The sequence below is a fragment of the Chitinophaga silvisoli genome, assembly GCF_003412465.1.
GTDB classification, from domain to species: domain Bacteria; phylum Bacteroidota; class Bacteroidia; order Chitinophagales; family Chitinophagaceae; genus Chitinophaga; species Chitinophaga silvisoli.
The window spans coordinates 230,687-346,029 of the sequence record NZ_QTJV01000002.1 but is presented as its reverse complement, the minus strand read 5'-3'; the positions used below and the strand labels follow the sequence as shown (position 1 = coordinate 346,029).

Below are 115,343 nucleotides of genomic sequence, written 5' to 3'. Positions count from 1 at the left end.
TGCCAGCAGGCAAATTTTTGTGCGCATATATTAAATCACATAATAGGTTGAGTAGTAAAAATAAGAAATACAGCCATAAAAAAAGCCGGCCCGCTAAAGAGCAGGCCGGCAGGGTTTTATAAGTGATAGTTGTGTTAGTAAGTAATCCACCAGTTCTTCGTGCCCTTATTATCACCGCCTATAGCACTACCTGCAGCGGCGTAATTGGTACTGTTGGAGTTCGACTCCACTATTGGATAAGTGAGCCGGTAAGGCACCAGTGTCACATCCTGATCCAGTGAGCCGGAAACGGGTGCAATGAACAGAGCGGAACCATCAGGTTTTGCAAAGTTCAGGCGGATTCTTTCGAACCATGCCTGGAAACCCTGCGGATACAATGACAGCCATTTTTGTGTACCGATTACATTCTTCCAATCTCCACCATTATAAGGTACTGTAGCCAGGTATTCATCCACACCATCAGTTACCCCCCAGTACTCCATAGAAGCACGTACACCCGCTTCATAATAAGTAGCGGCATCACTGCCTACTGAATAGCCTCTTGCTGCCGCTTCTGCCAGTGTAAAGGCTACTTCTGAATAAGTCATCAGGATGCCTTTCATATCAGCACCATAGATCTTTGTACCAGGGTAAGAAGCTGTGCTGGGGCGATTTGCATCTGTGGTGCTCATCCCATAAGGCATACCATAGATTGTATCAATTGTAAGACCTTCTACTGGTCTTGCATAGATACCCAGTCTTGGATCATTGACACTCCTCATATAATCAACCAGTGTGGTTGTTACAAAGAAATCAATAATAGGCCTGTTGGTTTCATCCATCGGATACCTGTTGGGATCAGCACCCAGGTATGCAAATTCCGCATTGTCACTGTTACTGGTCATTGCTCCCTGGTAGTTTGCTTCTATCAGGCTTTTCGCCTTTGCATTGTCAGCATCCGCTATCCGGATAGCCAGGCGCAGCATGAGGCTATGACCTAAAGTTTTCCACTTATCTACATCTCCGCTATAGATCACATCTGCCGTGGAAAATGTAGGCTGAGAAGCATCCAGCGCATTGATATTTGCTGTCAGCGTATCAGCGAGTTGACTGTAAATTGTTTTTGCGTCGTCATACACTGGTGTTATATATTTTGTAACATCCAATGCTTGTGTATATGGTACATTCACATAAGTATCTGTCAGGATCTGCATGATCCATACTTTCAGAATACCTGCAATAGCATTCTGATTTTGCGCAGCAGGATTAGTGCCATCAGCATTCAGAATGCGGATCAGGTCCAGGTTATGCGCAGCTGCATACAGCGTGGTCCACAAAGCGCCATTGTTGTTTTCATCCAGTGAATACTGGCTGTCTGCAACCCTGGTATTGCCAGTCCAAAACTGTGCATACTGCATACCGATGTAGCCATTCTGCAAAGTGCTATACAGGATGTCCATTACACTTTTTTCTGCACCTGTGAGCAAATATGGAGGCTCGGTAGTAGTTGATTTAGTCGGATCGTGATTGATGCTATCCAGCTTTCTGCATCCGGCCATCATCAGCCCAACGAAAGCAAACAGCAAACTATATTTTATGATACGGTTAAGCATTTTGCGTCATTTTTTAGAATGAAACATTGAGGTTAACACCAAAAGAGCGGATGGATGGCAATGCACCACCTTCTATACCCACAATGTTGGAACTTGAATTGAGAATGTTGGACGGGTCTACGTTTGGTGCATTGCTATGCATCAACCATAAGTTACGGCCATATAAAGAGAGTCTTGCACTCTGTGCGTGGAAGCGTTTGTACCATGCCTCCGGAAGGTTATAACCCAGCTTTACTTCACGCAGGTAAATATAACTTGCATCATACAGGTTCGCTTTGCTCAAGGTTTTGTTTTCGTTGTTTACGAAGTAAGTATTTGCATCCAGCACTACGTCATTGGGTGTGCCATCTTCCTTCACACCTTTTGCGATGATACCGGTTTCACGCACATTGTTGTCAGCAGTGACATCCAGCAGACCAGAGATCTTACCATACATGTTGGTATAAGAGAAGAAATTGCCACCATGCTGGAAGTCGATCAGCGCAGACAGGTAGATCCCTTTGTAAGAGAACGTATTGTTGATACCACCTGTGTAATCAGGATAAGCATAACCAATAGGTTTGATATCTGAGATCAGGTAGTTGCCATCAGCACCTACGATGCGTTCACCTTTATCATTGTACACATAGTCGGTACCCATCAGTGTTCCCAGCGGCTGACCTACCAGGCCTACTACTGATACTCTTGTAGTACGACGGTCAGTTCCGATCGTTAACTGCGTGAGAGAAGTACCGTACTGGTCGATATTCATATTCAACACTTTGTTCTTATTGCGTGCAATATTCGCTACGATATCCCAGCGGAAACCATTCTTCAGGCGGATAGGATTCAGTGACAGTGATGCTTCAATACCCTTGTTCTGAACACTACCACCATTTACATATGTAGTGGTATAACCTGTAGCCGGAGATACTGTCAGCGGCATGATCTGGTCTTTGGTAGTTCGCTGATAGTAGGTGAAATCCAGGCCTACGCGTTCATCGAGGAACTTCAGGGCGATACCTGTTTCATATTCCTGTGTGCGCTCAGGTTTCAGATTCATATTGTATTTGGTAGGATAAGCCTGTGTGATTGGGTTACTGCCAAAACCAGCTACGAACTGGTAGATGTCATAGATCTGGTAAGGATCGGTATCACTACCTACAGCAGAAGCACTTGCACGTAATTTACCGAAGGACAGCCATTTCCAGCTCTTCAATAAATCGGAGAATACAAAGGATGCGGACGCAGATGGATATACATAAGGATTGTTTTCACTCATCAGCGCAGAGCTCCAGTCAGCACGTCCTGTCAGATCTAAGAACAGGAAGTTCTTATAAGAGAGGGATGCAGTTGCAAATGCGGAATTGATTTGTTTCTCATAATATTCATCGTACGGAGTCGCAGTAGTAACAGAGTTGTTCAGGTTATATACCAGTGGCAGGATCAGGCCTCCATTGGTAGCACCACCTGTTACAGTCCATTTACGGTGCATGATATTACCACCTACCAGGCCATTCAGTTTGAAATCTTTTCCAAGATCGAACTTCATATTAGCAGTCAGCTGGTAGTTCATTTCTCTTGCAGTTGGTAAACGCTTGATATAGCCACCTATGAAATAATCTTTTGCAGTACGTTCTTCCTGCAGTGAATTGTAGTTATCCATAAACACGCGGCCACTGAAGGTTAACCATTTGTTCGCTTCATAATCAAGGCCTGCATTACCGAAGATGCGGTTACGGCTATCGGTTTCATAATCCATGTAGCGGTTCCAGTATGGTCCGTTGCTGGAAGCAGGAGCAGGATTATCCCATGAAGTACGGTTCCAGGTGATCTGTGAACCATCTTCATATTTGTATCTCTTTTCCATATCGAGATTCAGCTGACGCTGACCATACATTGTAAACTGGAGGGTGGGGTTAGGTCCGGTGAAACCTGTACCAGGTCTGCCTTTCGCGGCGAATGCAGTGTAGTTTACAGAAGCTACTGCTTTCAGTCCTTTCGCGATTTCATATCCACCATTGAACGATACGTTGTTCCTGTTCATACTTGCATTAGGCAGTACGAATACCTGGTTCATATTGCCATAGGAGAGGCGGAAATAGCCTTTGTCATTCGTGCCGGCCATAGCAATATTGTTGGTGATGGTATACCCCGTTCTGTAGAAATCCTTCACGTTGTTAGGTTGCGCTACCCATGGAGTAGTCTGGCCAAAGTAAGGATTGCCCTTATCTTTATCGAAGGAGTAGTATGGGCGCACCAGCTGTCCTTCCAGTTTTGGTCCCCATGATTCATCTGCTTTGTATATCGGCATCAGGTCATATCTTCCTAATCCGTCATTGTCATCGTATGTAGCACTGGACTCGCTGGTGAAGGCTTCAGGATGTTCGTTGTAATAAAGCTTTTCAAACTTTCCACCACTACCACCACCATATTGATTCTGGTAGTGTGGTAAGATAGAAACCTGATCCGCTTGTGCATTCAGGCTATATGTTACACCGATACCACCGCCTACATCAGGACGTTTTTTGGTAGTGATGAGCATTACACCGTTTGCACCGCGACTACCGTACAGTGCAGTAGCAGCGGCACCTTTCAGGATGGAGATATTATCAATGTCTTCAGGATTGATATCTTGCAGAGAGGAACCGTAGTCATAACCACCACCACCATTCAGCTGTCCTGGCTGGTTACTGTTGCTGTTTACGAATGGAGTTCCATCTACAACTATGAATGCGTTGTTATCACCTAAGATTGATTTTGTACCACGGATGGTGATCTTGTTGGAACCGCCCATGGAACCGGTGTTTGAGGAGATTTGCAGACCCGGTACCTTACCTTGCAGGGCATTTACGAAGTTCACTTCTTTTGCTTCCTGTACGGCACTACCGCCTACATCTTCAATAGCATAACCTACTGCTCTTGTATTGCGCTGAATACCGAGTGCAGTGACTACTACTTCCTGCAATTGTTTTTTACCCGTAGAGGCTGCCGTCAATGTCACTGGCAGGGAATCCTTGCTGGTCAAGGGTATTGCCTGGTCGCCAAAGGTAGGTGCTGATATTTTGATGGTATCTTTCAGAGAAGCCTTGATAGAAAAGGTACCATCTACATTGGCTGCAACACCTTGCTTTGTGGACAGGTTCACTACCTGTGCACCCGGTATGGGCTGGCCTCCCGGTTGTTTTACCACACCATTCAATGTGAATTGACCAATCTCTTTCTTCAGTGTATTACTATCTGAAGGCAGGATCAGTGCAGATGTGTCAGAAGAAGTTTTCTTTGAGCTGTCACTAGCTGCAGTAGCGGGTTTGGTCGTATCCTTGCGGGTACTGTCACTCGCCTTATTATTAGGAGTAATCACTGCAGCAGCAGGTTGGGTAGTATCTGTTTTAGTACTATCCTTCGCCGTATTATTGGGTTTAATCACAGCCGCAGCAGGTTTGTTTGTGTCTGCTTTGTTGCTTTGATTATTATTGTTCGGCGTAATGGTCACAGGAGTGGCCGTTGCTGGCTTAGTCGTGTCTGTGGCCGGTTTGCCGGCAGAAGGGGTGATCACTACGGGAGAAGCGGACGGCTTCACAGTAGTGTCTTTGGGTTGCTGCTGTATTGTGCTTACAGCAGAATACGTCAGGATTGGCCGGTTAACGTTTGCGCTTGCTCTGTTGGGTCCTATAGTACAGTAAATAGCAAAGCACAGCCATAACCAGGTAAGTACATGGCTTCTCATTGTTATATTGCAAGATTTGGTTTAAAATTTTTTAGTAACAGGTTTCCGTTTCCTGTTTACAATACCTGATTCCTTCGCTCAATTATAATACAATCGAAATCTTCGGTACAATGAACCGGCTCAGGATTATTTCTTGGGAATTCCTGTAAAATGCCTTAACCACTGGCTTCTACAGTGTTGGTCTATAGGTGTGAAAATGCAACATCCGCATATGGTATTTTCCTGCCCCTCACCTGCGGTGAAGCACCGTTTCAAACAATTCAGTGTTCGTTATGTCAGTTTGTGTGTTTGTTGCGCAGCACTACTCTACAGCTCTTCCTTTCCAGAACGCTGTATATCAAACACCTTGCCAAGGCCCGGTGCCGGAATTGTGCAGTAATACTCACTTGATGAGATTACCTGAATGAGTTTACCAGGTATTTAAAAAAAGCCGTCGTTGATGACTGATGCATACGGCGGCTTAGTAAGTGAAGTGTGTTGGAATTTTATCCCTGGTGCTGAAAATAGTCAACTATGATCTTATCTACTGATTTTACTGTCAGCAAATCATCCTGTATACTTAGTGCATTCGGATGTGTATCTGCACAAATCACTTTTTTGATGATCCCGCTTTTTTTGATCTTCTCAAATCCGCCACCAGCAAATATTCCGTGCGTGGTGATGACGGAAATAGATTTTGCACCTGCATCCAGGTAGGATTGTGCAGCATGTATGAGGGAGCCACCAGTGCGGATCATATCATCATAGATGATGACATTTTTATTTTCTACTTCTGCATTGATACCTGTGATTTGTGTGGTTTCGCCGGAGATGCGTTTTTTGAATACAAAGGCTGCTTCTACATTCAGATCATTCGCAAGTGATTCCACCCACTTTGCTCTTCCTGCATCGGTGCTTGCTAATACGAATGGTTCACCGCCGCCTAATTCCATCGCTGCTTCTTTGACGAGGTCTTTGCCATACAGGTGAACTGGTCTTACCCCACTCTCAAAGTAGTAAGTGATACCGTCTACATGAAGATCCATGAGCACCACTTTGTTACCACTGTTTGTAGCGGGCAGGGCAGAAAAAAGTAAAGCCCGGGTTTTGGCCTTCACAATCTCGCCTGATTTGACGGCTCTTTCCATGGTGGAATAACCAAAGAAAGGTATAACCAGGTTTAATGCATGGGCATCCAGCTGGATACATCCATGGGCAATATCGAACAATTCCAGGGTTTCTTTGTCGTCAATGGTACCTCCCAGCACTATTACCTCTTTGCCATGTACCTGGCTCCTGATACGGTGATAATGCTCCCCGTCCGGAAAGTCACGTATTTCCAGTTTTCCTTCCTCCCAGTGGGGGGCCAGCGCCAGTATACGGTCTTTGAGATACTGGTAGCGCTGTGTTGCAAAAATGATCTTCTGAGGCATAGTGTTTGGAATATATGAGTGTTAAAAGTAATTATTTATAAATTAATGGTATGTTTAACGGCCATTAACCCCGATTTTTGAACATTAATCTCTATTTTTAACGTTTCATTTGCGAGGGGAAATTTATTTTTGAGCGATGCCTAGACGAATTAAAACGCTTCCCATCTGGCTTGGAGCACTATTTTTTAGCCTGTTTTTCTGTCTGCAGCACGCAGGTGCGCAGGTAAGAGTGTCGGGTCTGATTACGGACATTGACAACAGACAGGGGATTCCGAACGTTAGTATTATCAATAAAAAGACGCGGTCAGGGGTGTTAGGGAGTGAAAGTGGTCGATTTGAGATTGATGCAATGCCGGGGGATACCCTGGAGTTCAGCATGTTGACTTATGAACGAAAATTTGTAGCTGTACCTTCTACTTCTATGTTCATTAATGTGTATATGACCAAGCGGGTAATTACTATACAGGGTGTGGATGTAAGAGGGCGTAATTATGTGAGAGATTCGGCGGCTACCAGGCAGGAATATGCAAAGTATTTTGGATATAAGAAACCGGGAGCGATGGATGTGTTGAAGACATTGCCGGCGCACCCGATTACAGCACTGACATACCTGGTGCCCAGTAAGCAGAGGAAGCGTAATGAACACTTCAAAGAGCAGCTGGTATATTGGGAGAAGGAAAAGTATATAGATAACCGGTATAGCCCGGAATTGGTGGAGAAGATGACGCACCTGAATGGAAATGAGTTGGATAGTTTTATGATGAGGTATAGGCCGGGGTACCAGTTTATGCAGGATGCGACAGAGTATGATTTGATGTTGTATATTAAAAATAGTTTTGCTCAGTATCAGAAGGATAAGGCTGCGGGAACGCTGCCACCGGCGAAGAAAGAGGAGGAGCAATAAAAAAAAGCGGGGTTGCCATTCGGCAACCCCGCTTTTTTACTTTATTAAATCGCCATTTAAACGCAGTAGTTGTGTTTCTGCCAGTTTAATATTATATCGTGCATTAATCAGGCGGTTATAAGCATCTTCCAGGCTTTGCTGCGCCTCCTTCACCTCAATCGTTGTGGACACTCCCTGTTTGAACCGCTCCAAAGCCACCATCGCATTCTCCCTTGCCAGTCCCAGGTTCTCTTCCTCCAGGTCTACCGCCGTCTTATAATATTCATAATCCTTAAATGCATTACTCAATGCCATATCCACCTTCGTGCGCGTATTTTCCAGCGAAAGCTGCTGATAGCTCACATTAAGCTCCGCGTTCTTCACCTGCCTGCGCACAGTCAGTCCGTTGAAGATGGGAATCGTAGCCGAAAACCCATAATTAAACACCCCATTTTGGTTAAATACCGGACTAAATGAGTTCGTTGCTGCATTCGAATTAAGCTTCGTAAAGTTGTAGCCTGAATTGAAATTGATGACAGGAAAATAATCTCCCCTGCTTTCTTTCAACGCCAATTGCGATACCTGCAGGTTTTGCTTTGCTACCAGCAAAGAAGTATTCCGCTGCAGCATCTCCTCCCTCATTTTGCCATAGGCAAGATCCGTATTTAACGGAATACTATCCTGCACCTCGTACTGTGTATTCCCTCCTTCTATCGCCATGTACTGATTCAGGATTACCTTTCCCTGGTCAATCACCGTTTGCTGTCGTAGATAAGAGGCCTTCAGTGCATTGTAATCTACTTTTGATTGCAACCAGTCTGTTTTAGGCCCAAGCCCTGTCTGAAATTTTGCATCTGACAATTTCACTCTTTCATCTGCAATCGATAATTGTTCTGACAGGTTGTGCAGTTGCTGCTTGCCCTGCACTACAGCATAATAACTTGCAATTACGTTGGCCACAGTTGTGATCAGCGCATCTTTCATGGCGGCATCACCCAGATCCCTTATCGCTTCCAGTTTCTGCCTGGTAGCAAACATTTTTAGTCCATCAAAGAGGGTCCATGACAAGGTCACATTCCCTGTGAAATTATTACTATGAATCCCACTGGTATCACGCTTGGAACCATTTACGAATTCCTGTTTGGTACGCGTGGTATTCCATACTTTTGAAGCTGTTCCATTAATCCTGGGTGCAAATGCCCAGTTGGCATATGCATAATCGTTCGCTGCAATGGCGGCATCATTTTTTGCCAGCCGTATATCATAATTGTTCTTCAAAGCCAGGTCTATTGCCTGCTCCACCGTCAGCACCTGTTGTGCGGAAACATGGATGGCAGACAGCAACAGGCAGAATATGAGGATGCGTTTCATGTCGTGCATTTATACAGTAGCTTCAAATTCTTCTATGGGTTCCTTCACTTGTTTTCTCCTGCTCAGGAAAATGTACATCGCCGGAATCACAAATAAGGTAAGGACCAGTGAAAAGACGATACCGCCCACGATCACAATACCCAATGGAATACGACTCGTAGCTGCAGCACCCAGTGACATCGCAATCGGCAATGCGCCCAGGGCCATTGCAAGACTCGTCATCAGGATGGGGCGAAGACGCATCGTTGCCGCTTCTATGGCAGCTGTTGCTTTTGGCAGTCCTTCATCCCGTTTATGATTTGCAAACTCTACGATCAGGATCCCATTCTTGGTGACAAGACCAATCAACATAATGACCCCGATCTGTGAGAAAATGTTCCATGTCTGCCCAAAGATCCATAAGGAGAACAGGGCACCCGCAAATGCCAGTGGTACTGTGAGCATGATGATAAAGGGATCGACCCAGCTCTCGAACTGTGCAGCCAGTACCAGGTAAATCAATACCAGTGCCAGCACCAATGCAAACATAGTATTGGAGCCACTTTCTGCATAATCCCTGGAAGATCCTGATAATGCAGCATTGTAAGAATCATCGATCACTCCTCTCTTTTGCAGGTCATTATAAATACGGTACATGGCATCGATACCATCGCCTATGGTCTTGCCCGGGGCCAGGCCCGCAGAAACCGTTGCTGATTTATAACGATTGAAGTGATAGATGATTGGCGGACTGGTTTCTTCCTGGATCGTCACCACATTATCCAGCTGAATCGCCTCTCCCCTGCTGTTGCGTACATAAAAATTCTGCAGGTCAGCAGGCTTATCGCGGCTGCCACGGAATACCTGGCCCATTACCTGGTACTGCTTGCCGTTGCGGATAAAGTAGCCATAGCGTACATTACTCAATGCCAGCTGTAAGGTCTGTGAAATATCGTCGACAGATACACCCAGTTCACTTGCCTTGGCACGATTGATCTGAATACGTAATTCAGGTTTATTGAACTTCAGGTCAACGTCCACACCAGAGAAGGTCGGATCATTGTTTGCCTCATCCAGGAAGATGGGCAGTACCTTCGATAAACTATCGAAGTTGATATGTTGCAATACAAAGGATACCGGCAAGCCGCTACGGCGGCCTACCTGGATGGTTTGCTGTTCGATTGCGAATACCTTGCCTTCGGAGAATTTGAACATATTGCGGTTCACCATGTTCACAATTTCTTTCTGTGAACGGGTTCTGTCATGTGGTTCTGTGAGTACCACGTTTGCAAACCCACTGTTTACCGCACCACCCCCGCTAAAGCCCGGGGCGGTTACCGTTAGTATAATATTCTTTTCAGGAATGGAATCGATCATGAACTGGGTGAGTCCATCCATGTAACGCTCCATATAATCGTAGGAAGTACCTTCAGGTGCTGTAATAGAAAGGCGGAACTGGCTGCGGTCTTCAATCGGTGCCAGCTCTGACTGCAGGTTGCGGAAGATGAAGTAGATCAGGGCCACACAACCTATAATAATCAGGGTGGCGATCCAGCGTACTTTCATGAATTTCTCCAGCGCATGCTGATAGCTATCCTCCATCCAGGTGAAGAAAGGCTCTGTTTTGGTATAGAACCAGGAGTGAGTATGTTTTTTACGACCCAGCTTCACATTCAACACAGGAGTGAGTGTGAGAGACACAAATGCAGAAATGAGTACAGCCCCTGCTACCACGATCCCGAATTCCCTGAACAGGCGGCCTACGAAGCCCTGCAGGAATACAATCGGCAGGAATACGAATGCCAGGGTAATACTGGTGGCGATAACGGCAAAGAAGATTTCTTCAGACCCTTCTTTGGCTGCCTGCATACGTGGCATGCCTGCTTCAATCTTTTTGTAGATATTTTCCGTGACCACGATACCGTCGTCCACCACCAGACCTGTGGCGAGTACGATTGCCAGCAGTGTCAATATATTAATGGTGAAGCCACACATATACATGATAAAGAAGGCGGCAATGAGGGATACCGGGATATCTACCAATGGGCGGAAGGCCATGAGCCAGTCGCGGAAGAAGAGGTAGATGATCAGAATCACAAGTACCAGTGCCACGACCAGGGTTTCTTCTACTTCTTCGATAGACTTGCGGATAAAGCGGGTATTATCGATCGCGATATTGGTGCTCAGGTCTGATGGCAGGTCTTTTTTCAGCTGTTCATACCTTTTATAGAATTCGTCGGTAATAGCTACATAGTTGGAGCCTGGTTGCGGCGTGAGTGCCAGGGCCACCATTGGTACACCGGATTCTTTCAGGATCGTTTCCTCATTTTCAGGGCCTAATACGGCCTGGCCGATATCCCTGAAATGAATCACGCTGCTATTGACATTCTTGATGATCAGGTTATTGAAATCTTCTTCGGTGTTGAGGCGGCCAAAGGTGCGCACAGTCAGTTCAGTGGCATTCCCGGCGATCTTACCGGAGGGCAGTTCTACGTTTTCCCGGGCCAGGGCCTGCTGCACGTCGGAAGGTGTGAGGCTGTAGGCCGATAACCTGGCGGGGTCCATCCAGAGCCGCATGGCGTATTTTTTTTCACCGAGTATGCGGATGGAGCTGACACCGGGGATGGTCTGCAGTCTTTCCAGGAGTACGTTGTTGGCATATTCCGTAATCTCCAGCTGGTTGCGGGTGCTGCTCTGCAGGGTCATGGACAGGATATAGTCCGAATTGGCATCTTCTTTAGATACTACAGGGGGTGCATCGATATCGGGGGGCAGGTTCCGGAGGGCCTGCGATACTTTATCGCGCACGTCGTTGGTAGCGGCTTCCAGGTCAATACCCAGTTCAAATTCAACGGTGATATTGGAAGTACCCTGGCTGCTGCTGGACGATATATTTTTGATACCGGCAATCCCGTTAATAGATTTTTCGAGTGGCTCGGTGATCTGTGTTTCAATAATATCAGAGTTGGCACCAGCATAAGAGGTGCGCACGTTTACGATGGGTGGATCTATGGCAGGGAAGTCCCTTACCCCCAGGAAGTTGAAGCCCACGAAGCCAAAGATGACAATGATAATGTTCATCACGATGGCAAATACAGGACGTTTGAGCGATAGAGAGGGTAGGCTCATGGTCTACATAATTTAATTGATCTTGTTATACTTCAGTACCATACCGGGCTTTAGCTGCAACATACCGCTGGTGACTACGGTATCTCCTTTGCTGAGGCCACTGGTAATCTGAACGTTGTCAGCATCCCGGAGACCTGTTTCTACAACAACAAATTTTGCTTTACCCTGGTCGGCAATGATCACTTTTTTGTCGCGGGTACCGGGAATGACGGCCTGTGAAGGAATCATGAGGGCATCCGGCATATTACGGAGGGCGATTTGTACGTTAGCAAAAGCGCCGGGCAGTAGTTGACCGGGGTTCGGTACGATCGCTCTTAATTTGATCGTGCGGGTAGCGAGATCGATTTTCGGGTCGATGGCGTAGATCTGTCCTTTGTAAGAATTTGCGTCGCCGGCTACCTTGAAGTTGACAGCATCGCCTTGTTTAACGGCGTTGCGATACTTTTCCGGGACGGTGAAATCAACTTTGAGCGGGTCTATTTGCTGCAGGGTGGTAATAATAGTGGTATTGTTTACAATAGCCCCGAGGCTGATATTGCGCAGTCCGAGGCGGCCATTGAAGGGGGCTCTGAGTTCGGTTTTCTGGAGCTGGGTACGGGTATATTGCATATCTGCGGCGTAGGCGCTCACCTGGTTGCGGGTTACGTCTACATCCTGGCGGCTGATACCATTGATCTTCAGGAGGTTTTCCTGTCTTTCGAGGGTTGTTTTGGCCAGTTGCTGTTGAAGTTCCAGTTTAGCCAGCTGAGCTTTGAGGTCTTCGTCATAGATTTTGACGAGGAGGGCTCCTTTGGCTACCTGGGTACCTTCTTTAAAGAAGAGGCCAGTGACTTTGCCGGTAATTTCGGGTTGGATCTGAACTTCTTCATTGCTTTGAAGGGTACCGCTCGCATCAATAACTTCATTCAGGGAGGAGGTGTGTACAATAAAAGCGTCTACCAGCAAGGGTTTGTTTCCTTTGCTACCACGTACAGTGTCTTTGTTGGGTGCAGCTGCTTTTTTAGGAGCAGCGAACCTGGTATAGATAATACCAATAATAACTACAGCCAGGATCAGGTAAACGACTGTTTTCAGGAACTTTTTGTTACCAGCCATTTGTTCGCATATTTATGTTGAGGGGATATTGCCCGGGGCAAATTTAATAAAAGCCCATGCTGATAGGGAGGTTCATGTGTTAATTAGCGTTAATTGTCATTTATGGGTATATAGGAGGCTTAATAGGCGGTTGAATGGCAAATAAAGGCATTATTATATGTGTACTTTGAAGCATATACGGAGGTGAAAAGGGGTGTTTGCCAGGGAATTGAGGAATTCGAAATATCTGGCTAATCCTTTATGGGGTGGGGTTTAGGGGCTATAACACTAAAGTAAATTGGGTAAAATTGGGCGCTATTCTTGTCAATTCAATAAAAATTATATTTTTGCACTCAAGTTTTAAACCAAAAACACTTAAAATTATGTCAGACATTGCATCAAGAGTTAAAAAGATCATTATTGACAAATTGGGCGTTGACGAAGCTGAGGTAACTCCTGAAGCCTCCTTCACCAACGACCTGGGCGCTGACTCTTTGGATACGGTAGAACTGATCATGGAATTCGAAAAAGAATTCAACATCTCCATTCCTGACGAACAAGCTGAAACTATTACTACTGTTGGCCAGGCAGTTGCTTACCTGGAAGAACATGTAAAATAATCCTACTTAATCAGATTTGTTTTAATGCAACCAAGACGAGTAGTCGTTACAGGTTTAGGCGCACTTACACCGCTCGGCAATTCCGTATCCGAATACTGGAAGGGATTGACGGACGGTGTATCCGGTGCCGGGCCTATTACACAATTTGATGCTTCCAAGTTCAAAACCCGTTTTGCTTGCGAACTGAAGAACTTTGATGCGACCAATTACCTGGACAAGAAGGAAGCCCGTAAGATGGATCCTTTCACGCAGACGGCTGTGATAGCTGCTGACCAGGCGGTACAAGATGCCGGGATTGACCGTAATTCTGTCGATATGGACAGGGTTGGGGTAATCTGGGGTTCTGGTATTGGAGGTATGATCAATTTCTGTCAGGAAATGAAAGATTTCGGTCAGGGCGACGGGACTCCCCGCTTTAGTCCTTTCCTAATAGCCCGGTTAATTATCGACATTGCGGCAGGACACATTTCTATACGCCACGGTTTCAGAGGACCCAATTTCTCAGTGGTGTCAGCGTGTGCTTCTGCAACAAATGCCATTATAGAGGCCATGCAGTACATCAGGTACGGCAGGGCGGATGTAATGATCACCGGAGGATCCGAAAACGTTATAAACGATGCCTGTGTAGGCGGTTTTAACGCTATGAAGGCCCTATCCGAGCGAAATGATGACCCGGCCACAGCCTCCAGGCCCTTTGACCTGAACCGTGATGGTTTCGTAATGGGAGAAGGTGCGGGAGCACTGGTGCTAGAATCCTATGAACATGCGATTGCTAGAGGTGCCAAAATTTATGCTGAACTGGCAGGAGGTGGCGCTACAGCAGATGCCTATCATATCACAGCACCCCATCCAGAGGGATTAGGCGCTATGAACGTAATGCGAATGGCCCTGTTAGACGCTGGAATGCAACCCAATGCAATTGACTATATTAACGTACACGGTACTTCCACTCCACTTGGAGACATTGCCGAAGTAAAAGCGATCCAACAGGTATTTGGTGAAGATGCATATCGATTGAATATCAGCTCCACCAAGTCTATGACTGGTCACTTATTAGGCGCTGCCGGTGCCATTGAGTCAATTGCTGCTATCATGTCTGTTATACATGGTATTATTCCTCCTACCATTAATCATTTTACTGATGATCCGGAGCTGGATCCCAAATTAAATTTTACCTTTAACGTCGCACAACATAGAGAAGTAAACGCTGCATTAAGTAATACCTTCGGTTTTGGAGGGCATAATGCATCCGTGATTTTCAAAAAATTTGTTGCTTGATTGTGTGAAATTACTGCCAGGATTTTTATATCGATTTGTATCCGGTAAGAGAAGTCTTTACAAGGATCTGTATAACCTGCTGGGCTTTGCCCCGGGCAATTTCTCATTGTATGAAGTCGCCCTGAGCCATCGCTCGAGCAAGGAGAAGTTTCTTGAGAGCAATGAAAGGCTGGAATACCTCGGTGATGCCATCCTTGGTGCCATTATCGGCGATTACCTCTTCAAGAAATATCCTTATAAGACAGAAGGCTATCTCACCGAAATGCGGTCCAAAATTGTGAACCGCCAGCAGCTTAATGATATTGCTATCAAAATGGGCCTGCGTAAGCTGACCATTTATGATAAGTACAATAGCTTCCTGAAGATTTCCCAGATTTTCGGTAATACCCTCGAAGCACTGGTTGGCGCTGTGTACCTTGACAAAGGTTACAACCGTACCAAACAGTTTGTGCATCAACGCATCATCATGCCTTACATTGATCTGGAACTGCTTGAAAGTGTGGAAATGAACCACAAAAACAAGCTGTACGGATGGGCCAATAAGCACGGCAAGACCCTGGAGTTCGACCTGCTGGAAGAACAGATGGACAATGGCCGCCGCATCTTTACTGTAGGTGCAGTAGTAGATGGGGAGCTCATTTGCAGTGGTAAGGCTTTCAATAAGAAGGATGCCAGCCAGATTGCTGCACAGCAGGCCATAGAGCTGCTGGGGCTGGGAGAAAAATAACCCGTTCCGATTTATTTTACCGGTTGTCTTAAGATTGTTTTCAGCTTTTCCGGCGCAGTTTTGCGTGGGTCGCTGAGGTATATTTCATGGTGCCGCCCATTCCAGGTGAGGCCTTTTTCTTCCATAAAGTCATGTAAGAGCTGTAAGGATACCGGTTCGGTAGCATAAGGACCTGTATGCAGGATCTGTACGCTTTGCCCTTCGGCCAGGGTTTGCAGGTAGACCTGGTTGAAATGTGGAACTGGTTTCTTTTGATAGGTCTTTTTCAAAATGGCTTTTACATCATTCTTATTGATGAAGTCCGGCATACGGATGAGGAGTTGCCAGTGCCACTGATCACGGGACACCTCCATTACTTCGCGGAAATCAGTATAGTTTTCCACATCATCTACCCACCAGAGGCCTTCGAGCTTGCAGACTACGAAGTCCAGTTCCATTTTTTTATAATGCATTTTGATGCCATAAGCGGCGGTATACAGGGCCTGGGTACAGGCAGCAAAGTGCTCGCCGTTGGGATCGCCCTGGCCTTCGATAGAGAGATAGTGACCGGGGGGCACGAAGAGTAAAGCCGGTTTGGCACTAGCGGTGTAGAGTTCCTTATAGGTTTTGGTAAGATCTGTTTTTGACATGTGCATTAGCGTTAATAATGCAAAGGAAAGTGGGCCGGGTGACAACATTATGTCAGTAGGTAATGCTCATAAATTTCTTTTGCTAACACCCGCATGTGCTCCTTCAACTCCTCCGGACCGATTATTTCCACCTCCTTCCCAATCGTCAGCACCCACCTCCCAAACCAATCCAGGTGAGAAGTCAGAAATGTCATCTCCACACACTCCCCTACCGACTGCTCTTCCATCAAACCATAATAAAACCGCTGATTCCCCAGCTTTTTTGCCATGACAGCCGTAAACCGCAACTTTACCACGTGTGGATAAGCAGCTGGTTCTGCATATTTCTCCATGTATTCCTTTAAAGATATATGCCTGTCTCTGTCATAAGAAACATCCGATACTCCCAGGTTACGGATCCGGTCCATCCTGAAATTCCGGTAAGCATGCCGGAGCCTGCACCAGGCAATGAGGTACCAGTATCCCATCATGTAAATGATACCGATGGGCTCTACTTCTCTATGCGTCAGGGTTTCGTTGTGGAGTGCAAAGTAATCGAGCCGGAGCATCAGGTGCTTGCCCAGGGCATATTGAATATCAGAAAGAAAGCGGTTAGGAAACTCACTGTCTTCCGGTGGCCGGCGGCTGATTACAGCAATATTCTCTTCCAGCGATTCCAGGAAATCTTTTTCACTGCTCCGCAACACCGCCCTGATCTTCTGCATAGCATTGCCAAATTGCTTCCTGTTGGAATGGTCGCTTAGCTGGGCCATCATCTTCTCGCCTGTAAGCAGCGCAGCTGCCTCTTCCCTGTTAAACATTACCGGGGGCAGGTGATAACCTTCCACCAGGTAATAACCCGTACCAGCCTCCGCACCTACAGGTACCCCGGCCTCCTGCAAGGCTCTTACATCACGATATACAGTCCGGAGACTGATTTGAAAGCGTTCTGCTATCTCAGCAGCCTTCACAATTTTCTTGCCCTGGAGCTGAATAAGTATGGCGGAAAGGCGGTCTATCCTGTTCATGGCCGGAAAATTAGAAATAAAATGAAAAAAAAAATTGAAACCCGTTAAACTTCGGATATTAAACACCGTCTTATATACAGAAAATATTTGAGAGCGACACTTTAGAGAAGCGATTAGCAGTATAGAAATAGAGAAAAGGTCTAAACCTCTGAAAAATATTTAAAATTTTGATGCTACAGTACAGAATATAGGTTAAATGGTAAGTCCCTGCAATTTTTTGCGGGGACCTTTTTTTTATGGCAGGTATTGCGGCATCGGATTTATTAAACAACCCATTTTGAACATGTACTTATCATTCTAATACCACGGTTATTACCTCCCCATATTATTTAGAATCATTAACTTATGATTAACAATTTTGATAGAGATTCATTCTATTTTTGATTTAAGCAAAATTCAAATGAGTTTTTTTAATGGTTAATTTGGGGAGGGCCTGATATTTATCAGGCCCCATTTTTTTGGGTCTAACTCATCCCGGAGGAAGTAATGATTCGTAAATGATTTTTATAGTTCGTAGTTTAGTCCCCGCAGCCAGTGAGAATGGACTGGTAAACAATACTATTACTACAGGTGATACTTTTTTAAATCAGGTAAATTGGGGTCCGGAAACAGCTATCAGTCATTCATAGCGGAAGAGGTACTGTGGAATGCCTTCAGACAGGACGATGAGCAGGCTTTTAGTGAGATGTACAGGCGTTTTGCTGCTGTATTATATAACTATGGTTACCATCTTGCAGGCGATGCTGCACAGGTGCAGGATGCTATGCAGGATCTTTTTGCCGATCTCTGGCGTACAAGGCATAATCTTTCAGCGACCACTTCTGTGAAATATTATCTGTTCAGGTCTTTGCGGAGGCGTTTGCATCGTTTGTCAGATGCTAAGGCGGCCCAGGTCCTGGATTGGTCATTGCAGGAAGAAGCCTCTGCAGAGGAAATGCGGATAATGGGCGAAGAGGACCTGTTACAACAGCTTCGCCTCCAAAAGGCTATGCGCCAGCTGCCGGTAAGACAACAGGAAGCCATCCGCTTACGGTTTTACGATAATTTCAGCTGGGAGGAAATCTCCGGCATCATGGGAGTGAATGAGCAGTCAGTTCGCAACCTGGTACAGCGCGCAGTTGTCAAACTAAGAGAGCTGCTGTAGAAACTTTGTTAACACGCACCTGCCCCTCTCAAAAAGATTTTAAAAAAACTTTAACAAAAGTGAGTTAAAACGCCCCTACCCCGTCTTTATAACTATACATGGATTACTCAAACTTCGATACGGCCGATTTTGTGACCAACGACAGCTTTGTCGCCTGGGTAAAATATGGCGAAAACGCAGGTCATTGGGAATCCATTTCGCGGAATTATCCTGAGCAGGGAGCTGCTATTTTGCAGGCACGCACCATTATTCTGGCTGCTTCCCAGCTACCGGCATTTGAGTTGAAGGAAAAATCCAGCGATGCCATCTGGCAGCATATTCGTGAAAGTATGGAGACACCGCAAAGACCTGTCAGGAATTTACGCCCCTGGTATCTTGCAGCTGCCGTGCTGATTGCCCTGGTGGCAACCACCGTTATGTGGTTCACCCTGAACAAGCCGGATCACAGTGCTTACCATGAGCTGGTGGCAAAGGCCGAAACAAAGGAAAATGCCTTCGTTGAGAACATCAACAAAGGCAAAAAGCCTGAAACTGTCAGCCTGCCCGATGGTAGTTCCGTGATTCTGCAACCCGGTGCCCGGATTAGTTATTCCACCTGTCCTGGCGGCAAATGCCATCGTCAGGTATTCCTTTCCGGCGCTGCATTTTTTGAAGTAAAAAGAAACATCGAACCTTTTGTAGTATATGCCAACGAAATGGTGATCAACGTACTCGGTACCTCATTCATGGTGAGGGCCTATGACGAAGATACCCTGGTGAGTGTAGCAGTAAAAACAGGGAAAGTAGCCATCGCGATACAACCAAAAGAGAACGATGCAAGGGCAAATTTGTCGGCTAACCAGCAGGCGATACTGAAACGTTCCACTCATGCGTTAGATGTATTGCCAATGACAGTAGCCATCAATGCCCAGCCAACTATAACAGAGCTGTACTCGTTTGTATTTGCTGACGCATCCGCAGATAGTGTGTTTAACCTGCTGGAAAAAGCCTATGGTGTACATATCAACTATGACAAAACCCTGATGGCCGGCTGTAAATTGACAGCATCCCTGGATGACGAACCACTAAAAGAAAAATTAAAGCTTATCTGCCAGGCGCTGGAAGCAAACTGTACGATCGCAGGAAATGAAATTACTATAACAACCAAAGGATGTCATTAATAGTGTTCACGTACGCGTAGCTAATAAGGAATGTAGAGAGTTCCCCCGTTGACACACTATTCCACGAAATACGTTATTGAGAACAAATAAATTACACTGATACTTATGCTTTACATCACGTAATGAAAAAGCCAGCGGTATGGCCGTACCACTGGCTGAAAAAATAATACTCTTGCGGCACCGCCTTATACCCGCTCCACTGGGATAAGACACCCTTTCTATTTCCCATTACAAACAGGAACACAATTCAAGTTATGAAAAAAAGACTACGAATCCATGATTTAATCTTTATGGTCATGCGTACATGCTTTTACCAGCTGCTAATTGCCACGTTATGTACCGGTCTCACTTTTGCAAAGTCCACTGAGGCCCAGGAAATTCTCACCAAGCCTGTATCAATAGATGTCCGTCAGCAGTCAGTTGACCAGGTATTGTCTAAAATCGAACAAGCTGCCGATGTGAAATTTCTCTATTCTTCCACGCTCATCAGCGCTTCCCGCAAAGTGAATCTGGAAGCGAAACAGGAGCCTCTTGGAAAGGTACTGGACAAGTTACTCGCCCCATTGCAACTCTCCTATCAGGTCGATGGCCGGCAAATTGTACTCAATCGATTACGTAGAGAAGAAGAGGTGACTTATGCCGCTGATGCAGTAGTACGTATCACAGGTAAAGTGGTAGATGAAAAAGGAACGCCACTCCCTGGGGTAAACGTAAAACTCAAAAATACCTCAAGCGGTGCTGTCACTGATGCCGGCGGTAACTTCGCTTTCAATGCTCCCGACCTCTCCGGTACCCTCATCTTCTCTTATGTAGGCTATACTTCAAAAGAAGTAGAGCTGAATGGTCTCAGCGTGATCAACGTAACACTGGAACCTTCTGCAACTTCACTGAGCGATGTGGTAATCGTAGGTTATGGTACACAAAAGAAAGAATCACTCACCGGTGCAATCGCCGCCATCTCCGCAAAGGATCTGGGCGATGTACATGCTGGTTCTACCGTGAGTACAGTACTGGCAGGGAAACTGCCGGGTGTTACCTTTCGCATGTCCGATAGCCGCCCCGGTGCAAGTGCTTCTATCCAGATTCGTAACATGGGCGACCCTTTATATGTGATTGATGGGATCCAGCAGGATCAGCTTCAGTTCAACAACATCGCTCCAAACGATATCGAAACCATCACCGTACTGAAAGATGCTTCTGCTGCTATCTATGGTATGCGTGCTGCAAATGGCGTAGTGGTGGTAACTACCAAGAGAGGTAAACTGAATAGCCGAAATACAATTAATCTGTCCGCATATACCGGCTGGCAAAACTGGACCCGCTTTCCTAAAGGCGTAAACGCTTATGAGTGGATGGCAGGTAAAGCAGATGCTGAAATGAACCAGTATGGTGCTACAACTATTACCCAGGCAGAACTGGAAAAATGGAAAGCTGGTACTGAACCAGGTTACAAGAGCTTTGACTGGTACAAATTTATTGTAAAAGACAATGCTCCACTGACTAACCTGAACCTGAACTTCAGCGGTGGCTCTGACAGAATCAACTACTACGTATCCGCTACTCACCTGAAACAATATTCTGTACTGGGCAGAGAATTTACTTTTGAACGTACAAACATTCAGAGTAACATCGAAGCAAACGTTTCTGACAACTTCAAGATCGGTGCTCAAATCAATGGCCGTGTTGAAACCAGGGACCAGCCAGGTGTACCAGGTACTGATGACTACTGGGAAGCGCGTTTTGCTATCCTGCGTAACACGCCCATCGAACGTCCATATGCAAATGACAATCCTAACTACCCAAACAACATCGGTCATAATACCGAAAACTGGGCATTGCAGAACAAGAAATTGTCTGGCTACTGGCATGAAGACTGGCGTGTACTCCAGACTAACCTGAACGCAGAATATAAATTCCCGATCGATGGGCTGACCGCAAAAGGCCTGTTCTCCTATTATTATGCGAACAGAATTATGAATGGTCACGAGTATACTTATAATGTATACACTTATGATCCAAACACGGATACCTACAATGTATCTGGTGGTAGCTCCAATCCATGGAGAGAAAGAGACAACCACACCAACCTGTCTCCTACCATTCAGCTGCAACTGAACTATGCGCACTCATTTGGCAAGCATAACATAGGCGGTACCGTAGTAGCAGAAAGGATCAAGAGAAGGGAACTGGCCAGCTGGGTTCATGCCGTACCAACTACCAACGATCTGCCTTTGATCTATTTCAGTACCATGGATACCTATAATGATACTGACTCTACTACTGCCCGTCTGGGTTACATCGGCCGGTTCACTTATAACTACGACAGCAAATATTACCTGGAAGTATCCGCAAGAAGAGATGCGTCCTGGAAATTTGCGCCTAACAAACGCTGGGGTACTTTCCCTGCCATGCAGGCTGGCTGGCGTATCAGCGAAGAAAAATTCTTCCAGAACCTCGTAGGTGGTAAGAGAACACTGAGCGAACTGAAACTGAGAGGTTCTTATGGTAAACTGGGTGATGATGCGATTCCTTTGACGGCGTATGACTATCTCTCCGGTTATAACTACAACTCATCTACAGTCATCCTGGATGGTAAATCAGTAATCGGTTCTGCTTACAAAGGCGTACCTATCGATAACATCTCCTGGTATGTAAGTAAAACAACAGATATCGGTGCTGACTATGGTTTCTGGGACAACAGGATCAGTGGTGCGGTAGATTTCTTCAGAAGAAAGAGAACAGGGCTGTTAGGTACCAAATATGACATCCTTGTACCGAGCGAACTGGGTTATACATTGCCTTTCGAAAACGTGAAGAGTGACCAGGTAGCCGGTGGTGAGTTCTCCATCAACTATAGAGGTGAATACAAAAAAGTACGTTTCTCTGTAGGTGCTAACTTCTCTTATGCGCGTGCAAAGACGCTGAAAAGCTACAAACCGGTATTCCTGAACTCCTGGGATCACTATCGCAACTCAGGCGAAACCAGGTTTAGCAATACATTCTGGGGATATAACGCAATCGGACAATTCCAGTCACAGGAAGAAATCAACAACTATAAAGTAAACGTAGACGGGGCGGGGAACAAAACATTATTACCGGGTGACCTGATTTACAAAGACTGGAATGGCGATGGTGTGATCAACGACCTGGATCAGCGTCCTATCGGATGGGGTACAGGTAAGAACCCAATCATGAACGGTGGTATCAACTTCACGGTGGCATATAGCAACTTTGATTTCAGAGCTGATTTCTCTGCAGGTACCGGTTACTCCTTCAACCGTAAATGGGAAATGCGTATTCCTTATACCAACCAGGGCAACCTGCTGGCTGAGTTCTACAACGACCGCTGGCACAGGGAAGATCCTTATAATGTAAACAGCAAATGGATCCCGGGTAAGTACCCTGCACTGCGTTTCAATAATGGTGGTCACAGCAACTATAATGTAGACTCCGACTTCTGGCTGACTAACGTTCATTACATCAGGGCACGTACACTGGAACTGGGTTATACCATTCCCAAGCACATCCTGGCGAAAGCTAAAATCGAACGTTTCCGTGCATACATCAACGCTTACAACCTGTTCTCTATCGACAATCTGCGTAAGACAGGTATAGACGCTGAAGTCTCTGATGATAACGGTCTGACTTATCCACAAAGCAAGTATGTGAATATTGGTTTTGACCTTTCCTTTTGATCCTTTAATACAGCAATTAGATGAGAAAATATCTGTTAATCATATCAGCAGCCCTTGTGTTTGTGTTTGGTTGTAAAAAGGATGCTGACTTCCTGCAAACTGATCCTTCCAATATCCTGACAGACGAAGCAGTATGGAAAAGTGAGAGCCTGGTATTGTCAGTACTGGCGGACCTCTATAACCGTTATGTAGATCAGCAAACGATTACCAACTGGCCCGAGTATACAAATTTTGACGAAGCATTTCCGTCCCAGGCCAGCGAATACTGGCGTGTACAGCAGATTGACTATCCATATGACTGGTGGCGTTTGTGGGATTATGGTCAGATCCGCGATCTGAACCTGTTTATTCAAAAGTGTTCCGCCGCTACAGCATTAAGTGAAGAGGCACGTACCCGTTTCCTGGGTGAAGCCCGTTTCCTGCGTGCTGCCCTGTACTTTGAAGAAGTAAAACGTATGGGTGGTGTGCCCCTGATCACGGAGCCGATGACTTACAATTTTAGTGGTGACCCTACCTATCTGCAACATGCAAGAGCAAAAGAATCTGAAGTATATGATTTTGTGATTGCAGAAATGGATACCATCAAAACAATGCTCCCTGATGATCCTGCTACACAGTCAAGAGCTACCAAAGGTGTGGCATTGGCCATGCAGGCAAGAGCAGCACTGTATGCAGGTTCTATTGCAAAATATGGGGTAAGCACCCCATCCGTATTCACTGCCGGTGGCGAAGTAGGCATCCCTGCTGACAAAGCAGAAGGCTACTATACGAAAGCACTGGCTGCTGCACAGGAACTGATCAATGGTGGTAAGTATTCCCTGTATCAGAAGAAAACAGAAGATCTGCAGGACAACTTCGCTGCAGCATTTTATGATAAGGCCAATAACCCGGAAGTCATCTTCGCACAGGATTTCAAATTGAAAAGCGGAAAGGTACAGGGATGGACGATTACTAACCAGCCATGGTCTTCTGCCGAAGAGCAACAGGGTGGTCGTGTGAATCCTTCCCTTAACCTCGCTGAGCAATTCGAAAAACTGGATAATACATATGCACCATTTGCTACTAATGCCGGTAGCGATTATATCTACTACGATAATCCAGGTGACATCTTCGCTGGCAGAGATGCCAGATTAGGTGGTACCATCATGCTGCCCGGCTCTAAATTCAAAGGCAAAGCACTGGATATCTGGGCAGGTATCATGTACTGGAATAACGGTGCTTACAGCATCATCAGCGGTGATACCTATGGTGAAATCGGCAACATACCTGGTGGCCCTACAGGCGTACAGGTAGTAGGTATGGATGGCCCGATCGATGGTAAAGAGTATTCTGCACAAACAGGTTTCCTGGTACGTAAGTTCATGGATCCAACTGTTGGTTCCGGTCAGCTGGGTACACAGAGTGAAGTTTGGTGGGTACGCTACCGTTATGCTGAAGTACTGCTGAATGCCGCAGAAGCAGCATTCGAACTGAATCAGCCTGCAGTAGCAGCGGGTTATATGAACACAGTACGTGCAAGAGCGGGACTGACTATACCACTGGCTGCTACCGATATCACCTTCGACAGGATTGTACATGAAAGAAAAGTAGAACTGGCATTTGAAGGTCATGAACTGTTTGACAACAAACGCTGGCGCCTGGCTCACAAAGTATGGAATGGCGAAAGCCTCAGTGCTGCCGAGGTGATTTCCAACATTGGAAAAGCTGATAAAGTAAATACCCAGATCTATGGTCTGTGGCCTTACAAGATCTACAACCCGGGAAGTGCAAACAATGGTAAGTACGTATACAAAGTGGTAAAATCAGCAAACGTAACTGCGGCACACCGCTTCAACCTGGGTAACTATTACTCTTCTATCTCTGCAGATATCCTGAGTAATAACCCTAAGCTGGTAAAGAATCCTAATCAGTAAAATGTTAATTATGTTTCGTAGAAAATATATCACCGGTCTATTGATTGCCATGACTGCATTTGCATGCAAGAAGGATAATTATGATGAACCAAAGACTACTTTTCAGGGTAGCATTACATACCAGGGTGAGGCCATCAACGTAGCTTCACTGGCTGTAAATTTTGAACTGTGGGAACCAGGTTGGGGTAAGAGCGGCGCTATTGCCGTGCAGGTAAAAGAAGATGGTTCTTTCTCTTCCCTCCTCTTCAACGGTAATTACAAGCTGATTATACCTGCAGGCCAGGGACCATTCAGATCAATCATTAACAATGCTACCAATAGCGATACCATTCCCCTGAAGATTTCTGGCAGCACGACCATGAACATTGAGGTGATGCCTTACTACATGATCCGCAACCAGCAGATCAGCAAGAGTGGAACTACTGCAGTAGCTACCTTCAAACTGGAACAGATCATCACGGATGCCAATGCGAGGAGTATTGAAAACGTGTATCTTTACCTGAACCAAACCAGCATCGTAGACCAGAGCAATTATAAAGTAAGGACTGCGGTGACAGGTAGTAGTATTACTGATTTGAACAATGTATCTATGTCTGTAGACATTCCTTCTTCTATGTCATCAGTAGGTACAACAGGCGATCAGAATTATGCGTTTGCAAGAATTGGGGTCAAGATCGCCGGTGTGGAAGATCTGCTCTATTCTACCGTAGTAAAAATTGACCTTTAATATTTATCATCAGTGGACCGCTGAGTGCAATGAAAATTTGCATTCAGCGGTTTTTTAATTCTAGTATATGAAATCTATTTTCCGGCTTTTTGTACTGCTCTGTGCCTTCGCCTGCAATGCACAGCAGAAGACCTCCTTTCGCAATCCCCTCATGTCCTCCGGGGCAGATCCCTGGGTAACGTATAAGGATGGATATTACTATTACATGCATACCGTAGGTAATCACCTGGAATTGTGGAAAACAGCCAATATGGCTAAACTGGGAGAAGCACCTCATAAGAACATCTGGACACCACCTGCCAGCGGTTCTTTCTCTAAAGAAATCTGGGCACCGGAAATCCACTTCCTGCGGGGCAAGTGGTATGTATACTTCAGTGCTGATGATGGCGACAACCAGCACCACCGCATCTATGTATTGGAGAATAGCTCTCCCGATCCGATGAAAGGTAGCTGGGAAATGAAAGGTAAAGTAAGTGACCCGGCAGACAAATGGGCTATCGATGCTTCCATATTTGAGCACAAACAAAAGTTGTATATGATCTGGTCCGGATGGGAAGGAGATAAGAATGGCGAGCAGGACATTTATATCGCGGAAATGAAAGACCCTCTCACCATTACGGGCCAACGGGTAAGAATTTCCCGCCCTGTATTTGACTGGGAAACGCATGGTGATCTGAATGATCCAAACCTGCCACACGTCAACGTGAACGAGGGGCCGGAGATCCTGAAGCATGGCAATAAGCTGTTTTTATGCTACAGTGCCTCCGCCTGCTGGACGGATTTTTACGCCCTGGGCATGCTGGTGGCCGATGGCAATAGCAATCTCCTGGACAGCACCAGCTGGAAGAAGAGTACAAAGGCCATGTTCATGCAATCACCGGAAAACGGGGTATTTGCACCGGGACATAATTCCTTCTTCACATCACCTGATGGTAAGGAAAACTGGATTCTCTATCATGCCAATGATAACCCGGGAGATGGCTGTGGGGGTAAGCGTTCGCCGCGTATGCAGCCCTTCACCTGGGGGAAGGATGGAATGCCCGTTTTTGGCAAACCAGTATCTGTAAAGACAGAATTACGTATACTGTAAACATTTATTATAATATGTTTCGCAATGATACATAAATGCAGGCTCGGCGGGGCGTGTTAATGTTTGTTAATAACAGGAAAGTGTGATGTTAAATTCATGAGAGTGCAGTATCTTTTACTACGAAATCGGTTAAGTTTAAGGGCGCACTAAAGACAGCATTAAACAGCACTATCAACAAATTTATTCCACCAACATTATGCCTTCAATCGTATTGCATTATGTTATCATTGCGAGCATTACAGTTGTATTTGTTATTGTAAACAAAATCTACGGCCACAAAGGCAAAGTGAGCAAAGAAAGACATCGGACAACAGTATATCACTACAGCAGCAGGAAAGCAACGCACTGATAACCCGTATTTTAAGACCAGGTAATTACTGCGAAAGGGGATTTTCGCAATCATAGCTTCTTGTACCGTATTGAGAATCATTCCCTTTCGCTTAGTCTACAAAATTTATGGACTATTTTTTGGAAAATAGCTTCTCTCCCGTTAAATTTGTTCCATACCACCACCTGATACAGCCCACCACTGTATAAACAAATTCAGTTTTATTATTCACCCTGGAAAAATAACTGATCCCTCGTCGGAAAAGGTATTGCTATGCGTATACCTGCCGGGGACGGACCCAAAAATCAACCTTCTGTTCTCTGTTGTTTGGTCTGTAGGGCTGTGTCAGCAGCCTTGCAGTCCTTTTAAAACGAATAGTCATGAAACTGAACTTATGCAGACAGTATGCGGCTTCATTTGCCTCCCTGGGTGTCATCGCAGTGATCACCGCTTTTACCATATCGGTGACTGTAGAACAACATCAGTTAAATAACCAGCAGGATACGCCTGCCGCCAGGGTAGCAGCAGCCAACGCTGATTCCACATTAAAGATCGTCTGTATAGATACCAGGCACTAATAAAAAGACAAGTACACATATGCATCTGAAACCTGTAAACATAGTCAGCGGCTATACCAGGGAGCAATTCACCACTGAATTTGTAAATCCGGGAAAACCAGCCTTGATTAAGGACTTTATCTTACCGGAAAGCCAGGATATATTGACCAGATGGAACTACGACTATTTTAAGAAAGAAGCGGGAGATACATTGGTAGCAGTGCATGAAAAGGAGAATGCACACCTGGATAAGGCCACCAGTCAGGCTGGCAATAAAATGAAATTTGGAGATTACCTCGATCTGATAGCTGCCGGGCCTACAGAAAGCCGCCTGTTTTTATTCAACCTGCTCCGCGAGAGACCGGATATCCGGAAAGAACTGCAGGTACGGAAGCTGGCGGACAACCTGCTTACCTGGCTCCCATTCCTCTTTTTTGGTGGAGAAGGATCATCTGTACGATACCACTATGATATCGATATGTCTCATGTATTTCTCACCCAGCTGCATGGTGTAAAACGGGTATGGTTATTTCCCAATGATCAGGCAAGTCTCCTGTATCGCTTACCCTGGAACTTTCATGGCCTGGCAGATTTGCGGCAGCCTGATTATGACAAATACCCTGGCTTACGCCTCCTGGATGGATATGAGTGTACGCTGCATGTAGGAGATACGATCTTTATTCCTTCGGGATACTGGCACTATATCCAGTACGAAACGGCTGGCTATTCTGTGGCTTACAGGGCATTGCCTGTATCGCTGGCCAGGAGGGCCATCGGTGTGAGAAACATCTTTATCACCCGCCGTTTTGACGATGCAATGCGCAAGCTGCTGGGCAAAAAGTGGTTTGAGTACAAAACCCAGACTGCTTATAACCGGGCAAACAAGGCGATAGCTATTTCACATTAAATACGAAACCAATACCATACACATTCTTGATACTGATATTGATATTATGTTGGAAATATTTTCTGAAACGTGAAATGAAGACATCCAGGCTGCGGCCTACAAAGTAGTCATTGGAGCCCCAGACTTTAGTGAGGATTTCTTCCCGCTTTAATACACGGTTCACATTGTTAAAGAACAGCACCAGCAAATCGCACTCCCGCGGGGTGAGAATGATCTCTTCGCCCTGCTCTGTCACCAGCTTGAGGGAATCCACAAAAAGCTGCGTTGTACCTATATTGATCACTTTCTGCTGTGCAGGCTCCGCGCTGACAACAGGTTGTTTCCGCTTGATGATGTTGCGGATGCGTAATACCAGTTCGTCTACATCAAAGGGTTTTACCACATAATCATCAGCGCCTATCTTCAGGCCGTTGAGCCTGTCGTTCTTCTCTCCTCTTGCTGTGAGGAAAAGGAAAGGCACATCGCTATTGAGTTTGATGACATGCTCTGCCAGTTCGAATCCATTCAGCCCGGGCAGGTTGACATCTATAAGAAGAATATGATAAGCATTGGGCGATTTCTCAAATACGTCCAGGGCGGTCCGGCCATTTTGCTGCCAGTCCACATCAAAATCCATTAATTCCAGGTATTGTTTTACAACGTTTCCGAGGTCTGCTTCATCCTCTACTAACAGAATTTTGTGTTTCATCCCCTTACAATTTTCACTTAGGTATAATGATTACAAATGTACTTCCCATGCCTGGTTCGCTTTCCACTCTCACTGTCCATTGGTGAGCATCTATGCATTGCTTTACATAATGCAGGCCAAGTCCTAAACCCTTGGCATTTTGCGTCAGGTCTTTTTGATTCCGGTAGAATTTATCAAAGATATAACGGATTGTTTCTTTATCCATACCAATTCCATTGTCACTGATCGAGATCTGTATATCGGTGTCCATTTCCACTACAGCTACCTGGATATGTTTTACCTCCTGCAGGTTATATTTCACCGCATTATCCAACAGATTGAGGAGTAGAGTGGTAAAATGGAAACTATCTGTATCGACAATTATTGTGGCAGGTGCCGGTACAAAAGACAGTTGCAAATTGTCCGAAGGGAACTTGATACTGAAATCTGTAAGGATCTCACTGATCAGGATATTCAGGTCTTCGGGACCTTTCTGAACGTATAGCTGGTCTACAGTAGCGATGTCCAGCACCTGTCCTATCAGCAACTTCAATCGTTGTGATTGCCGCTCTATGATGTCAGAAAGAGAGCGGATGGCCGTCTTATTTTCCAGCACCCGTTCGTTCTGAATATTTTTATTGGCCACCATAATGGCTGATAATGGTGTATGGAACTCGTGGGTAATGTTGTTGATAAAGTCAGTTTTTACATCAGCAATATGCTTTTGTTTGATCCAGTTGCGAAGTGTGATGAAAAAGAGGATAATGATCGCGAGTACGGAGAGCAGGCTCATGGTAAGGATGCCCTGCATCTGTTTAAACACAACCTGTCTGCGGTTAGCCGGGTCAGCATAGAGTGAAAAACTGATAGCGTAAGTATAAGGTTTGGGATCGGACACAAAGAGACCGATTATCTGACTTTGTTCATCCGGATTGGTGAGATCACCGAATATTCTGATCCCCTTGGCTGTCTGAATATGTGCATCAATAAGCGGGTATTTATTTCGCTTATCATAGATGTTTACATATTTGGGATCGGCGAATTGCAGGTCGATACGTGATACGACAAGCAGGTATTTAAGCGAATCCTGGATGCCTTCTTTGAATTTGATATCCCTTAGCAGGGCATCTGCATTTTGCTTGTCAATGAGTGTATTAAAAATATTCCGGAGTAATAACTGTGATGCATGATTGAAACCGGCAGTATCGCCTGCTTTATAGAGCCTTTCGAGTTCGTGGTATTGAGGTGATAACAGGTTTTCTATAATATCCTTTCCACCAGGAAAGACATGGTCGTTAATGATTGCTTTAGTATAACGTTCATTGATACGACCTTTCTTTTCATAGTAGAATCTTCTGTTCAACAGATCATAGGTATTGTATACTAACATGATCTGGACAATTGCCAATACAATGAAACAGATGACAGAAGAAGTGATATAAACCTTAACCGGATGCCTCATGAAATAATTCCTGAAAGACAAATATATTCTTTCAATCGCCAGTTTAAGCCCCATCCGCATTTTTCTGTTCATATTTAAATATCGGGAATTTAAATTTCATTTACAATTCGTTTGAAATTCATTGACAACTTTTAATGAATGGGATTGGTAATTTAGCAATCACGAACACATAGTTTAAACGTTATTGATAGAGGCGGAGTCCTCTCCTTTGTGCTAAACTTACCACGATACAAGTACTCTGAACTGTTAAACTGCATGCTGCAAGCCAGGCCGAAAACCAGGTCTCAACAGGTTTTTCATCTCCCGTAACCCCCTGGTATGCAGCGTGCGGTATCCTCCCGGCGAATGAAGGTTTTGCCAAAGGGCACATTTTCATTCGCCGGATATCCGGTATTGTAGATACTTTTCAACCCTTCCCATCCCTGACTGAGCCAGGAATTCTCACTTGTTAATAATTGATTTTCAGTCAATTAACATTATTTAACTCATTGCTTCATAAGCTGGCAAACCTTTTGATTTAGTTTTAGTGTTCTTCTATTACTCACCCATTAAAATGCGCGTTGACATGGCAAAAAACCAGGAAGCAGGAACAAAGCATGAAAGTGGAAAGAAAGTGAAGCACCCCAGTCAGGCTGAAGCCATTGGTCTGACCACCAACAAGGAAAAAAACAGGGGACCCCATCCTACCGGCGTGGCGAAAAGAACAGGACATCGCGTGGCCAATCATGGTTAGCTTTCTATATCTGATCTTACAGCATTTGTACCCCACTGTTGCGACGTATTGTCGTGATAGCACAACTAATTTTTGTTTGTTATGGAAAAACATACAGTTACAGTATATATAGAGGGTCGGTCCTATCAGATTGTGATCAGTGTGAATGAAGCACGTCATGAAACCACCTATGAAGTAATTACGAGTGGTAATATTCTGAAAGATTTCTCGCCGGACATTATTGATTGGCAGGAAGATAGTATGGCATTGCCGGCAGAAAGAGTCAGAATGGTGGAGAGTGAGCAGATCGCGCGAATTATCTGGACTGATATCCTTGATATGATGGAGCGTTGAAGTGATCGCGATGAGCGTTGAAGTGAGAGTGGTGGAGGGTCGAAGTGATCGTAATGAACATCGAAGTGATCATGATGGAACGTCGAAGTCGCCCCAGATAATGGATTGGAATGAGGTTGTATCAAAAGTAAATTTCCGGGTTTAATCCAGATGTCTGATGGAGAGAATTTTCTTTATTAAATTCTAAATTGCCATCAAATTACTTTTGATACAACCTCATTATTTTTATTATACCTACAGCATCCTGCACTCAATTAAAAGATATCACTGGATCTTGTTGTGGCTGTACTGCTATGTACTGAATGCGCCAGCCAGCTAAAGAATTGCCCCAGGCAATGCTATGTTTATTTATGCACAAAATGTGGATGTCTCTCTCCTGACCCGTACTTCCTGCAACGGATTATACTCTATGGTCTGAATGATAATAAAGACTCCATGTACGTAATTTTGGATAAGGTAGATAAAAGGTATACATTGTCTGAAAGTACCATCGAAGCAGGGCAATATTAAATATAGTATGAACAAACAGTCGTATGACGCAATCGTAGTAGGTGCTGGTCCTAACGGCCTGGCAGCAGCCATTACCCTGCAACAGCAGGGCATACAGGTCCTGCTGCTGGAGGGGAAGGATACTATTGGCGGCGGTCTCCGTTCCAAAGCACTCACCTTACCCGGATTTGTTCACGATGTGTGTTCTGCCATTCATCCCCTGGCTGCAGGCTCTCCTTTTTTTCGTACCCTGCCCCTGGCAGATTTCGGACTAAAATTCCTGCAACCTGAAGTAGCCGCTGCTCATCCCTTTGACGATGGTACGGCTGCTGTATTACACCGTTCATTGGATGATACTGCCAAAGGACTCGGTATAGACGAACATAAATATCACCAGCTCATGGACCCGGTAGTGAAGGATTGGCCAGCACTGGCACCTGCCTTACTGGGTCCACTGGCAATTCCAAAACATCCCGGTGTTATGGCGCGTTTTGGCCTGAAAGCATTATTGCCTGCCAGCACACTTGCTGCCAGGTTCCGGGGAAAGACAGCCAGGGGCTTGTTTGCCGGTATGGCTGCACATGCTATACAACCATTGACGAACCTCACTACGGCTGCTATCGGCATGGTCTTATTAGCGAATGGTCACCTGGAAGGATGGCCTGCACCACAAGGCGGTTCACAGGCCATAGCAAATGCACTGGCAGCTTATTTCGAATCAATCGGTGGCGAGATCCGGACGGGTACTTATGTACGCTCCTTAAACGATCTGCCTCCTGCCCGCGCTATTCTCCTGGACATAACGCCTAAGCAACTACTAGACATCGCAGGTGACAAAATAAAAGGCTTTTACAAATACCAGCTGGAACATTATCGCTACGGTATGGGTGTGTTCAAAATAGACTGGGCGCTGAATAGCCCCATTCCTTTTACCAACGAACTGTGCCGCAAAGCAGGTACCCTGCACCTGGGCAATACATTGGAGGAGATTACCGCCAATGAACACCTCACCTCGAAAGGACAGCATCCTGACAAACCTTTTGTACTCCTGGCACAGCAAAGCATCTTCGATCACTCCCGTGCACCCGAAGGCAAACATACAGCCTGGGCATATTGCCATGTTCCCCATGGTTCCACGGTAGATATGACTACTCATATCGAAAACCAGGTAGAGCGATTCGCACCCGGTTTCCGGGACCTGATCCTGGACAGGCATACGATGAATACCCGCCAGATGGAGGACTACAATCCAAACTATATAGGTGGTGACATCAACGGGGGTATCCTGGATATTACCCAACTCTACACCAGACCAGCTATCCGCTTATCTCCCTATAGCACCCCTGCAAAAGGTATTTACGTTTGTTCCTCTGCAACTCCCCCTGGTGGCGGTGTACATGGCATGTGTGGCTACCATGCCGCAAAGAAAGCGCTCAAAGACATCTTTAAAATCTATTAACAATCCATTTGAATTCTATTGACAGGTTCGTAAGCGACCTGTGCTTATTTTTATATAGAATCGTGTTGACCTGACACCGTAGACCAAAATCGATATCCACATTTTTAAGAGCGCACTTTATTAACCAAACGCATAACGCCCATCATGATGACCCGTAATTTTACAAAGCTATCTTTGTACGCTGTATGCCTGTGCAGCAGTCTTGGTACTTTCGCCCAGACTGAGCTGACCACCAATGGAGGTGCCGTCACTGTACAGTATAACAACGACGACAATGCAAAGGAAAACTATCAGAACATCACAGACAATGATGTAAACACCAAGTACTATACTGCACATACAGACATCTGGGTGCAGTACCAGTCGGCCTATTCAGCCATCTTGAGCCAATATTCCATTTCTTCTGCCAACGATGCCAATACCCGTGATCCTAAAGATTGGGTGCTCTTAGGTTCTAATGACGGCAGTACATGGGTGACATTGGATACGCAGACCGCCCAGACATTTGCGGCCCGCTTTCAGACCAACACCTACACCGTATCCGGCGCTGCCGCCTACCTGTATTTTCGCCTTCACATCACTGCCAGCAATGGTGCAGGTGCTATCCAGTTTTCAGAATGGAAACTGACGGGATCCGCTGCAGGACCCGCGGCACCGACCCATCTTACTGCCAGCATCTCAGGATATCATGCCAACCTGAGCTGGACAGATAATGCTACAAATGAAACTGGCTTTATCATCTCAAGCTCTATTGATGGTGTGAATTTTCACATACTCGATACCGTAGCTGCCAATGTGCATCACTATGCTGATAGCGGTCTGAGTGTAGGTACTGCCTATATTTACAAGGTAAGAGCTGTAAATGCTACCGGCGTATCTGCTTATGCAACATCCGCAGTAGTAAGAACGGCTGCAGCACCTTATGCCATAGACCTGACTAATTACGTAAATGGCAAAGTATCGGATCAGTTTAATACTACCGGTGCAGAAGGCATTGCCAAAGCAACAGACAATAGCATCTATACCAAATACCTCGCGTACAATCCTACTACATGGGTCGTGTACAAACTGGCACATCCCGGTACCGCCACACAATATGCCATTACCTCCGGCAATGATGCCGAGGGCAGAGATCCGAAAAACTGGGTGTTTGAAGGTTCTAATGACAGCACTACCTGGGTGACATTGAATACACAAAGCAATCAGGTATTCACTGGCAGACAAAAGAAAAGAACTTTTGTATTTGCCAACACGACAGCTTATAAATATTATCGTTTAAATATTACAGCCAATAACGGGGATGACCTCATTCAGTTTTCAGAACTGGAGATCTATGGCACAGGTACCGGATCTTTCCCTACGGGAGCTCCTGCTGCGCCTTCAGATTTAGTAACCACCAGCGTTTCAGGCAACCAGATTATCCTGGATTGGTCTGATAATGCTACCACCGAAACCAGCTATCGCTTGGAGCACTCAACAGATAGTACTAACTGGGATTTCTCCAAAGAGCTGCATCCAAATTCTACACATTTCTATTCACTGGAATTATCTCCGCTTACCACTTACTATTATCGTGTAAGGGCAGAGAACAGTGATGGCAATTCTGAGTGGGTATATGCACAAAATACCACACTGACAAACACACCACCTGCTACCTGGAAAGAGCATTGGTTTGAACACAGGGAATTACTGTCATTGGTATACAGCAACAGCAGTATCAATATGTACTATGATAGTGCGGTACCAAGAACCGTCACCTGGATGAATGATGATATGACTAAGGTATGGGAATACGTAAAATCCAATTACGGTTCATTCAGCGATCCTAAACTGAACATGGTGTATCATAGCGTGGCAGGCTTCTCCGGCGGACATCCGGCTACTGTATTCGATGACTCACATGACTATCGTAACGTAGCAGACCTGGGTGGCGACTGGACTACCAGAAGTGACTGGAACCTGGGTGCATCTATTCATGAAGTAGGGCATATTGTAGAAGGTGGTAGCAAGGGCGTGAAGAACTCACCTGCATTCGCTATATGGCATGATAGTAAATGGATGGAGATCTTTATTTATGATGTGGAAAAACGCCTGGGATGGACGGATGATGCACAGGGAACTTATGACGATGTCATAGGTGGTGTGGAAAATTATCCAAAACCAGGTACACACTGGTTCAGAGACTGGTTCTATCCGATCTATACCCGTTCTGATTCCAGCGCTGCACTGAACAGGTATTTTACATTATTGTCTGAATATTTCCCGCAGCATAATGGCGAGTATACCAGGGATCTGAACCTGGGTGAGTTTGTACATTTCTGGAGTGGTGCTGTAAGATATAGTCTGAAGAAACAGGCAGATACAGCATTTAAATGGGATGATGAACTGGAAATGCAGTTTAAGCAGGCACAGATTGATTTCCCATTCACCTATCCTGATGAACCGGTAGTACCTGATACAACTATCGACACGGTAAAGGTGCCTACCTGCCATGTATGGCCCAATCCTGCTTCAGGGTATGTAAATGTATCACTGCCGGGAAAGGCGGCGAAGTATATCGTATCATTATATGGTCTGAATGGTGTAAAACATGTTTCCCGCATTGCGCAGGGCAACAGCATTACATTGAATGTGAGCGGATTGCCTACCGGCGTGTACATCATCACAATAGCCGATGAGCGCCAGCGCATAGTGAGCAGACAAAAAATCATCGTCAATAATTCAAGGCATTAAGCCGGTAACTATATCAAAAAAGCTTCCACCCAAGGTGGAAGCTTTTTTTTATAATATGAATAGTACTTTAATCATTCCTGCACGACATCCCTCCTGAAATGAAAAACCATTTATTCCCTCTTTAAAACCAAAATCAATGACATCAAAAATGACCGTCAAGGTAGGCGTATATGCTCTCTGCGCCCTCACCTTATTCGGCGCTTGCAGCAAGGAGGCCGCTTCATCTCCTCCACTCGCATCCGCCTCCGTTCTCCACACCTCTGCTGTAGGTTCAGCAATAAACAGCAGCTGGTCAGTCAATTGGAACAACTATGCCGACGGCACCTACGCCAGCTCCGCTGCTGCCACCGACTTTGGCAACATCACTGGCTGGGTAGACACACGTTGCTGGATCTCCGGTGGCACCTGCCGTATTAAACTCCTCGCCAACGCCCTTTCTGGTGCAGGAGGCGTAATTGGCAATGTCGACATTTCCGATGGCTCCGCCTACGAAGTGGATTACGACATCCGTTTTCATAGTCAGTTCGAATGGTCCAGGGGTGGTAAGTTAGGCTTTGGCTTCTCTATCGGCGATGGTAATACCGGCGGCGACCCGGGTTGGGATGGTAATGGCGGCAGTGCACGACTTATGTGGTATCAGACTGATGCCGGCCGTGTATTCTTCCAGCCTTATCTCTACTTCAAGGACCAATCAGGGACCTATGGGGAAACGTTCGGGAAATCTTATCCCTCCTCAGGTAGCCTCAATAAAGGACAATGGTACCATGTACACCTGTATGTAAAAAGCAATACCGGTAGTAATACAGATGGTCACGTACAATACGTGATCGATAATACAATTGTATTAGACAGAGATATCCGCTGGACAACCAATGACAGCAAACGCCTGATCAAAGGATTGACCTTCCACACATTCCGTGGCGGTAGTGAAGATTATTGGGAAGCTTCAGCAGATGGGTACATCTACTATGACAATCTTGTAGTACACAAGATCAGCAGTTGACAAGCAGTTCGATAAGTATAGTCACAGACACTCCTGGCAAAGCAGTAATTTTCTTACTGTGGAGCCGGGAGTTGTTGGTTTATAGACCTGCCATTTCTCTCTTCGCGAGGCGCAACCACTGTGAGTTCATCCTGCGCACATACCGGGGATGCAGGTGAAATTCATCTTTAATCGTCTGGAACTGTTGAAGGGCTTCTTTATTCCTGTTCTGCTTTTTCAGGAATAAGCCATAGTAATACATGCCTTCTATAGAGTGGTGTACACGAACCACTTTTTTATACACTTCTTCAGCTGGTGGTAGCATGCCCGTAGCTTCCAGCGCCCGTGCATACATTAACTCATCTTCCTGTTTGATCAGGTTGGCATTCGTCTGTGCAAATGCTTTTTCCATACAGGCAATGCTGTCAGCATATCGCTGATCATAAAAATAAAAGCGGCCCAGCTGTTGTAAAATGCCTAAGTCTCTTGGAAAACTCTGCCGGCATTCTTCTGCCAGTGCAATGGCTTTAGCATATTGTTGCTGGTCAGCATAAGCGCCTGCCAGTCCCATTTTATTAGCCACAGTATCAGATAACCTGACACGGCGCTCCCACTCCCCAATAACGGATTTGGGAAAGAATACACGTTGCAGGTTGGAAAAAAACTCCCCTCTGTTGATTTCTGGCAGGATTTCCCTGATGAAGTAAATGATACATCCGATCATGGGTAAGAAAATCAGGAGATAGATATAATCTCTTTTGCCCGTTTTGAGACAATGGATGATACAAATGATCTGTAAACCAACAATCAGGTAATAGGAGTTATTCCAGAGGCCAAAAATGTTCATGGTGTAAAAATAAAAAATTTGATATTATCCTGTTGCCTGTTTCCCCGGCAGGATAATATGGAAGATAGTCCCTTCGTCCGGAGCTGACAATACATACATATGTCCTCCATGATTCCCCACAATCCTCCTGCACAAAGATAAGCCAATGCCCGAGCCGGGATATTGATTCCTGTTGTGGAGGCGCTTAAACACTTCAAAGATCTGCTCCGCATATTTATTTTCAAAACCTATTCCATTATCTCTGAATGAAATATCGTAATACTGCTTACCCTGTTCCGGCATGCGCAGATAAGTAGCTGCTTCAGCTAAGGATATCACATGGGCCTGAATTTCTATCACAGGAGTTACGCCGTCCTGTGTGAATTTCAAAGCATTGCTCATCAGGTTGTAAAACAACTGATTCATTTGCAGGGGTACACCCTGGATCACAGGTAGTTTTCCAATATTAATGCGTGCTTTCTTTTCTTCAATAATCAGTTCAAAATCCTTGCTCACCATCAGCAGAAGTTCTGTCAGATCTACATCCCGCATCATATTCCCCGTTTCCAGCAAGCGGGAAAATTCCAGCAGGTCCTTGATCAGCATAGACATCCGCTCGGACGATTGATTGATTTTATCTACCAGGCGTTTATGTTCTATATTCAGGTCATCTTTTCTTGACAGCAGGTCTGCATAAATCCTGATCTTGCGCAGGGGTTCCTGCAGGTCATGACTGGCTACATAGGCATATTGTTCCAGCTCCTGGTTAGAGCGTATCAGGTGCATATTCGCATCCTGCAATTCTTCGTTCATAGCAGCCAGCTCCTCATTGGAAGCTGCCAGTTCCTCTGTACGTTCCAACACTTCTGATTCCAGGAAACTCTGGTTCTCCAGGATCTTATTTTTAGCTAATACCTGCTGGGTCACGTCTATGGCCATATTCAGGATAGCATATACTTCGCCCTCTGGATCCTGCAATGGTTTGAAGGTAATATTCAGGTAGGTCAGCGTCATGTTGCCATCGATCATCAGTTCGATTGGCATTTCACGGCCATGGTAGACCTCTCCTGTATTGAATACCTCGTCCATGATGTCTAGAAACTGGTGCCCGTGAAGTTCCGGCAATGCCCGGGCGAGTGGGTAACCTATAATGGCGCTACCCCTGTCCCAAAGGGTAAGCATAGCATCATTCGCTACTTCGATGATCAGTTCCCTGCCTACATACAGCGCAGTAGGTACAGGTGCTTCTTCCACCAGGGAGCGGAACCTGTTTTCACTTTCTTTGAGTGCTTTTTGTGTTTCCAGTTCTGAACGCAGATCCCTGGCTACCCCAGCTATCGCAATAGGCTTCCCGCTCATAGGGCTATCCAGCCTGAAGGCGTTTGTCATGAAGGGCAGTGCTTCACCCGTTTCCTGGTGCTGGTAGGTTTGTCTGCCTGTCCATTTCCCTTCCCGCATCAGTTCCGGAATAATGGCATCTTCTACCTGGTTGTAGAAGGAGGGCTCAAAAAAATCTTTCATGGAGTGTGTCACCGCCGCGGCCTTGTTCGGTAAGCCCAGCAGGCGCACGCCAGCCTCGTTGATATAGGTCACATTGCCTTTAAGGTTGCTTACCATGATCAGGTCATTGCTATTCTCCACCAATGATAAGAGTTGTTGCTGTTCCTTGCGTACGGCTACCTCATTGCCTATATCAAAGGCGATGGCAAGGATGTGTGTGGAATTGGCTTCTTCCATCGCTACAGTGGCAATGTTTACCTGCACCCAGCGTGCACTGCCATCCTTGTGATAATATTGTTTAATCTGGTTGTAAAATTCCTGTTTGCCATGTACAAGGTCTGCAAACAATTTATCGCTTTCCCTTCTGTAATCTGCCTGCACAATACTTCGGTAGTACATTCCGGAAAGCTCCTGCTGCGTATAACCCAGGAACCCGGCAAAGGCTTTATTTACTTCCTGTATGACTCCGTTTTTATCCAGAAATGCCATATTGATACTGGAATTATTAAATGCCAGCAGGAATCTTTGTTCTACTTCTTTCAGGAGCCGGGTATGTTCTCTGGATTCTGTCACGTCCAGACCAATGCCTGAGAAAGATACAGGTCTACCTGTAAGGTCGTAATAATATTTACCCCTGATCTTCACCCAGTGCACAGAGCCATCTTTCCATATAAAACGGCATTCATAGTTCAGAATACCGGTGTCCATCGCTTCCTCGTATGCCTGCTCCCTGATTTTGCGGTCTTCGGGGTGTACATAGGGTAAAAAAAAATCCCTGAAGTGACTACCTCCCACTTCTTCTCCCATAATCATATGAGCAAGCGAAGGAGAATAGGTAATAGTATCACTTGCAAAATCGATGGTGAATGAGCCGGCTCCCGAACCTTCTATGGCGATGGAAGAAAGTCTTTCTGCCGCTTCCGCTTTTTCACTGGCAGCTATTTCACTGGTAATGTCCATAGCCATGCCGGAAAGGCGGCTTACAGTTCCTTCGGGTGTAAAGTATACCTGCCCTTTTACCTGTATCCAACGGAGGGATCGGTTGTCAACATCAGCAGTTCTGAAACGCAGGTTGAGGTTATGGTCAGATTGCTTTTGCATGTGTTTGCGTACCGACTCACGTACCAGTTGTCTGTCTGCAGGGTGCAGACTTCCCAACAACATTTCATAAGTAATGTTTGCCACCGGTGGTAACCCGAATAGCTCTTTACATGTTGTGTCAAGTATCACCTTACCCTGGAGAATATCTATATCCCAGATACCAATGCCTACGGCATGAAGGGCAGCTTTTATCTGTTGTATCTCCTGATCAGCATGAGCGGTCTGATCAGATGGGGGATTTTCATGCATAATTTGATATTGGAATACAATATAGGCGAAATTACTTCATGATTAGCGCAATCAGTTCTTCTGTGGAAAGCTTACCTGAAATATCGCTGCCTGCCAACAATTGATCTGCCAGATCCTGCTTGTTCCGGTGCAGAGAAATTATCTTTTCTTCAATGGTATCCTGCATGACGAGCCTGTAGATGGTCACGGGTTTTGTCTGTCCCATCCTGTAGGCACGATCAGAGGCCTGCTCTTCTATCGCAGGATTCCACCAGGGATCCAGGTGAATGACATAGTCGGCCGCTGTAAGGTTAAGACCCAGGCCTCCGGCTTTGAGGCTGATGAGGAAAAGGTCTGCCGTGCCTCCCTGGAATTGCCTGACACGTTCTTCCCTGTCAGGGATAGCTGTTGCGCCGTCAAGATAAAGATAGGAAATCCCCTTGTCATCCAGTGCCCGTTTTACCAGGTCCAGGTGCCGCACAAACTGGCTAAATACCAATGCCCGGTGTTTGTTGGAAATCAGTTCTTCAACGATTTCTAAGAATGTGGAGAGTTTGGATGATGGAATATTCACTTCTGTATGCAACATCTGTGGATGACAGGCCGCCATACGGAGTTTACCGATCTCTGTCAGGGTATTCAGGTGTTGCTTGCTATCACTCACCCTGTATTTTCGGATATTTTCTATCGCCTTGAGCCGGATGGCTTCATAAAATGCCCTTTCATCGTGCGATAAAGGAATGAGTTTGACGATCTCCGTTTTTTCCGGCAATTCATCCAGCACCGCACCTTTTGTTCTGCGCAGCATATAGGGGGCAATCAGTTTTTTGAGGTGTGTTTTTACAGTGCTGTCAGGATTGTATACAACAGGAGTCGTGAATTGTCTGGTAAAGTGCTTAAGCGTACCCAGTAAACCTGGATTGATAAAATGAAATAAACTCCAGATCTCATTCAGGTTGTTCTGTATAGGGGTACCCGTGAGTATTAACCTGAAATGTGCCTGAAGGGCCATCGCCGCTTTTGCAGTTCTGGTCTGGTAATTTTTGATAGCATGTGCTTCATCCAGGATGACGGAATCCCACTCTGTTGCAGTAAGCAATGCTCTTTCTGACAGCAGCAGTCCATAGGTGGTAACCACTACCGAAAATTTGCCTGCGGAAGTCAGCAATTCCTTCCTGTCTCCACCAGCATGCAACATTACCACCTGTAAAGAAGGGGCAAAACGATTGATTTCATTGATCCAGTTAGGCAATACCGAAGCCGGGCATACCACCAGGGCAGGGCCTTCTGCTCCCCTGTGGAGTAATAAGGTGATGGCCTGAATAGTTTTACCTAAACCCATATCATCTGCCAGGCAAGCACCGGCACCGAGGTTTGCTAACCGCACCATCCAGCGGAAACCATCTTCCTGGTATGGACGTAGGGTAGCCTGCAATGCTGTGGGAATGGCAGGTGTCACGGAGATGATTTCTTTCCATCGCTGCTTTTGCGCTTTGAAAGCAGCATCCGTTTCTACATTACCCGCTTCATCCAGCATCTCATCCAGCATATGGGCAGCCATGGATTGTATTTTTACAGCTTCATGATCAGCCACGGCGAAACTGTTCATCTCCTGCAGTTGCCGGTACAGCTTTTTCGTGAGTGCCAGGTAGCTGCCATTCCTGAGAGGGATAAAGCGGCTTCTGTGTTGCACCGTTTTGTCCAGCAACTCTTTCAGGGAAAGCACCAGGTCTTCATCTACTTTTAATTCACCCTGGCATTCCAGCCATTTCCGGTTCGACTTCACCGTCAGCGCCATCCTGCTGGTAGTGACTACCTTTTTAATCCGCAACTTTTCTCCTTCCGGCCATTCTGAAATCGCAATAGCAGGATGTTCGTGAATCACTTCAAGTAGTTGCAGGCAATCCAGGGGATCGGAGAAGAGGATGTGGTCATCGTCTATTTCCTGTGCGACTGCCTGTTGAATAAGTTCCAGCAAACGGGCGTAATTGGCTTTTTCTGCCTCCAGGTCACGCGTAGCCTGACAGCGTTCGCCATTCATAATACCGATGATGTGAGCAGCGCCCTCACCCGGTTTGCAATACGGGGGATCCGCTCCAAAAGGTTTTACGAAGAAGGATGCCTTCAGGGCATCGGCAGTAGGCTGTAATTGAACCGTGATGCGGGTATCGCCTTTGCGCTGTTGAATATTAAGAGAAGTACCTTCCAGGTTCGCATGCACAGTAATGTGTGCGCCTATTTGCTGTAAGGCGCTGAGCAATTGCTCCTTGCCATCAAGGGGTACGATGGGAATCTGCTGAACAGTTTGTAATACATTCCGTTGTTTGGGCGTTAGCCTGATTACCTTCAGCCTTGTTTCCGATTCCCTGATAAAGATGATCTCCTTAGACAGATCAGTTGTCGGCAGATTACTATCGAAAGTAAATCCCTTTCCTGTTTTATTCACAAGCAATTCCGGTTCTCCTTTCACAATGTCAAGGGAGATCTCCTGGTTATGTGCCATGAAGAGATAAGGATGTCCGGCCATTTCAGGCCATACCCTGTCTTCAAACACATAATCATCTGAACCGTAAGTGTAGAAACTTTGTTTGATCAGGCACTCGCCTATTTTTACATCCTGCGGAGTCATACCCGGAATGACACCTTCCCTGAACCGCTTCATGTCTACAGGCCGGCCCCTGCTCCAGCCGCCGGCATTTGAAAAGGATTGCAGAATAACCTGGATCTCCCTGGATGTAGGATCTACCAGGTAAGCAATACGTGTAGTTTGCTGTGGCTTTTCGGCCTGAGGGCCTTCTGGGACAGCAAGTAATTTTAACAGCCTTTCCCATTCAGCAGTTCTTTTCAGCTGTGAGAGCAAGGGCTTCTTCCCTATCACAGATGCTGCTTCCAGGTAGGCTTCTTGCTGCTTACGGAAGCCCTCATCCCTGAAGAGATAGAGGTATTCGTACGTAAGGAAGCGGTAGTGGTTTTGAATGCCTTTATACAGTAGTTGTGTGCTAAGGTCCTTGTAAGTCTTCAGCAACTTACTGCCGGGTAAATAAATCTGTAAGCAGATCAATGCCAGATAACTGATCAGGTTTCCATGATTGCCCTGGAGCAGAATCAGCAGCATGTTTTCTGCTTTTTCTTTTCTGCCCTGGTGAAAATGCAATAAACTGATGGCAGGTGTAATGTCAGCCTTCAGCTTCTTCTCGTAAAAAGTAACAATTTTCGTAATCAGGGGATAGGACCGGGAATCTGGTAACAAAGTCAGGTTAAAGGCATATATAAAGCTTGTTAAAGGCGATAGTGGTACCAGGTGCTTTCGGTCTGTTTTAGCCTGCTGTTTAATACCCTGCTCGAATAAGAGAAAGGCGGCATCGGCTTGCTGGTCATAAAGGGCAATCACGGCCTGTGCAAAAGGATCATCATCCGGTTTGAGCGAACCTTCCAATATAGACCAGTTAAGGACCGGGGTCTCCAGCAAGGTAACCGGAGACATACTTTGCACTTGCAAATTCACAGCGGCCTGGTAGATCACCTGGATAATATCGGTGTCAAAAAACTGAAGCAGGGGCTTGTATTCCGGGAAATACAGGAGATAACAGATATGTGGCAGATACTCGTTGATCTCGCCGCTGATGCGCATTACCGGCGCTCTTAACAAAGACCGCTCCCCTGTGAAAAAAGCAATCAGTAATTGCTGTAATTCCTGGATTCTGGCGTTGCTGCTATAAAAAGAGTATTGTCTTACCTGCTGAATGAGTTGCAGGTATTGTGGCTGTCGTACTTTTTCAGGGAATAAAAAGAAGCTCATAGCAGGATCAAGAGAATAATTGCCAGTCACATGTTTGACCACAACCTCCGCTGCTATGAGCTCTTCTAATATGTCAGAAATTGCATCCTGTGGTATGTCAAGGATTTTCTGCGCAGCATCAATGAGCATGTATTTATCTACCGGGTAGATGTAAACGGCTAGTATGTCTATTACCAGTTGTGTTTCCTCGTTCCGTGAGTGATAAATATCCAGATAATGCGCGCTATCAACCATTGGTACAAATGTAGCGAAAGGCTACCATTCCTTCAATACACTTTACAGCATATTGCCCGGATGTAATTTTTCCGTATATAGTTTGGGGGGAAATAATTATGGGAGTTACAATACAATCTTATCATTAATACAATCTTATGACTCTTTCACAAATGATAACATGTATTTAGCAATAGTTAAAAAAGATGCAAGGTCACTGGGTTTGGTGATATAATCCACCACACCCAGCTCAATACTACGGGCTTTAAACACCGGTGAACTGGATGTACTCCAGATGATCTTAGGAATTCCGAGATAGCGCGACTGGTCGTTGAGTTCTTCTACAATTTCTACACCTGTCAGTTCCGGGATATTATAATCAAGGATCATTAATGCAGGCAATTCCTTGTCTTCAATACTCTCCAGATATTTAACGAATTTTCTGCCGTTAGGGATACACACCAGTTGCCAGGTAGGATCTATTTCACTAAATGCATTTTCTAATAATTCCTGATCATCAATATCATCTTCAGCTAACAGGATAAGCCGCTTCGAATGGCCTGAAAATTGCATCTTTTGATAATATTTTATGTTTCTATAACGCTAAATTACCATTTCAAAGCATACGATGTATGATTACCTAAAACAAACCTTGTTTTCTTTTTAATTCATTGACAGGACGCACATTAAAGATATTTTTTCAGCATATATAAGCATAAAGTCGCTAATACTTTCAGCATGAACACCCGGAAGAAAAATTCTGACACCACTCCCTTGCCTGAAACGCATGTGGAAAATACTCCACAGTCTTCCCCAAAAACTACCAACAGTGCGACCGATAGTGTCATAGATGAACTGGATATGCGCCAGCTCTTACAGGTCCTTTCCGAAGTCAAGAATGGTAATTTCACTGTCCGGATGCCAGCAGATAATATAGGCTTAAGTGGTAAGATCTGTGATACCGTCAATGATATTATTGCCCTCAATGAAACTTTGGTGGAAGAACTCATGCTGGCCCGGAATACGATCGGGAAAATGGGGAAGCTCAATCACAGGGTGCAAATGCCCCGCACAGCCAGGGGCTCGTGGAATATGGCAGAAGTATCTATCAATAACCTGATCTCTGACCTGGTACATCCTACCATCGAAATTGCCCATGTAATCAGCTCCGTGGCAAAAGGTAATCTCTCACAGGAAATGCCTTTACAAATTGAGGACCACGTACTGCAGGGAGAATTTGCCCGTATTGCTACTGAGGTAAATGGTATGGTAAAACAATTGAACCTCTTTACGCTTGAGGTAACCCGTGTAGCCCGCGAGGTAGGTTCCGAAGGTAAACTGGGTGGTCAGGCCAAAGTGAAAGACGTAGCCGGGGTTTGGAAAGACCTGACTGACTCTGTAAACCAGATGGCGGGTAACCTCACTGACCAGGTACGTAACATCGCTGAAGTAACCACTGCCGTGGCGAAAGGTGACCTCTCTAAAAAAATCACTGTAGACGTACAAGGAGAAATCCTTGAACTGAAAGATACCATCAACACCATGGTGGACCAGCTGAACTCCTTCTCCTCCGAGGTAACACGTGTTGCGAGGGAGGTGGGAACTGATGGTAAACTGGGTGGTCAGGCAGAAGTAAAAGGAGTAGCCGGTACATGGAAAGACCTGACCGACTCTGTGAACCAGATGGCGAGCAACCTGACCGGTCAGGTGCGAAACATCGCTGAAGTGACCACTGCCGTGGCGAGAGGTGACCTCTCCCGCAAAATCACGGTGGATGTAAAAGGAGAAATCCTGGAACTGAAAAACACCATCAACACGATGGTGGACCAGCTGAACTCCTTCTCTGCCGAAGTAACGCGTGTGGCGCGTGAAGTAGGTTCTGAAGGTAAGCTGGGAGGCCTGGCTACTGTAAAAGGTGTAGGCGGGGTATGGAAAGACCTCACAGAATCTGTAAACCAGATGGGTTCTAACCTGACAGCGCAGGTGCGAAACATTGCTGAAGTAACCACCGCGGTAGCAAAGGGCGACCTTTCCCGCAAAATCACGGTGGATGTAAAAGGAGAAATCCTGGAACTGAAAAACACTATCAATACGATGGTGGACCAGCTGAACTCCTTCGCCTCTGAGGTAACACGTGTGGCACTCGAAGTAGGTACGGAAGGTAAACTGGGGGGCCAGGCGAAAGTACAGGGTGTGGGTGGTACATGGAAAGACCTGACCGACTCTGTAAACCAGATGGCGAGTAACCTCACCGGCCAGGTACGTAACATTGCTGAAGTAACAACTGCCGTGGCAAACGGTGACCTTTCCAAAAAGATCACCGTGGATGTGGCGGGCGAAATCCTGGAACTGAAAAAGACCATCAACACGATGGTGGATCAGCTGAACTCCTTCGCCTCCGAGGTAACGCGTGTGGCCCTTGAAGTAGGTACAGAAGGTAAACTGGGCGGACAGGCCAAAGTACAGGGTGTGGGTGGTACATGGAAAGATCTGACTGAATCAGTAAACCAGATGGGATCTAACCTGACAGCACAGGTACGTAACATCGCTGAAGTAACGACAGCCGTTGCGAAAGGTGACCTCTCCCGCAAAATCACGGTGGATGTAAAAGGAGAAATCCTGGAGCTGAAGAATACCATCAACACGATGGTGGACCAGCTGAACGCCTTTGGTAGCGAAGTATTCAGGGTAGCGCGTGAGGTAGGTTCTGAAGGTAAACTGGGTGGCCAGGCAGACGTACCGGGTGTAGAAGGTTTGTGGAAAGACTTAACTGACTCTGTAAATATCATGGCCTCCAACCTGACATCCCAGGTACGTAACATCGCGGAAGTAACAACCGCAGTTGCGAATGGAGACCTTTCCCGTAAAATTGAAGTAGATGTAAAAGGAGAAATCCTGGAACTGAAAAATACCATCAACACGATGGTGGAACAGCTGCGCGCCTTTGCCTCTGAGGTAACGCGTGTAGCCCGTGAGGTAGGTACTGAAGGTAAACTGGGCGGTCAGGCAAACGTACCAGGTGTAGGTGGTACATGGAAAGACTTAACTGACTCTGTAAATCAGATGGCAGGTAACCTGACAGCACAGGTACGTAACATTGCTGATGTGGCCATTGCCGTGGCAAATGGTGATATGAGCCGCAAGATTACGGTGGATGTACGCGGAGAAATCTTACAGCTGAAAGAAACCCTCAACACGATGGTGGATCAGCTTCGTGCATTTGCCTCAGAGGTAACACGTGTTGCGAGAGAGGTGGGTACTGATGGTAAACTGGGTGGCCAGGCATTCGTACCGGGTGTAGCTGGTACCTGGAAAGACCTGACAGACTCCGTAAACCAGATGACTGGTAACCTGACATCGCAGGTACGTAACATCGCAGAAGTGACGAAAGCCGTAGCTTCCGGTGACCTCACCAAAAAAGTAACCATCGATGTAAAAGGAGAAATCCTTGATCTGAAAAATACTATCAACACGATGGTGGACCAGCTGAACTCCTTCTCTGTAGAGGTAACGCGTGTGGCCCGCGAAGTAGGTACGGAAGGTAAACTGGGTGGCCAGGCAGAAGTACAGGGCGTGGGTGGTACCTGGAAAGATCTGACCGACTCTGTAAACATGATGGCCTCTAACCTCACCAACCAGGTACGTGGTATTGCGAAAGTAGTAACTGCCGTAGCAACAGGTAACCTGAAACAAAAACTCTCCATCGTATCACGCGGCGAGGTAGCACAGCTGACAGATACCATCAACGAAATGATTGATACCCTTGCACTCTTTGCCGACCAGGTAACTACCGTGGCCCGCGAAGTAGGTGTGGAAGGGCGTTTGGGGGGGCAGGCAAGTGTACCGGGAGCATCTGGGATCTGGAAAAACCTGACGGAAAACGTGAACCAGCTGGCAGAAAACCTTACCACCCAGGTACGTGCCATCAGTGCCGTAGCCTCTGCGGTGACGAAAGGTGACCTGACCCAGATGATCCGCGTGGAAGCGAAAGGTGAGGTGGAAGAACTGAAAGATACCATCAACCAGATGATCGCCAACCTGAAACAAACCACCCTCCGTAACCAGGAGCAGGACTGGCTGAAATCGAACCTTGCACAGTTCACCCAGATGCTGCAGGGCCAGAAAGACCTCAATACCGTAACCCGCCGCATCCTCTCCGAACTCGCGCGTGTAGTACGTGCACAGAAAGGTATGTTCTACATACTTGAACAGGAAGAGAACCTGGAAAATCCTAAACTCAAACTGTTCGCTTCCTATGCATATGGCGAAGAGGAAAGCATCAACCGCGAGTTCTCTCTGGGCCAAGGTTTGGTGGGGCAGGTAGCACTCGACAAAGAACGTATCTTACTTACGAACGTACCATCTAATTATATTAAGATCAGCTCAGGTTTAGGTGAAGCAGCACCAATGAACCTGATCGTACTGCCGGTGCTCTTTGAAACAGAGATCAAGGCGGTGATAGAACTGGCCAGCTTCGATGCCTTCGGTGAAACGCACCTCGACTTCCTGAGTCAGCTGACCGAATCAATCGGTATCGTATTGAACACCATCGAAGCTAACTCCCGTACAGAAGATCTGCTGGCACAATCACAATCACTGGCAGATGAGTTGAGACGTACGAACGAAGAGCTGCAGGATAAAGCCCACCTGCTGGTAAAACAGAAAGACGAGGTGGAAGACAAGAACAAAGAGGTGGAAGAAGCCCGTCGTTCACTGGAAGAAAAAGCAGAGCAGCTGCAGCTCACCTCCAAATACAAATCAGAATTCCTGGCCAATATGTCGCATGAGCTGCGTACGCCGCTGAACTCATTGCTCATCCTGGCCCAGCAATTATACGAAAACCATGATGGTAACCTGAATGAAAAACAGGTGCGCTATGCCAAAACCATTCATAGCTGTGGAGATGACCTGATCCAACTGATCAACGATATCCTCGACCTGTCTAAAATTGAATCTGGTTATATCTCTACCGACTTTATCAAGGTACGCTTCAATGAGGTGATCGGGTTTGTGGAAACTACCTTTAAACACATCTCGGAAAGCAAGAACCTGCGCTTCAGGATTGAAATGGATGACCAGTTGCCTCAAACACTGGAAACAGACGTACAGCGCCTGAACCAGATATTGAAGAACCTGCTCTCAAATGCATTTAAGTTCACAGAAAAAGGTGAAGTACGACTCCGTATTTACGAAGCTCGTCACAACTGGAAACAACAAAATGACAGTCTTGAAAGTGCATCAAAAGTTGTGGCGTTTGAAATCAGGGATACCGGTATCGGCATCTCCAAAGACAAGCAAAACATCATCTTCGAAGCCTTCCAGCAGGCAGAGGGATCTACCAGCCGTAAGTATGGTGGTACCGGTCTGGGATTGAGTATCAGCCGTGGTCTGGCAGACCTCCTGGGTGGTTCAATCGAATTGATGAGTGAAGCCGGTCAGGGTAGTACTTTCACCCTCTTCCTGCCACTGGACTACAATCCTTCTGTGATCAGGAAAGAGAAACAAAGCAGCCTGACTGTGGGGGAATATACAATGCCACAGCCATATGAACCGCCAATGATACCTAGTCGTACGGTGAGCGAAACCAAAGACCTGGAAGGACTGAATGAAATCATCAACGAAATAGGTGACGACAGAACGCATATCATGGATTCCGACAGGGTGGTGTTGATTGTGGAAGATGATGTGCGCTTTGCGAAGATCATGCAGGAGAAGGCACATGAAATGGGACTGAAAGTAGTGGTAGCAACCAGTTTCGGCGAAGTATTCGACCTCACGAACAAGTTCAATCCTATTGCGGTGACACTGGATGTAAAATTGCCGGATGCCAGTGGATGGAGAGTATTAGATCTTTTCAAGAATGATATCAACCTGCGGCATATTCCTATTCACCTCATCTCCGGCGAAGAAAACAGGTTGCTGGCCATGCACCGCGGAGCACGCAGCTTCAATCTGAAGCCATTGAAGACAGAGGCATTGAATATTCTCTTCAGCAATATCATCGACCAGCATGAGCGTAAGACCAAGAAAGTACTGGTCGTGGAAGACAATGAACCGGATGCATCACAGATAGCCCGGATCCTGGACAATGGTGAATTGATTGAAATGGAATTTGTAGATAATGGAAAATCAGCCATTGAGGCGATCAATCAAAATAATTATGACTGTATCATAGCAGATTACATGCTGCCTGATATAGATGGTGCAGATTTTGTGGCTGGATTAAATACGGTGAACCGGTACAATGCCACACCTGTGATAGTATATTCCGCGCGGGACTTTAGCACCAACGAAAAATCGAAACTGAAGCAGTATGCCAATAAAATATTGCTGAAGGGCGTTAATTCATTGGATTTGCTGCTGGAAGAAACGGTCATGCAGTTGCACCTGAACCACCAGTCCTTACTGCCTGAAAAGAAGAAACTGATAGAAGATCTGCGCTCTCAGAAAGATGTGTTGATCCATAAGAATGTACTGGTAGTAGATGATGATGTACGTAACCTGTTTGCCCTGACTACAGCATTTGAACGTTTCCATATCAATACAATCACGGCAGAGAGTGGAAAAGAGGCTATGAGCATTCTCAGTGAGAACAACCAGATTGACATAGTATTGATGGATATCATGATGCCTGAGATGGATGGATATGAAACAATGCAGAAGATCCGCAGGGAACATAAGAATAGTGCATTGCCCATCATAGCGGTGACGGCAAAGGCGATGAAGGGCGACAGGGAGAAATGCCTGGAAGCGGGTGCTTCGGATTATATCACGAAACCATTGAAGATCGATCAGCTGTTATCATTGATGAGAGTATGGCTATACCGTTAATATAAAACTGGTATATAGCAAAAAATATTAATGTACATTCATTCCGAAAAAATTGAATAGGTGCAGCACCACGATGTCATAAAAATTTTAGTAGTTGATGACCGGGCGGATAATCTCTTATCGATAGAATCCATCCTGGAAAGGGAAAGCTACATCATCGTCAAAGCAAACTCTGGCCGGGCTGCATTGAAGATCCTGTTAAAGGAGTTTGATTTTTCCCTGATATTGATGGATGTACAGATGCCTGATATGAACGGTTTTGAAACTGCCGCATTCATTTATCAGCGAGAGAAGCTAAAGGATATTCCGATCATATTCATCACTGCCCATAGCCACGAAGAAGAAGTGATCTTCAAAGGCTATAAGGCGGGGGCTGTCGATTTCATCTATAAGCCAATTAATCCGGAGTTGTTGCGTATCAAAGTAGGCCTGTTCGTAGAGTTGTACCGAAAAACTCAATCACTCATTGCACAGGAACAAAAACTACTGAATACCAACGCCTCCCTGCAGAAGGAAATAGAAGAAAGAGAGGCTTCGGAACTGAGAGTATTGGAGCTGAACAAACAGTTGACACATAACAATATTCACCTGAAAGCCGTAAATGCTGAACTGGACCGCTTTGCTTATATCGCCTCCCATGATCTGCAGGAGCCACTCCGCAAGATCAGGGTGTTCAGCGATATGATCATTCAAAAGAAAAACAGCAGCGACGAAGTGAATAAGTATGTGATGAAAATCACGAACGCCACTATCCGCATGCAGCAGCTGGTAAGTGATTTACTCCGTTTCTCCCGCCACTCTATACAGGGAGGAGACTTCATTGACTCCGATCTGAATGAAATAGTGAAAGATGCACTGAATGAACTGGAAATAAAGATCCAGCAGAACAATGCAGTTATTAAGATTGATCCACTACCGTCTATACAGGTGATTCCTACCCTGATGCGGCAGCTGTTTTATAACCTGATCAGCAATGCACTCAAGTTCAGGAAAAAGGATGTAGCGCCTGAAGTGCATATCTATGCCCAAAAAGAAGTGCCGGAAGATCAGAACAGTCATCTGTATAAGATCTTCATCACTGACAATGGTATTGGCTTCGAAAGCCAGTATGCAGAAGATATCTTCATCGTTTTTAAACGACTGCATAGTTACCATGAAATAGAAGGAACGGGTATCGGCTTGTCTATTTGTAAAAAGATTATGGAGCAGCACAATGGGTTTATTACTGCTTCAGGAGAGTTGGAACAGGGAGCAACATTCGTAATCGGAATCCCGGAAAAACAAAAAGAACCGCTGCCACAGGTGCTTTAATTGCATAAAGCATCCGTGGCAGCGGCCCGCCGATAAAAAAACTATTTTATAGTAAAGCTACCATTCAATTTCGCATCATCACTGGAGCCACCCACCATCACGCTAAAGGTGCCCGGCTCTACCACCCACTTATTCTGCACATTCAGCAATTGCAGATCTTCAGGATTCAGTTCAAAATTAATCTCCTTTGCTTCTCCTGCTTTCAAATGCACGCGCTGGAAGCGTTTCAGCTGCTCATTCGCTGTCACCACACTACTGTAATCATCTCTTACATACAGCTGTACTACTTCATCACCTTCCACCTTACCGGTATTTTTCACAGTAAATTTCACCGCTACCTTCTTCCCATTCACACTCAACTGAAGATTTTCATAACCAAAAGTAGTGTAGCTCAAACCATAGCCAAAACTATATTGCGGCCTGGAAGTCATCTCTACATAATCATGCCTGGAAGCATTCTTGTAGTTATAATACACCGGTAACTGGCCTACAGACTTAGGAATAGACACTGGCAAACGGCCAGCCGGATTATAATCTCCAAACAGTACATCCGCAATGGCATGACCACCTTCCTGACCCGGATACCATGCATTCACGATCGCAGGTACATGCTCAGCAGCCCAGGTGATGTTCAGAGGGCGACCCTCAATCAGCACCAGTACAATCGGCTTACCAGTTGCCACCAGGCTTTTCAGCAGCTTATTCTGTAAACCCATCAGGTCCAGGCTTACCCTGTCATAACCCTCCCCACTCTCCATATCACTCACAGAGCTTTCACCTGATTTTACTTCCGCCGCGCCCGTAGCCTGGTAAGAAGTTTTGAAATCACGTGCACTGGATCCACCTAATACCAAGACTACCGCATCAGCATGCTGTGCAGCAGTCACCGCAGCAGCAATATTATCATTGGTAGTATCCCGAATTGCACAACCTTTTACATAATTGATATTAGTACCCGTTCCTAACTTCGCTTTAATGCCCTCTAAAACGGTCACAATTTTCTCTTCTGGCTGGGGAGCAGTATAATCCCCCAACTGGTTGTAGATATTGTCTGCATTCGGCCCTATTACGGCTAAATTCTTAATTGATTTACTCAGTGGCAGCAGGCTGTTTTCATTCTTTAGGAGAACGATAGATTCCAGCGCTACTTTTTTCGACAGGGCGATGTGTTCAGGAGTCGCTACCACGTTCTCAACAGCTGCCGGATCCACATATGGATTTTCGAACAAGCCCATTTTGAATTTTACACGCAGCACATGTGCTACCGCAGAATCAATGGTCGCCATTGTCACCAGTTTATCTTTCACAGCTTTGATCAGCGCATCACCATAAGCAGCACCCCCCAGATCATTGTCCAGACCTGCATTGATACTCATCGTTGCAGCCTGCTCCATATCAGCCGCTACACGATGATTGGTGTTCATGCTTGGAATACCGTGCAGATCAGATACAGTATAACCCTTGAAACCCCAGTCTTTTACCAGCACATCTTTCAGCAGGAAAGAATTGGCACTACAGGGAATACCATCTATAGAATTGTATGATGCCATGATAGAGAGTGCTCCAGCCTTAATCGCATCCCTGAACGGAGGCAGGTAAGACATATACAGATCACGCTGACCAGTGAGCGCAATACCACCATTATGACCGCCTTCAGGAGAACCATAAGCCGTAAAGTGCTTCAGGGTGGAAATGATGTTCTTACCACTGTTCAGGTTTGTGCCCTGGAAGCCTCTTACCATTGCAATCCCCATTTGCCCAATCAGGTAAGGGTCTTCGCCATAAGTCTCTTCCAGTCTTGACCATCTTGGTTCACGTACCAGATCCAGTACCGGGCCATAACCAATATGTGCACCCTGTACACGGGCTTCAACAGCAATAGCACTTGCCATTTCCTGGATCAGTGCAGGATCCCAGGTACTGGCCTGCCCGATAGAAGTAGAGAATACAGTGGTTCCAATCGCCATATGTCCATGAGGACATTCTTCCGCCAGGATCAGTGGTATCCCCAGGCGGGTATTTTCCATCATGTATTTCTGCATAGCATTGGTAGCCTCAGCACTCTGCCTTGGGCTCAATCCGGTTTCCAGGGTTTTCTGCGTCCATGGATCGGCTCTGAGCGTAGCCCAGAAACTACCAATATGTCTTTTCGAAATTTCTTCCTTAAACGTGGCACTGATGCCAACTATATCACCTTTCTTCTCGTACATGGGCCAACCGAGCAGGGTATTCAGCTGCCCGACTTTTTCTTCCAGCGTCATGCGTTGCAGCAGGTCTTTCACCCTGGCTTCAACCGGCGCTTTAGCATTTTTGTAGGTCTGTGCACCAGCCTGACCAAGGGCTAGCAACAATACCCCAAGCATGATAATTCCTTGTCTGATTTTCATCGTTACCTGTTAAATTTATTGACAATCATTTATTTAGATGAATTGTGAGTCTAAAAATAACAAGTAAAGGGTTTAGTTTTAAAAGAATTTTTAAAGTGATTTTATCTTCTCCCAGAGTGATAAATTATTAACGGGCTTTGATCTTACTGAGTTCTTTTATGCCATCCTTATTATTCGGATTGATCAGAATGGACCGCTCGTAAAGGGCGATGGCTTCTTTTTTTTTACCTGCTTTGTTCAGGGCTTCGCCATAGCTATCGTAGGTATTGAAGCTAAGCGGGAAGAGCAGACAGTTGAGTTTAAAGATCTCCAGTGCCGCATCAATGCGATAATAATCATAGAGCTGTTCGTATCCTGCCTTATTCATCTCCCACTCACTCAGGTAGTAATGTGCGGTATCTGTTTTTAAGAGGCTCAGTTGAGTCGCAGCAGCATCTGCACCTTCTTTTACCAGCGTCGTTACATATATTCTGACCAATGATTTCTTATGTCCAGGTGCTATCGGAGGCTGATCATTCATGATCCGTAATGCATTTGTTACTATTGCACCGAAAGAAGGAGCCGCAGTATTGTCAAATGCGATGATCGTTTGGTTTTTATCGAGGTTGTGGTAGTAGAAGGTAGCTAAGCCAAATTGGAAACCGCCATGTCCGGCACCTTTACCATAGCCGGGTTGATCAAACAATTCCCAGCCCATTCCATAAGAACCTTCTCCTTCACCCTGCATAGTATCCATTGTTTTTTCTGTATAATAAGTGCCATTGTTCAACTTTACAGGAGTAATTGCGAGTTGTACTGTAGCCGGTTTGAGTAGTTTGAAACCAAAGAATGCCTTGTCAAACAACAGCAGGTCATTTACCGTCGTGACGATATTGGATGCACCGGTAGCAGCATCATTATTATAATCAGTATACCTGTATTTTTTCAGATCTCTTGTTCTTGATAAAGAGTCTACCGCAAAGCTTTCATAAGCATGCTTACTTACCTGGGTAGGAAGTTTATTTTGTGTGGGATCATACAGGAATGTTTCATGCATATGCGCCGGCCTGAAAATTTGTTCATGCAAATATTCATCAAATGTTTGATGGCTTATTTTTTCTACAAGCAAACTCAGTAAAACAAAGCCATTGTTACAATAGCGGAACTCGTCACCTGGCTTGAAAGCAGGTGTGCGATGGGAGGCTATTAACTGATCTATTACAATATGACTGGACACAATCGTATCAGGATATTGTTTGATCAACGGCTCAAACAATTCCAGGTCAGGTAGGCCGGAAGTATGTGTGAGTAAGTGTTTGATGGTAATATCCGGGAAAGGAAATTCAGGGAAGTAGGCCTGGAAAGGATCGTCCAGGTTTAACTTCCCCTTTTCCATCAGCTGAAGAATGGCGGTAGCTGTAAATATTTTTGAAATAGAGGCAAGGTTAAATGGTGTCTCTATATTATTGGAGGTACGTGATGGAAAATCAGCATAGCCGTAGGAAAGACGATGTACGACTTTGCCTTTATTGGCCATAAGTATATTACCATTGAGCAATTGGAAATCCTGCGCACACAATGACAGGCAGGAAAAAAGAAAGGCTGGTATTAAAATGGATTTCATGTCGGTGCAATTTTGGTAAGGCAATATTAACCAAGCAGCATTGCACCAAATTTTAAATGTGATTAAACCAATTGATTGTGGGATAAAAAAGAGGTTGTATCAAAAGTAAATTGAAGGCATTGAGAAAGTCATTAAAAAATTCTCACCATCAGGTCCCGGATTAAATCCGGAACTTTTACGCTTGATACAACCTCAGGTACAAGGAAAGGGATAACACAGGATGCTGGCCGGTTTATTCCTTAGGTGTTTGTTGATTATTCTTTTCACCCAATTGTTCCAGCAGCTTCAGACCCAGCAGTCCGCTAATAGGACCATTATTGCCATCGCCTCCACCGATCAGGATGTCAGGCATAATCTTGATATGCTGCTCACCGATCGCTTCCATCACTTTCAATTGAGTGAAGTTGTTACCACCCATTGCTTCCACGGCTAGCTTATAAGATTCTGCGCTTGATTTACCAATAGCCAGGATTTTTTCGGCTTCCGCATTACCTGTTAAGGATATTTTTTCAGCCTCGGCTTTTGCTGTCAATTCAGTTCTTTCAGCTTCAGCTTTCGCCAGTACTCTTACTTTTTCTGCCTCACCACTTGCCAGCAGTTTCATACGATCCGCTTCAGCATTCGCTTGCAGACGTACACTGTTTGCATCACCAGTCGCTTTCTTCACAGCAGCATCCGCAATTCTTTCAGCAATCAATACACCCTGATCTGCTTTTACGATATCTTTCTGGATTTCCGCAATGGCGGTTTCTTTTTCCAGTGCCTGCCTGGTTTCCTGTGCACGCATCTGCGTATCATAAGTTACCTTTTGTTCTTCTGCGATCTTACGGTCAGTCAGGGTTTTCATCAGGCTCTCAGGAGGAACGATATCACCGATCAGTGTATCAACACCGAATACATTGTATTGTTCCAGTACACGACCAATGTGTAATTTGGCTGATTCCTGTCTTTCCTTACGGCTCTTCAGGAAGTCGATCACTTCAGCATCCTGCGCAGAGTTACGGAAGTAGTTACCAATGGTAGGTTCCAGTACCTGTGTCACCAGGTTGCTCATGTTACCAAATCGTGCAATCACCTTTGGTGCTTCAGAAGCAGGGATGTGAATGATCTGTGCCACATCGAGGTTGAAAGTAAAACCATCCTTACTACGCACGGTAATGGTAGAGAGGTTTTTATCCAGCTGGTGGGCCTCACTGCGGGCACTCGCCCAGTTCAGTACCAGGTTGGTCGTAGGCACATATTCCACCTTCATGATGTAAGTATTGATCGGGTACTTACCGGGGCCTAAAGGTTCAGCCCACACACCTTTGTAGTTCTTACCTACAATGTTGCCATGTTTGAAATCGGTACCACTCAGGTCTTCACCTTCATTACCCACATAGGAGATCACGACACCTACGTGGCTGATAGGTATTTCAGTCATGGTACGCATCTCTACTTTGGCAAACCATGGGTTCATAAAGTAAGAACCTGAGAGGATCACCTGTTCCTGTAAACCTTTGTAGCCACCTTTTTCAAGGAATGCGTCGGCATCCTGGAAGTTCCTGTGACCTTCGATAATCTTACCTGCGATCTGTCCGTATTCAATCGCCTTACCTTCGAGTGTAGTGACAATACCCACCGCATTGTCAGGTACATTCACCATATCGGTGATTTCGATCTCAAAGATGTAGGTGTTGATACGATAAGAACCTGGAGTCATAATCGCCGTCTGGCGACCTTTCTGACCACCATTTTTCAGGAATGCTTCCGCATTCTGAAAAGCATCGCAATCTACGCGGCGGGCAAGGATGGCACCGGGTTGCAGTTCGGCACCATCTTTAGCTAATACCAGCCCGATCTTACCTGTGGGGATAACAGTAAAGGACTGGAACTTTACATCGTACTGCCAGAACCATTTCCAGAAATACACACCCGGGGCAAGGGTTTGGGCCTGAAAACCAGCTTCTCCGTTTGTAGCCATGATACGGCCTTCAGGGAGTTCCTGTTTACCCATCAGTACGAACTTTTTGGTGACAAGACCTATTTTATCTTCGGGTACAATCACAAGGCCAAAGAATACGCGGAGAATGAAACGGTACAATACAAGGCATAGTACGGGGATGCCAAGCAGCATCAGCCACCTGATTACATCAGTTGTTTGCATAAAAGTTGTTGGTTTATGTATTTGAATATAAGAAAAAGGGATCCAGATCAGGTATGTCCCAATACCTGTGAATAATTACGCGCCAGCGTAAAGCAATAAATTTTTAAATTAAAATACTGGTGGGGAAGTATTAAAGATGGTGAAGATGAAATATTGCAAATTTGGAAAACTGCAATTTGCGGGCTTATTGTACATTGTAAATAATATTACTATACAAAGGTTATAACTATTTTTTGAATTCCAAAAAAGTTTTAACAAATCGTATACAAGTGCAAATTATTGGAAAATAAGTTTTTAAGAAAGGGATACCTGAAATTGTGTAGAGGGTATAAAAAAATATATGTTTTTTATCAGAGCGATGCCCTAAAAACATACCACTACCTGCAAAAAATACGTTATTTTTAAAGTAGACACTGTAAAAAAATATTTTTGAACAGTGGTATAATTTTATATCCTGAACCTATGAAACCTTACATGTTCGTAATGCCTGTGTGCATGGTTTTCGCCTGCAGACAATCGTCTTACTTGCCGGAAGGCAGAAAAATCCCATTAGGAGATAGTATAGGTGTCCTCACCATTCAGTTGCCATCACAATATGACACTGCATTCTCATTTGTACATTATGAGATGGGAATAGACTACCTCATGTACCGTTATCAGCCCAGAACATCACCGTTGAACAACAGCGACCGCCTCACCGTATATTTATCTGTCGATAAGATTTACGATTCTGCAGCCGTTATTCAACGGTTATTTTCCAGGCATGAACAACTACTTATTGATACCATTATGGATATCAATGGAAATCAATTTCATATTTATGAAAGCAATTTCCAGCAGGACTCTTTCTATCTGCAAACGGTGGAGGCCTCAACGCTTAGAAAAGGACGTACGCTAACACTCTTATTTGAAAAACGTTCCCCCGATGCCGATACTTCCTTTATAGAAAGCTCCAGAAATGCCCTGCTGGCAATGCGTATTGATTAAAGATCTGATTGGTAGCGCCAATACCTTCGTCCAAATAAAGGATTGGTCATACCTTTTTTACCGTCCAGGCTTACAAATCCTGTAAACTAAACTGTTGGGCATGGATTAAAGCTTGGCAAATTCAACGTCATCACCGCGTTATCCAGTTCTGCCCGCATCTGGGCGATGTATTCGTTGCTTTCCTTCTTAAATTGCTCCGCCAGTTGTTTGTAGTATTCAATGCCACTCAGCAGGTTCTTCTTGAATGTTTGTAAAGATTTTGCCTGCTGTGCTGTCAGTGAACTGCTTGTAGCTAATTTCTTTTTGAAATAATCTATATACAAATGCAGCTCATTGATGAACATATTCGGACGGTAAAGTTTATTCAGAATGTTTACCCTGCCGTAAATATGATTGACCATTTCTGCCAATGAGAATGTACCTGAGAAGTAAGCCAGGTTAGGCCCGGGACAAATCGTTACTGCTGACAGGTTATGGTTTAATGGCAGTTCATTATTGATCAGTACTGAAGTCGTGAGCCCCTCGCAGAGGCAATCTTTTACTACTATCTTCTCAAACGCCGCTTTATATTCTTCTTCGCTCAGATGCTGTGATTCCAGTTCTTTGATCTTCAGGTGTTGATATTCTCTGGATGCAGTACATATGGGAGTCTTGGTAAACTGCGTATCTGTCACCAGGAATTTTTTATAGCAGGGACTACCCGGTCTGTTCTTTGCAATTCTCGTTTCGCGCTGCCTTTCTGAAGAGGTATTGCGCAGATTATTGAAAGGAACGCCCAGTGGAGAAGCATCACTTACATAATAATCCTCCTGTTTGGCAGTAGCCAGTTGTTGCAGCGTTTCTGCATCTACGTTGGTAGCTTCCGGTACCAGCAGGAATGGGCTTCCCCAGCCGGTAGCATCCATTGCGTAATATTCTAAAAGGAATTCCTGTTCATGCGCGGTTCCAATACCACCCTGCACAGTAATCAGTTGTGGTGGCTGTACGGGATAATTTTTAGCAGCACTACACAAAGCAAACAACTCAGCCGCTAAATCGGCTCTCTTGGTTCTAAACTCTTCCAGGATAGGTCCCAGCAGTAACCCATCAGTAGCAAAGGCATGTCCGCCACAATTCAAACCAGACTCAATTCTGAATTCAGAGATCCAGATCCCTTTTTTTGCAAACAGTTTACCCTGTATCAGTGCAGAGCGGTAGTCGCTCACTTTCAAAATGATCTTCTTTTTTAGCTTACCCTCTTCGTCAGGAAGGAAATCTGGCAATTGCTCTACGTAATTGTACAGGCGTGGATTATAACCTGCAGACAATACTACGGAGCTGCTCAGCTTACTGTCGGCAAAGCCTCTCAGTGCTGCAATAGCATCAGAATATTTTTCAGGAAGTAAATCACCATTCGCATCAGTACGCAGGTTATCCACCTTACACATGATGTTCACATCAATCGCACCTGCTACCAGCTGACTACGCAGGTAATCCTGATCTACAGGCTCACCATCCATCATTTTCAGGTATAGTTGTTTTACAGGAACATCGTCGGGAAGTAGTTCGAAATATTTACTGAGTTCATTATCTTCAAAGAAAGGCAATGCGCGTAAAGTAGTCATCTGGCGTTCCACCATTTCGTGGATCAGGTCCAGGTAGCTTGTAATTCTTCTGGCTCTGTGGTCTTCTGCGCGCTCGCTGATCGGTTCATAAGGATGATCTAAAAGTTTTGAATAATGTGCCCGCATACTCTCTATCACAACATCGTCGGTGATCGATATGACTGACGAGATCCCGAATCTCGCCACTTTGGCTGGTGTGTCTATGGTATACCCCAGGCCGAGAACAGGGATATGGAAGTGGTGCAACGTCGTAGTGTTCATAAGGTAAAGTTCACCAGATATTTTTGCCAGATAACTGACGGTGAGCAGTTCCTTAACTGATGTCGCTCAGATTTTTTTACTGATTTGTGTAGACTTTTTTAGTGTTGCCACTTAAATCTTCTTGCTATTGATCACTTCCCAAAATGCTTCGTTGTACTTATCACTTACCGGGATCCGCTTATCCCCGATGTAGACGTGGTTATCCTGGATCTGTTGCAGGTGATCCAGGTTGATAATAAACGAATGATGGATCCTCAGAAATGGCAGGGTCAGCAGCTCCTCGATTTCCTTGAGCCGGCGATAAACGAGGATGTTCTCTTTTTCCAATACCAGCTTCACGTATTCCTTTTCACTTTCTGCATAAAGAATGTCGGCAATGGGCACTTTCTTGATAGTTTTGCCCGTTTTGGCAAAAAAATACCCGTTGGCGACTACATTTTTGCCGTTTTCAAAGGCTGCTTCAATCTTTTTCTGGGCATCAAGGAAGCGTTTCAGGGTGATGGGCTTCAATAAATAATCGATGGCCGAGTAGTTGTAGCTATCTGCGGCAAATTCGGAGTAAGCAGTTGTAAATACGATCTTAATATCCGCAGGCAGTAAGCCTGCCAGCGACATCCCATCCAGCAGGGGCATATTGATATCCAGGAAGATCAGGTCAATTTTATTTTGCTTCAGGGCCTGCAATGCCTCCAGCCCGTTAAAACATTTGGCCACGATCTGCCAGTCAGTGGTCTGGGAGATAAGTACCTCCAGCAGGTTCACAGCATTAGGTTCATCGTCAGTGATAATGCAGTTCAGTTTCATACGAGCGGTATTTTTAAGGAGGCGGTATAAATGCCATCTTTGGCCCCACATACCAGTTGGGCCTTAGGACCATACAGGATATCGAGTCTGTGAGTCAGGGTTTTTAATCCCAGGCCTGCCTTGGTCGGCACCTGGCAGTCCGGGAGATGGTTGATTGCTTCGAACGTCAGGTGCTCACTATCCGTAGTCAAAGAAATACTGATTTTATTTTCACTGGCACATTTGTCAATGCCATGCTTGAAAATATTCTCCACAAAGGTAATGAGCAGCATGGGGGGAATCATATGTTGCGGGTCGTACTGCTTATGGAAGTCGAGTTGAATACCATGACGAACCCTGATGCGCTCCAGGCCGATATAGTTTTCAATGAACCCGACCTCTGTTTCCAGCATTACTTTTTCCCGGGGGCTTTCTTCCATAAAGTAGCGCATCATTTCTGCCAGCTTTTCTATGAGCAAGGCGGTGCGGGGTGCCTCAAGATAAGCCTCGTAATAAATATTGTTCAGGGTATTGAAGAGGAAATGTGGCTGTACCTTGGATTTTAAAAGGTTGAGTTCTGTCTGGCTCTTTTCAAGTAAGAGGGCTGCGGTTTGCTTACGCAGCTTGAAGTATGCCATGGTCATCCTGATAGGGTAGCCCAAAAAATACACGATCGCCATACCCATCGAGGAGCTGATAATCATGTCATAACTGAATACCTTCTCCGGTTTATCATCTATAATGTGGTTATAAATGTACCAGTTGCCGTAAGACCGGATACTGCCTGTAACAGCGATCAGGCAGATCACAGTTAATACATATAATAGCTTTTTCCCTTTCCTGTAGAGGTGTGGCTGCAATACCAGCATGTCCGTATAGATCACAGTGGCATAGAACCCCGTATAGTATAAAGAAAAAAAGATCGACTGCTGCCATCCATCCATAGAGAGCAGCGAGGTGAACAGGAAAATGCAGATCAGGCCCCAGCCCAGCCACTGCAATTGCCGCATATTGAAATTGAAAAAGACGCGTTCCACGTTCTAAAAATACCAAATCCCTGTACTTCTCCCCCTCATAATTCAACCATCGGGGTTCTTTATTCAATAAACTATTGAAAATATAACCCTGATGGTTGAATAAATTAGTTAAAGAAAGGAGGAAGTGACACCTTTGAGAGTAAGGTAGAAGAACGCCATTCTAATGCCTGATTACGGCTACTCTCTGTGGGTAGCCGTCTGCATTTTGCGGATGAATACGGATTGAAGGATCAGGGCAACTACATACAATACGAGTAATGCCATGAGTGTTTTAGCAATAGCAGGAGAGCTGATGTCAGTAGCAAGCGGATGTCCCAGTGGAATGCGGGTCAGTGTTTCATTTACCGCAGGAATCAGGGACAATAATAAGGTGGTGGTCATGAGGAAATTCTGGATGTATTTAGTCCATCCTTTTGAAGAGCGACGGAGTAAATAGGCAATTCCCAGGAAAACCAGGATCAGGATTGACAATGCATGCCCCGGATTAAAGCCACCTGCCTTGGAAAGCCCGAAAGCCGTGAGACAGGCAAGGACCGTGAGAATAGAATAATAATTCCCTGTAGTGGTGCCGGGCTGAATTTTGCCAGATTGAATAAATGCTGCAATTGCAAAAATGATTGCGACAATCGCAATGATAGTGTGGATGGCTCCGAGTACGGATAAAGAGATCATATTGTTTGTTGTTTTAGTAATACAAATCTCGAAAGAAGAGAGAAGGAAAATTTTAACCCCGGTTAAAATCAGGAAGTAATAAAAATACTGCGTACAGCATTATATGATTTTAATCCCTCAAATGATGAAGCCATTACTTTTACTCCTGTTCCTGGCATTTGCCGGAGATAACAACCTGTCTATAGTACTGTCCAAACGGCTAAATACGATCGTGAAAAACTGGCGGAGATTGCGCGTTTAAAAGAAGATCCTTACCAGAAAATTTATTCGAATTTAACTATTATAGCGGACTGAAGTCCTTTAAATAGCAAAAATTACAGGCCGCCATCCCCTATTTTGAGAAAATTCATAACCCTGATCAGGCATGCCATTGACAATGCTACCTTTTATGGTGCCCGGCAGCGGAAAAACTGGAAGAAGCAAGCCGGTGGTACTCTAACCCAGGTGGTGATTCAATAAAAAGCGGAGGCCCACTTAAGTGGGCCTCCGTTTACAAAGTTTAACTACAATTCAAGCCACCAGATAGTGCCAAAACTATTATCTCCCCAAACAGATTTAATCTTTGCCTTCATCTGAGCCGCTGTCATCGCTTTCCCTTTTTTCGGTGCTACAATACTCGTGGGCGGCACAGTAGTCAGATCCACACTCGTTGCAAACCAGGTCGCATTGTCATGCGGCAGCGCCACCCCCAGTATCATTCCCGGCAAGCCTGTAAAGGATTCCGGACCCCCTGACACATGAATCTGATCCGTATAAAACGCTACTACATAAATTGAATCCATGATAATGGCATTCGCTCTCCTACACTGATATCCCGCTATTTCCCTGGTCTCACTGGTGATCTTCCATTGAATAGCCCTTACTGTATCATTGATCAGCAGGTTATCGCCGTATACCTGTTTCTGACAGGTGTACAAACCGGTAGCTAAATCCGTATAAACAATATTCGCCTGGTAGATTCCCGGTGCATCTGACATAAAATCCTGCGTCACCAAATCAGGCACTGGTGTGAACAAAGTCCGGCTACCGGAAAAACTAAGTTTTGAATTGAGCCTTTTGAACTGAGGATTCGCGCTTTTGTATGATTCCAGGAATTGTTTGGAAAATCCTTCATCCTGTCTTTCCTTAATGCGCTTGTTAATATACGCATGCAAATTGATCGTTTTCTCAAACGTGATCGTGCCGCTGGATGGAAAGCGCTGTTGTGCCGTCAATGGCTGTACGTCCAACAGACATACAGCCATCAAGATATAGAGCATTCTCATGATTTAGGTTTTGCACCACCCATCTTGTTGAAGTCCCAGGTGATGGTGAACATGAAATATCTTCTGATAGTAGTATAGGTATTCTGTGTAATCTGACTACCTGATACATTTCTGTTGAAGCCGGAATTCTGGTTCAGCAGGTCATTGACAGATGCCGTTACCCTCAGTTGTTTCTCCTTCAGGAACTTTCTGCTTACTTCCAGGTTCCAGATCGTTCTCTTCAGATCTGTATTGAACGATTTTGTCTTGGGTGTATAGGTGAACATCGTCCTGGAGTAGAACTCGAAATTTGATGGCAGGAACACCCGGAAATCTGCTCCCGCATTCAGCCCCAGACCATTGCTGTTCAGAGAAGGCAAGAGGGAGGACTTCTGGATGGTATAATTCGGCGTAACACTCAGTTCCAGGGATAATTTCTTTTCTGCATTTTTCCTGAGTGTGAACTCTGGTGCAATATTATAGGAAGTAGACTTATTCAGAATACTATTCACCATGTTGTAAGACACGTTTGTATTAGCAGAGAACATAGTGGCAACGTGCATATCCCACCATTTGATCTTGAAATCATGCATTGCCCAGATGCCGCCACTGAAGCCATCCTTATTAATATTCGCATATTGATAGGTGCTGGCACCGGCCGAATCTGTCGTTACATTCGATACAATTGCATTGTGTTTAATAGAGAAGTTCGCATTCACGTAAGTATATTGCTGCGTAATGGCCTTAAAGGAATTGTAATTCCAGTAAATATCTTCACTATAGGACGGATTCAGATCCGGATTACCCAAACGTACATTCAGGGGATCAGTGTTGATCCTCACAGGTTGCAATTGCGTTACAGTAGGCAACTGCGTTTTCCGGGTAGCGCTGAGGGTCATGGATTTTGACTGACTGAATGTATATGTAAGGTAGACCTGTGGATTCCAGTTGACAAAGTTCCGCTTAAAGGTACTGTTATCAAAACGGTTCAGTTGTTCAAATGCGACGTTAGATACTTTAGTGCCCCCACTGAAGCGGAATTTAGCCGCCTTGTACAGGAACATGGCACCACCCTGATGAGAGATGTTGTCAATCTTAAAATCGTTGCTGTACAGGCTATCCAGCATATCATACTTATCCTCGGCTGACTTTTTGTAAGTGTTCAGATTGCTGTTGGCATTGGTCATTACGAAGTCGTAAGAGAAAGCAATTTGTACTTTGTCTGACAGTGGTTCATTGAAGGTCGCATTGGCAGTCAGGGTATTGTTATCACTGTGCTGTACCCTGTTCTGATCATTGATCACACTGCTATCCAGTACTTCTTTGTTATTGTAATAATTGATATCAGACTTCAGCAACTCATTGCCCGTAGTACGGGAGTGACTTTCACTGATGCCCATGGAAACTTTCCGGCCTTTCTTTTTCAATTGCTTATTATATAAGACACCTGCATTGAAGGTTGTTTCATCTGTTTTAGAATGAATGGCCCTGTTGTTGGTATTGAGCAAGGTACTATCCTGGCGCAGGTTAGTAGTCGTATACTCGTTATCCACAGAACTGTTCCGGGTGCCACCTGCCGCATTTACGATAAGAGTGCTGGTGGTATCCAGTTTAAACTCAAATCGACCATTCCCTTTTTGCCGGAAGAGGTAGTTATGGAATTTTTGATTTGAGTTGGTATTAATAAAAGAGGAGGGCAGTGTGTTTTGTGTCAGTACATTTTTGGTACCATCTACGGCCAGCGAGCCTATTCTATAATTGACGTTGACGGTGGCTTTATCATTGTTGAATTTATTGTCGTAGTGCAAACCGCCGTTTCGTGCAGTAGGTACGCCTTCGCCATAATATTCACCATTGTAACTTTCCAGTTCATCATTGCTTTCGCCGGTGATGCGGATGCTACCATCGTCGCCAAAGTTAAAGTTATAGTTACTCATGCCGTACTTACTGCTTTCGCCCCAGTCCATCCCAAAGTGGCCGGTGTTGTCAAGAATGCCGAAAGCAGAGAACCTTTCCTTGCCTTTGAAGGCATTGAACATGACCTTGCCGGTGTAAAAATTATCAGTACCGCCGGCGGCATCGACCTTGCCGAAGTAGCCATTCTTCTTGTCTTCCTTGAGTTTGATGTTGAGGGTCTTTTCTTTCTTCCCATCGTCAATACCTGTGAAATTGGCCTGGTCGCTGGTGCGGTCGTAGAGCTGTACCTTGTCTACCATGTCGGCCCGGATGTTTTTAGTCACCAGAGTCGGGTCATCACCGAAGAATTCTTCACCATCTACGAGCACCTTATTCACAGTTTTGCCCTGGGCGGTGATCTTGCCGTCTTTATCGACTTCAATGCCGGGAAACTGCCTGAGCAGGTCTTCAACTTTTGCATTGGGCTCTACATGGAAAGCCGTGGCATCATACTCGGTAGTATCGCCTTTGATTTTCATTTCCGCTTTCTTGCCCTGGATCAATACTTCAGTCAATAGTCGCGACTTCAGGAGCATATTGATGCCCTGGAAATCATAGACTGGCTTTGTGGAATCCAGGCTAAATTCGGCGGTGTAATCTGCATATCCCGGGTAGGATACAAGCAGGATAAAGTGGCCAGCTTCTTTGAGTGGCACAGAAAAATTGTGGCTGGAATTATTCCAGATGAACTTACAAAGGGTGGAATCCTTTGCTCTGAGTACGCTGATCGTGGCATCAGTAATCTTTATTCCGGCAGCTGAATCAGTCAAACTTCCTTTTACGGCATAAGGCTGCTGGGCATATAGGTAACTTGAGCACAAACAAAAAAAGAGGAGTATAGGTCCTGCTTTCATCAGTAAATTTTTGATGCATGGGTTAAAATCCGTCGACACTTGTCCCTCTAGGTTATCAAATCAAAAGTAAACTAATTTTTTAGTTATATATTCATATAACTGGTTTTAACAATTATTTATAAAAGGGGTTAAAGCTATTTATAAGAGTCTATAAGAGTCCTTCAAAACCGTATTTCGCCATGCTCCAGAATTCATCCAGGGCAATAATGCGGGGTTTGAAAAATGAGATTATCTCGGGCCAGTCCTCACTACTCAGCACATTTACACCTTCCAGCCGGGTACTGATAGTACTCATCGTTTTACCATATTCATCTTCGGTATTGGCTTGCCAATTCCAATTTTCCCCAAGGGTTGTTTCCAGGAAAGCTTTGTTATCCACAAACTGCGCATAGAACCGGGGATCAGATTGGGTGATGACAATAGCGATGCTGGCATGCCGGCTATCAGCATCCATTTTAAAAAATACACCCGGAATACCTGTTTTATAGTTCAGCCAGCTAATAGGCTCTCCGTCAGCCGAGAGTACAGGCTTCATATACTTACCGAAGGCGGTCCAGAAATTTTCTTTCAGTTTGGAAACTTCCTGTTTGGAATACATTGTGCGAAAATACTCACTGCGGGCACCAGTACAAAATTTTCGCAATGTTCTTTGGGGCGTCCATACTTCTATGATGGGAACCGTCTAATGACATGCCGGGCATTTTAAGTATTTTTTATATTAACAGGCCTGTCCGGTTTTTTAAACCTGGAAGGGATTCGACATTGATTGTAGACATTTGCGGTTTTAGGAGCATGCTGCTGCTGTTCGAAAAGGTGCCTTTTAAATGTTAAGCAGGCAAGAACCAATTTCAAAAATGGCCTTTGGGCAGGTTTTTCTCCGGCAGGTAGCCTCCAGATCAACGATGATGAGGATCTGGTTTTTCATAGCTATGTCAGGGTTTGGGTAACTAGTCGAATTTAATAAACATCTTATCAAAATTGATAGTCATAGTTTTGAATTGCCTGATAATATCCTGCCCTATGTTCCCATACACCATCTCATTGCTGATTTTGTCTTTGAGTACTGGCACACTATCCAGCACTACATCCTTCTCCATGATGTTGAAATGGTGTTTAATCTTATAAGCTTCCTGCTCAGTTTTTCCACCCGCACCGCCAAAACGGATGTGAACAGGTTTATAATTGGCGGCAATTTCCTCCTTATAAGCCTCGAAAAAATTATTGTACAGGAAGGTTTCATCTGCTCCTGTATCGAAAGTATAATGCTTCCCATCTATAAAAATGAGTGGGGATAACCTGTCAATGGCCATATTAGGTGTACTATGAATCGCAGTTTCCTGCTCCGGCACAATGAGGTAGCCATCCTGTGTAAGCTGTACTTCCCTTAGTGCGCTGATCACCGGGTAACCCAAAATGCCTTCTATCTTGTAATTGATCTGTGGAAATGCCAGGGCGGAATCAGCCAATACCAGGAAGACCGCATTATTGATCTCGATTTTTCCCAGTTTAAATTGCTTACATACACCTAATTGTGCTTTTACAGAAGCCCCCGTAATAGCCCCTACCTCCACATCAGCAGGAATGATTTGCATGTGCAGGCGTTTGGCAGTAGAAAGAGAAATGGTAGACATATTTGCGCCTGTGTCAAAAATGAAATCAGCACTGTCTTTGTCTACTACAGCAAGCAGGTTATTTAACCCGGCTTTATCCTTTTTGATTTTTAATTTGTTTGTACCGTTGATAACTACACGTTGCGGAGCAGTATGTTCAAGGGCGGTCCACATCTGCAAACTGTTTTTCAGATCATCCTGCCCATCCGGGGAAAGCAGATATTTATATTGCTGCAACATGGTCTGCGCAGTCGCTTTAGCGGCTTTGTAGTCGTAAGTTTTTACAGCGTTATCTTCTTTTACTTTGTATAGCTGGAACCACAGGCTATCAGAGAAATCTCCCTTCAGGTTGGCAATGCGCTGTGCCGAAAGGGAGACTTTGTTAAATGCGTTATCGAGTAGAGCGGCTAAGTAGTTTTGTTGCGCCCCGGAAAGCGTTGCCAGTTTGCTATCATACAGCGATTTTGCATGGAAAAAATCCTTCTGCATGATAAGTGTATATATCTGATTGAAATTTGGGTTATTCGTCTGACCAGCACAGTTGATGGTCATGAGCAAACAAATGAGACGGATTGTATATTTCATGGGAATGAATATACAAAAATCTTGCTAAACACGGATCAGCTCGATTTCACCTGATAACTTTACTTCATCACCTACAATCAGGTTCCCTGCTTCATTTAATAAATGGAAACTTAATCCAAAGTCTTTCCTGTTGATTTTCCCGCTAATTTCAAACCCTGCTCTATGGTCATTGAACCGACCGACTCCACTACCTGTATGTTCTACCTGCAAACTCACAGGCCGGGTATTGTTTAAAATTGTCAATTCCCCTTTTAAAGTCTCATTGTTTAATACTCCGTTAAAACTAATAGTTGGAAATTGCGCTGCGTCAAAGAAGACAGGAGAACTAAGATGGCCGTCACGCTCAGTATTATTGGTATCTATGCTGGCTACTTCCAGTGTGAAGCTGACAGTAGCGTTGTCAAACTGGTCATTGTCAGTTAGTACAGTACCGCTGAATTTTCTAAAATATCCCGATACATTGGCAATACCGAGGTGTTTTACTTTAAAACCGATTTGGGAATGCCCTGGGTCAATGTTCCATTGTGTCATAGCTTGTTTTTTTAACAAAGCTAGACTGGCAGGGGAAGTAATATTTTACCATAGGGTAAATAAGAATTGGAAAATTTAGTTGGTGGTCCGGATCCAGGTAGGGAAGTATCAGTGTTCATTAGGTATTAATTACCTGATGGTCCTTATTCTGCTCAGCGACTGCTGTGTGATTCCCAGGTACTTCGCCATATCCCCCAGGCTGATCCGTTGATGAATCGCATTATGCTCCTCCACAAACAGGCGATACCGATCCGCAGCATTCTCCTCCAGCATCTCACTTATCCTTTTCATCATCTTCGTAGCCGCAATACTCACCAGCTTACGATAAAACGTCTCCATTGCATGATGCTGTTTACAGAGCGCCGCCATCGTCTCATAACGAACAAGTGTAACCTTTGTATCTTCCAGCGCTACCAGGTTAAACTTAGACGGAGTTTGATTAATATAACTATCAAATACTGAAAAAAGCAAATTTTCAGAAAAGAACCTCATGATAAATTCTTTATCATCTTTCTCTGAATAGGACTTAATCAGCCCTTCATTTACAAAATAAAGATACTTACAGGTCTCCCCACTATGCAACAGAAATGCTCCCTTACTGTATAGCTTAGTGACCGTCTGTTGTGCCAATTCCCACAAAACGGCATCCTCCAATGGGGAAAACTGCTTACAAAATTGAAGAAAATCTGCCATACTAATTAAATGATTGTCGGAATTCCAAAGGCGACAATTGCGTCTTCGCCTTAAACAATTTACTAAATGACTGTGGATAATCAAATCCTAATCCATAGGCAATTTCGCTGACGGAAAGCGCTGTGGTAGACAGTTGTTCCTTGGCTTTCTCAATCACTTTATCCTGGATATGTTGCTGGGTGCTCTTGCCTGTTAACACCTTCAATAAATTGCTCAGGTAATTCGCCGATACATTCAGCTGGGTTGAAATGTATTTCACACTGGGCAAGCCTTTTTGCAGCAATTCATCGCTATTAAAGTAATCAGTGAGCAGCACTTCCAGTTTTTCCAGGATCCTGTGATTGCTGATTTTCCTTGTAATAAACTGTCGCTGATAGAACCGCTCTGCATAAGCCAGTAAAGACTCCAGCTGGGCAATAATAATTTCCTGGCTGAACTGATCTATATTGGTATGATACTCTCTCTTAATGTTTTCAACAATCGCGGACACAGTCAGTTCTTCTTTCTCAGAAAGGAACAATGCTTCATTCACAGAATAATCAAAATACTGGTATTGCCTGATCTTTTTTGCCAGTAAAGTATTCCATAAGAAATCGGGATGGATCAGTAATACCCATCCCGATTGATTGATTTCTTTTGCCAGTGGCTCGATACTAAATACCTGTCCGGGAGCCATAAAGCTCATCACACCTTCATTAAAATCATACTCCTGCTGTCCATATTTCATTTTTACATTGTATCCTTTTTTCATACTGATCAGGTAAAAATTGAAAACAATGTTAACTGGCTCTTCCATAGTGATGTCTTTGATAGGTGCGACATCAATGACACTGATCAGCGGGTGCTCCGGTTTAGGGAAGCCCCTGAACTCATGAAATTCAGAGATCGTGTTAAAGGTAAAAATGCGTTTTCCGGCCATAATACAAGGTAATTATTTTGTGGCAAAAGGCAGTGTGCAGTGTTGTTAAAATCGATCTTGTAAGGCTGCAGGTAACTCAGCAGCACTACTCAGGTTTTTATTATTTCGCTGCATATGCCACTGCAAAGTCTTTCGCGAAATCCTTCACTTTCACCTTCCCAAACTCAGCAGGTCTGTTCTTAAAATAATCAGCGGACAAAATACCTTCATGCACGCTGGCATACATTTCCACCATGCCCGCTGCAATAGCAGGTTGCATGCCTGCAGCAATCAATCCTTGCAGGTATTGTTCGTTAGTAAGCGTTACCCATTGCAAATCCGGCTTACCAATCGCTTCACCTAAAATCCGTGCAACCTCATTACAGGTCAGCTCATCACTCACCACATATCTTACCCTTCTATGAGCAACCGGCAGCGAAATTTCATCGGCAATAGCCGCTGCAATGTCAGATGGTGCTACCAGGGTAGCGATATCATCTCCGCCGGTATTAGCAGCTATCACACCCTGTTGTTTAATTAAACCAATATATGCATATAAGTTATAATAAAAACCTACCGGGCGCATGAAGGTGATGTCTGTATCAGCAAGTGTGTTCAATGCCTGCTCTACATTGTAATGCAGTTTAATCAACCCGGAACCATGTTCGAGGTGAGCGCCAATACTACTCAGGTGAATCACCCTTTTCACGCCTGCCTGCTTAATCGCCTTAGTAAAATTGTCCGCCACTTTCTGACATTCAGCAAACAGATCTACGGTAGGATCAAAGTAGTTGACAATAGGAGGGATCATGGTATACACCAGGTCCGCACCTGTGAATGTTTTAGTCAGGAAATCCACATCTTCAATAGCGCCCACTGCCGGTGTAGCGCCAAGCGCCCTGATGGCATTAGCCCTGTCTTCCTTACTGCTGATGATAGTTAATTCATGTCCCTGTTGGGTCAACAGCTGGGCGAGTGGGAGCCCGATATGCCCTATGGAACCTGTTAATACGATTTTCATGATGTTTGATTTTGTAATACAAAGCTCCTGATAACTGGTGCTCCCGGTGTAACCAAATCTAAGATTGTTGTGTTCAAATCCATAACATATGTTATCGTACTCCAGCTCCCGGGCGGATACCTTTGCTACATGAAAACAAAAATCAGCTACTGGATCTCTACAAGCCTGCTCTCTCTTTGGATGGGCTTAAATGCATTCTTCTACATTACCAAACCTGAAGCCAAAGCACTGTGTGTCCACTTTGGCTTCCCTGATTACTTTAGAATAGAATTGGCTGTCGCCAAGGTCATTGGTATTGCTGTGCTTCTCTTCCTAAAAGGATCTGTTAAAGAATGGGCTTATGCCGGCTTCACAATTACAATTATTTCCGGTGTCATCGCCCATTGTTGTTCCGGTGATGGCTTCCCTTTCTCTGCTTTACTGGCGGCGGTTATATTGGGGGTGTCTTATTTTAGCTACCATTATCCATCCCGCCTACCTGTAAATGGCTAAGGTGTGTAGTGGGGGGAAGGTGGTGCATTCATGCGGAACCTTCACAGGAGCCGTGCCGCAATCTTCACAAGAGCCATGCAGCAAAATTCAAAGAAGCCATCCCGCAGACTTCACATCAGCCATCCCGCAAACGGAAAATCTGGATACAACATTTACCAACCTGGACACATCCGCCCTATCTGCTTAATCCATCTTTGCTGTACAATAAACACAGCAACACATGCAAACCATCTTCATCACCGGAGCTTCTTCCGGCTTAGGCAAGGCAGCCGCCCAATTATTTCAGTCCAAAGGCTGGCGGGTCATCGCCACCATGCGCACACCCGAAAAAGAAACAGTACTATCAAAACTGGATCATGTACATCTATTACCTTTGGATGTAACAAATGAAGCACAGATCGCCGATACTTTTCAAAAAGCCATCGCCATATCTCCTATCGATGTGGTATTTAATAATGCGGGTTATGGCCTGGTCGGCCCCTTTGAAGCCTATTCCATCTCACAAATCACCCGGCAGATAGACACTAACTTTATAGGTGTATTGCGCGTAGCACACCCATTCGTAAAGTACTTCAGGGAGAACAATATCAAAGGTATCTTCATCACCACCACTTCCATCGTTGGCATCGTTGCCAATCCATTAGCATCTGTATACGATGCAACCAAATTTGCCCTGGAAGGCTGGAGTGAAGGTATGGGCTACGATCTGAAATCATTCGGTATCCAATTTAAAACTGTCGCTCCCGGCGGCATCATTTCTAATTTCGCTGCTGCAGCCATGGATGTAGCACAACACCCGGCCTATCAGCCTTTATATGATAGAATGCTGGCCGGTTTCAGCGATGGTACACTCATGCAGTTCTCGCCAGCCGAAGCTATTGCACAGGTTGTATACGAAGCAGCCACAGATGGCAAAGACCAGATGCGCTACGCCGCGGGCCCCGATGCCATTGATGCGTATAAAAAGAGGGAGCAGTTAGGATTGGAAAAACATCGTGAACTGGTTAATGAACTATACAGGTAAGTAACCTAACTATACTATCAATTCACTTCAGCATACCATTATTACCTAACTTTGAAGTATGGAAAATTACATATTCAATTCCGTATCAGAACTGCACAGAGCGCTGGGCCTGCCAGCGCCTATGCACCCACTCATCAGCCTTTCTGATTATGCCAACATCACAGCAGATGTAACAGAACTATCAAAAGCGCTGGTGCTGAATATGTATAAAATCTCCTTCAAATTCAATTTCTCCGGCCGCATTAAATACGGACAACGACATTATGATTTTGATGCCGGTGGTATGAGCTTCTCGTCCCCCATGCAGGTAATATCAGCATCTCCAGAAGAAGCTGATTACAGCGGCCGCTCACTGATCATTCACGCCGATTTCCTGCGTAATTATCCCTTAGCAAAAACAATAAAAAATTACGGCTTCTTTTCTTATGCAGTGAACGAAGCACTACATTTATCCGAACAGGAGAAAGAAATCATCATGGGAATCTTTAACAGCATACAACATGAACTCTCTTCTTCTATCGATCATTTCAGCCAGGATATCATCATCTCCCAGATAGAACAACTCCTCAACTATAGCAATCGCTATTATAACAGGCAATTCATCACCAGAAAGGCAGTACACAATGATATGCTGTCCACGCTGGACCAGTTGTTATCTGATTACTTTGATCGCGATGCAGGATTATTCGAAGGCATCCCTTCAGTTGTTACATTGGCAGAGAAATTACACGTGTCCCAGCGGTATTTGAGTGATATGCTACGCTCCGTCACAGGTATGAATACCCAACAATACCTCCAGGCAAAAATGACAGAAAAAGCCCGGGAACTCCTGAGCACTACCTCCCTGACCATAGGCGAAATTGCTTATCAGTTAGGTTTTGAGTATCCTCAATCCTTCAATAAATTCTTCAAAAAACAAACACAGGTATCTCCTTTAGATTACCGCCATTCATTTAATTAAATTTATGCAGGAAATAATAAACCGCTCATTGGCAATTCGTGAACGTTATCATCAAATAGAGGAACGTCACCATGGTAACAAATGGTCTGTTGAAGAGGATGCACTTGCATTCTTAACGGATGCCGCATTAATAGGGCGGTATACCATGTCCCAGCAAGTTCGCTGGCCTAAAGGGAATACCCCTGCCGAACTGGAACATAAATTAGGGGAGTCTATCTGGTGGCTGATTGTATTAGCAAATAGAATGGATCTAAACATAGAGGATGCGGTCAATAAATTTCTCACCAGAACGGAAGATGTTTTAGATTAGATGTCTCCGGATACCTTACAATAGAAGTAGCCCCAACCGGGGGCTACTTATCTATATCTTTATTTAAAAGGTCGCCAATACCTCCTTATCATCATTCTCCATTCACAACTTCCTCAATCTCCATATCCATCACCGCCTTCACATCTCCATACACATTCCTCTTCTCCCCCGTATAAAACCTCACCACCACAACATCCTTCGTCCTAATTCCAAAATGTAGAGAGGATGCTAAATTGCCGGGAAAGAAAGCTAATATATTTCCGGAATGAAAGTATTTGGTGAAATTTCTTTTCAGCGTTAATTTTAGTGTGCATATGATCCCTGAATTTCAAACATATTGCCGCACGTTGACGAATCTCACCAGTGAGGAGGTAGACCAGATCTGCGCCTTCGCCATTCCCAGGTCCCTGCATCGGGGAGAGAACCTGCTTCAGCAAGGCCAGGTGTGCCGGCATAAGACCTTTGTAATAAAAGGATTATTACGCAGCTATGGTACAGCTGCAGACGGTGCCGAATACATATTACAATTCTCTTCAGAAAATAACTGGATCCTGGATCCCGAGAGCTACCACCTCCAAACGGCGACAAAATTCAATATATCCGCTATAGAGCGTGCTGATGTATTGCAATGGAATAAGGAGGATTTTGATCGCTTACTAAAGGATATCCCGGCCCTGGACAGGTATTCCCAGCAGTTAGCCTCAAGAAATAATTATAACAGCCGGCAAAGGCTGTTTACTACGCTCAGCAGCACACCTGAAGAGAAGTATGAAGACTTCGTTCGTAACAACCCTGAATTACTCCCCCGTATCCCACTTCATATGATTGCAGCTTATCTGGGCATGTCATTAAAGACATTGACCCGCATCCGGCACGCACAGTTACATCGATAATTAAATTATGGTCAAATGACCACATTTTCACGACAGCATTCTGTGACTTTTGTACCAACAAATTAAATCATTTATTTATGCGGGTATTTGTTACAGGAGCTTCTGGATTTGTAGGCTCCGCTATCGTAAAGGAACTCTTACAGGCAGGTCACCAGGTATTAGGTTTGGTACGCTCAGACAGTACAGCAGTGGAATTAGCGAAGACGGGCGCTGAAGTACACAGAGGCGATATTACGGATCATGAAAGTGTAAAGGCAGGAGCAGCACAATGTGATGCAATCATTCATACGGCTTTCAATCATGATTTCTCACGCTTTAAAGAGAGCAGTCTTGAAGATCACCAGTTGATATTGGCATTAGGTGCAACTCATCGCCCACTCATTGTTACATCAGCTATTGGCTTATTAAATTATGGTCGTCCGGTGGATGAAAGTGATACACCGCCGCCATCAGATAAAGTAGCGAGAGCGGCTACTGAAGAGGCAGCGGCAAAAGTAGGCGCATATATCGTAAGACTGCCGCCAACTACACATGGAGCAGGTGATCATGGGTTTGTACCTATCGTTATTAACCTGGCAAAAGCAAAAGGTGAATCTGCTTATATTGGTGAAGGAAATAATACCTGGGCAGCAGTACACCGTTTTGATGCAGCAGTGTTGTATAGGTTGATCTTGGAAAAATTGCCTTCACAGAAAGTGTTTCATGCGGTGGATGAAGTGGGAGTGCCGTTTAAGGAGATAGCGACTGCTATTGGCAAGGGATTGAATATTCCGGTAGTAAGTAAGACGGGGGCAGCAGCGGAAGAACATTTTGGTTGGTTTATGCATTTTGCGGGGATGGGAGTGGTGCCTTCGGCAGAGCAGACGAAGAAGATTCTGGGCTGGGAGCCGAAGGAGAGAGGGATTTTGGAGGATATAGTAAAAGGAGGATATTTAAAATAAGGCAAATATTCAAACGTCATTTTTAAAAAGGGGATTAATCCCCTTTTTGCGTTTCTACACTTGCTGCATTGGAAATTAGTTCTAATTTTCAACTGGTTTTACAACACTTATTCATGAATTTTTCCAGATAGTTTGTTCTGGCGCTGATGCATTGTCAGGGCTGCTGGAAGACTATTGCCTTAACTCCTAAACATATGAGAATGAATTCCCGGTTTTTATATGGCCTTCTGTTATTAATATGCTTCGGAGGGTGCAAGCATAAAGAAACCTTTGATCCTTATGGCCCCGGACTTGCTGAACGCCTCAATACCTATAACAATGTTCAGTCGAATGTTAAAACAGGAACCCCCGGCTTATTTATCGATTTCTCAGCAGGCATCAACAATGCATTTAAGACCTCAACTGTCAGCAGCCTGATGTCGGAATGCTTCAATACAATACTGACAGATAAATTTGAAGTATTTAAGCTGGGATCTAATGAGGTCACTTCATTGCCCATTACCAATACGACTCAATTGGGGCAGGAAATAAATAATCAAAGTAACTATAAAGATATCTGGGCACCTATTCAGAAGACCGTCGATAAAATTACAGATGCAGATAATGATGCACTCCTGATCACAGATTTCGAAGAATGGATTAATAAAACGGAGGTCACTAACACAGCTTATCTGAAAATACCTTTTTCAAAATGGCTGACCAAAGGTCACTCCATCCATTTTTTCATAGTAGATTATAAAGAAGGTAATGTGGATAAACATATCTATTTCACCATTTTTAACTGTACTAACAACTTACTGGCAAAACTTGCTCCTAAATTAGCTGCTTATAGCACCCGGTTCGACCTGACAACAAACGCTTATTCATTATCAACCAATTACCCTGATCCCACCTCTGGCGGTATTTACAATGATAAGAATATCCTGGACCTCAGGAAGGATCAGTATATCAAAAGTGAATTGTATGAATACTACCCTTCAGGGCTTGGATGGAAAGATATTTCAGATATTCGCAAAGACGATGCAAACTTCTCTGACATCTTTCGCAATCTCTTCATAGATCTTAGTAACCAGGATAGCTATTCTTTCAAATCGTTTGAAGTACTAACCTATAATGTAACTTCAGATTTCGAACACTTTGCAAAAGCAGATTACGCACTTCATAACCCTCCTAAAACTATTAAAGGAAAGAACGGAGAGACAAAAATATCAGACGGGGAAAGCGATGCTATTCTACTTGAATGTTATAATGAGGATGGCACACTGAAAGAGGCCTGCAAATATAAACCACCAACCTTACAGCCATTATCCAATTACTTCCGCCTCAATCAACCCTTATTTGATAATACCAATAAAAGCGATAATAAGCATGTGGAATTGGGCATAACTTTCGATCCTCATTTCTCACCTGCCGAATCGGATACATTATTAAGAATCAATATTGTGCTGACTGCCGCAACCCCTAATATAGACAATCCAAAACTACAAAAATTCAAATGGATCAATGAGAAAGGAACGGAGAATATCGCACTATATGAGTCAGTAAAGAATACCCTGCTCGAGTTAAAACCTGAAAACAAAATTGTCTACACCTACTATATTAAAACTTTATAGAAATGGAATCAATCACTGCCTACACCGTATCTGTCATTATCACCCTTGTCATCTTGTTCATTGCAGCAATTATCGCTAACCTCATCAAATTCGAAGGAGGTAGTAAACCCAAAGATCCTAAAATCAGGAAACTATGGTTCTGGATCTTATGTCTGGTTAATCCAGTCCTCATCTTTCTCCTTGGTTTCTTCGTATTCATGCCGGATGGCAATGTGAGAGTTGTGAAAAATTACATCGCTGCATTAAGTATTGGCACAGTAGCTGGTTTCTTCTTATATATATTATTAGGCTTCATCCTCAGCCGGCTCTTCACAAACGGTAAGTTAGGTCACTGGTTTTAATCTGCTATTATTATGGATAAATTATTTGTTATCGCCGTAGGCGGTACAGGAATGCGCTGCCTCGAAGCTTTTACACACCTCTGTGCAATCGGCATGTTCGACAGCAAGGAAATCGAGCTTCTCACCCTGGATACAGACCAGGCCAATGGCAACAAAGGCCGGGTGGAAAAACTTATTCAACTCTACAACCGGATTAAATCAGGTGGTACCCCAAACGCAAACACCTTCTTCTCTTCCAAGCTAAACCTCTACCGGTTTTATACTAATTATTCCGGGCAGGGGAGAGAGAACTACAAGAATATCTCCAAATTAAACTCAGGTTCAACTGAACAACAGAAAAGAAATCAACTCATCTCAGACCTGTTCCTGGACAATGAGTCAGTACAGGAATTCGACCTTTCCCACGGCTACCGAGCACAAACACACCTCGGATCCATGCTCATGTATCATGGAATTATTGAGGCTGCCAGAAACATTGTAAGAGGCACAGATGTAAAAGTACAGGAACGGGAATTGGATGAATTCGTCACCAAACTCGAACTCGCAGGCCAGGATGCAAGAGTATTTATATTTGGTTCTATCTTCGGAGGAACTGGTGCCTCTTCTATCCCCATCATCCCAAAGGCTTTGCAGGATTTTATCAGGATTCGATCCAAAGGTGCTGCCAGCATAGACTTCTCCAAAGCAAAATTCGGCTCTACCCTGCTCACTGAATATTTTACTTTCAAAAAACCGAATGACAAACAAAAGGCCAGCAAGGAAAATAGCGTCATTGCAGATGCCTCCTATTTTCCATTAAATAGCCAGGCTGCTTTACAATTTTATCAAAGCGACCCTACAGTACAACGCTGCTACAAGATGTTGTACCACATTGGGTGGCCGGTAGAAAGTAAACCTGTAGATACTGGCAGTTCTCAAACCGTTACAGGAGGAGCGACACAGGAAAATACATCGCACATTACAGAACTCCTCGCTGCCTGTGCCGCCTATGATTTTTTTACCAGAACAAATGGACTGGATGTAGATAAAACAGAATACGTGTACAAGGCAGTTGACTTTAATAACAACGCATTCAGTTTCTCCATTCATGACTTTGTAGGCAATGGTAATAAAGCAGGAGAACGGTTCGCCAATAAGATCGGTGCCTTCTTTTCACTCGCCCATATTTCGCTCACCGTTAATAATGCCGCTAATGGCGACGCTGGCATCAAAGGCTTCATTACCCGTTGTCAGGAACAAAAGATCACGCAGTACAATACCATTACAGATGCTGAATGTGTGGAAATTAATGACTATTTCAAAGCCTTTGCTTACACTTTCGAGAGCGCCCGGTTCACGCCTGGTTGGCTATATCAGGTAAGAAGTACAGTGGCTCCAGGCACCTTCATCTTCGATAGCAAAGCTTTCCCCGATAGTCTCTCCGAGCTGAAGAAATTAGATGTGGGCACCATCTTCCTGGATGAAAAGAATCACTGGCCTAAAGGCGGAATTCTGGCGAATAGATATGACACCTTCATCAAAAAATTGATCAATCTGGGGCCGGAGGAAGAACAACAGGTCAATACCACGAAAGAGAAATTTCTCGCGCATATCTATAATGCAATTACTCATTCACAGGGCTTCCATTTAATCTGAAATTTACAATGAGCAATAAAATAAAAGCCTTAACTATCAAGGTACACGCTAAAACAGAATTACAGGGAGTACAATACGCATGGGATAAAATTCCGCAGCTGGAAATTTTCACCAGGAATATCATCATTCCTGAAATCGCTGTAGAACAGGATGGCGGTGCCGCTGTCAACATTGGTACACTGGTATCTGGTATCCCTACTGTATTTGCAAGAGCCTCTTTGTTCGAAAGTGCATTGAATAACATTATAGACCAGGATGCCGCTGCCTCCGGACTCATGTTGTTTTATAAATCACTGGTGAGCGAATGGAAAGGCTTTATCAGCTGTATCGCGCTTAACTATAAAGACATTGAAGTGAATAGGGTGCCACTGGTGTATTCAGATGGAAAGAAAATAAACGACACAGAAAATGTTTATGAACCTACCGGTGCCTTCGGAAATTCCCTGTTCGAAAGGCAGCCGTTGTGGTGTGATCAGTCCCTGGCAGACAATGCGGAGAAAGTACCATTTGTAGATGTGATTTCTTTTAAGGGAAGTGTCGTAGGAGGTACATCTCCTGATTGTTTCCTCTTTACTGCTGTATCGTATAATATCAAAGACAGATACCCCTTTATAAATGTCCAAAGCGGCCGCTTCGTTGATCCGTTAAAATCTGATTTAAGGCCGGAAGAATTATATAAAATATATGGATATGCCAAACAAATTCTTGACAACATCCAGCAATTCAGACAGCATTTCAATAACCTGTCCTCCGATATTAGACCTTCATATGAGAATATCAGCGCCTGTCTGCAAGATTGGATAAAAGATATGGTGAAATATCAGGAGCAAAGAAACTTTGCCAGACTGGATAATCAAACACCTCCGGAGGTTGGTGCACTCTTTGCCCTGCCTTTCAGTAAACTTTTTAATTATTCTACTTTATTATTTGGCTCCGAAGGTATTATTACACAGGAATCAAGTTCAGAACTCAGTATTCCGTTTGATCCCAAAGACTTGTTACTGCCGGATGCTACTGAAATCGCGCAGATTGATTTTGGGAAGGAAGGTGTAGGAACCAGGAACTATTTATCCAACAAACCAATACTTTTATTGGCAGCTGAAACAAAGGGACAGTCTAATAATTATGCTTACTTTGCCCTGCCACTGACTCCACTGGCCCTGAATGTATTCGGCGCAAATCTGGATGCGTTGACTGGCCTTTCTCCAAATTCCAATGTCAGGTCCCGGATATCTGCCCTCTATGATCCAAATGACAAAGATGGTGAGAAGTTGATAGTTCACCTGAGGTTGTTTACCGATACCGGTAATGAAATCCTCAAACAGGTAGTGTATAAAGTGACGCAGGAAGCTATCATGGGCAAGGACATCCTCATGTGGCCCAATTTTATATCCAAACAATGGAACAGGTATTTCTTATACTCCGAAATACCGCACAATGATGCAAAATTTCAGGCTACACCATTTATAGGAAACGTAAATGACGACTTCTTCCGCATTGCATTGGATGAAAAAGGAATTCCGTTCTATCTGGCAGAAAAAGGACGGGCACTATCAATACCTGAAATGAAGGTTCAGTTACATGTAGCATCGAACAATGCAGTGGCTGACAACAAGTATAAATACGAAATCTATGAAAGCAATCAACCGTTCAAAGGAATAAAGTTTGCCCATGCTGGCATGGATTGCGGATTTGGTATCATTCGGTACAAGTCTTTTGGAGATGATCCTGCATTCCCATGGAATTTGCTAAATACCACCAGGACTTTGTCCCCTGCTTTCCTGGGGGTGGATTTTGGCAGCACGAACTCCTCCATTGCTTATTACTCTGATAGCGATAAAATGATCAAGGAGAATCTGAAACTAACCAACAAAAGAGTTTCATTATTATCCACTGATCTTAAAAATAATGATGAGCGCCCTGCCGTGGAAGATGAAATATTTTTCTTCCAGAACGATGAAATCCTTTCTAATTCTATCAAGTCCGTCCTTACTATTCACGATCCCCGAAGAATTGTCAACGAAAAAGGTAGCCAATCTGATTTCCTGTTGGCACAAGCCGTGAAAGGTGGATTCCCTTGTTTTGAAAAAAATCTGCCTATCGATACCGCATTAGACAACCGGTACTTCCTGACGTATAACAGGGTTGGCAAAGCAGAACTGGTGTACAACATGAAGTGGTCAACACAGAATATAGATAAGAGTTATAAAACCGCTTATCTGAGCACACTGATGTTGCATGTCTATGCACAGCTCTTCGTGGAAAACCACGAGCCGCATACTTTAAAGTGGTCTTATCCATCTTCGATGGGGAAAGACTTGTTAAGTGAATATAGAGCTATATGGGATTCATTGGTAGACATCAGCCCGATTAACAATGGTGTGACGCTGAAAACGTATCCGCCCTCAGACTTATCTGATATTGGGGATGTGCAGGGAAGTACCTGGAGTGCAGGTAATGATACAGGTGGTTCCTGGGGCACCAGTGAAGAAATTGGTTGGGGCAGTGAGGTAGAAACGCAAAAAAAAGAAATAGTAGAAATCCCCTTTGATACAGCCCCTATCCGCTTTGACTTTAAACCATTGGGAAATAAGGACTCCTTGTCAGAAGCATGTGCAGTAGCAAATTATCTGGTAAGGCCTAATGGTGGCTATTCTCTTAATCCGGGTGAATTAGTGCTCTGCTTTGATATTGGCGGCAGTACTACTGATATTACCGCACTTTGCCAGATGTCTGGTGGTAAGGCAATGATCAAACAGAACTCCATCCGCTTTGCAGCGGAGCGCATGGCCCAGGCTACCAGGTATTCTCCCAATTTCAGAACTGTACTGTTGAAAATGTGTGAAAGAAAGGGTATCTCTATACAGGGCCTCAATAAGGGGGAGAATAAATTTTCGGAAAATACGGCTCCTTATTATTTCGAGCAGGTCCTGGATAGACTGGAGCATACTGACTTTAATACCTTCTACCGGCTCGTTGCTGCTGAATGCCAGGAGATGATGAGTGTGAATTTATATATCACAGGGCTGATTATGTTCTATGCCGGTCAGCTGGTACATAAACTGCGTACTGAAATAGTTCGGTCTGAAGACGCACCTCCTGCTGTAAAAAATACCCCTCCAAAGATCAGGATTGCCTTTGCTGGTAAAGGCGCACGGATCTTTGACTGGTTCAATGCTGTGGATCCATCTGCCGCCAATACTTACTATACTCAGATGTTCATAAGAGGCATTGGTGGCGAAGCCGTGGCAAAGAAAACCATTATGCCTGTGAGCCAGAATCCACTGAAAATAATAGATATCAATTCTCAGAAAGCAGATAACTATACTGACGTGAAATATGAAGTGTCTAAGGGTCTGGCTATTCCTACAGATAATACCAAGATCCTGGTACCTGCCAATAAACAGGCAATTGAGATTTTGGGAGAAGATCATTTTTGCATTGTGATGCCTAACGGAGAATTTAAATATCTGGAGTCTACTAATTCTATCACACCAGAAATGCTGGAACATATTGGTGATCACTTCATCAATTATCCTCCCCAGGGCAGCCAGCCTTGTCCGCGGTTCATGGACTTTGCAGATCTGTTTTATAAGGTGGCCTCCGCTATGTTCGGGCTAAAGATGAGCTCCGCAGATTTTATGGCAGGATTCCATGATATGAATATTGAGAACTATATCAAAGGCATACCTGAATTCATCGAAGCGAAGAAACGTAAACTGGATGAACAGAAGAAGTTCGATTACGTGGCTCCGGTTATTATACTGGAAGGAATGAAATTTTTTGAAAAGCATCTGTTGAAAGGAATCAAAATTCAATAAGATATGACGTATCGCATGCTGGTGAGGATCTCAAGACGCTCAGTCTCTTTCTGGTATCAGGCTAGTGGCAATGGATATGCTCCTTTGATAATCAAAGATAGTAGCGAAGTGCTATTGTATTTCTATGTAAATGGCAATGATTTTTTATTTGGAAATTCAGCGAGAGATCTATTTAACCAGCATCATCCGAATGCATATGGCAATTACTTTGAAATTATAAAAGATCCCGCAAAACACTTTACGATTTATGGGAATAAAAAACCTGTAAAACAACTCTTATATTATGGAGTAGAACAATGTTTGTCATTCTTCATTAATACAGTATTATATAAAAGCGATTCAATAGAATCTTATCGTCAGCATTTTTCGCTTCATTTTTTGTATGATGTAGATATAGAGGACAAGGAAAAGGCGCTAATTGAAAGTTTATTCAATGATGCTGGATATATCAACACCGGCAGGGTAAATTATGATGTAGCATTGTTTGAGGTATTGACACGGTATGGAGTGATTACCTCCCGGAATCACGTGTTGTTATTGAATGGACTAAATGGAACATTATATCTCAGGTTGTTTGAAAACTATCAGCAACAACCGCTGAGTACATTGTTCATGGATGGGCAGGGCGCGGATCCCAGGGTGAAATTACTGGCACAGATGATCATAGAATATATCATCGAACAACAATCATTTTTGTCAATTGATAAGGATAAGGAGATCAGTGGGATTTTATCCTTCTGTACCGCTAGACTCAACCATTTGACCCCAGTGATACAGGGAGAAATTGAATTGACAGACGGCAATAAGTACTGGTTCAGGGTAAATGAACGTAGTCTGAATGACAGGTTGCAATACTATTCCAACGATCAGGCTGTGTTTACCGGTATTGATGATCTGTTGGAAGAAAATAAATTGAATATTGATAACACAGTTATTCTATTGCTCGGCGAAGAAATCACTACCCCCTATTTCCTGAATAAGTTATTGAAGAAATATCCACATGTAAAAATTGTAGAAACTGCCTGGTTAAAAGATACATTGGAGTCGATTTTTGCCGGACTGTCAGGGAAAATAGTTGCGCCTCCACAACCGGTAGTGACTAATTTACGACCTGATTCAAAATCATCTCCACCCCCTCCCCTGCCAGTGGCAAAGCCACCTCTACCACCAGTTGTGAATCAAAAGAAACCTTCAATACCTCCACCTTTACCACCGTCAAAAAAATAGGTTATGGCTATTTATTTAGAAAAGAAGAAACCTGTTTCACTTGAAAAAACCAAACCCGGACTGCGCAACATCATAGCTGGTTTGGGATGGGATATAGCAAATGTAAATGGGCATAATGTAGACCTGGATCTCTCTGTTTTTATGATGGGGATCAATGGCAAATTGCCTCGGGATGAGTTTTTTGTCTTTTATAATAACAATACAAGCCCCGATGGAGCTGCTTATTATCCCGGAGATAGCAGGGATGGTACCGGAGACGGGGATGACGAAATCATATCAATAGACCTGGCAAAGATAGATCGGCAAATCGAGTTCCTATACTTTGCTGTTACAATTGATCAGGCAGCAGATCGTGGCCATCACTTTGGCTATGTACATAATGCTTATATCAATATAAGGAATGCTGCTGATAATACCCTTTTATGTCAGTACAGATTAAATGAGGAATTTAAAAATGAAGACTCATTGCTCATTGCAACACTCTCCAGAAATGATGGACAATGGGATTTTGAGGCTGTAGGACAGGCATTTTCGGGAGGATTAAATACACTGGTCGAAATGTATCAATAATAATCAGATATGGCAAGTTTTAATTTAACAAAAGGGGAACGCTTTCCCCTTTCAAAAGCAGCTCCCGGGCTTACAGTGGTAAGGATAGGTATGGGATGGGATCCAAACGATCAGCCAGGTGGACCAGACTTTGATCTGGATGTATCTGCATTTGCATTAAATGCAGGTTTTAAAATTCCATCCGATTCCTACTTCGTTTTTTATGGTCAGGTAAGAATGGGGAATTACATAGAAGATTCACTTGAGAAGGGCTTGATGAGACCCATAACAAAAGATGGGGCAATTATGGGAGCAATTGATGATCCTGATGGAAGACGAAGTGATTGCGATGATGACGAAGATATGTTTATTGATCTCTCTAAAGTCACACCTGATATAGAGCAGATCATTATTTGTTGTACAATATGTAAATATCCACATGATAATAAAAAGGATAGACGTACACTTAATCTGAATTTCGGACAGGTGGATGATTGTTATATAAGAATCATCAATGAAAGCACTGGGGAGGAAATTCTCCGGTTTGATTTAAAAGATAAATACACGAAAGAAGATGCTGTTGAATTTGGTCGCTTATTCCGTGTAGGAAACTCCTGGGAGTTTGAGGCGATGGGACGGGCGCATACAGGTAGCTTACAAACATTGGTTGATATGTATACTTAAATAATTATTTATGGCTTTTAATCTAAGTAAGAATAATGATCCGGTTCCCGCATCTAAAAAGAATGCCTGGGCCTTCATATTGTTTGCAGTAGTAGTGATAGGTGCTGCAATCTGGTATTTTATACCAAAAAAAGAAACGGGTTCTATTGAGGTAGCATTGCCTGCAGCGCCGGCAGCACCTGTAGCTGAACCTGTTCATAACCCCGTTCCTGATACTACTACTACTTCTTCTTCTTTTCTGTTAGCAGCCTCCTTCAATAAAGGCACAGCTGACCCAGTTTCGATATCAGAAGAAGTAGTAAATAAAATCAGGCAATCTCATAAAATCACTATCTATGGCTACGCCAGCAGCGAAGGAACCCTCTCTGTAAACCTTGCACTTGCACAGGAAAGAGCGGAATCATTTAAACAATACCTGGTTTCCAAAGGTATAGATCCAGCCATGATCACCGCTGTGGGGAAAGGAATCGACGACCCCATTGCTTCAAATGACACCGAAACAGGTCGTACCCAAAATCGTCGTGTAGAAGTAAGTATTGAATAATTTATAAATTCCCTTTAATGAATCTATCACAGTACTGGGCTTTGCTCTGGAATGATATTGTTGCTCATCCCGGAACTAGTATCGCTATTATCTGTAATCTCATCATCATTGAAAGCTTGCTGTCAGTCGATAACGCGGCTGTACTTGCTACCATGGTAATGGACCTTCCTGTAAAGGAGAGAGGAAAAGCCCTGAAATTCGGTATCTGGGGGGCCTATATATTTCGTGGATTAGCCATGATCTTCGCAGCCGTATTAGTGAAGATCTGGTGGCTAAAACCTTTAGGGGGTCTTTATTTATTATACCTGGTATACGATTGGTACAGGGGAAATGATGGGGACGAGGAATCCATTGATAAATCCAATAATTGGTTGTACAAATTTACTGTTGGTGCTATTGGTAATTTCTGGGCAACAGTTTGTATGGTCGAAATCATGGATATGGCTTTTTCAATTGATAATGTCTTTGCTGCCGTTGCCTTTTCACCCAACATTATTCTTGTTTGCACAGGTGTATTCATAGGTATTTTCGCAATGCGTTTTATTGCACAGTGGTTTGTGAAACTGATGGAGAAATATAGTTTTTTAGAAACATCAGCGTTTATTGTGATTGGAATATTAGGTATAAAGCTGCTATTGTCGCTTTTAGAACACTTTTATCCGGATAGCGCATTTAGTGCATTGCTGGCGAGCCATGTAGCTGATGTGGCGATATCCGTAGTTACGGTATTGATATTTTTCGTTCCGATTATTACATCATCATTTTTGAATATCCCCAAAAAAGCGTGAGACTTTTCAATAAGGGCCTTCTACAGCAGGAGGCCCTTTTTATTGGCAGGAAAATGTTCCTTATTGTTGTTTGTTGATAATACCTGGAAAAAAGAAAATTGTTATTCCAACAGGAAACCTTTGATAAAATGATTCATAATGCAAAACGCCTTCAAGTCCTAGACCTGAAGGCGTTCATTTTGTAGCGAGGAGAGGATTCGAACCTCTGACCTTCGGGTTATGAGCCCGACGAGCTACCACTGCTCTACCTCACAATGAGGGTGCAAAGATGCGTAAATGATTATACACTACCAAATTTGTTTTAAAAAAATTATTCAAACACTTACATAATGAACTAGCCACCACTTAGAAAGTCTGATATCCGTACTAATGTAACCAAACCCTTCACAGTGATAGATTCCTTGTGAGACCTCTTCCTAAACGATAAATTTTTCAATGACAAAATTGATCGGCTTCTCCAAATCAAATACCTCAATCAGGCAGGAGCTGGTATCCGCTACCATCATACAAGCATAAGTGCAATCCTGTTCAAAAATGAAACCGTTGGAAATATGCAATTGCTGTGAAACAGATGCAAGTATTTACCCCATCATCGGTTGTATTGAAGATGACTAAGGACCTCAAAAATAGAGTTGTAGTATAGTATAATCTCCGCGATTTAATCCAAATCCTGATGGAAAGAGTTTTGAATCCAGGTGCCATTAATTACCTGTATTAAAACCCTATTTAATCTTACATTATAAAACTGAACATAAAATGTGCGGAACCGGACAATTAATAAAATTAAAGAAATCGCAACTGGTTGACTATTAATAAATAATAAAACAGGTACTTTTATTGTTTCGATGCTGCTGTATTCTTAAACTAAGAGCATGTTCAAAAACCATCTCCTCCTGGCTCTCCGTCAACTTCGCAAGAACCGTGGCTACTCCTTTATCAACATCTTCGGTCTGGCCACCGGCATGGCAATCGCTCTGATCATTGGCATCTGGGCCTTCGACGAGCTTTCCATCGACCAGGATATTCCAAACGGAGATCGCGTTGTAGAGATCATGCAAAATCAATGGCCCAAGGGCAGGAACGATGAGAATACGCCCCCCACATATGTAGGCACAACCGTATCCGCAGCGCTCAACCCCTGGCTGCAAAAAGGAGAATACCAGGATATCTTCGCCCAAACAGCGATGACCCTCTGGGAGGGCCAACATTTGCTGGTTACTGATAACAAAAGCATCACCCGTACCGGCACCTCGGCAGAGTTTACTTTCCCCCTCATTTTCGGTTACCGTTTCCTAAGCGGCACCGCCCAATCTATGCGGGACCCAAACACTGCTCTTATTTCAAGATCCACTGCTATTGCACTTTATGGCACAGAGAACGCAGTAGGTAAAACCTTTAAATATGAAAATCGCCGCCACTTCACCGTTGGGGGCGTTTATGCCAATCAACCTTCCAATAGCAGCTTACGTGACTGTGACTTTTTCATTTCGATGGCCAATGAGGAAACAAGTTGGGTCAGGAATGCCGATAATTTTGAGGACCATAATTGCCGCATCTTTGCGCGGCTCGCCGATAATGTCACCGCGGAACAGGCAACAGCCCGTATTAAAAATATCTGCAGCCCTTTTGTAAAGTTCGCTTATGAAAACTATAAGGTGCTTCCGTTTCAAAGCCTCTACCTGCATTACGATGATAGTAACTCCATCGGCGAGGGACGTATCGTTTATGTAAGAATGCTCACTATCATAGGTGGCTTTATCCTCCTGCTGGCATGCATCAATTTTATGAACCTGGCTACTGCCCGAAGCGAAAAACGCGCAAAAGAAGTAGGCATCCGCAAGACCGTTGGCTCGCCACGCAGTCATCTCATTGCACAATTTCTCGGGGAGTCAGTCCTGCTCGCATTCCTCTCCTTTGTCATTGCTATTGTCCTGGCAGCATTTACCCTTCCATGGTTTAATCAACTGGCTGGTAAGGCCATGAGCTTCCCGTGGACGAATCCGCTTTTCTGGGGCCTCTCATTGCTCTGTACCCTGCTCACGGGTATGCTGGCCGGCAGCTACCCTGCTTTTTATCTTTCCAGCTTCCGGCCGGTGACAGTGTTGAAAGGAGCATTCAAAGTTGGAAAAGGCGCTGCCAATCCACGTAAAATTCTCGCCGTGACACAATTCACCATATCACTCACTTTAATTATCGGTACTATTGTCGTATTCCGCCAGATCCAGTTTGCCAAAAGTCAACCGCTGGGCTATGATCAGGCTGGACTGATCACCGTTCCTGATAATACAAATGAATTGGACACACATTATGAGGCGCTTCGCCAGGGCTTGCTGAACACGGGCGTTGTCGCCAATATCGCCAACTCCTCAGCGAACCTCAACGGATTTTACCAGAATAATTTACTCGAATGGGAAGGAATGAGTGAGGAAGCAAAAAACCTCACATTCCGCGATATTTCTGTGAACGCCGATTTTGGTCCTACCATCGGTTGGCGCATCATCAATGGACGTGACTTTTCCCGTGCGCTCCCCACCGATAGCATGGCTGCCATCGTTAATGAAACGGGAGCCCGCATCCTCGGGTTTAAAGACCCCATCGGCAAAACCGTTAAACATTGGGGGAAGTCTTATACTATCATCGGTGTCGCGAAGAACATGATCAGCAATAACCCCTATTACCCGGTGCAACCTGCGATCTTTATGGGTCAAGGTGGCCATTCCGTATTTTTGATCCGCATCAAACCCGGTACGTCGGTACACGCCGCCGTCGCCGCAATGGAGCCGGTCTTTAAACAGTTCAACCCCGCCAGTCCCTTTATCTATTCTTTTGTTGATGAAGAGTTTCAGAAGAAGTTTAATACAGAGGCGCGAATTGGTAATCTTGCAACGGTGTTTTCCGGCCTGGCTATTCTTATATCCTGTCTGGGTCTTTTCGGCCTCGCATCCTTCGTCGCAGAACAACGTACAAAGGAGATCGGAGTCCGGAAAGTGCTTGGTGCCCGCGTAACGGGTCTTTGGGCACTACTTTCTTTCGATTTCATAAAACTGGTGGCCGTGTCCATGCTGATTGCAATGCCCTTCTCTTACTACTGCATGGATCAATGGCTGCAGAGTTATGTGCTTCATACTTCTTTATCCGCATGGATTTTTGTGGTCGCTGGTGTTGGCTTGCTGCTCATTACAATAACGACGGTCAGCTACCAGGCAGTGCGGGCGGCGTTGATGAATCCAGTTAAAAGTCTCCGCTCCGAATGATGTTGGATTTATAGGATTACCATAACTTGTATTTCCTATTTGTTGCATCAGCTAGGAGCTGTTTCACATTACTTTTGAAACAGCTCCCCAAAATAATACTAATCATTTTCTATTATCCAATATCGCTGCCTGCTTTACCATCTGGATAAACTCAGCTCTATACCCTTCTTCATCCTCACCCTTCGCTCCTTTCGCCAATGCCACTGCGGCATCATACTTCGCGTTCCCCTTATATGCTGAATTACGCAACAACAACCCAAAAGTAGCTACCGCCGCTGCCATCCTGAAATCCTCCGGAGCCTCACTAAGATCCTGTACCTTCCATAACATTACCTTTGAAAGCAATTTACTCTTATCTTCCTTAGGTTGTTTATAACGCAACTTTACAGTCAAAACTTCTCCACCATAAGCGTTAGTAGCAACAGTACGCTGGTACTTTAGTGAATCTACCAATGCTTGCTCATTAATAGCACCCCCCTTAGGAACAATTTCATAAAGCGCCGTCACCGTATGACCTACACCCATATCACCCGCATCTTTCTTATCGTCATTAAAATCTTTATTCTCCAGCATCCTGTTTTCGTACCCCACCAGGCGATAAGACTGTACATATTGGGGATTAAACTCCAGTTGCAACTTCACATCCTTCGCAACAGTAAAAAGCGTACTTCCAAATTCAGTGACAAAAGTACGGCGTGCTTCTTCAAAATTGTCTACATATGCATAGTTACCATTGCCTTTGTCAGCCAGCAATTCCAACTTGGAATCTTTGATATTGCCCATTCCAAAACCCAGAACAGAAAGAGAAATACCACTATTCCTTTTTTTCTCAATCAATGTTTCCAGGTCCCCCTCTGAAGATTCCCCAACATTGAAATCTCCATCCGTCGCCATAATAATCCTGTTATTTCCATTCTTCATGAACTGCTCAGTCGCTATATCATAAGCCATCTTAAGGCCATCACCACCAGCTGTAGATCCTCCCGCTGTCAGTTTATCAACCACATTGAGAATGGTAGTCTTCTCACTCCCGGCAGTAGCAGCTAATGCCACATTTGCAGCACCTGCATAAGTGACAATCGCTACCTTGTCTTTACTCCTTAATTGTTGTACCAGTGCAGTCAGCGCTTGTTTTACCAGTGGCAGCTTATTGTATTCATCCATAGAACCAGATACATCCAGCAGGAATACAAGATTCGCTGGTGGCATCTTATCCAGTGGCAACTCTTTAGCTTTCAATGCTACCCGTACCAATTGATGCGCAGGCTCCCAGGGACAGGTGGCCATGTCTGTATAAATAGCAACAGGATCATTATCGGCAGGACTTTTATATTTATAATCGAAGTAATTAATCATTTCTTCAATTCGAACAGCATCAACGGGAGGCAGACTACCATTATTCAGATACCTCCGGACATTAGAATAAGCAGCCCTGTCTACATCAATAGAAAAAGTACTGAGTGGCTGATCACTCACCAACTGATAACTGTTCTCCTTAATAGCGCCATAAGATTCATTCTCATAAGGAACCGCTGCACTTACCGGCGTAGCAACTGCCTTCGTGCGATTATTTTTACTGGATTTCTTACCCTGTGATGCCGTAGTAATTTTTACACCCGCAGTGCTACCATATAATTGACTGGTAAAATTTGTAGTGGGGGCATTTTCACTACTAACAGTAGATACTGCATATCCCAGCGCTTGTTCTTCTCTTTTAATCCCCAGTGCAGTTACAACTATTTCATGGAACGCCTGAGTTGCGGGCTTCATGACTACCGTAATAAATTTCACAGCCGGGCCAACCGTGATCTCCTGGTCGTTAAATCCAACATATTTTATAATTAGTACCGAGTCATTTTTTGATAGTTTCAGCGTGAATTTCCCATTCTCATCAGTTGCCACCCCTGTGGCCGTTCCTTTAATGATAATGGAAGCACCTATAATCGCCTCTTTAGCTGAATCTGATACAATACCCTGAATAGTACGCTGTGCTTGTGCCTGAAAGCTTACGAACATGACAAAAAGCAGGAAAAGATATTTCACTGATCTCATTTGGGAGAATTTTATTATGTGATGCTAGTTAGGTAGCATTTTCCATAAATTCTCCAAAATTTTATTTCATATTCATAAGCAAAAAATTGCAGGTAGTTCAATTACAGTTCGCATACCTACATCCATGCTACAGCAAATCAATCACTTGAAAAAAAATAAGCTAAATTCCTCCCACTCATTCAGGATCCACCATAGATAATACAATGCGCTGTCCTTTGGGCCTGATACGATACAAACCTCCGGCATTGCTCTTTTCTATTATCCCCTGTGTCGCCTTCAATAAGTAAGTGTGCCCGTCAAACTCATATTTTGCCCCTGCTTCCGTTACTGCTTTAAAAGCAGTTTGCGCATTTTCAGCCACGTACAAATCCAAAAACCAATCCTCAGGTGCATTTGTTTTGGCCTTGATACTTAGCCCTTTCTCATTTAATTCTATTTCCAATGAGCCATTCTCTAAAGGCCAGGTAGCCCGCGCTGTAGTTGTATTTACATTTGCAAAAACCGGGTCCTTTCCATGTATCGGAACTTCCTGGCCGTCTTTGTTCATCATTAAACGGAATCCCTCAGGTTTCCCGGCTTTCCCCCATTGAAAACCATCTACAAGCGGAAGCGTATAAAAGAAGCTCTGATTGCTTTTAGTTACATTTTCCAGGTATTTATCAGGAATGTTTTCGTTGAACAAATGAATATCTGTAATACGCATTGTACCATTCTCCCAAAGTATATTGATCCTGTAGAAACGGCTGTTGAACCAAATAGTTTTCTTGTTGCTTCCCGGTAAATCTTTACTTACAGTAAATGTAGTCGCCGGGGTTAAGGGATATGACTCCCTGAACCATCTTCCTGACTTTTCCATGGTCTCTACACGTACTTTCCCTTCACGTTTTAATTGGGCGATGATAGGCATTTGCAATTCCAGACCTTTCCTCATAGCCTCCCAGGTGAAAGAATTTTCCTGCCCGGCCTGCGTATAATTGAATCCTAATGAGAGGTCACCGGAAAAACATTGGAAAAACCAATTAATCCATTGCTCATTACCACCTGCATGATTGTAAACAGGTTCAAGAGTGGTTACTGTCCGACCATCGGCATATTGCCTGATAGGATCGCTTCCAAGCATTCTGAACACCGGTACCGGAAGTTGTTTAGACGCGTGCTGTGCAGGCATATAGGCATTTACACGGCTTGGATAATAAGCCTGGTTCCAATAGCCTCCCCAGAGGGTAAATCCATCTGTCCCTACCTGGTCTTTGCAGTTTGCAGTGGCAACGATCTTATACTTATCATACATATAGTTCAGTGAATGTGCATCAATGACCCAGGATGCTATGGATTTTGGGTAATACCCAAAAATCTCCTTAAAATCAGTGAAGTAAACATCAATAATCTTTTCTCTCTCGGCAGGAGTATACCCTACAGAAAAACCAACATCAGAATGCCAGTCCCAGGAATATTTTCCACGCCATTGAATACCTGCTTTTTCTATCAGTTGTTGCGGAAGCTCCCACCATCCACCAATTTCAAACTGATCTTTCGGCAACGTTTTTAATAGATCCTGGTAACGCTTATCGATTAACGCATCATATTGTAATAAGAATGTACCGCCTAGATGATATTGCTTCATTAGCTTAATCTGGTTAACAACTGTCTGGTATAGCACGTCCCTGGTAATGTTGGGATCCCTTGGCTCGATATCCCGGATGAAGTTGACAATATTAATAATTTTGGGTTCAGGATGAAGTGTGTTGATCTTTTGTCTGGCATCCGCATTGTATGTTGCAAACTGGCATAAAAGAGCCACTAACAAAAAGGAAATTGTTTTCTTTAACATAAATAACATGAACTTTAAATTGGTTTCCTACATTGCATTTACAAAGTAGCACTTGCCTGGTACTTTGCAAAAATGTTTTAATGAAGCAAAGAAGGTCCACCTGGATTTGATGAACCTTCTTTACAATTAATACTTCACAATCTTCTTACTCAGCACCTGCTCACCAATATTGACATTAACAATATAAACCCCCGCAGGCAATGCAGACAGGTTAAACTGCTGACCACTGTAAATCTTCTGTGCCGGACTCACCAATGTTCCGGAGGCATTGTAAATACGCATATACAGCTTTTCTTCTTTTGTAGCATGCACCTTTACTGTTATCGTGTGGGTTGCCGGGTTAGGATCTACAGAAAGTGAAGACATCGTTTCTTTAGCAAGAGCAGCCGCAGCGGCGGTGAATGCCCACTGACCATTTACCTGCCCGGTATTTGACCATTGATGCACCAGCCCTCCGCCTGAAACACCATTGACCTGCAACAACTTTCCACTGTGCTTTGCAATGATTTTATAGTAACCATCCCCGGTTGCAACGATAATAAAGTTCTGATGACTTTCAACCGGATCATGATACGGGTACTGGATTACATTGGTACCATTCAAAAGGGAAGCGCCATTTACATCCAGCGATTTGTTGCTGTGTTTAGCAAGAATTTTATAATTACCATCGCCCAGATGTGTGAAAACAAACTGTTGGTTGGCATTGCCATTATATTCAGAGTGAATAACACTGGCACCATCGGCTGTAGAAGCGCCGTTTACATCCATCTGTAAGCCACTGGCCCTGTTACGTATAAAATACGTGCCTGAAAGATTGGTAACACCATTCGTCAATACCCGTATAGAAGTGGTTTTATCATGCAGTGGAGACCAGGTAATACAATTGTTATTAGCAGTCAGCGTCTCTGTCTGCCCGGTAAAGTTATCATCTGCATACAAAATGACTTTGTATCCTTCGGCTACAGCCAGTGATGAGATGGCATCATCAGGAATACCCTTTGCCGTCATCTGTGCCAATGTATAGTTGCCTACCGGCAAACTGATGGCTGTTCCGCTGTAATTACAGCCTACATAGGCGATTACTGGATCAGTATTACTATATGGCATCGCAGTGAACGCCCAGCTACCCGGACTTACCTTAAACTGCACTGACTTATTATCCTCCTGTAGGAATGTAACACCACTTACACCTCCTAAGAAAGTACCATTTTTCCATACAGTAATACCTCCTACAGTGATCTCTGCGATAAGAGTGGGAAATACATCCTTCGGAACGCTCACAATGGCAGTGGTGCCGGAAGGGGATACCAGGCTTTGCGTAAAAGTATTGCTGCCAAGAGAGAAGCTGGCGGTAATATTGCCTTTTACACTAGGTATCACCCCTAAAAATTGCGTCACCCCGCCGGGTTGTGGTGCAAATATAAACTCAGTATAAGCCGGCTGTGTTGGACGAATCCCCAGTAGATAAGCACTCATCACATACAATGGTCCTGCGGACCATGCATGGTTATTACTGGAATAGCCAGCATTACTGTTACTCTCAGTAAAATCTTCCCACAGGGTAGATGACCAGCTGTTGATCATCGGTGTAAACCGATTCTTCATACGTGTAATGGCTGCGCCTGGATTCTGCTGAAACAGGGCTTCTTCAATGTACATTTCCTGGTAAGGACCTGCATCATTTCTGTTGGTTAATACACTCAGTGCACCGGCTTTCTGCTGATCATTGGCCAGACCCGTGAGTAAAGCCCATGCATTACTTCTGTCATCTACTATGCGGGAAGATACATTGCTGGATACGTAGGCGCGTAACGCACTATTCCAGAAATAATTATTAAAATTATTCTTCACTTTTGTCTGCAAGGTCTGAAAATATGCTGCATCAGCAGTCTGGCCTAGAAGGTTCGCTGTATTAATGGCAGTCTGCAAAACAGAGATATAAAGTGCATTGACAACTGTATTGGCACTGCCTGCAGGTACCGGATCAATGTTCGTCCCCCAGTCAATCCAGTTCCAGGCATCGCTTTGCAAAAGGATCATGCCATCAGAATTGGTGCAGGCAACGCAAAACTGGATGTATTTTTTTAATTGCGGATAGATCTCCTGTAGCAAAGCACCGTCCCCACTATACATGTAGTACTTCCAGAGCGTGGCGACTGCAGCCATGTTCTGATCAGGCAGATGAAAGCTGGTACCCGGGGCAGTTGTATAAAGGGAACCATTTGCTTTCTGTGTATGCATCAATTCACGAAAAGCTTTGCGGGTGAGTTTATTTACACTGGTATCGTAAATGTAGAATGAGTATAAAATTTGTTCAGACACATCTCCCCACCATTGACCACGTTCACGGTCCGGGCAGTCATAATACTGATCGCGCATACATATTCTGGACGTGTTTTTTGCCTTTGTCCACAATGTGTTCAGCGATGCATCTGAGGAATTAAACTGACCTGCTATGTCCGCATCATAGCTGGTCTCCCTGTATTTCAAACCCAGTATTTGTACTGTTCCGCTTACATTTGTAAACTCGTAGGTGACGGTATGGTTATTTGAATTTTGCCAGGCAAAACATTCAAATTCCTGCTCACCTGCTTTGGTGATATATTCCTGCCAGTAAAACCTGTTGACTATCATTTTAATTTTTACGCCGGCAGGTGCATTTACGTGCAGGTAAGGACGCAACTGAATGTTGGTACCAACCGTTCCGGTAATACTGGTATTTGCTGTAATAGATGCAGGGAGCGTATTCTGGTAGTTACTTAAGCCGGCATCTCTCCAAAATGGGATGCCCCTCGGTACAAGGGTATTCCATGGTGCAGCGCCAGCAGGCCCTTTTTTTACGGCTGTGGCCCATGTGGCATCATTAAAACCGGCAGTGGTCCAGCCGGCAGGTTCATTTGCCGCATTGTAGGAGACAGGGAATGCGATCCATTTGTAATCCTGTCCGTTCAGAATTAACTGTGCTGTAGCGCCAAAAGATGGATGAATGCTGTACTTCCAGGTATCATCTGATACCACCACGGCACTTGCATCAAATAATAAACCGCCATTCCCGACAGCTCTTTCTGAGTAACCATTCTGCCCACCTTTATACCATACCAGAATAGCAATGGTATTCTCACCAGTTTGCAGATAGGGGGCAATATCTACCTCATCATAATAGGTATTTACCAGATCAGGACGAATGGAGAGCCCACCATCTTTCACAACCAACTGGTTATTAATATACAGCCAGTATTTGTTTTCCGCAGCAATTTTAGTGAGTGCCGTAAGGGGTTTGGAAGTGAGTGTTACTTTTTTCCGGAATGCAATCCAGGTGTTTGCCGGACCAGCATCGGGAGACCAGATCCAGTTAGCCGTTCCCTGGGAAGGGGGAATAAGGCTGACAATAAAAGAAGTGACCTGGTCATTCCATTCAGTACCAATCCATGTGGAAGAGGATGTAGCATTAAAGGTTTTCCCGGTAAAATTGTCGTCTGCAAAAAGGGTAATCTGGTACCCTGCAGGTAGATAGAAGGAGGAAAGTGCGTCATCCGGGAACCCCGCGGCATTCATGTTTGCAAGGGTGTAATTTCCAACGGGGAATGAGACAGCGGTGCCTCCATAATTAATGTCACTGTAAAATACCACTTGGGCACGGGTGGCTAACGTACAGAATAGCAATAACAGCATTATTGTTTTTTGCTTCATAGGGTGTTGATTTTGAGGATTTATTTGTGAAAACGTGAACTATAGGTTTTTGGATTTCATAAGGGAATTGGAACTGAGTATCGAAATGTAAAAATAAAAACCGGGTTAACTGTCCTTTGCTGTCTATGATGCTAGATGGAGTATGAGCAGAATTTCAAAAATCTTATCTTTATATAACCTGAATACCAAATAAACCCCCAAATGGAAGTCGCAACAGAAATATTCATAGAATCAGTAAGGAAAATTTGCCCCCAATTATCTGCTGACGAATTATCGCTGTTTGCATCAAAACTTAAATTTCAGGAATTAAAAAAGAAAGAAATCTTTCTTCAGGTCGGTAAAGTTCAAAATGCCATTGGCTTTATAGCAAAAGGCCTGGTGCGTTCTTTTTATATTGACGACAAGGGGAACGAAATAACAGTTGGCTTTTATAAGGAGGGCGATTATGCCACACATTATCCTGCTTTTATTACAAGGCAACAAAGTCGTTATACTATTCAATGTTTAGAGCCGACACAAATGTTATGTCTTACCTACGAAGACCAGCAATGGATCTACCAACAGTCTGCTGGCTTTGAACGATATAGCCGTTTGATTGTTGAAGAAATCCTGAAGCGGCAGCAAGCGCGTATCGAAAGCTTCATTTTTGAAACAGCAGAACAGCGTTACCTGGATTTCATTAACAATCACGCCGGGTTATTCAACAGAATTTCACTCTCTCACCTCTGTAGTTTTTTGGGCATAGAACGACAGTCACTTACCCGCATCCGCCAAAAATTATCCCACCAATAATATTTTGACACATTTGAGTCAGGTGCCCCCCTGATTTGTTTTGCAGCTTTGTGTTATCAAATCAAAACGATACACAATGGCAACGAACATACTACTCATCCTCGGGCATCCATCCAAAAATTCATTTAATAAAGCACTGCTGGATGCTTACCAGGAAGGTGCCGAAAGTGCAGGTGCCAATTGCAAAACCATTTATATCTCCGACCTCAATTTTGACGTAAACCTTGCCGATGGCTATAATACCGGCAAAACCGACCAATTGGAAGAAGACCTGGTGGCAGCACAAGAACTATTTCAATGGGCCAACCATGTAGTATTCGTATTTCCCAACTGGTGGGGCGCTATGCCTGCAATCACAAAGGGATTTATTGACCGGCTTTTTCTTCCCGGATTTGCCTTTAAAAATCATTCAGGCAAAAATTTCCCCGAACAATTACTGAAAGGAAAAAGCATGAGGATCATCGTAACCATGGACACTCCTAAGTTCTGGTTCTACCTTGTTCACAGGGCTTCACTTTATCTCATACTCAAAAAAGTAGTATTTGGTTATGTTGGCTTTAAGCCCATTCGCTTTTCCACTTTCGGATTTATGAGAAAATCAACCGCGATACAAAGAAATAAATGGTTGAACAAAACAGCGCATTTAGGTAAACAATTTATTTAATCATTTCCTGACAAATTAAAAATAAATACGATGACAAAGTCAACAAACGGGTACAAGACTGCCCATATCAATCCCAAAAAAGGTTTCAGGATTCACCTGCTGGTTTTCCTGTTAGTTACTCCCATCATCTGGCTGGTATGGTATGTCACAGACAGAACTTATCCCTGGCCATTATGGAGCACTCCTGCATGGGCAATAGGCGTGCTATTCCACTATCTCGGTGTATATGTTTTCAGGCAATCAGCTAACAAATAAAATTTTATCAATCATGGATCAGCAACAAACAACTTTCAGGCGCATCGTAACAGGTCATGATGTCGACCACAAATCTATCATCGTTTCAGATGCACCCCCCGCATTTACACAATTAATCGGTGGGCCCGGTGGACCAACCTTCTTTGAAATGTGGCATACGATGGAGACACCTGCACTCATTCATCCTCAACCGGATGACTTAGATGAAACAAAATTAGTGCTGGCACCACCTAAAAACGGCACCCGCATCCGGGTAATTGAATTTCCTCCTGAAGGAAATGAAATAAAAAGCCTCACCGGGATAACTGCTGCAGAAAAATTTAAAACGATGGGCGCAGAAAACGCTTTTAATTCATCTGAAGAAGGAGCACCACACTCACTAATGCACCGCACAAAAACTGTTGACTACGGAATTGTGCTGGAAGGAGAAATCATCATGATACTTGATCGTGAAGAAACGACCATCAAAGCCGGGGATATCGTCATCCAAAATGGCACCAACCATGCATGGGCCAACCGCTCCGGAAAAATATGCCGGATGGCTTTTGTACTCATTGACGGACAATTCACTTTTTAATATTAATAAACAATTCAAAATAAAATTTATGCGTATCAAACCATTGTCGCCCGATACACTGGGCGCAGAACTCCGCTTTGTTCACGATGAAATAACCAACCTTGTTGGTCACAGCCAAAAGGAGGTAAACATGACAGATACCAACGGCGGATTACTGGGCCCATTTGCCCCCATGCTTCATTTTCCACAGTTTGGTATCCCGGCTTTAAGTTTTTTAAGAACACTTGATATGAATGCCTCCCTTGCAAAGGATGTAAGGGAAGTGGCTATACTTACTGTTGCCGCCGCTTATGGAGCAAAGTTCGAGCTATATGCACATGAAATAATGGCTGCGACATTTGGACTCTCTCCTTCGGCCATTGCAACATTGGCAGCAGGAGGAAGACCGAATGAGCTAGATGAACAGCAAGCCATCGCTCATGATGTTGCACATGCATTGGTGACCGGCCGCATTGTTCCCGATTCAACTTACAAACAAGCTGTGACGATGGTGGGGAAAGAAGGTGCAGGAGAATTAATATTTCTCATAGCTGCTTATTGTTTAATAGCACTTGTATTGAACGGGTTTGATATGCCTGCGCCGGATAATAACCAGGATCTCTGAAGCCTGTTTTTCCAGTCCTTTCAATCAAAATGGAGATGGCGGAATGCCTCTTTATCAATGACGGTAATGCTGTTGCAAAACAACAGGTGATAGATAATTATCGCGCAGAGCCGGCCATACCGTTTACTAACAAGGTGATACTGACTCATGAAAATTTTTGTTCAGTAAGCAAGGTGGATATCAAAATGCTACAGGACATTGTGATTTCTCCAGGCTTGCAGGATAGAATGATAGTTGTGGCAGGAATAAGCACAGTTTACGCTGTAAACACAAGTCATTCACCGTTTTTGTCGCAGGCGGGAGAAGTATCAGATTTGTTGCTTAAAATTGGATTTTAGTGTTGCATATGTTGATTGTAATAAAATAGAACGGTCAGTTTAATTTCGATTGACCGTTCTTTAAACGCTGGAATACCGTTTACCTGTCACAGACACCGGCAATCGCCCTTTTTACTACAAACTTTCGACTTTTGGATACATCCGCTCATTGACATTGGCTGAACTTTACACCCATAACAATGAGAAATATATGGATTTAAAAAATTGTACTATCCTGGTCACAGGTGGAACCAGCGGTATAGGTTTGGAACTTGTAAAGCAACTTAGCGAACAAGGCTCAACCATCATCGTTACAGGACGTAAACAGGAGGCCTTAAATGAAACGAAAAAGCGTTTTCCCAAAATACACGTCTTCCAGAGTGATGTAAGCGACCCGCAAGACATTGAGCACCTCTATGAAAAGGTGACACAACAATTTCCTGATCTGAATATGATCGTTAACAATGCAGGTGAAATGCGCTTGATTGACGTTCTGGATGCCAGTAAGGACCTGGAAAACATAACCCGTGAAATTGATATTAATCTTACGGGAACGATCCGGATGGTTCATCAATTTTTGCCTCACCTGATCAGGAAGCCTACCGCCGCAATTGTAAATGTTTCCTCTGCCATTGCTTTTATGCCTTACTCCACCGCCCCGGTTTATAGCGCTTCAAAAGCAGGCGTGCATGCGTACTCCCAGGCCCTGCGCCTCCAATTGAATAAAACCAGTGTTAAGGTTTTTGAACTGGTCCCTCCGGGAGTGAATACCAATCTTCAGAATGATTGGGTGCTACCACCTAATCCCAGGCAAATGATGGATGTAGATAAATTAGTAAGTATAGTCATCAAAGGACTGCTGAACGATACGCCTGAGATAAAGCCATTCCTGGTAAATGTGATAAAATTTTTAAGCAGGTTGATGCCCAACCAGTTAATGAAATTAGGGCACAGGGAATTTGAGAAATTCAAACAACTTAATAAAAAAACAATAAATAACCCGGTATGAAAAAATCAATATTAGCAGTGTTCATGCTGCTGTTGTCATTGGCATCTTTCGCACAGGAACTACCTGCGGATAAAATTATAGGAACCTGGAAATGTGATGACTACAAGATAGAGGTGTTCAAAGCAGGCAACACTTACTCAGCCAGACTTTTATGGTCGAAAGACATGTTTGAAGCAGACGGCAAAACGTCAAAGAAAGATGTTAAAAATCCCAATGAAAAACTCCGGAGCAGGCCCGTACAAGGCGTTACGCATATTACCGATCTTGTTTATAAGGACGGCGAATACGTAGACGGTAAGTTGTATAGCGTACAGGATGGAAACACCTATAGTTTCAAAGGTAAACTGAAAGGGCCTGATGACCTTGAAACCCGGGGCTACAAAGGTATACCGTTGATGGGGAAATCATTTAAATGGAAAAGAGTTTAATAAACTATAAAAACAATGCTCATGAAAGATAATATAGATCATCTGTCAAGGTTTTGGTTCGTCATTTCCAACGCCCTACCCCCGATAGGATTTTTCCTTTATTTCAGATACAGGAAGACTCATCCCAATAAGGCTAAAATGGCTTTAACAAGCGCCATGATCGGCGTGCCGATAGCGATACTCGGCACGTACATCATGAACACTTATATCCTTAATTAAACCATTTTTTAAGCACTGCTATTACTCATTTCGATAATGCTGAGTTTGGGCGCTTGTGTCCGCCTTACCTCATTTTTACCATATGATAAATGGATGCCCCGCAATGTGTATTATCTTTAGGGAATGGAAGCACTTATAAATCTAATCCTGCAATTTGGTGACCTGAACAAGCAGCAGATTGAATTTTTGCTGAGTAAGGTTGAAATGCTTGAATTCAAAAAAGACGACTATCTGTCGGAAGCCGGGAAGGTGCCCCGGTATGTGGCGTTCGTCTTGGAAGGCGTGTTCCGCTTTTGCTATTATAACAACAAGGGCGAAGAAATCACCAACTATTTCGTAGACGAAGGCAATTTTGTAGTCGATAATCAAAAGTTCGAATCGCAGATCGTGGCATCTGAATATGTACAGGCCGTTACCGACTGCAAGGTCCTGGTATTTAATAAAAAGAACTGGGATGAGATCTCCAACACCATAGTGGGCTGGGAAATGATGAAGGCCAACATGGTAAAGAAGTGCCTTACGGTGGCCATGGAGCGGCGCAGTCCGCTGGTTTCAGAAGATGCTACCACCCGCTATTTGTCATTCATCGAGGCCTTCCCCAACCTCATCAACCGCATCCCGCTTTCTTATGTAGCCTCGTACCTGGGCATCACCCAGCAATCGCTGAGCCGCATACGCCGTAATATCCGTTAAAGAAGCTTTTTACCAAATGGTAATTGTTTTTATGTTGCCATTTTCAACATTTGCTAATTCATTTAAAAAATCCAAAGAATGAGCAAAAAGATTGTATTGATAACCGGAACAAATAGTGGTTTTGGCTGGCTTACCGCCCACAGCGTAGCCGCCTTAGGACATAAGGTATACGCCACCATGCGCGACACCAAGGGCCGTAATGCTGATAAAGCACAGGCCCTGGGCAAGGTAGAGAACGTGACTGTTTTAGACGTTACCCTGACCGACGATGATAGCGTGAAGCAGGCAGTTGACACCATTCTGGCAAAAGAAGGCACTATCGATGTGCTGGTGAACAATGCTGGTTACGGCATGACCGGCGTAGCAGAGAGCTTTACTACGGCCGATGTGCACACCACTTTTGATATCAACGTTTATGCGCCCTGGCGAACCATCAAACAGGTGCTGCCTGCTATGCGCAAACAGGCCGACGGACTGATCATTAACGTAAGCAGCGGCTTTGGGCGTGTGTCCTTCCCGTTTGCTACTATTTATGCGGCCTCCAAATTTGCGCTGGAAGGAATCAGCGAGGGCCTTCATTACGAGGTAAAGCGTTTAGGTATCGACGTGGCCGTGGTGGAACCGGGTGCTTTCCCTACAGAAATGCAACAAAAAAACAACCCCGCATCTGACCAGGGAGTATTTGAGGGATATGGTGCCATAGCCGATATACCCAAGAAAATGGTAGCCGCATTGGGTGCAGAAATGCAGGCTAAAAACCCAAATCCGCAGGACGTAGCCGATGCCATTGTAAAACTTATCGGCACGCCAAAAGGCATGCGGCCATTACGCACTGTGGTTGACCCCATTACCGGCCAGTATATAGAAGCTGCCAACCAGGCCATAACCGAACAATTTGCCAAAGGATTGACAGTGTTCGGGATGGGCGAGTTATTATAAATGGAAAGGATTTAATGTGAACGGCAGGGGCTTGGGCTACTGCCGTTTTTTGTTTATAGCTGTTGGAATATTGCGACCTACATTACCCCAAAGCATTACCTATGTCAATCCCGGTTTTTGAATTATTATTGCTGAACATTTTATCCGTCAAATACCTAAACTATCTACCTGATGATTACAGCCTACCACATGATAGCATCTGGTAATATCGACATCCCTATAGATATTACCCAGGATTTTTCCACAGGTATAAACATGCCGGAAATGGAACAAACAGCTAAATTTAAATACTTCAACGCCCATTCAAATGGTTTAAAATGGTATTCAGGTAAGCATGAATACATCATCTATGAGGAAGGCCGCCATATTCACGGCATTATGACCCCCGATTTCAAAAAAGTGGTAGTAATATATCCCTATGACCATCCTGTATTCAACTCCCCCGGCAATGCAGTTATTTATAATGAAGATAAAAGCATCTATATGATCCCTCCCCTTCCTTCACCCACCTCATCGAAAAATATAAAAAGCAACAATGCATTTGAAGGACTATATATTGGCGGCGTAGTTTGGGTAAGGGATAAAAATGGCGGGATGGGAATGGCTTTGAACCTTATCTACAACAGGGAATATGCGGAGAAAAGACTGTTTAATTACCTTACCGGTGAAATTGGGGATTGCATTGATACCTTCAGACTGTAAGCTCGTTCATTGAACGTCAGATCGGTGGGGACAGGGTGAAATATTAAATTAATCATACTCACCATTCATAATTTCAAGCGCTATGATGTTAACTTCTTCTGCAATTTCATCTTCTGTTGGGAATCTTACAATTCGTTCAATCTCCTGCAATAATACCGGGTGCTTAAAATCTCTTCCAAACGTGCATAATATCCAATATTTCCAGATACCATCATTCGTTTTCATAATATCTATAATTTCAGGAACCATCCGGTTAACAAAGGGATGCAGCACATCCGCAATATCACTGGCTATTGGCCAATTCACGTCCTGCAACCATTCCAATAATTCTGGTACAATAGGTTGAATTTCCTCAAAGGAGAGTTTTTTAAGGCGTTCAATTCCCCTGTCATCGCCTTTATGTGCAGGAATCAGGTCTTGAATATTCATTGGCGCTTATAATTAGAATATTGAACAAATCTACATTATTTATGAAGTATCGGGTAAAACGAAAATGCTCAGGAAGCAATACCTAAGTCGCCATAAGCTGACTACGCATAACTATACCCTATTAAAACAATGAGTATTACACCACCCTGCCCTGTCTAAGGAACAGGGTATGATCAGGAGGGGGATAATTATAAATCTGAGTGGGCAGCAGATCGTTTTTAAGAATTTCCATTTTCGGGCTAGATTTTAAATGTTTCGGGTTATTCACTTTGATGGCCATCATAGACCTTTGCCATAAGTAACAAATTTGGTTAAACTGCGCAGTTAACTTCATTCTAAAACAGTGGGGATATGCTCCTCCATTAAATAATATTATGGTTAAGTTAGCTATTTTATTAACACGTAGAAAGGGTATGACACACCAGGAGTTTTTAGATTACCGGAGAGATGTACATGCTCCGCTTCTTCTATCGATTCCTGAAACGAAACAATATGTCAGGAAGTTCGTTGTCTCTACGCCTGTCCCGGCATCAATTTACCCGGCACCTGTTTATGATGCCATGGTAGAGGCATGGTTCGATAACGTAGAAGATATGACCTCGTTCTTCCAGTCCGATAATTTTGTAAATATTGTAGATCCGGACCATGTGAATTTTCTGGATGTATCTGCAGCCGTAAGACTGGTGACAGAAGAGACGGTACTTATATAACCCATCCGGGTTAACTTGTTATGTGGGTATTATAATTGCAGGACAAGTTTCCTGATTATAATACCCGCATTGTTTTATTTTTGCGCAGGTCAGAATATGAAGAACTATTTACACATCAGGAGTCCGAAAGATGTCATTCATGTGCCGCCAGGCGAAAGCGCCGGCAAGATGAAAGGATTGTATTTCCCTTCAGATTTAAATTTGTATATAGGTGATTTTAATAAAAACGATCCACGGCAACTGGAAACGATCAACGAACCGGGTAGCCAGACATTCTGCATTTTTGCCGCTATTGTTTCCAATAAGATGACCATTAAAAGTAAGGGTGAATGGGCAGCCATAAATCACCACGGTCCCAATACATTGTTGTTTTGTTCCTCCGGGTCATCTGTGGAAATCGCATTCCCTGGAAATGAGCCTTTCAGGACCATTGCACTCACTTTTACCCTTGATACGGTGCGGGCTATTATAGATCAGCCTGATGTATTGAAAGGAATAAATACCGGTTTGCCTTTTTTATATCTGGATGAAACAGTACCGGAGGCCGAGGGATATATCCGCAAACTGGCAGCGGCTTTCGAGGAGAATGGACCTTCCAGGTTTGAAACGTATATTTCGCTCCTGAATTTGCTGAGGGTAACACTATACCGCACTTTTGTTATCAAAGAACGCTATAATTCATCCGGTCTATTGAAGGAGGATGTCGAAAAGTTGTTTGCTATCAGGAGAATCTTGATGGAGAATAGTCATCTCACCATAAAAATTGCTACACTTTCAAAAGAGGTCGGTATGGGCCAGAGCAAAATGGTGAAATTATTTAAGCAGGTCTTTAACCGTACCATCTACCAGTTTGCACAAAAGGCAAAAATCATCAAGGCCAAAGATCTGTTAAATTCAAAAAAATACAGTGTGTCAGAAGTGGGTTATATGGTGGGCTATAACAACATGACGCACTTTGCAAAAGCATTTAGAAAGTATTATAAGGTCAATCCCGGAGAGTATCTTAAGAACGTGCTGGCCAATAAAATAAATACCTGAGATAGTATTATTGGAAAGAAGTTCTGAATTCCATAGGACTTTGCCTGGTCTTGGTTTTAAAGAATTTGCTGAATGATTGAGAATGTTCAAATCCTAATTCATAAGCAATTTCGCTGACGGTCAGATCCGTGGTAGTTAGCTTTTCTTTAGCTTTTTCAATGAGCTTTTCATGAATATGTTGTTGTGTAGTGAGGCCGGTTAGTTGTTTGAGCAAAGTTCCCAGGTATTTAGTCGAAATGTTAAGTGTGCGCGCTATATACTGAACCGTAGGCAACCCTTTAGATAGCCGCTCGTCATCGTTAAAATAATCGGTCAAAACATCTTCCAGGCGGCTAATAATTTTGCTGTTGGTGATCTTTCGTGTCAGGAACTGCCTTTCGTAAAACCGTTGAGCATACGTAAATAATACTCCTAGTTGAGCAATAATCACATCCTGGCTAAACTTGTCAATATTAGAGTTGTATTCCTGCCTGATATTTTCAATAATACCATTGATGGTGAGTTCCTCTTTTTCAGAAAGGAATAAGGCCTCATTGGTTGAATAATCAAAGTATTCAAATTGCCTGATCTGTTTGGCAAGCGGGGTGTTCCACAGGAAATCGGGATGGATAAACAACATCCAGCCTTCCAGTTGTTGGGGTACGCCTCCGTCTTCTCCTCTTATGACTTGTCCGGGAGACATAAATGCCATTAATCCCTCGTCGAAATCATACTTCTGTTGGCCATAGACCAGCTTATCACAGCCTCTTTTCAACGAAACTACATACAGATCAAATACCACAGCCTCGATATCTGAATTGTTGTTTCTTAAGCCCTTCAGGTCAATCAGGCCGATCAGTGGATGTTGCGGTTTGGGTAACCCGAGCAATCTATGTATTTCTGTGATAGATTGGATCCTGTATGGTTTATTGTTTGCCATGGTTAAAATTTAAATGGGTACTTTAACCAGATGAGTACCAAAGGTAAGGTGAGAAATGGTATTTCTATCAATGCCATTTTGATATTTCCTGCCCGCAGGGAAAATGCTATAATTAGTAAGATTATTATGGCATTTAGAAGATTGCTGATGAAAAACGTTTGCGGGAAAAACAGCAATATGCCTAAAATGATGGATAATATCCCGAGATACAGCACAACGGATGCGTTGATGCCTAAATCCGCCATCATCTTTGCCTGAGCTGGTTGAGCAGGTTGGAAAGCGTCCCAGCCATGTTTAATAGACAGGAAAGCAGAAATTAACAGGAGAGTGATGCTAATGATTTTCATAAATGTTAGTTTGTACCATACATAGTGGAAGCCCCCATGTTGGTTGCTTGAGAAATAAGGAATCCGGGCGCTATCCTGATCAGGATTCGGATCATTTTGGATAAACCGGGGAGTATTTCGTCTTTCCCTTTTTGAATGCCTTTAATAGCATCATCTATTAGTTTGACAGCCATCAACACCTTGGCATTAACCCCATCTTCCTGCGCAAAGATATCATTAAGTGGTGTAGCAGCCCCAGGTGCAACTGTTCAATCACTTTAATATTCGTCTTCTTTAACTGCACTCTTAATGACTGGGTGTAGGCGCGAAGTCCGGACTTACTGCTGCTGCAGGTTTATCTTCCGCATTTCCCCCGGCATTGTTAATGATGATATTGAGATGTGGGAATTCCCGGGTGACCACTTCATATAAAATTAACGATCTCACCGGGTTTACTTACATCACTTTGTATGGTATGTACGGCAGGCAGCCGCTGTTTTGTGACCTTTAGTTTTTCTGCATTCCTGCCTGTAATGATAACAGTATTCCCCAGGGCGGGCAGCCTGGATGCGAATTCATAACCAAACCCGCTGGTTCCACCTGTAATGAGAATAGTATTATTTTGTAAGTTCATGAAGGCTGTTTTTTTGATACAGTAAAGGTCTACAGTAATCCCAAAGCAGCTGTATGCAAAAGTCAAAATGTTGTAGCCAAAAGGGAAGATCAGGTAAAATGTTTATTCAAAATGTACTCTCCTACCTGGGTTTTGGAATAAATAAAAACAAATTTGTACAATGGCAAGGCCAACAAATGCTTTGGTGATTGAATTGATTGTAAAAACAGTCTTGTCACTTACTGGCACTGAATCCTGCAGGTTTGCCAGTCCGTAATTGCCTGTTTTGATGATTTTCCCATGTTTCAAGATGGCCAGTTGTAAGCCGGGAATTTTGCGTTGTTGCATTTGGGTTTGGATGAAAGTATCCATGCTGTCGGCTTGTGCAAAAATGTGGTGGTGTAATTATAAGCCTTTTTGAGCCCCCAAAAAACTGCTTATTAACAAAGTTGTATAATTCAAATAGCTGATTTTCAAATGAATATTATTGTATTTAATATTTTAATTGAATGTTTTTGTTATTTCGATCCTTCTCTTCTTTTTGGATTTTGCAACCAATGGTGATAAACTAAAAAATGGCTTTTTTTTGAGCCTTATAGTAGAAGTTATTACATTTGTTTTAGCCTCAACATCAAAATCTCAACCAAAAGGAAGTCGTCCATGTGATTTCAATTCAATACATACAACAAACAAATAGATGAAAAACAAACCAAAACCAGTGCCTTTTACATTCGGGGTACTAGTATCCCTTCTTTCCTTATTCTCTTTTCTGACCTGCTCTGCACAATCCTACACCCTTAGGATAAAAAAGGGGGATTACTGGCTGGGAGGAGGCCTGGGGATACAGGGTTCTGTAGCTCCTATGGGGCAGTATATTGGCACGTCTGCGAGTCTTTCTGCCAAGGGAGGATATTTTGTAGCAGATAAGTTGTCTGTCGGGATAACCGTGACCGGGGGATATAGTATTGTGGACAAGAAAGACAAAGGTGTCTATAACAGGGGGATCAGTTTCCTGATGGGGCCTCTTGTCAATTATCACATCCCTATTTCCAGGAACTTCTTCCTGGAGCCGATTATCTGTACTACCTGGGGACCTGTAAGTGTCAAGAGCATGGTGAGTGCCAGTCCTGAGCAGTATGTAAAGGTGAAAGGTCATGCATTTTGTGAGATTGGCGGTATAGGGCCTTTCTTTGAAGTCATTCCGCAGAAAGCGGAGTTCGGCGTACAGCTGCTGGTAGCGGTGTTACAGCAGAGTACGACCATCTATGGGTCAAATGGGGAGGCTGTTCCAGGGTCAAAGGTGTGGGACAATAAGACAGGGCCTGCAATGAATGTGGAGTTCAGATTGCATTTTTAATGTAATGATCATTTTAGGGATTTGGCTCCCGATTTTATGGGTGGCAGCTTTTTAAATTGCTGCCCTCCTTTTTTTGCTTTTCACCGTCCTTTTATAACCCGTCCTGATCTGCGCATTTTTAGGTCGTGGATAAAAAGCACTATTAGGAATTCTGAACCGGCCATGGGTTATCGCCCGTTGGATTTACTTTTGAGACGGCACCGTTTTTTAGTTATCTGCAATCTTTGACAGATAGTTTAGTTTCACGACAAAACCGCTGTTCTGTCAGATTCGAATAAATAATAATTTCTTAAGTTTTTTTAACCTTCCTCCAGGTATTCAACTTAATTCCTATTCACTACGTAAGCTTTTTATAGGATTTGTCAGCGCTGCTTTGATACTCTGAAAACTCACCGTCAGTAAAGCAATCCCGATCGCCAGTAATCCTGCCACCGCAAAAAACCACCAGTCAATCGTAACCTTATAGGCAAATTCCTTCAGCCACTGATTCATACTCCACCAGGCTACAGGAGATGCTAGTGCCAACGCTATCACAATGGGTTTGAGAAAATCCCGTGAAAGCAATGCCACGACACTGCCGACAGATGCGCCTAATACTTTCCGAACGCCTATTTCTTTTGTCCGCTGTTCGGCCGCGAAGGTCGCCAATCCAAATAAACCTAAGCAGGCAATAAAGATAGTCAGGCCGGAAAAGAGCGTTAATACCTGTTCTATTTTTTGTTCCCCGACATAAACTTGCTTGAACCGATCATCTAAAAACGAATAGGAAAAAGGCGCTGCGGGAGAAAATGATTCCCACTGCTGTTTCAGCGATGCGAGGAATTGCGGAAGCTGGCCGGTACGCGTTTTGACCAGAATGTTGCCTGAATTTCCACCAAGGAACATAACTAAAGGCCCAATTTTCTGCCGCAGGGATTCGAAATGGAAGTCGCTAACAACTCCTATGACCTGGTAATATGTTTTTACGCCATTATCATCAATGTGACCAATCAGTTCTTTGCCGATCGGATTCTGCTGCCAGCCTAAGGCCCGTACAGCCGTTTCATTCAGAATAACAGCCGAGGAATCGGTAGAGGAATTTTTAGAAAAATTTCTTCCCTGCATCACATGCATTCCTAGTGTAGGAATATATTCATCATCTACTTTATAAAATCGACTCATTACAGCTTTATCGGGATTTTCTCTGGACATTACAGGTGTGTTATCAAGGGCCGAATTTCCAATGGGTACCTGCCCTGAAATACTTGCTGTAATTACCAGCGGAGACTGGACGATCTTATCCCGAAATAGGATTTCGTTTTTGTGAAGCATTTGCGTATCATGAATGATCAGCACATGTTCCCGATTGAAACCGATTTTCTGCGCTTGCATGTAACGTAGTTGCCGATCTGCGGTAACTGTAGCAATAATCATCGAAATGGTGATGAAAAATTGAAACGCTACCAAACCACTTCGCAGGTTAAAGCTCCCGCGTCCGGCAGTAATTCGTCCTTTCAATACCGCGACAGGCTCGAACGAAGAAAGGTAAAAAGCCGGATAGCTACCAGCCAGCAGGCCTACCAACACGGTCCCCACCAGTAATCCAGTGGCTACGAATGCATTGGTCAGTAAACTCAACGTAAGTGTCTTGCC

At 44.2% G+C, this 115,343-nt stretch carries 90 protein-coding genes and 1 tRNA gene (2 of these 91 running past the window's edge); 51 read left to right on the top strand and 40 right to left on the bottom strand.

The annotated features are described in order from the left end of the window. The 4 genes from DXN04_RS07485 to prs form a co-directional block, all read right to left on the bottom strand. Positions 1-27, bottom strand: partial view of a DUF2490 domain-containing protein gene (locus tag DXN04_RS07485; protein WP_116852709.1) — the 5' end (the start) only. The gene continues 696 nt to the left of window position 1, outside the view; 27 of the gene's 723 nt are visible here — the first part of the coding sequence; its start codon is at positions 25-27; its stop codon lies off the left edge, out of view. A 107-nt stretch (positions 28-134) separates the two neighbouring features. Then, a complete protein-coding gene (locus DXN04_RS07480; RefSeq protein WP_116852708.1) occupies positions 135-1,592 on the bottom strand; it encodes a SusD/RagB family nutrient-binding outer membrane lipoprotein in 1,458 nt (485 codons plus the stop codon). 13 nt (positions 1,593-1,605) lie between these two features. After that, positions 1,606-5,301, bottom strand: a complete 3,696-nt coding sequence (locus DXN04_RS07475) for a SusC/RagA family TonB-linked outer membrane protein (RefSeq protein WP_116852707.1) — start codon at positions 5,299-5,301, stop codon at positions 1,606-1,608. A 485-nt stretch (positions 5,302-5,786) separates the two neighbouring features. Next, the gene (gene prs / locus DXN04_RS07470) at positions 5,787-6,713 is read right to left on the bottom strand and encodes a ribose-phosphate diphosphokinase (protein ID WP_116852706.1); all 927 of its coding nucleotides are present in this window, start codon (positions 6,711-6,713) and stop codon (positions 5,787-5,789) included. A 136-nt stretch (positions 6,714-6,849) separates the two neighbouring features. Here prs and DXN04_RS07465 point away from each other — a divergent pair, with 136 nt between their 5' ends. Next, a complete protein-coding gene (locus DXN04_RS07465; RefSeq protein WP_116852705.1) occupies positions 6,850-7,617 on the top strand; it encodes a peptidase associated/transthyretin-like domain-containing protein in 768 nt (255 codons plus the stop codon). Positions 7,618-7,653: 36 nt separating this feature from the next. Here DXN04_RS07465 and DXN04_RS07460 read toward each other — a convergent pair whose 3' ends face one another. Genes DXN04_RS07460 through DXN04_RS07450 form a run of 3 tightly spaced genes read right to left on the bottom strand, consistent with a single transcriptional unit; the run spans position 7,654 to position 13,170 of the window. Further along, positions 7,654-8,967: a TolC family protein gene (locus DXN04_RS07460; protein ID WP_158568894.1), complete on the bottom strand. Its 1,314-nt coding sequence runs from the start codon at positions 8,965-8,967 to the stop codon at positions 7,654-7,656. A 9-nt stretch (positions 8,968-8,976) separates the two neighbouring features. After that, the gene (locus DXN04_RS07455) at positions 8,977-12,075 is read right to left on the bottom strand and encodes an efflux RND transporter permease subunit (protein WP_116852703.1); all 3,099 of its coding nucleotides are present in this window, start codon (positions 12,073-12,075) and stop codon (positions 8,977-8,979) included. A gap of 12 nt (positions 12,076-12,087) precedes the next feature. Continuing rightward, positions 12,088-13,170, bottom strand: coding sequence for an efflux RND transporter periplasmic adaptor subunit (locus DXN04_RS07450; RefSeq protein ID WP_116852702.1), 1,083 nt, complete (start codon positions 13,168-13,170; stop codon positions 12,088-12,090). A gap of 362 nt (positions 13,171-13,532) precedes the next feature. On the opposite strand from DXN04_RS07450, the gene DXN04_RS07445 reads away from it, so the two are divergent. From DXN04_RS07445 to rnc, 3 genes are read left to right on the top strand one after another with little or no spacing between them, the layout of a single operon-like run. Next, positions 13,533-13,769 carry an acyl carrier protein gene (locus tag DXN04_RS07445; RefSeq protein ID WP_012788038.1) on the top strand — a complete coding sequence of 79 codons (237 nt, stop codon included), beginning with the start codon at positions 13,533-13,535 and terminating at the stop codon, positions 13,767-13,769. A gap of 24 nt (positions 13,770-13,793) precedes the next feature. After that, on the top strand, positions 13,794-15,047 hold the full coding sequence (gene fabF, locus DXN04_RS07440; protein ID WP_116852701.1) for a beta-ketoacyl-ACP synthase II: 1,254 nt from the start codon (positions 13,794-13,796) through the stop codon (positions 15,045-15,047). 4 nt (positions 15,048-15,051) lie between these two features. Then, positions 15,052-15,774: a ribonuclease III gene (gene rnc / locus DXN04_RS07435; RefSeq protein ID WP_116852700.1), complete on the top strand. Its 723-nt coding sequence runs from the start codon at positions 15,052-15,054 to the stop codon at positions 15,772-15,774. An 11-nt stretch (positions 15,775-15,785) separates the two neighbouring features. On the opposite strand, the gene DXN04_RS07430 is transcribed toward rnc, so the two are convergent. Together DXN04_RS07430 and DXN04_RS07425 are read right to left on the bottom strand one after the other, a co-directional pair. Further along, the gene (locus tag DXN04_RS07430) at positions 15,786-16,403 is read right to left on the bottom strand and encodes a GyrI-like domain-containing protein (protein ID WP_116852699.1); all 618 of its coding nucleotides are present in this window, start codon (positions 16,401-16,403) and stop codon (positions 15,786-15,788) included. A gap of 47 nt (positions 16,404-16,450) precedes the next feature. Further along, positions 16,451-17,410, bottom strand: coding sequence for a helix-turn-helix transcriptional regulator (locus DXN04_RS07425; protein WP_116852698.1), 960 nt, complete (start codon positions 17,408-17,410; stop codon positions 16,451-16,453). A gap of 595 nt (positions 17,411-18,005) precedes the next feature. Here DXN04_RS07425 and DXN04_RS07420 point away from each other — a divergent pair. The 8 genes from DXN04_RS07420 (at position 18,006) to DXN04_RS07380 (ending at position 28,931) form a co-directional block, all read left to right on the top strand. Next, positions 18,006-18,554, top strand: a complete 549-nt coding sequence (locus tag DXN04_RS07420) for an RNA polymerase sigma factor (RefSeq protein WP_116852697.1) — start codon at positions 18,006-18,008, stop codon at positions 18,552-18,554. 98 nt (positions 18,555-18,652) lie between these two features. Continuing rightward, complete coding sequence (locus DXN04_RS07415) at positions 18,653-19,714, top strand: FecR family protein (RefSeq protein WP_116852696.1); 1,062 nt, start codon at positions 18,653-18,655, stop codon at positions 19,712-19,714. A gap of 296 nt (positions 19,715-20,010) precedes the next feature. Next, a complete protein-coding gene (locus tag DXN04_RS07410) occupies positions 20,011-23,409 on the top strand; it encodes a TonB-dependent receptor (RefSeq protein WP_116852695.1) in 3,399 nt (1,132 codons plus the stop codon). A 20-nt stretch (positions 23,410-23,429) separates the two neighbouring features. Continuing rightward, positions 23,430-25,322, top strand: a complete 1,893-nt coding sequence (locus DXN04_RS07405; protein WP_116852694.1) for a RagB/SusD family nutrient uptake outer membrane protein — start codon at positions 23,430-23,432, stop codon at positions 25,320-25,322. 10 nt (positions 25,323-25,332) lie between these two features. Beyond that, positions 25,333-26,049 (top strand): DUF3823 domain-containing protein, encoded by a 717-nt coding sequence (locus tag DXN04_RS07400; RefSeq protein ID WP_116853378.1) that lies wholly within the window; start codon positions 25,333-25,335, stop codon positions 26,047-26,049. A 67-nt stretch (positions 26,050-26,116) separates the two neighbouring features. Continuing rightward, entirely contained in the window at positions 26,117-27,139 is a 1,023-nt protein-coding gene (locus DXN04_RS07395) for a glycoside hydrolase family 43 protein (RefSeq protein WP_116852693.1), read from the top strand. A gap of 708 nt (positions 27,140-27,847) precedes the next feature. Further along, complete coding sequence (locus DXN04_RS07385) at positions 27,848-28,045, top strand: hypothetical protein (RefSeq protein ID WP_116852691.1); 198 nt, start codon at positions 27,848-27,850, stop codon at positions 28,043-28,045. 19 nt (positions 28,046-28,064) lie between these two features. Then, positions 28,065-28,931 (top strand): cupin-like domain-containing protein, encoded by an 867-nt coding sequence (locus DXN04_RS07380; RefSeq protein ID WP_116852690.1) that lies wholly within the window; start codon positions 28,065-28,067, stop codon positions 28,929-28,931. Here the strand turns inward: DXN04_RS07380 and DXN04_RS07375 are convergent. After that, positions 28,918-29,619, bottom strand: a complete 702-nt coding sequence (locus DXN04_RS07375) for a response regulator transcription factor (protein WP_116852689.1) — start codon at positions 29,617-29,619, stop codon at positions 28,918-28,920. The genes DXN04_RS07380 and DXN04_RS07375 overlap by 14 nt on opposite strands. Positions 29,620-29,632: 13 nt before the next feature. Continuing rightward, on the bottom strand, positions 29,633-31,132 hold the full coding sequence (locus DXN04_RS07370; RefSeq protein WP_116852688.1) for a sensor histidine kinase: 1,500 nt from the start codon (positions 31,130-31,132) through the stop codon (positions 29,633-29,635). 493 nt (positions 31,133-31,625) lie between these two features. On the opposite strand from DXN04_RS07370, the gene DXN04_RS34740 reads away from it, so the two are divergent. The 5 genes from DXN04_RS34740 to DXN04_RS07345 all read left to right on the top strand — a co-directional run bounded on the left by DXN04_RS34740 (position 31,626) and on the right by DXN04_RS07345 (position 37,810). After that, positions 31,626-31,793, top strand: a complete 168-nt coding sequence (locus DXN04_RS34740) for a hypothetical protein (RefSeq protein ID WP_158568892.1) — start codon at positions 31,626-31,628, stop codon at positions 31,791-31,793. 81 nt (positions 31,794-31,874) lie between these two features. Continuing rightward, on the top strand, positions 31,875-32,126 hold the full coding sequence (locus tag DXN04_RS07365; RefSeq protein WP_116852687.1) for a hypothetical protein: 252 nt from the start codon (positions 31,875-31,877) through the stop codon (positions 32,124-32,126). 517 nt (positions 32,127-32,643) lie between these two features. Then, on the top strand, positions 32,644-34,074 hold the full coding sequence (locus tag DXN04_RS07355; RefSeq protein WP_116852685.1) for a phytoene desaturase family protein: 1,431 nt from the start codon (positions 32,644-32,646) through the stop codon (positions 34,072-34,074). Between the two features lie 144 nt (positions 34,075-34,218). After that, entirely contained in the window at positions 34,219-36,807 is a 2,589-nt protein-coding gene (locus tag DXN04_RS07350) for a T9SS type A sorting domain-containing protein (protein ID WP_116852684.1), read from the top strand. A gap of 136 nt (positions 36,808-36,943) precedes the next feature. Continuing rightward, positions 36,944-37,810, top strand: a complete 867-nt coding sequence (locus DXN04_RS07345) for a polysaccharide lyase (RefSeq protein ID WP_116852683.1) — start codon at positions 36,944-36,946, stop codon at positions 37,808-37,810. A 79-nt stretch (positions 37,811-37,889) separates the two neighbouring features. Here DXN04_RS07345 and DXN04_RS07340 read toward each other — a convergent pair whose 3' ends face one another. From DXN04_RS07340 to DXN04_RS07325, 4 genes are all read right to left on the bottom strand, one after another. Then, positions 37,890-38,636 (bottom strand): hypothetical protein, encoded by a 747-nt coding sequence (locus tag DXN04_RS07340; protein ID WP_116852682.1) that lies wholly within the window; start codon positions 38,634-38,636, stop codon positions 37,890-37,892. A 24-nt stretch (positions 38,637-38,660) separates the two neighbouring features. After that, a complete protein-coding gene (locus DXN04_RS07335) occupies positions 38,661-41,465 on the bottom strand; it encodes a PAS domain S-box protein (protein ID WP_116852681.1) in 2,805 nt (934 codons plus the stop codon). 31 nt (positions 41,466-41,496) lie between these two features. Then, on the bottom strand, positions 41,497-45,477 hold the full coding sequence (locus tag DXN04_RS07330; RefSeq protein WP_116852680.1) for a DEAD/DEAH box helicase: 3,981 nt from the start codon (positions 45,475-45,477) through the stop codon (positions 41,497-41,499). A gap of 135 nt (positions 45,478-45,612) precedes the next feature. Continuing rightward, positions 45,613-46,029 carry a response regulator gene (locus DXN04_RS07325; RefSeq protein ID WP_116852679.1) on the bottom strand — a complete coding sequence of 139 codons (417 nt, stop codon included), beginning with the start codon at positions 46,027-46,029 and terminating at the stop codon, positions 45,613-45,615. A gap of 165 nt (positions 46,030-46,194) precedes the next feature. Between DXN04_RS07325 and DXN04_RS07320 the strand changes: the two genes are divergently transcribed. Continuing rightward, positions 46,195-52,287, top strand: a complete 6,093-nt coding sequence (locus DXN04_RS07320; protein WP_199415001.1) for a HAMP domain-containing protein — start codon at positions 46,195-46,197, stop codon at positions 52,285-52,287. A 60-nt stretch (positions 52,288-52,347) separates the two neighbouring features. Beyond that, entirely contained in the window at positions 52,348-53,598 is a 1,251-nt protein-coding gene (locus DXN04_RS07315; protein ID WP_116852678.1) for a sensor histidine kinase, read from the top strand. A gap of 41 nt (positions 53,599-53,639) precedes the next feature. Here DXN04_RS07315 and DXN04_RS07310 read toward each other — a convergent pair whose 3' ends face one another. The 3 genes from DXN04_RS07310 to DXN04_RS07300 form a co-directional block, all read right to left on the bottom strand. Beyond that, positions 53,640-55,985: a glycoside hydrolase family 3 N-terminal domain-containing protein gene (locus DXN04_RS07310; protein ID WP_116852677.1), complete on the bottom strand. Its 2,346-nt coding sequence runs from the start codon at positions 55,983-55,985 to the stop codon at positions 53,640-53,642. A gap of 127 nt (positions 55,986-56,112) precedes the next feature. Continuing rightward, positions 56,113-57,588: a serine hydrolase domain-containing protein gene (locus tag DXN04_RS07305; RefSeq protein WP_116852676.1), complete on the bottom strand. Its 1,476-nt coding sequence runs from the start codon at positions 57,586-57,588 to the stop codon at positions 56,113-56,115. 232 nt (positions 57,589-57,820) lie between these two features. After that, entirely contained in the window at positions 57,821-59,734 is a 1,914-nt protein-coding gene (locus DXN04_RS07300) for an SPFH domain-containing protein (protein WP_116852675.1), read from the bottom strand. Positions 59,735-60,196: 462 nt separating this feature from the next. Between DXN04_RS07300 and DXN04_RS07295 the strand changes: the two genes are divergently transcribed. Then, positions 60,197-60,721, top strand: coding sequence for a hypothetical protein (locus tag DXN04_RS07295; RefSeq protein ID WP_116852674.1), 525 nt, complete (start codon positions 60,197-60,199; stop codon positions 60,719-60,721). Positions 60,722-60,807: 86 nt separating this feature from the next. Here DXN04_RS07295 and DXN04_RS07290 read toward each other — a convergent pair whose 3' ends face one another. The 4 genes from DXN04_RS07290 to DXN04_RS07275 all read right to left on the bottom strand — a co-directional run bounded on the left by DXN04_RS07290 (position 60,808) and on the right by DXN04_RS07275 (position 65,078). After that, the gene (locus DXN04_RS07290; protein ID WP_116852673.1) at positions 60,808-62,586 is read right to left on the bottom strand and encodes a hypothetical protein; all 1,779 of its coding nucleotides are present in this window, start codon (positions 62,584-62,586) and stop codon (positions 60,808-60,810) included. A gap of 111 nt (positions 62,587-62,697) precedes the next feature. Next, a complete protein-coding gene (locus DXN04_RS07285; protein ID WP_158568890.1) occupies positions 62,698-63,390 on the bottom strand; it encodes a LytR/AlgR family response regulator transcription factor in 693 nt (230 codons plus the stop codon). Then, positions 63,387-64,406: a sensor histidine kinase gene (locus DXN04_RS07280; protein WP_147319869.1), complete on the bottom strand. Its 1,020-nt coding sequence runs from the start codon at positions 64,404-64,406 to the stop codon at positions 63,387-63,389. Before DXN04_RS07280 ends, DXN04_RS07285 begins: the two co-directional genes overlap by 4 nt. Before the next feature lie 177 nt (positions 64,407-64,583). Continuing rightward, on the bottom strand, positions 64,584-65,078 hold the full coding sequence (locus tag DXN04_RS07275; RefSeq protein ID WP_233525530.1) for a hypothetical protein: 495 nt from the start codon (positions 65,076-65,078) through the stop codon (positions 64,584-64,586). 336 nt (positions 65,079-65,414) lie between these two features. Between DXN04_RS07275 and DXN04_RS35580 the strand changes: the two genes are divergently transcribed. Beyond that, positions 65,415-65,537 carry a hypothetical protein gene (locus DXN04_RS35580; RefSeq protein WP_262512449.1) on the top strand — a complete coding sequence of 41 codons (123 nt, stop codon included), beginning with the start codon at positions 65,415-65,417 and terminating at the stop codon, positions 65,535-65,537. A gap of 44 nt (positions 65,538-65,581) precedes the next feature. Here the strand turns inward: DXN04_RS35580 and DXN04_RS07270 are convergent, their stop codons facing one another. The 8 genes from DXN04_RS07270 to DXN04_RS07235 all read right to left on the bottom strand — a co-directional run bounded on the left by DXN04_RS07270 (position 65,582) and on the right by DXN04_RS07235 (position 74,470). Next, positions 65,582-66,343, bottom strand: a complete 762-nt coding sequence (locus DXN04_RS07270; protein WP_116852670.1) for a GLPGLI family protein — start codon at positions 66,341-66,343, stop codon at positions 65,582-65,584. Continuing rightward, the gene (locus tag DXN04_RS07265) at positions 66,340-69,132 is read right to left on the bottom strand and encodes an outer membrane beta-barrel family protein (RefSeq protein WP_116852669.1); all 2,793 of its coding nucleotides are present in this window, start codon (positions 69,130-69,132) and stop codon (positions 66,340-66,342) included. Before DXN04_RS07265 ends, DXN04_RS07270 begins: the two co-directional genes overlap by 4 nt. 148 nt (positions 69,133-69,280) lie before the next feature. After that, positions 69,281-69,730: a DUF4268 domain-containing protein gene (locus tag DXN04_RS07260; protein WP_116852668.1), complete on the bottom strand. Its 450-nt coding sequence runs from the start codon at positions 69,728-69,730 to the stop codon at positions 69,281-69,283. 349 nt (positions 69,731-70,079) lie between these two features. Next, a complete protein-coding gene (locus DXN04_RS07255; protein WP_116852667.1) occupies positions 70,080-71,327 on the bottom strand; it encodes a retropepsin-like aspartic protease in 1,248 nt (415 codons plus the stop codon). A gap of 24 nt (positions 71,328-71,351) precedes the next feature. Beyond that, complete coding sequence (locus DXN04_RS07250) at positions 71,352-71,858, bottom strand: YceI family protein (protein ID WP_116852666.1); 507 nt, start codon at positions 71,856-71,858, stop codon at positions 71,352-71,354. 129 nt (positions 71,859-71,987) lie between these two features. Next, a complete protein-coding gene (locus DXN04_RS07245; protein ID WP_116852665.1) occupies positions 71,988-72,551 on the bottom strand; it encodes a Crp/Fnr family transcriptional regulator in 564 nt (187 codons plus the stop codon). A gap of 1 nt (position 72,552) precedes the next feature. Continuing rightward, positions 72,553-73,470 carry a helix-turn-helix domain-containing protein gene (locus DXN04_RS07240; protein WP_116852664.1) on the bottom strand — a complete coding sequence of 306 codons (918 nt, stop codon included), beginning with the start codon at positions 73,468-73,470 and terminating at the stop codon, positions 72,553-72,555. Between the two features lie 100 nt (positions 73,471-73,570). Beyond that, a complete protein-coding gene (locus DXN04_RS07235; protein WP_116852663.1) occupies positions 73,571-74,470 on the bottom strand; it encodes an NAD(P)H-binding protein in 900 nt (299 codons plus the stop codon). 129 nt (positions 74,471-74,599) lie between these two features. Here DXN04_RS07235 and DXN04_RS07230 point away from each other — a divergent pair, with 129 nt between their 5' ends. The 15 genes from DXN04_RS07230 to DXN04_RS07160 all read left to right on the top strand — a co-directional run bounded on the left by DXN04_RS07230 (position 74,600) and on the right by DXN04_RS07160 (position 90,293). After that, the gene (locus DXN04_RS07230; protein WP_116852662.1) at positions 74,600-74,962 is read left to right on the top strand and encodes a DoxX family protein; all 363 of its coding nucleotides are present in this window, start codon (positions 74,600-74,602) and stop codon (positions 74,960-74,962) included. Between the two features lie 220 nt (positions 74,963-75,182). Continuing rightward, complete coding sequence (locus DXN04_RS07225; protein WP_116852661.1) at positions 75,183-75,986, top strand: SDR family oxidoreductase; 804 nt, start codon at positions 75,183-75,185, stop codon at positions 75,984-75,986. 58 nt (positions 75,987-76,044) lie between these two features. After that, on the top strand, positions 76,045-76,947 hold the full coding sequence (locus tag DXN04_RS07220; RefSeq protein ID WP_116852660.1) for a helix-turn-helix domain-containing protein: 903 nt from the start codon (positions 76,045-76,047) through the stop codon (positions 76,945-76,947). A 4-nt stretch (positions 76,948-76,951) separates the two neighbouring features. After that, the gene (locus tag DXN04_RS07215) at positions 76,952-77,257 is read left to right on the top strand and encodes a nucleoside triphosphate pyrophosphohydrolase family protein (RefSeq protein ID WP_116852659.1); all 306 of its coding nucleotides are present in this window, start codon (positions 76,952-76,954) and stop codon (positions 77,255-77,257) included. Positions 77,258-77,571: 314 nt separating this feature from the next. Beyond that, positions 77,572-78,150: a Crp/Fnr family transcriptional regulator gene (locus DXN04_RS07210; protein WP_116852658.1), complete on the top strand. Its 579-nt coding sequence runs from the start codon at positions 77,572-77,574 to the stop codon at positions 78,148-78,150. Positions 78,151-78,227: 77 nt separating this feature from the next. Further along, the gene (locus DXN04_RS07205; RefSeq protein WP_116852657.1) at positions 78,228-79,091 is read left to right on the top strand and encodes an SDR family oxidoreductase; all 864 of its coding nucleotides are present in this window, start codon (positions 78,228-78,230) and stop codon (positions 79,089-79,091) included. Between the two features lie 194 nt (positions 79,092-79,285). After that, positions 79,286-80,704, top strand: coding sequence for a hypothetical protein (locus tag DXN04_RS07200; protein WP_147319868.1), 1,419 nt, complete (start codon positions 79,286-79,288; stop codon positions 80,702-80,704). A 2-nt stretch (positions 80,705-80,706) separates the two neighbouring features. Then, on the top strand, positions 80,707-81,045 hold the full coding sequence (locus DXN04_RS07195; RefSeq protein WP_116852655.1) for a hypothetical protein: 339 nt from the start codon (positions 80,707-80,709) through the stop codon (positions 81,043-81,045). 12 nt (positions 81,046-81,057) lie between these two features. Further along, the gene (locus DXN04_RS07190; protein WP_116852654.1) at positions 81,058-82,680 is read left to right on the top strand and encodes a hypothetical protein; all 1,623 of its coding nucleotides are present in this window, start codon (positions 81,058-81,060) and stop codon (positions 82,678-82,680) included. An 8-nt stretch (positions 82,681-82,688) separates the two neighbouring features. Beyond that, positions 82,689-86,501 (top strand): hypothetical protein, encoded by a 3,813-nt coding sequence (locus DXN04_RS07185; protein WP_116852653.1) that lies wholly within the window; start codon positions 82,689-82,691, stop codon positions 86,499-86,501. 3 nt (positions 86,502-86,504) lie between these two features. Next, positions 86,505-87,728, top strand: coding sequence for a P-loop NTPase family protein (locus DXN04_RS07180; protein WP_147319867.1), 1,224 nt, complete (start codon positions 86,505-86,507; stop codon positions 87,726-87,728). A gap of 3 nt (positions 87,729-87,731) precedes the next feature. Next, the gene (locus DXN04_RS07175) at positions 87,732-88,298 is read left to right on the top strand and encodes a TerD family protein (RefSeq protein WP_116852651.1); all 567 of its coding nucleotides are present in this window, start codon (positions 87,732-87,734) and stop codon (positions 88,296-88,298) included. Positions 88,299-88,307: 9 nt separating this feature from the next. Next, a complete protein-coding gene (locus tag DXN04_RS07170; RefSeq protein ID WP_116852650.1) occupies positions 88,308-88,961 on the top strand; it encodes a TerD family protein in 654 nt (217 codons plus the stop codon). A gap of 10 nt (positions 88,962-88,971) precedes the next feature. Then, positions 88,972-89,505, top strand: a complete 534-nt coding sequence (locus DXN04_RS07165; RefSeq protein ID WP_116852649.1) for an OmpA family protein — start codon at positions 88,972-88,974, stop codon at positions 89,503-89,505. Positions 89,506-89,522: 17 nt separating this feature from the next. After that, positions 89,523-90,293, top strand: coding sequence for a DUF475 domain-containing protein (locus DXN04_RS07160; protein WP_116852648.1), 771 nt, complete (start codon positions 89,523-89,525; stop codon positions 90,291-90,293). Between the two features lie 182 nt (positions 90,294-90,475). Here DXN04_RS07160 and DXN04_RS07155 read toward each other — a convergent pair. Further along, positions 90,476-90,547, bottom strand: a tRNA-Met gene (locus tag DXN04_RS07155). 618 nt (positions 90,548-91,165) lie between these two features. Here DXN04_RS07155 and DXN04_RS07150 point away from each other — a divergent pair. Beyond that, positions 91,166-93,547, top strand: coding sequence for an ABC transporter permease (locus DXN04_RS07150; protein ID WP_116852647.1), 2,382 nt, complete (start codon positions 91,166-91,168; stop codon positions 93,545-93,547). 102 nt (positions 93,548-93,649) lie between these two features. On the opposite strand, the gene DXN04_RS07145 is transcribed toward DXN04_RS07150, so the two are convergent. From DXN04_RS07145 to DXN04_RS07135, 3 genes are all read right to left on the bottom strand, one after another. Continuing rightward, positions 93,650-95,599 (bottom strand): vWA domain-containing protein, encoded by a 1,950-nt coding sequence (locus DXN04_RS07145; RefSeq protein WP_233525529.1) that lies wholly within the window; start codon positions 95,597-95,599, stop codon positions 93,650-93,652. A gap of 175 nt (positions 95,600-95,774) precedes the next feature. After that, positions 95,775-97,430 (bottom strand): hypothetical protein, encoded by a 1,656-nt coding sequence (locus DXN04_RS07140; protein ID WP_147319866.1) that lies wholly within the window; start codon positions 97,428-97,430, stop codon positions 95,775-95,777. A 126-nt stretch (positions 97,431-97,556) separates the two neighbouring features. Next, positions 97,557-101,120 (bottom strand): alpha-L-rhamnosidase-related protein, encoded by a 3,564-nt coding sequence (locus DXN04_RS07135; RefSeq protein ID WP_116852644.1) that lies wholly within the window; start codon positions 101,118-101,120, stop codon positions 97,557-97,559. Between the two features lie 201 nt (positions 101,121-101,321). Here DXN04_RS07135 and DXN04_RS07130 point away from each other — a divergent pair, with 201 nt between their 5' ends. The 11 genes from DXN04_RS07130 to DXN04_RS07075 all read left to right on the top strand — a co-directional run bounded on the left by DXN04_RS07130 (position 101,322) and on the right by DXN04_RS07075 (position 108,319). Next, positions 101,322-101,912, top strand: a complete 591-nt coding sequence (locus tag DXN04_RS07130; RefSeq protein ID WP_116852643.1) for a Crp/Fnr family transcriptional regulator — start codon at positions 101,322-101,324, stop codon at positions 101,910-101,912. Positions 101,913-101,988: 76 nt separating this feature from the next. Beyond that, positions 101,989-102,576, top strand: coding sequence for an NAD(P)H-dependent oxidoreductase (locus tag DXN04_RS07125; RefSeq protein WP_116852642.1), 588 nt, complete (start codon positions 101,989-101,991; stop codon positions 102,574-102,576). A 30-nt stretch (positions 102,577-102,606) separates the two neighbouring features. Continuing rightward, entirely contained in the window at positions 102,607-102,831 is a 225-nt protein-coding gene (locus tag DXN04_RS07120) for a 2TM domain-containing protein (protein WP_116852641.1), read from the top strand. A gap of 13 nt (positions 102,832-102,844) precedes the next feature. Then, positions 102,845-103,408, top strand: a complete 564-nt coding sequence (locus DXN04_RS07115) for a cupin domain-containing protein (protein WP_116852640.1) — start codon at positions 102,845-102,847, stop codon at positions 103,406-103,408. A gap of 28 nt (positions 103,409-103,436) precedes the next feature. After that, positions 103,437-104,012, top strand: coding sequence for a carboxymuconolactone decarboxylase family protein (locus DXN04_RS07110; RefSeq protein ID WP_147319865.1), 576 nt, complete (start codon positions 103,437-103,439; stop codon positions 104,010-104,012). A 35-nt stretch (positions 104,013-104,047) separates the two neighbouring features. Continuing rightward, positions 104,048-104,350 (top strand): hypothetical protein, encoded by a 303-nt coding sequence (locus DXN04_RS07105; RefSeq protein ID WP_147319864.1) that lies wholly within the window; start codon positions 104,048-104,050, stop codon positions 104,348-104,350. 190 nt (positions 104,351-104,540) lie between these two features. Beyond that, a complete protein-coding gene (locus tag DXN04_RS07100; protein WP_116852637.1) occupies positions 104,541-105,338 on the top strand; it encodes an SDR family oxidoreductase in 798 nt (265 codons plus the stop codon). Continuing rightward, positions 105,335-105,766: a DUF2147 domain-containing protein gene (locus DXN04_RS07095; RefSeq protein WP_116852636.1), complete on the top strand. Its 432-nt coding sequence runs from the start codon at positions 105,335-105,337 to the stop codon at positions 105,764-105,766. Before DXN04_RS07100 ends, DXN04_RS07095 begins: the two co-directional genes overlap by 4 nt. 342 nt (positions 105,767-106,108) lie before the next feature. Next, the gene (locus tag DXN04_RS07085; protein WP_116852634.1) at positions 106,109-106,678 is read left to right on the top strand and encodes a Crp/Fnr family transcriptional regulator; all 570 of its coding nucleotides are present in this window, start codon (positions 106,109-106,111) and stop codon (positions 106,676-106,678) included. Between the two features lie 78 nt (positions 106,679-106,756). Beyond that, positions 106,757-107,617, top strand: coding sequence for an SDR family oxidoreductase (locus tag DXN04_RS07080; protein WP_116852633.1), 861 nt, complete (start codon positions 106,757-106,759; stop codon positions 107,615-107,617). Positions 107,618-107,788: 171 nt separating this feature from the next. Further along, positions 107,789-108,319 carry a hypothetical protein gene (locus DXN04_RS07075; RefSeq protein ID WP_116852632.1) on the top strand — a complete coding sequence of 177 codons (531 nt, stop codon included), beginning with the start codon at positions 107,789-107,791 and terminating at the stop codon, positions 108,317-108,319. A gap of 48 nt (positions 108,320-108,367) precedes the next feature. Here the strand turns inward: DXN04_RS07075 and DXN04_RS07070 are convergent, their stop codons facing one another. Beyond that, positions 108,368-108,748, bottom strand: a complete 381-nt coding sequence (locus tag DXN04_RS07070) for a DUF5071 domain-containing protein (protein ID WP_116852631.1) — start codon at positions 108,746-108,748, stop codon at positions 108,368-108,370. Positions 108,749-109,122: 374 nt separating this feature from the next. Here DXN04_RS07070 and DXN04_RS07065 point away from each other — a divergent pair, with 374 nt between their 5' ends. After that, positions 109,123-109,458 (top strand): EthD domain-containing protein, encoded by a 336-nt coding sequence (locus DXN04_RS07065; RefSeq protein WP_116852630.1) that lies wholly within the window; start codon positions 109,123-109,125, stop codon positions 109,456-109,458. Positions 109,459-109,554: 96 nt separating this feature from the next. Then, positions 109,555-110,496 (top strand): helix-turn-helix domain-containing protein, encoded by a 942-nt coding sequence (locus tag DXN04_RS07060; RefSeq protein WP_116852629.1) that lies wholly within the window; start codon positions 109,555-109,557, stop codon positions 110,494-110,496. Positions 110,497-110,503: 7 nt separating this feature from the next. Here DXN04_RS07060 and DXN04_RS07055 read toward each other — a convergent pair whose 3' ends face one another. The 4 genes from DXN04_RS07055 to DXN04_RS07040 all read right to left on the bottom strand — a co-directional run bounded on the left by DXN04_RS07055 (position 110,504) and on the right by DXN04_RS07040 (position 112,726). Next, positions 110,504-111,415, bottom strand: coding sequence for a helix-turn-helix domain-containing protein (locus tag DXN04_RS07055; protein ID WP_116852628.1), 912 nt, complete (start codon positions 111,413-111,415; stop codon positions 110,504-110,506). A 2-nt stretch (positions 111,416-111,417) separates the two neighbouring features. Further along, a complete protein-coding gene (locus DXN04_RS07050; RefSeq protein WP_116852627.1) occupies positions 111,418-111,762 on the bottom strand; it encodes a hypothetical protein in 345 nt (114 codons plus the stop codon). A gap of 403 nt (positions 111,763-112,165) precedes the next feature. Beyond that, positions 112,166-112,375 carry an SDR family NAD(P)-dependent oxidoreductase gene (locus tag DXN04_RS35180; protein WP_199415000.1) on the bottom strand — a complete coding sequence of 70 codons (210 nt, stop codon included), beginning with the start codon at positions 112,373-112,375 and terminating at the stop codon, positions 112,166-112,168. Between the two features lie 102 nt (positions 112,376-112,477). Continuing rightward, complete coding sequence (locus DXN04_RS07040) at positions 112,478-112,726, bottom strand: serine hydrolase (RefSeq protein WP_116852626.1); 249 nt, start codon at positions 112,724-112,726, stop codon at positions 112,478-112,480. 325 nt (positions 112,727-113,051) lie between these two features. Between DXN04_RS07040 and DXN04_RS07035 the strand changes: the two genes are divergently transcribed. Further along, a complete protein-coding gene (locus DXN04_RS07035; RefSeq protein WP_116852625.1) occupies positions 113,052-113,711 on the top strand; it encodes a hypothetical protein in 660 nt (219 codons plus the stop codon). A 330-nt stretch (positions 113,712-114,041) separates the two neighbouring features. Here DXN04_RS07035 and DXN04_RS07030 read toward each other — a convergent pair whose 3' ends face one another. Beyond that, positions 114,042-115,343, bottom strand: the 3' end of a protein-coding gene (locus DXN04_RS07030; protein ID WP_199414998.1) for an ABC transporter permease. 1,383 nt of this gene lie beyond the right edge of the window; 1,302 of the gene's 2,685 nt are visible here — the last part of the coding sequence; the start codon falls outside the window, past its right edge; the stop codon is at positions 114,042-114,044.

Coding starts and splice junctions, on each gene's coding strand:
- DXN04_RS07480 (WP_116852708.1), bottom strand. CDS start 1,592: ATGCTTAACCGTATCATAAAATATAGTTTGCTGTTTGCTTTCGTTGGG.
- DXN04_RS07475 (WP_116852707.1), bottom strand. CDS start 5,301: ATGAGAAGCCATGTACTTACCTGGTTATGGCTGTGCTTTGCTATTTAC.
- prs (WP_116852706.1), bottom strand. CDS start 6,713: ATGCCTCAGAAGATCATTTTTGCAACACAGCGCTACCAGTATCTCAAA.
- DXN04_RS07465 (WP_116852705.1), top strand. CDS start 6,850: ATGCCTAGACGAATTAAAACGCTTCCCATCTGGCTTGGAGCACTATTT.
- DXN04_RS07460 (WP_158568894.1), bottom strand. CDS start 8,967: ATGAAACGCATCCTCATATTCTGCCTGTTGCTGTCTGCCATCCATGTT.
- DXN04_RS07455 (WP_116852703.1), bottom strand. CDS start 12,075: ATGAGCCTACCCTCTCTATCGCTCAAACGTCCTGTATTTGCCATCGTG.
- DXN04_RS07450 (WP_116852702.1), bottom strand. CDS start 13,170: ATGGCTGGTAACAAAAAGTTCCTGAAAACAGTCGTTTACCTGATCCTG.
- DXN04_RS07445 (WP_012788038.1), top strand. CDS start 13,533: ATGTCAGACATTGCATCAAGAGTTAAAAAGATCATTATTGACAAATTG.
- fabF (WP_116852701.1), top strand. CDS start 13,794: ATGCAACCAAGACGAGTAGTCGTTACAGGTTTAGGCGCACTTACACCG.
- DXN04_RS07430 (WP_116852699.1), bottom strand. CDS start 16,403: ATGTCAAAAACAGATCTTACCAAAACCTATAAGGAACTCTACACCGCT.
- DXN04_RS07425 (WP_116852698.1), bottom strand. CDS start 17,410: ATGAACAGGATAGACCGCCTTTCCGCCATACTTATTCAGCTCCAGGGC.
- DXN04_RS07415 (WP_116852696.1), top strand. CDS start 18,653: ATGGATTACTCAAACTTCGATACGGCCGATTTTGTGACCAACGACAGC.
- DXN04_RS07410 (WP_116852695.1), top strand. CDS start 20,011: ATGCGTACATGCTTTTACCAGCTGCTAATTGCCACGTTATGTACCGGT.
- DXN04_RS07405 (WP_116852694.1), top strand. CDS start 23,430: ATGAGAAAATATCTGTTAATCATATCAGCAGCCCTTGTGTTTGTGTTT.
- DXN04_RS07400 (WP_116853378.1), top strand. CDS start 25,333: ATGTTTCGTAGAAAATATATCACCGGTCTATTGATTGCCATGACTGCA.
- DXN04_RS07395 (WP_116852693.1), top strand. CDS start 26,117: ATGAAATCTATTTTCCGGCTTTTTGTACTGCTCTGTGCCTTCGCCTGC.
- DXN04_RS07385 (WP_116852691.1), top strand. CDS start 27,848: ATGAAACTGAACTTATGCAGACAGTATGCGGCTTCATTTGCCTCCCTG.
- DXN04_RS07380 (WP_116852690.1), top strand. CDS start 28,065: ATGCATCTGAAACCTGTAAACATAGTCAGCGGCTATACCAGGGAGCAA.
- DXN04_RS07375 (WP_116852689.1), bottom strand. CDS start 29,619: ATGAAACACAAAATTCTGTTAGTAGAGGATGAAGCAGACCTCGGAAAC.
- DXN04_RS07370 (WP_116852688.1), bottom strand. CDS start 31,132: ATGAACAGAAAAATGCGGATGGGGCTTAAACTGGCGATTGAAAGAATA.
- DXN04_RS34740 (WP_158568892.1), top strand. CDS start 31,626: ATGGCAAAAAACCAGGAAGCAGGAACAAAGCATGAAAGTGGAAAGAAA.
- DXN04_RS07365 (WP_116852687.1), top strand. CDS start 31,875: ATGGAAAAACATACAGTTACAGTATATATAGAGGGTCGGTCCTATCAG.
- DXN04_RS07355 (WP_116852685.1), top strand. CDS start 32,644: ATGAACAAACAGTCGTATGACGCAATCGTAGTAGGTGCTGGTCCTAAC.
- DXN04_RS07350 (WP_116852684.1), top strand. CDS start 34,219: ATGATGACCCGTAATTTTACAAAGCTATCTTTGTACGCTGTATGCCTG.
- DXN04_RS07345 (WP_116852683.1), top strand. CDS start 36,944: ATGACATCAAAAATGACCGTCAAGGTAGGCGTATATGCTCTCTGCGCC.
- DXN04_RS07340 (WP_116852682.1), bottom strand. CDS start 38,636: ATGAACATTTTTGGCCTCTGGAATAACTCCTATTACCTGATTGTTGGT.
- DXN04_RS07335 (WP_116852681.1), bottom strand. CDS start 41,465: ATGCATGAAAATCCCCCATCTGATCAGACCGCTCATGCTGATCAGGAG.
- DXN04_RS07330 (WP_116852680.1), bottom strand. CDS start 45,477: ATGGTTGATAGCGCGCATTATCTGGATATTTATCACTCACGGAACGAG.
- DXN04_RS07325 (WP_116852679.1), bottom strand. CDS start 46,029: ATGCAATTTTCAGGCCATTCGAAGCGGCTTATCCTGTTAGCTGAAGAT.
- DXN04_RS07320 (WP_199415001.1), top strand. CDS start 46,195: ATGAACACCCGGAAGAAAAATTCTGACACCACTCCCTTGCCTGAAACG.
- DXN04_RS07310 (WP_116852677.1), bottom strand. CDS start 55,985: ATGAAAATCAGACAAGGAATTATCATGCTTGGGGTATTGTTGCTAGCC.
- DXN04_RS07305 (WP_116852676.1), bottom strand. CDS start 57,588: ATGAAATCCATTTTAATACCAGCCTTTCTTTTTTCCTGCCTGTCATTG.
- DXN04_RS07300 (WP_116852675.1), bottom strand. CDS start 59,734: ATGCAAACAACTGATGTAATCAGGTGGCTGATGCTGCTTGGCATCCCC.
- DXN04_RS07295 (WP_116852674.1), top strand. CDS start 60,197: ATGAAACCTTACATGTTCGTAATGCCTGTGTGCATGGTTTTCGCCTGC.
- DXN04_RS07290 (WP_116852673.1), bottom strand. CDS start 62,586: ATGAACACTACGACGTTGCACCACTTCCATATCCCTGTTCTCGGCCTG.
- DXN04_RS07285 (WP_158568890.1), bottom strand. CDS start 63,390: ATGAAACTGAACTGCATTATCACTGACGATGAACCTAATGCTGTGAAC.
- DXN04_RS07275 (WP_233525530.1), bottom strand. CDS start 65,078: ATGATCTCTTTATCCGTACTCGGAGCCATCCACACTATCATTGCGATT.
- DXN04_RS07270 (WP_116852670.1), bottom strand. CDS start 66,343: ATGAGAATGCTCTATATCTTGATGGCTGTATGTCTGTTGGACGTACAG.
- DXN04_RS07265 (WP_116852669.1), bottom strand. CDS start 69,132: ATGAAAGCAGGACCTATACTCCTCTTTTTTTGTTTGTGCTCAAGTTAC.
- DXN04_RS07260 (WP_116852668.1), bottom strand. CDS start 69,730: ATGTATTCCAAACAGGAAGTTTCCAAACTGAAAGAAAATTTCTGGACC.
- DXN04_RS07255 (WP_116852667.1), bottom strand. CDS start 71,327: ATGAAATATACAATCCGTCTCATTTGTTTGCTCATGACCATCAACTGT.
- DXN04_RS07250 (WP_116852666.1), bottom strand. CDS start 71,858: ATGACACAATGGAACATTGACCCAGGGCATTCCCAAATCGGTTTTAAA.
- DXN04_RS07245 (WP_116852665.1), bottom strand. CDS start 72,551: ATGGCAGATTTTCTTCAATTTTGTAAGCAGTTTTCCCCATTGGAGGAT.
- DXN04_RS07240 (WP_116852664.1), bottom strand. CDS start 73,470: ATGGCCGGAAAACGCATTTTTACCTTTAACACGATCTCTGAATTTCAT.
- DXN04_RS07235 (WP_116852663.1), bottom strand. CDS start 74,470: ATGAAAATCGTATTAACAGGTTCCATAGGGCATATCGGGCTCCCACTC.
- DXN04_RS07230 (WP_116852662.1), top strand. CDS start 74,600: ATGAAAACAAAAATCAGCTACTGGATCTCTACAAGCCTGCTCTCTCTT.
- DXN04_RS07225 (WP_116852661.1), top strand. CDS start 75,183: ATGCAAACCATCTTCATCACCGGAGCTTCTTCCGGCTTAGGCAAGGCA.
- DXN04_RS07220 (WP_116852660.1), top strand. CDS start 76,045: ATGGAAAATTACATATTCAATTCCGTATCAGAACTGCACAGAGCGCTG.
- DXN04_RS07215 (WP_116852659.1), top strand. CDS start 76,952: ATGCAGGAAATAATAAACCGCTCATTGGCAATTCGTGAACGTTATCAT.
- DXN04_RS07210 (WP_116852658.1), top strand. CDS start 77,572: ATGATCCCTGAATTTCAAACATATTGCCGCACGTTGACGAATCTCACC.
- DXN04_RS07205 (WP_116852657.1), top strand. CDS start 78,228: ATGCGGGTATTTGTTACAGGAGCTTCTGGATTTGTAGGCTCCGCTATC.
- DXN04_RS07200 (WP_147319868.1), top strand. CDS start 79,286: ATGAGAATGAATTCCCGGTTTTTATATGGCCTTCTGTTATTAATATGC.
- DXN04_RS07195 (WP_116852655.1), top strand. CDS start 80,707: ATGGAATCAATCACTGCCTACACCGTATCTGTCATTATCACCCTTGTC.
- DXN04_RS07190 (WP_116852654.1), top strand. CDS start 81,058: ATGGATAAATTATTTGTTATCGCCGTAGGCGGTACAGGAATGCGCTGC.
- DXN04_RS07185 (WP_116852653.1), top strand. CDS start 82,689: ATGAGCAATAAAATAAAAGCCTTAACTATCAAGGTACACGCTAAAACA.
- DXN04_RS07180 (WP_147319867.1), top strand. CDS start 86,505: ATGACGTATCGCATGCTGGTGAGGATCTCAAGACGCTCAGTCTCTTTC.
- DXN04_RS07175 (WP_116852651.1), top strand. CDS start 87,732: ATGGCTATTTATTTAGAAAAGAAGAAACCTGTTTCACTTGAAAAAACC.
- DXN04_RS07170 (WP_116852650.1), top strand. CDS start 88,308: ATGGCAAGTTTTAATTTAACAAAAGGGGAACGCTTTCCCCTTTCAAAA.
- DXN04_RS07165 (WP_116852649.1), top strand. CDS start 88,972: ATGGCTTTTAATCTAAGTAAGAATAATGATCCGGTTCCCGCATCTAAA.
- DXN04_RS07160 (WP_116852648.1), top strand. CDS start 89,523: ATGAATCTATCACAGTACTGGGCTTTGCTCTGGAATGATATTGTTGCT.
- DXN04_RS07150 (WP_116852647.1), top strand. CDS start 91,166: ATGTTCAAAAACCATCTCCTCCTGGCTCTCCGTCAACTTCGCAAGAAC.
- DXN04_RS07145 (WP_233525529.1), bottom strand. CDS start 95,599: ATGAGATCAGTGAAATATCTTTTCCTGCTTTTTGTCATGTTCGTAAGC.
- DXN04_RS07140 (WP_147319866.1), bottom strand. CDS start 97,430: ATGTTAAAGAAAACAATTTCCTTTTTGTTAGTGGCTCTTTTATGCCAG.
- DXN04_RS07135 (WP_116852644.1), bottom strand. CDS start 101,120: ATGAAGCAAAAAACAATAATGCTGTTATTGCTATTCTGTACGTTAGCC.
- DXN04_RS07130 (WP_116852643.1), top strand. CDS start 101,322: ATGGAAGTCGCAACAGAAATATTCATAGAATCAGTAAGGAAAATTTGC.
- DXN04_RS07125 (WP_116852642.1), top strand. CDS start 101,989: ATGGCAACGAACATACTACTCATCCTCGGGCATCCATCCAAAAATTCA.
- DXN04_RS07120 (WP_116852641.1), top strand. CDS start 102,607: ATGACAAAGTCAACAAACGGGTACAAGACTGCCCATATCAATCCCAAA.
- DXN04_RS07115 (WP_116852640.1), top strand. CDS start 102,845: ATGGATCAGCAACAAACAACTTTCAGGCGCATCGTAACAGGTCATGAT.
- DXN04_RS07110 (WP_147319865.1), top strand. CDS start 103,437: ATGCGTATCAAACCATTGTCGCCCGATACACTGGGCGCAGAACTCCGC.
- DXN04_RS07105 (WP_147319864.1), top strand. CDS start 104,048: ATGGCGGAATGCCTCTTTATCAATGACGGTAATGCTGTTGCAAAACAA.
- DXN04_RS07100 (WP_116852637.1), top strand. CDS start 104,541: ATGGATTTAAAAAATTGTACTATCCTGGTCACAGGTGGAACCAGCGGT.
- DXN04_RS07095 (WP_116852636.1), top strand. CDS start 105,335: ATGAAAAAATCAATATTAGCAGTGTTCATGCTGCTGTTGTCATTGGCA.
- DXN04_RS07085 (WP_116852634.1), top strand. CDS start 106,109: ATGGAAGCACTTATAAATCTAATCCTGCAATTTGGTGACCTGAACAAG.
- DXN04_RS07080 (WP_116852633.1), top strand. CDS start 106,757: ATGAGCAAAAAGATTGTATTGATAACCGGAACAAATAGTGGTTTTGGC.
- DXN04_RS07075 (WP_116852632.1), top strand. CDS start 107,789: ATGATTACAGCCTACCACATGATAGCATCTGGTAATATCGACATCCCT.
- DXN04_RS07070 (WP_116852631.1), bottom strand. CDS start 108,748: ATGAATATTCAAGACCTGATTCCTGCACATAAAGGCGATGACAGGGGA.
- DXN04_RS07065 (WP_116852630.1), top strand. CDS start 109,123: ATGGTTAAGTTAGCTATTTTATTAACACGTAGAAAGGGTATGACACAC.
- DXN04_RS07060 (WP_116852629.1), top strand. CDS start 109,555: ATGAAGAACTATTTACACATCAGGAGTCCGAAAGATGTCATTCATGTG.
- DXN04_RS07055 (WP_116852628.1), bottom strand. CDS start 111,415: ATGGCAAACAATAAACCATACAGGATCCAATCTATCACAGAAATACAT.
- DXN04_RS07050 (WP_116852627.1), bottom strand. CDS start 111,762: ATGAAAATCATTAGCATCACTCTCCTGTTAATTTCTGCTTTCCTGTCT.
- DXN04_RS35180 (WP_199415000.1), bottom strand. CDS start 112,375: ATGAACTTACAAAATAATACTATTCTCATTACAGGTGGAACCAGCGGG.
- DXN04_RS07040 (WP_116852626.1), bottom strand. CDS start 112,726: ATGGATACTTTCATCCAAACCCAAATGCAACAACGCAAAATTCCCGGC.
- DXN04_RS07035 (WP_116852625.1), top strand. CDS start 113,052: ATGAAAAACAAACCAAAACCAGTGCCTTTTACATTCGGGGTACTAGTA.